Raw genomic sequence first — 107,682 nt, 5'->3', positions numbered from 1 at the left:
CGCCTAACAAAGCGGCGTTTACCTTTTTCTCCGCCGCTTTTTTAACGCGAGACTGCTTGGCAATTTGTGACATTTTAAGCCACAGCACAAAGCTATTAAGCTTTTCGAGTGCTGCTAAACTGACATTTGCATCTTCGTCATTAAATGCCAGTTCGTGAAGAATTGTTTTTTCCTGTGCCTTTTCGGGAGAGAGACTCTCGATTGCCTGCATCCGTTTTTCAGGCTTTGGGCTTTGGTGTGAAGGCGCAAATATACGACTAAATATCATCCTGTTTAAACCGCGCTATTGTATTATTATCATCCTGCTCATCGCGTAACGAGCGTTTAAAGTCGGCTTTACTTTTATGTACGATTTCGCCGCTTTCACCTACTGTCATATGCTCAGAGGACTTTTCTATTTTTGCTTGATACAGCATAACAGCCTGCATGCTGCTTGCTTTTTGCTCTTCGTTTAAAGGCGTGCCATCTGGCCACTTACCTGTTTCAACAGCCTGACGCAGACGCTCGTAAATCTCCGGCGTCATGCTGGCTAAAAGTGCTTCTATATTCATTTAGGAAAAACGCTTTATGTAAACAATACGCGCGCGGTTTACTAAGTACCAAACAAAGCCAACCACTGCGCCCAAAATAGCTAAATTATGTTGCAAATCACCTGGGCGTGTTCCGCCCCAATACATGAAGCCAAAACTCGCAACGAATATCAGCATAGCAAGAAGGGATTGGTTCTGGATACTGGCTAACTTTTTAAATCTTTGTAAGCTTTGTTTGCGCTCTATATCTTCAGAGGTCGCATCACCGATTTTAAAGTCACAGTGAGGACACGTCTTCGCTTTGTCAGACGTTTTTTTGTTACACGAAGGACAGTCAACTAATGCCATATGTTGCTCCTGTTTATTGGGTGCGAAATGGAAATGCGCAACTTGCTATTGAGCGAAGACGCATTTATACGCGGATGGGTATCATACTTAAGTTCATCACAACAATGAAGTCGATTCTGTGGATTAACCTTATCGCCATAAAACAAAAATGCGCAGGGTGTTAACTTTTATACAAAGTTCACCGCTACGCATTTTTACCTGATAGCCAAGTTGCATTCCCTTCAGTGAAACTCAAGAAGGGGCAATGCTTTAGGCAATACTCACCTTATTTTTTATGTCGAGACCAGTAGTCGTTAACCGTTTCTTTCATCTCTTTACAAAGCAACATGATGCCGAACAAGTTTGGCAAGGTCATTACGACGATAGCCACAGCTGAAAGTGCCCAAACTAATGTGGTGTCAGAGAATGCAGCCCAAACGAAACCGGCGACGTAGATGACGCGATACGGCATTACGGAGCGAGGACCGAACAAATATGTCATAGCGCGATCACCATAATATGACCAAGCGATGGCGGTTGAGAACGCAAACAGCATAAGCCCAATTGACACGATATATTGACCGAAATCGCCAAAGAAACCGCGAGTAAAGGCAATGGTGGTGAGCGCTGCCGAGTGAACCAGTGACTTACCGCTTACTTCAAGGTTCTCTTTAACCGGCTTTCCGTCGACAATCTTAAGCGTGCCAGTAAACAAGTCTTCACTACCTACTGCATACTTCACGTTTTCTGCTACAGACCTAGCGTTAAGCAGTGTAAAACCATCGCTTACAGCCGTGCCGTTAACAACGGTAATTGAGCCAGTATAAGGCTGTACATTGTTACCTTCAATTTCATTCAAGTAACCATATAGTTTGTTTACGTCATCCTGATTCGAGTCGTCGTATTGACCTGCAACAAAGTACATGTCTGAACGATCGAAGACGTTTTCGTGTTTTTCTTTCCACACGCCCGACGACAAAATAACCAAACCCGTCACGGTACAAATTAGAATAGTGTCGATAAAGGGTTCAAGCAGTGACACCATACCTTCTGACGCAGGCTCTTTCGTTTTTGCCGCTGCGTGAGCGATAGGTGCAGAGCCTTGACCCGCTTCGTTTGAAAACAAGCCTCGGTTAACCCCACGGTTAAACGCATAAGCTAATGAAGCCCCCAAGAAACCACCTGCGGCAGCTGAACCAGTAAACGCATCACCGATAACTGCGGCAAACGAAGGCCCAATGTTGTCTAGATTAGCGAAAATAACCGCTAGCGCACCGATAAGGTAGATAACAGCCATAACTGGAACAACACGCGCTGTAAACGCGGCAATGCGTTGGATACCACCAAGAATGACCAAGGCTAGAAGAATACCCAGTACACTACCTACCATCCAAGGCTCGAAGCCAAACGTTGCTTCGATACTTTGCGCGATACCATTACTTTGAGGAAGGTTTCCGGTACCAAATGAGCTGACTACCGTAGCAACAGCAAATGCAACCGCTAACCACTTCATGTTTAGGCGACGGTCCATGTAATACATAGGGCCACCGGCCATGGTGCCGTCTTCTGTCTTTACGCGATATTTGTGCGACAGAGTAACTTCAACGAATTTTGTAGTCATACCTAAAAAGGCGGTTACCCACATCCAAAATAGTGCAGCCGGCCCACCGAGAAAAATTGCAAACGCAACACCTGAGATGTTACCTGTACCTACGGTACCAGACAGTGCGGTAGTTAGCGCGCGAAAATGGGTGGTGTCGCCTGGATCGCTTTCTTTATCAAACTTACCGGTAACAACCTGCCAGGCATGTTTAAAGAAACGAATTTGCGGAAACTTAAGATAAACCGTAAAGAAAAGACCTACGCCTAACAGTACATAAGGAAACCAGAACGCGCCCCCTAAGAAACCATCGAGCATAGTTAGAAAACCATATAACCCTTCCAACGTTATTCCCCTTTTTTATTATGTTTAATTGTTGTTTTATTTTAATAATTAAAAGGCCTCTTTTTGTCGAGGCCTTTTTTGCGGAAGCTTTCGCTTCCTTATTCTTGTTTTATTGCTCTGATGCTTTTAGCTTTTTAACAACTGCATTCACACCAATAAGTAAATCTTCACCTAATTGACGGCTACGCTGTACCGACCAACCGTAGATATCGTCCGGTACATCTGCATTGTCTTTAAATGGCATTTCCACCGTATATGCCATACATTTGAATTTCTCGCCCACCGCATTTGACGCTACGGTTAAATTAGCCTTGCCTGGCTCATCTTTATCGTAACCAAATTCATCTTGAAACTCTGGCGTAGCGTTCAACAGCGCATCTTTAAACGTATTTTCAAGCATTTTGATGGTGTCATTGTAGCTAGGGTTACCCTCACTTCCTGCGACAAAGTTGTACGGCAATGCCTCATCACCGTGCAAATCAAGATACATGTCTACACCAATTTCGCTCATTGCATTCAGTACGTAAAGTACTTCTGGGCTTTTTTCTTGCGAAGGCGTTGCCCACTCACGGTTTAGATTGGTTCCTACAGCGTTGGTTCGCAGATGACCGCGTGCGCTGCCGTCTGGGTTCATGTTTGGCACAATGTAGAAAACAGCATTATCAAGCAACTGTCGCGCCAAACCATCTTGCTCGTCGAGCAGACGGTAAATAATACCTTCGGCACACCACTCGGCCATGGTTTCGCCAGGGTGTTGACGTGCCGTGATCCAGACTTTTTTCTTTTCTGGTGTTTCTTCACCGATAACCAGCATAGACATATCACGGCCATCAAGGGTAAGGCCTAGGAATTTGTGCTCGCACAGTAGTGACATCTGCGCGTCGTGCACAAGATCAAGGTGACGTTCGTAGCTAAAGGGAATGAAATACGCGAAGTATACGCTTGGCTGTTCTAGCGTTAGTGAGAACGTAAGATTGTCACCGTCAAATTCGCTAGGAATTCTAAACCAAGTTTGACGGTCGTAAGACGCTAGAACGTTATACCCCTTCCAACCTTCTGGATACGCTGACTTAGCCAGATTACCAATAGTCATTGTGTGAGTTACAAAAGTTTCGCCCACTAAACGAAAATGGAACCACTGAGCAAATTCAGATTGGTTGTCGTTGGGAATGGTTAGACGGATATCGTCTGGTAATTGTGCGCTAACAACTTCAATGTTACCGCTGTCGAATTGACTGGAAATATGCATAGACTGTCGTTTTCCTCATTATTTGAGCGCTAATTTAGCATAGACGTAAACACAAATTCCACGCACACAGCGGGTTTTGTACTATCGAAAGTATACAAAATGTTTACACCATCAAAAAACCGACCACTTAGGTCGGTTTTTTATACAGTTAATTAAACTGCGTGTTGCTTAAAGCGGCAACGTAGGGAAACTTAGCCCTGCCATATCACGAACCACGCGCAGTACCTGACAGCTGTAACCAAACTCGTTGTCATACCACACATATAGTGTCAGGCGGTTATCTGCGGCGATGGTCGCCTGAGAGTCAACCACAGACGCAGCGCGAGAGCCGACTAAGTCTGTTGATACAATCTCTTTACTTGCCGTGTAGTCAATTTGGTGTTGAAGCTTTGAGAACAACGCGGTATCGCGCAAGAACTCGTTAACTGCAATGCGATCCACCGGCGTTTTAAGGTTTAGGTTCAAAATCGCTAGCGACACATTAGGTGTAGGTACGCGAATAGCATTGCCGGTAAGTTTACCTGCCAGTTTCGGGTATGCTTTGGCAACGGCTTTCGCAGCGCCCGTTTCGGTAATAACCATATTAAGTGGCGCACTACGTCCACGACGATCACCTTTGTGGTAGTTATCGATAAGGTTTTGGTCGTTAGTGTAAGAGTGAACGGTTTCAACGTGACCGTTTTCAATGCCATATTCTTCGTCTAGCGCTTTAAGTACCGGCGTTATTGCGTTAGTCGTACAGCTTGCAGCAGATACAATTGTGTCTTCTGGTGTGACTTCTTCGTCATTTACACCGTGTACGATGTTCTTGATGTCACCTTTACCCGGGGCAGTAAGGATAGCTTTCGCTGCACCCTTAGCTTTAAGGTGTAGGCCAAGGCCGTCGCGGTCACGCCAAATACCCGTATTGTCTACGATGATAGCGTTATCAATACCATATTGAGTGTAATCCACTTCATCTGGGCTGTTGGCATAAATGACTTGAATGTATGAACCGTTTGCTTTTAGCGCGTTACGCTCGTGGTCAACTGTGATGCTGCCGTTGAACGGCCCATGCACTGAATCGCGGCGCAGTAAGCTTGCACGTTTTTCTAGGTCGCCATCGCGTCCGCCACGAACCACAATGGCGCGTAAGCGAAGCTTATTGTTTTTACCTTGGCGTTCAATAAGCAAGCGAGCAAGTAAACGACCTATACGGCCAAAACCATATAGTACAACGTCCTGAGGTTTCTTATCGTCCTCTTTATCGGCAACGTCGTTTAGTTTTTCGTTAAGGTAGGCCGTAAGGTCGCTATTGTCGACCGCAGAACCGTAGTGAAAGTCAAAAGCCAATTTACCAATATCAATTTGTGCAGGAGCAAGCTTCATGTTGCTCAAGGCTTCTAAGATTGGATAGCTTTCGCGTAGGCGTAGCTTAATACCTTCGTGCAGACGCACTTTGCGGTGCGCTTTAATAACATCAATAGCACTGGCGTTCAGTAGCGAGCGTCCATAAACCGAAATTTCAACTGCCTTATTGCGATACAATTTACCAATAAGGGGCAACATCATTTCTGCGTATTCCTGACGCTCTTGCCAGCTGCTTTGTAATTCCTGCTCAAACTGTTGATTCATGCTTCTGCCTTCATCGATATTAATTTAACGGTGTTGTCATTGTTGTATGCGCGGCCAAATTTTGTGTGGCACAAACACGTACAACTAATCCTAATTACGCGTCAGCTTTTTATTATTTTTAGGGTACACTAGGTGAGTTTTCGCCTGACGGTGACGAGCAGTATCTTAAATAAACAAGCAAGGAAGACCAAATTGTTGATAAGTTTCAAAACCTCTATGAAAACTCGTATAACAGAGAGTTTATTTAGTAAGTTTCCAACAAAAGGTTATGTAACGACGGTGTGGCTGGCAGCAGCGACAACACTGACGGGTTGTGGCGATCTTTTTGAACCTACTATCAGTGAAATTTGTGAATCTCACAGCGAGATTTGCTTAGATTTGAGTTTGGATGCCCGTTGTCGCGGCGAGCGAGCTGAGATTATTCGCTTACGTTACTACAATCAAGATTCAAAAGACGACGCTTACAAGTACCCTCTCCTTCTGAACTTCGAAGAGTATCTCACCTGCGTTGAAGAAGTGCAGCATATCGAACACGTTAAACGCAAAGGCAAGGAAGCGACACGGCTAAAAGGCGTTATTACTGCTCAGCGTGAAATTAAACGCCTAAGCCGCGAGACGAAAGACTCCCTTGATCCTTACCTTTCTTACTATCATTGGACACGATATAGCGACAAAGAGGCTTTTCATCGCTTTGAGCGCTACGCTGCCAGCAACCGCGTAAGCGATCCAAAGCTGCTGGTCGCACTGGCCTCTGTTCAGATTAAAACAGACCAAAAGCGTACTATTGAAACCTTATATCGCGCGCTAAGTTTATATACAGATAGCGACGACATTGATGTCAGCATTTTCTACTCGCTTGCTTCAATGGGAATGGATATGGAGAACTATCGCTTTGCCTATGTTTGGTATGGTGTGGCTGAAGCCTTCGATGAAAGACTTAACGACACTCAGCGTGTTCAACTTGGACAACGCTATGCCCTTCCAGTAGGTATTCTAGATAACATTGTTGATGAAATAGTCAGTAATTTGAATAGCGCGACCTTCAACGCAGATTCATTGAAACTGGATAAGCTCTAATTTTTTGAAACTCAATTACACAATTTCATTGGTAAATAATTAAAAAAACCGCCGTTTATGGGCGGTTTTTTATGATTGGATCTCTCGACTTTCCACATGAGGTTAAAATTTAATCAGATGTTTACCTTAATCAAGCGCTCACCTAGGGCTTTTTAACCTTTAATTTGTGTATCATCTTCGCCTTTAAAGGCCATAGATAGCGAATTTACGCAGTAGCGTTGACCCGTTGGCGCAGGACCATCTGGAAATACATGGCCTAAGTGCGAGCCACACTGCTTACAAAAAATCTCAACCCTACGCATACCGTGACTCAAGTCTTCTCTGTAATCTACATTACCGTCATCAAGCTGCTTATAGAAAGAAGGCCATCCACAACCAGCATCAAATTTAGTATCTGAGGGGAAAAGTGGCGCTTCGCAGCACTTACACACGTACAATCCATCTCGCTGCTCGTCTAGCAATACTCCAGTGAAAGGTCGCTCAGTACCCGCTTCGCGGCATACATAATATTCCTCGTCAGTGAGCTCAGTTTTCCAGTCTTTTTTAGCTATTGATGCGTTTGCTTTTTCATCTGTCGACATAACTTACCTCTTTAAACAAAAAAGGTGTATTTGAAAACAAATACACCTTTTAATAGTTTACGCTCAGTTATGAGCGCGTGTAACACTATCTAGTTCATACTATTTTTTGATAGCCGTTTGCGGACGTGAAGGATCACTCCACTCGATGTGATACTTTTTACCTGCTGGCTTATCCACACGCTGATAAGTATGTGCGCCAAAATAATCGCGCTGGCCTTGCAGCAAATTAGCAGGTAGCACGGCTGTGCGATACGAATCATAATAGCTAAGAGCCGACATCATTGCAGGGCAAGGCACGCCAGCCAGTGTCGCCTGTGCAATTGACTCACGCCAGTCAGCTTGATACTGCGTAATTTGTTCCGCAAAGAACGGGTCCAATAGCAAGTTGGCTAAGTCTTCGTTATTCTCGTAGGCCTGAGAAATAGACTGAAGAAATACGGCGCGAATAATACAGCCTGCACGCCATATTTTCGCTATTTCACCAAACTCCAGTGTCCAGCCGTGTTCTTTGCCTGCCATAGCCATTAACTGGAAGCCCTGAGCGTACGCACAGATTTTAGAGCAATAAAGCGCTTGCTCTAGCTTGTTGATGATCGACATTTTCTCATTATCGCTGAACGATGGCGCATCAGGGCCAGCAAGAACCTTGCTCGCAGCTACACGCTCGTCTTTCAAACTAGAAATACTGCGCGCGAATACCGCAGAAGTGATGGTCTGTGCCGGACTACCTACCTGTAATGCGCTTACTGCAGTCCAAAGGCCTGTACCTTTTTGACCTGCTCTATCTAAAATCACATCAACCAACGGCTGCTGTGTTTCTGGATCCATTTGCTCAAGAACTTCAGCACTAATTTCCATCAGGTAGCTATTCAGCTTGCCTTCGTTCCAGCGACGAAACACCTCTGCTATTTCAGCTGGCGCCATATGTAGCGCTTCGCGCATAACATGGTAAGTTTCGCAGATAAGCTGCATGTCGGCGTATTCGATACCGTTGTGCACCATTTTTACATAGTGCCCGGCTCCAACCGGACCGATGTAGGTCGCACATGGTTCGCCTTCTAACACTGGTTGACCTGGCGTATGGCTTTCTAATGGTTTACCTGTTTCTGGGTCAACCTTTGCAGCAATAGCTTTAAGAACAGGCTCAATGCGTGTCCATGCATAAGGGTTGCCTGAAGGCATAAGAGATGGCCCGAAACGAGCGCCTACTTCACCACCTGACACGGCGGTAGAGAAGAAGATAAATTTACCTTTGTACTGCTCTTCACGTGCTACAGAGTCTGTCCACAAACTGTTGCCAGTATCAACCACGATATCGTCAGCGTGAATTCCGGCGTCAATAAGATGATTGCAAACGTGGTCAACAGGATCGCCAGCAGGCACAGAGATAATAATAAGATGCGGGGCTTTTAACTTGCTTAAAAGCTCGGTGTAAGAACTGCAGCCTTCAACACGAGGCTCAGTATTTTCAGCTCTTTCGCTTGCGTCTTTGGCAAGAATAGACTCAACTTTGTTTTGGTCTAAATCGAAACACGCTACACGATAGCCATGGTCCACTAGGTTCATGGTTAGGTTACTACCCATCACCCCTAAACCGATAAAACCAATATCACACGACTTGTCTTCGTGCGAATTACCACCTTTCTTTTGCATAGGAACACCCTCACATTTCAGATGGCTGCGCATGATACCACCTGAAAGAATAAAGAACAGTCTAAGCTAACAATTTAGTGCGCAGTGGTGTAATTGTCACCAGCGGTAAACATTAACGGGTTTTGTAAGCTAGTTTAGCCGAGATTTTGGCACGCATTCAGCACCTGTGTTACGCGCTCTCGCCCATGCTGTATGAAATTCACACAAAGGTAAAGACTCTGTTTCTTATTCAGCTAACGTGCACTGAGTTTAGAGCCGTTTAGCGGTACTCTTAAATTCTTTAAAGGCATCCTTAACCAAGTATAAGGTCGTATTGTAAGCCATTATTCTATCCAGAGAACTGAGAAAAACTGAACAAGGTTAGCGATTTGCTGGCCTGTAAAAACACCTTCTGAATGCAAATTGAAGGCTGTTCTTCAAGAGAGCTGTAGCGCGTATCCAAGTGCATGGTCCACCCTCCCCTGGGTATGACAGAAGGTAGGTGAAAACGCACGTCGCTTTCACTTGCATTAACACACAAGAACCAGTGCTCTGGCTTCTGGTCGCCCGTTACACAACCTTTTATTTCCACACCAAACGCTTTGTTATGATGCGCATTCCAGTCTTCAGACGCTTTGTCAGAACCATCGGGCTTATACCAATTTATTTCTTTTACATTTCGTGAGAGCGTAAAAGTATCATCGTGCAGCTTTAGTTCGCTTAACAGTGAAGAGGACTGACGCAAACGGATCACATATTGGCAGAAGCTAAGAAAATCTTGCTTGCGCTTGTTTAATTCCCAATTCATCCAGCTAATAGGATTATCCTGACAATAGGCATTATTATTGCCATTTTGGGTGCGACTTAATTCATCGCCACCAAGAATATGCGGTGTACCTTGCGAGAAGATCAGCGTTGCAAAGAGATTGCGCTTTTGACGCTCACGCATAGCGAGTATCTGCTCGTCATTCGTTTCCCCTTCAATACCATAATTGGCAGACAGGTTGTGTCCATGGCCATCTCGATTTTCTTCTAAGTTGTCGAGATTGTGACGTTCGGCGTAGGTCACCATATCGTGCAGCGTGAACCCATCGTGATATGTCACGTTATTTACCGACGTACTGATATGTCGATGGCCTTTGTGAAATATATCTCGTGAGCCCATTAAACGGGTAGCAAAGTCCGCGGTAACGCCATCGTCTCCACGCCAGAAGGCGCGCACCGTATCGCGGTATTTATCATTCACCTCTAACCACGGGGACGGAAAGTTACCCACTTGGTAGCCGCCAGGCCCAATATCCCAGGGTTCGGCAAGCAATACCCTCTCTTCTAGAACAGGGTCGCTACTAATGGCTCTCAGCAGCCCAGATTTTTTACTATATTCTTGTGGCTCTCTTCCCAAGCATACTGCTAAATCGAAACGAAAGCCGTCAACGCCAATTACGGATACCCAGTGGCGCATGGCATCTAAAATAAGTCCCATCATAAATGGCTGCGCGGTATTTACCGTGTTACCACAGCCTGAATGGTTGGAATAAACCAATTCTCCGTTTTTCGTTTGCTCTAATAAGTACGCTTGGTAAGGGCAAAACCCCTTATAAGAAAGAATAGGACCGCCATTGCCTGCCTCTGCTGTATGGTTAAATACCACATCAACAATAACCTCAAGTCCGGCAGTATGATAAGCATCTACCATAGACTTCAGTTCAGCAAGCGCGTCTGCCACACCGTAGCGTGGTTCAGGTGCAAAGAAGTTAACCGGGTTATATCCCCAATAATTGGTTAAGCCTTTCTCTGTAATAAATGGTTCAGGCATGAATGAACACAACGGCATAAATTGCACCGTGGTTATGCCTAATGCTTTGAGATGCTTGATGACACTCGGATGGGCAGCACCGATAAATTTGCCACGGTGTTCTTTAGGTACATCGGGATGGAGTTTTGTTAGCCCCTTAATATGTGCTTCGTAAACTACTCGCTTGTGTTTCGGTATAACAGGCGCGCTAACATGACTCGGCGCATAGTCATTTTGATCAATTACTATGCACTTGGGGATCATAAACTGAGAGTCGTGTTTGTATTGCCTAGCGTCCCATTTTATTGCGCGACTAATTTTCTTGGCGTAAGGGTCGATTAGCAGTTTGTCGGTGGGTACCGCATGTAACCCTCCCTCACCGCGTTCTACGCGATAACCATAGTATTGTCCTGCGCTAACGCCGCTGTAACGACCGTGCCAAACATCACCAGTTTTCTCAGGCAATGGATGCTCACTCACCGCCTCTTCTGTGTCACTATTGAAAAAACACAACACGACCGCCTTCGCATCGGGCGCGTATACGGCAAAATTACAATCATCTTGTGTAACTGTTGCGCCAAGTGGATATGCCTTTCCCATTCCACTTTCTACAATTAGTGCGGTGTCTCGAATTTCGTTCACTTCGTTCTCAATTTATCTCTTCACTAGGGCGTGTCGCTCTAGTCGGATTAATCCACATTGGTAACATAAAATACCGTGGCTAGCGGCGGTAACGTGATTTCTGCAGAGTGAGTACGCTCATTCCAAGGTATGGGTTGCGTATTTACAGTAGAAGCAACGTCGTAGTCACTACCCCAATATGCACCATCATCAGTGTTTAGTGCTAGCGTTAGCGTGCATGCATCCTCTACGCCTATTCTGAAGTTCTGACGTGGCACAGGCGTAAAATTAGATACCACATATACTTTTTGCTTCGCATCTTTTGACATGCGAACAAATGAAACCACGCTTTGGTCTGCATTATTGTGGTCCAGCCAAGCAAAGCCCCCTGGTTCGTGGTCTTGCTCGTAAAGCGCTGGCGTAGACGTATAGAGGTGGTTGAGCGCCTTATAAAGCGCTTGAATGCCTTTGTGTTTTTCGTAATCGAGCAAGTGCCAGTCTAAACTACTGTCATGGTTCCATTCTCGTGCCTGCGCAAGCTCGTTCCCCATAAAGTTAAGCTTCTTGCCGGGGTGACCGTACATAAAGCCCGCGTAACAACGCAGGTTAGCGGCTTGCTGCCATTCATCGCCAGGCATTTTGTGCAGCATACTGCCTTTGCCGTGTACCACTTCATCGTGCGAGATAGGCAACACAAAGTTTTCGTCAAACGCGTAAACCATGCTGAAGGTAATATCGCCATGGTGGTAATTGCGGTATGCTGGGTCTTTAGCAATGTAATGTAATGAGTCGTGCATCCACCCCATGTTCCACTTAAAGCCAAAGCCCAAACCGCCATCAAATACTGGACGAGAAACCTTAGGAAACGACGTTGATTCTTCGGCAATTGTCATGGCGTCAGGGAAGTGCTTGTACACTTCTTCATTCATCCATTTCAGTAAACTAATGGCTTCGTAATTTTCGTTACCCCCATCCACATTCGGGATCCACTCGCCGTCATTACGTGAGTAATCGAGATAAAGCATGGATGCCACTGCATCAACCCTGAGTCCATCAACGTGAAATTTGTCTAGCCAAAACAGTGCGTTTGCAACTAAAAATTGACGAACTGTGTCTTTGCCGAAATCGTAAATGCAAGAATTCCAATCCGGATGCCAACCTTTCCTCGGATCTTCATATTCATAAACACAAGAACCATCAAATCGCGCCAAGCCATGGCCGTCTTCCGGGAAATGTGCAGGTACCCAGTCGATAATTACGCCTATACCTGCTTGGTGAGCCTTATCAACAAAGTATTTAAATTCATCTGGGTTACCAAATCTACTCGTTGGTGCGAACATTCCCACGGGCTGATAGCCCCACGAACCGTCGAAAGGAAACTCGGAAATAGGCAGCAATTCAACGTGAGTGTAACCCATATCGCTGACGTAGCTTATTAAGTCATCGGCCAGCGCTTTATAAGTAAGATAGCGCGCATCAGTTTCAATACCCGGGCGCTTCCAAGAGCCAAGGTGCACTTCATAAATGCTCATTGGGCTGTTGTATTTATTCCCCTTTCGCTTTTCCATCCATGCACTATCATTCCACTCATAGTTATTGTGGTTGTAAATTTTCGAAGCATGAGAAGGATACTGCTCTGCACTGAAGCCAAGTGGGTCAGCCTTGTGCGGTAGGTCGTGGCCGTGTGCATCTTTAATATGATACTTGTAGCGCTCTCCCTCTGCGAGTTCTGGCACAAACAGTACCCAGTATCCCATGGAGGTCTTTTCCATAGGATGCGTGCGCCCATCCCACTGATTGAAATCGCCAATGAGCGACACCGTACTCGCATTGGGCGCGAAAACGCAGAACCTGACACCTTTTATCGCATCGCCTTGTGATGAAGTGAGTGTTAAAAGTTGCGCGCCCGCTTGCTCATACAAGTTTGAAGGCTTGCTATCGATGTAGTGTACCGCATGATACGCCTGCTCGGAGAATTGATAAGGATCGATATAGCCCTTATCGTCATTCAAGCCTTCGGCGATAACGCGATAAACCTCACCCTGATATTCTTTAGGCAGTGGTGTTTCAAAAAGACCATTTTTGGAGGTAACGGTTACATTTGCTAGCGCTGCATTCTCCCATTTAATCGTTATCTCGCTGACATTAGGATGCCAAACGCGAAGTACCGACTTCTGCTGATTTTTAACTACACCTAAATGGGAAAACGGCTGAGAACATAATACCTGTTCAAACTGCTGCGCTAATTGCATTCGCTACTCCTAGTAAAAACCCGCATGGCAGCGGGTTGAATTGTGAGCTTAAATGCGTTGTATACATTTAAGCTCTATCAAGTACCGTCTTGGTACTTTATCTTACTCGTTTAAGTTACCCAGGCAACCGCCTATTATCATTTCTTTGATAATGGCAATTAACCCTGACTTGCTTGCTTTCTTGCATGAGTAAGTTTAGACGCCAACTCATTTATATCATGTCTATCGAACATCGACTCGATATTCTCTGTGAGTTTTCTTCGCCAGTTTGGATACTCGTCAAAAGTACCAGGAATATTGACCGGCTTATCCATTTCTAACCAGTCTTCCAATTGCAGGCTCAATAATGCGCTCGAGCCACCTGCCATATGCACCTGCATACCGTTATTCAGTTCGCGATTCATACCCGTATGATTAACATCGCGGCCTACATTGTCGCCAATTGAACCGTGGCCGTGCAATGTATCTAAAATCGCCTGTTTGTTTTCATGACGATCCGCATAAAGCGTTTGAAGGATTTCTTCTGTTGGATAAAGCCCTATTTCTTTGCCTAGCTCTAAATCTAAACAGTGCCAGTAACCAATCAGCGTTGGCATATCGTGAGTAGTCAACGTTGACATAGACTGAACAGGGTAATGGCTAGGTGAGAAGAAACCGCCGTCTTCCGCTTGTTCGAAGAAAAATACGCGGTATGAGTACACGCCATTATCAGCAAGCTTGCTGCGAATTTCTTCTGGTACAGTACCCAAGTCTTCACCAATAACCAAGCTCTGATTGCGGTGACTTTCTAGCGCTAGAATACCGAGTAAATCGTCTACAGGATAATAAACATAGCCGCCATCTTTAGCGTTATCGCCTTTCACAACCCACCATAAACGCAGCAACGCCATGACGTGATCGATACGCAATGAGCCTGACGACGCCATGTTAGACGCAAACAGGTCAATAATGGGCTGGTAACCCTGTTCATACAGCTTACGAGGGTCCATAGGCGGCAACCCCCAGTTCTGGCCTAGTGGGCCCAAGATATCCGGTGGAGCACCTACACTTGCGCCTGTGCAGTATAGGTCTTTGTTACCCCAAATTTCCGCACTTCCTTCACTAACGCCTACCGCCAAGTCGCGATAAAGACCAATGGTCATGCCTGCATCAGTAGCTTTGTTGCTTGCAAGCTCAAGCTGTTGGGCGGCAATCCACTGTAGGAACAAGTAAAATTTGACGTCTTGTTCGTTTGCACTCTTAAACTTAGCCACGGCTGGGTTGTAATAGTCTTTGTAATCTTGTGGGAATACCGGCCATCCCCAGCTGTCTTTACCTTCAGCTTTTAGGTGCGATTGCAAGGCGTCGTACACCGCTAACATATCTAAGCTTTCACCGCCCGCTTCTACGAAGGCTTTAAACGCTTTATTTTGCTTTGTGCTTTTACGAAGGTATTTGGCATCGTAAACATCAAATACTGCTTTAAGCGCAGCCAATTTCACATGGGCGACTGCCTCGTAGTCTACATGTTCTACGTTACGTGCATGTTCAAGCGTGGCTTTAAACTCATCACTGCTCACTACCGCTTGTACTGATGCATCGTCATAGCCGTCAATGGCAGTCACATCGATATACAAATAATTAAGCCAGCGACGTGAGCTTGGCCCATAAGGCGAGCACGCGTTGGGATTTGCAGGGTAAAGCGCATGAATAGGATTGAGTCCGATAAAGTCTGCGCCCACACCAGCGGCTTTTTCAATAAGCAGAGCTAAATCAGAAAAATCACCAATCCCCCAGTTCTTTTCACTGCGAACGCAGTAAAGTTGAACGCTTAAGCCCCATATTTTTTTGCCTTCTTTAATTTCGTTTGGCGTGTAGCACGCTTCTGGAGCCACAATTAAGCGAGAACGCGCAAACTCATCGTCATCAGCGCTTAAGGCTACATCGTGATAACCAAGGGGCAAATCCAAAGGCAGTGTTACTACGTATTCATGAAACTCTACATCGTCGATATGCGCCATCGTCGTCATTTCTTGGTCAACTGGCGTAAATTGATGAGTGAGCACGTCACCATTTTCACAGGTGACCGTGAGCGTGTGATCATCGTTCACTAACTCGATAGGTAAACGAACTGCTAGATTAATTTCTTGGGTATTGCGAACTACTTGAACAGGATTTAACGGCGACAACCATACCGACTTTATATCTTGTGTAATTTGTGACTGAATTTTTTCATCACTGCTGGTGTCATAGCCAAGTGTGTTAAGCAGTTTTGCTTTACTTGATTCTGCGATGGTTGCTGGCTTTCCCCATGCGTCGACGTATTGGGTTTCAATTCCCCGCATTTCAACCAGTTGTTGCAGAAGTTGTTGTGTCATGGTGTGTCATTCCTGTTATTCGGTAAAAGACGCAAAGCAAATTAAACATAGTGCGTCTACAAACAAATTTTTAACATTATTCTAGAAACAAGGGCTTGGCGATATCTGAATACGATTGCAATAGCACTTATTCGTAATTTTGCAACACTTTTGCTTTTTATTTTGCTAATTATGGCATTTTGATCCATACTTTACGTAATTTATTTTCATTTTATTTAAATAATCGGGGTACGTTATGACAATTCGCATCGGTATCAATGGTTTTGGCCGTATTGGACGCCTAGTAATGCGCGCAGCAGCGGAGCGCAACGACATCGAAGTTGTTGCAATAAACGACTTACTAGACACGGACTACATTGCTTATCTATTGAAATACGACTCGACTCACGGTTTATTCGACGGTGAAGTTACAGTAGATAACAATAGCCTAGTTGTAAACGGCAAAACTATCCGCATTACATCTGAAAGAGATCCAGCTGCACTTAAGTGGGATGAAGTAGACGTTGACGTGGTTGTTGAATCAACAGGTCTGTTCCTGACTAAAGAAACTGCCGCGAAGCACATCGAAGCTGGCGCGAAGAAAGTTGTTATGTCTGCACCTTCTAAAGATGACACGCCTATGTTCGTTATGGGTGTTAACCAAGAAAGCTACGCTGGCGAAACTATTGTTTCAAACGCGTCTTGCACAACTAACTGTCTTGCTCCACTTGCCAAAGTGCTTAACGATAAATTTGGTATTGTAGACGGTTTGATGACAACGGTTCACGCAACAACTGCAACACAGAAAACGGTAGACGGTCCTTCAATGAAAGACTGGCGTGGTGGTCGTGGTGCTGGTCAGAACATCATTCCATCATCAACCGGTGCAGCAAAAGCAGTAGGTAAAGTTATCCCTGAGCTTAACGGCAAGTTAACAGGTATGGCTTTCCGTGTACCTACGCCAAACGTTTCAGTAGTAGACCTTACTGTAAACCTTGCGAAGCCTGCTAGCTACGATGAAATTTGTGCAGCAATGAAAGAAGCTTCAGAAGGCGAGCTTAAAGGTATCATGGGTTACACAGAAGATGCGGTTGTGTCTAACGACTTCCTTGGCGACGCTCGCACATCGGTATTTGACGCCACTGCAGGTATCGCACTTACTGATACATTCGTTAAACTCGTTTCTTGGTACGACAACGAATGGGGCTACTCAAACAAGGTTCTAGACCTTGTGGCTCACATTTCTAAGTAATTAACGGTATTAAGCTAAAATAGTTAAACTATTCACGCTAAAGTTGAGTTAATCTAAAGGTGTAAACACGGCGTTTGCACCTTTTTTGTTTTTCGTGGTCGTAAACACGCATAATAACGATATTCCAGCGACATACGCTTTCCCGTCGCTTACCCTTTGTTGTTTTCTTATTAGTCCAAGGAGGGCTTATGCCACCTGTGAGTTCAGTTACCGTTAGTGAGTCTAATGGACTTACCTTTTTAGACGTAGATAATGCGTTTGCCTCTGCGCGTATTAGCCTATTTGGCGGTCATATCTTGTCATATGTGCCTAAAAGCGATGGCAGAGAGCGTCTTTGGGTAAGCCCCCATGCTTACTTGAACGGAGAGCGACCTATTCGCGGTGGTATTCCGGTGTGCTGGCCTTGGTTTAGCGATGATCACGGTCGAGAAAAAGGTGCCCTCCCCGCTCACGGCTTTTTGAGAACACAAGTATGGAAGCTGATTCATTCAGAAGATACAGAAAGCGGAACAACGATTACGCTTTCGCCAAGCTTTACCCGAGCAGAAGGGTTTGAGAATGATTGTAACGTGACCATGGTAATTACCGTTGGTGAGACGATGGACGTTGCGTTAACTACAGAAAATACGGGTGTTGTACCATTCGAATTTAACTGTGCGCTACATACATATTTCCACGTTGACCACATTCAACATACCCAAATAACTGGAATTGAAGGTCAATATAAAGACAAACTTGACGACTGGGGACTTAAGACGACACCGAGTCCTTACACCATCACAGGCGAAACGGATCGCATTCATGTTGCGCCGATTAAAACGGCAGAAATTGAAGTCGAAGGCAACGCGTTTACGGAAGTGGTATCCAACGGTAATGACTCTTTGGTAGTGTGGAACCCATGGTTAGGCGCAGCGTCTATTTCAGACATGGACCCATTTGGCTATAAGCACATGTTGTGCGTAGAAACATCGCTAACTGAGGGAAAGACGCTGTCCCCCGGTGCTAGCCACATACTTAAACAAACTATTGTTCCGAAGTAAATTATGTGAAGTGCAAGCGCAATTTCGCTGACACTTCGGAAGGTAGACAGTCGCAGTTCACGATCAAGAGATATAAAAAAACCTGCCAATGAGCAGGTTTTTTTATTTAAAGGTTCAGCAAATTACTGCTTAGCACCCGCAACAGCTTCTTTTGCTAGCTGCGTAATACGCGCCCAGTCACCTGATTCGATTGCGTCGTCTGGGGCAAGCCATGAACCACCTACACATTTAACGTTGTTAAGCGCTAAATAGTCATTGTAGTTGTTTGGACCAATGCCACCCGTTGGGCAGAACGTCACATCTGGGAAAGGACCACTTATAGACTTAATGGCTTTAACGCCGCCTGAAGCCTCTGCTGGGAAGAATTTCATGTGGGTATAACCCGCATCTTTACCCTTCATCAAATCAGAAGTTGAAGAGATACCAGGGATAAGTGGAATTTCTGAATCCATACCCGCTTTTAGCAAATCAGCCGTCATACCTGGGCTAATTGCGAACTTAGCGCCCGCTTCAACGACCGCTTTAAGCTGCTGAGCGTTAGTCACTGTTCCAGCACCAATTAAAGAATCAGGCACTTCTTGTGCAATTCGCTTAATCACGTCAATAGCCGCTGGGGTACGTAGCGTTACTTCTAGTACTTTAATACCACCTTCCATCAGCGCTTTTGCCAGAGGAACCGCTTTTTCTACGTCATTGATTACCAAAACAGGTACAACTGGACCGGCCGCAAAAATTTCCTCTGGAGAGTATTTCCATTTCGTTGTCATAATTTAGCTCGCTGTATTTTGATTCAGATATGCAGCCGCACCCAATAGACCATGATCAGGTTCTGCAATTAAATAGGTGGGAATGTCTTTCACGTAGTGCTTCATTTGCCCTTTCGCTTCAAAACGCGCTCTAAAATCGCTGTTTTGAATAAATTCAGGGAAACGGTTAGCAATGCCACCACCAATGAAGATGCCGCCCGTGGTTGCCATGTTAAGTGCTAAATTACCCGCAAAACTTCCCATAATTCGACAGAATTGGGTAAGCGTTGCTTCAGCAATTTTGCAGGTACCGTTTAGCGCAGCGTCAGTTATTTGAGCGGGCTCGGTAAATACGACTGGCGTTGAAGCCTGATTGGCTAGCGCAGTATAGATATTGTGTAGACCACGACCAGACATCACTTCTTCTGCAGAAGCACGCCCTAAGGTAGATTGAAGGTGACGCCATACAACAACATCGGTTTCATCTACCGGTGCAAAGTCTACGTGACCACCTTCTCCGTCTAGCGTCTGCCAACCGGTTGAGGTCATCGTGATATGTTCAACACCTAATCCCGTACCTGGCCCAAAAACAGCGATGTTGCCATTTTCTTTCGCTGTGCCTTCACCAATTTGCACCACTTGCTCTTCGCCTAATACAGGCAATGAGTGCGCTACGGCAGTGAAGTCGTTAATAACGAACAACGCATCTAGTTTAAGCTGCGAGCGAAGCGCATTTTGCGAAAATGCCCAGCTGTGATTCGTCATCTCGACTTGATCGCCCAATACTGGACATGCAATAGCAATACAGCCCTGCGAAAAGCTGTATTCCGGCATGTCGCTAAAGTATTGTGCAATAGCAAGGTCAATGCTGGCAAAATCATTACACATGTATTTCTTGATGTCGGCCACACCTGATTCGGTTACCCTTGCAACGCGAATATTCGTACCGCCAACATCAGCCACAAACTTCTGGCTCATTATGCTTGCTCCTGCGTGTAAAACAGTGAACATGCACCCTCTTCTGCACCTGTCAGAATAGCGCGCATACCCGCAAACATTTCACGTCCCATTCCAACGTGATGCTTAGCTAAGTTCGCTGGCGCTGCTTCACGTGCAGCCAGTGTTTCATCATCCACATGCAGTGTTAGTGCACCAGTTTGTGTGTTTAGCTCGATAATGTCGCCCTCTTGCACTTTAGCAAGTAGACCGCCTTTATAAGCTTCTGGAGTCACGTGGATAGCTGCAGGAACTTTACCTGATGCACCAGACATACGACCGTCAGTAACTAGCGCCACTTTAAAGCCGCGATCTTGAAGCACACCAAGAGGTGGCGTTAAGCGGTGAAGTTCTGGCATACCAATCGCAGAAGGACCTTGGAAGCGAACAACTACAATGCAGTCTTTGTCTAGCTTGCCAGACTTAAACGCGTCATCCAGTTCAAACTGGTCTTCAAACACAACCGCTGGCGCTTTGATATTACAGTGAGGCGTGCGAAGCGCTGAGGTTTTGATAACGCCACGACCAAGATTGCCGTCAAGTACACTCAAACCACCATCTGGCTTAAACGGAGCGTCAACAGTTGCTAGCACTTCTTTATCAAGGGATTCAGTTGGGCCATCTCGCCATTCTAATTCGCCGTCTTTAAGCACAGGCTCTTTAGTGTAGAAGTCTAAGCCTTCACCACAAATAGTCTTAACGTCGTTATGTAGTAGACCCGCATCAAGCAGCTGTCTAATTAGCAATGACATACCACCTGCTGCAACAAAGTGGTTAATGTCAGCTGAGCCATTCGGGTAAATGCGAGTAAGAAGAGGCACAGCATTAGAGATATCTGAGAAGTCGTCCCAATTTACGATGTAACCTGCAGCGCGAGCTACCGCAATAAGGTGCATGGTGTGGTTAGTAGAACCACCCGTAGCAAGAAGACCTACAAGGCCGTTCACAATGGCTTTTGCATCTACAATGTGACCAATTGGCGTATAGTTGTCGCCAAGGTCAGTTAGGCGTGTCGCTTGGACCGCAGCCGCTTTAGTTAACGCGTCGCGCAAAGGTGTGCCTGGATTAACAAACGACGAACCCGGAAGGTGCAAGCCCATCATTTCAACCACTAGCTGATTCGAGTTTGCCGTTCCATAGAACGTACAGGTACCAGCAGAGTGGTAAGATTGAGATTCAGCTTCAAGCAACGCGTCACGCCCTACTTTACCTTCGGCAAATTCTTGACGAACGCGGGCCTTTTCTTTGTTTGGAAGACCCGATGGCATTGGACCGGCTGGCACAAAAACGGTTGGCAAATGACCGAACGTTAGTGCGCCCATTAGTAGCCCGGGAACGATTTTGTCGCAGATACCTAGCATCAATGCGCTATCGAACATATTGTGAGAAAGCGCAATGGCAGCCCCCTGAGCAATGTTATCACGGCTCATTAGGCTTAAGTCCATGCCAGACTGGCCTTGTGTAACACCATCACACATAGCAGGTACGCCACCTGCGAACTGGGCTACACTGCCTACTTCTTTCACTGCTTCTTTAATTAACGCAGGATAAGTCTCGTAAGGCTGGTGCGCTGAAAGCATATCGTTATACGCAGACACAATAGCCACGTTGGCTTTAGTCATTGAACGAAGGTCAGATTTTTCGCTTGTTCCACATGCTGCAAAGCCGTGAGCAAGGTTACCGCATGACAACACACCACGGTGTGGTCCTTGACGTCGTGCACTCTCAATTTTTTCTAGATACGCCTTACGCGTTTCTTTACTACGCTCGATAATTCGTTGCGTAACTTCAGCAATTTTTGGATTCATGTTTGTCTCCTATGGCGCCCACATCAAAGTAACCGGCGCACGGTTAACTACGGCGGTGATGGGCTTTTGCGCTTCGGTGGCATTTTCAATAGCGTCAAGTAAGACTTGTTTTTTCTTCTCGCCTGTTAAATGCAAAAAGATATTACGGCTATTGAGTAACGCAGGTAGCGTTAATGAAATACGTTGATGAGGTGCTGTTGTAGGTTGAACAGCGATACAGGTTCTGCCGCTGCTCATATCTAAGCCGTCAAGTACTTGCTCAGAGCAAGGGAAAAGCGATGCAGTGTGACCGTCTTCCCCCATGCCAAGAATCAATGCATCAAAAGGTTGCGACATGCTAGCCAAATTTGACTCTGCAGCATTTACGCCTTCGTTTGCATCATCAGCATCGCTTTTCAATTCGATAAAACGAGCTGCTGCGGCTTTATTTTGAATTAGATTATTTTTGACTAGGCTGGTGTTGCTGGCCTCGTGGCCCTCTTCAACCCAGCGCTCGTCAGCAAGGGTGATATCAACCTTATCCCACTCAAGTTCGGTTTCACTTAGTTGTTTGAAAAGCGCCAGAGGCGTGCGACCACCACTCACTACAAGCGATGCGCGACCACGAGTTTTAATACCTGTTTTTAAGATACTGACTAAGTCTTGCGCAAATGCGTCAGTCAATGCATCAGGTGTTTCGAATGATAGAGTTGTTAACGCCATATTACTTTTTCTTCCCTGTTTTGCTTTCGTACCAGCTGCGATTTTCGCGAGCAAGAAGACCTATAGAGTCTACCGGCCCCCATGTACCTGCTTGATACGGTTCTGGTGGCTCACTCGATTGCTTCCACGCTTCAAGAATTGAGTCTACCCATGTCCAGGCTTGTTCAATTTCGTCACGACGAACGAATAGCGCCTGATTACCCAACATAACTTCAAGAAGTAGCTTTTCGTATGCATCAGGAATACGCTCGTCGGCAAACGCTTCAGAGAAGCTTAAGTTAAGCTTCGATTTTTGTAGATCCATAGAACCAGAGCTAGTTAAGCCAGGCACTTTGTTCATTACAGTGATTTCTACACCTTCGTCTGGCTGTAGACGAATAACGAGCTTATTGGGTGGGAGATTCTTGAAGCTGTCACCGAATAAGTTGTGCGGCTGACGCTTGAAGTAGATAACAACTTCACTCACCTTAGTTGGCATGCGCTTACCTGTGCGTAGGTAGAACGGCACACCAGCCCAACGCCAGTTATCAATTTCCGCTTTAATCGCAACAAAGGTTTCAGTTTTACTTTGCGTATTGGCACCTTCTTCTTCAAGGTATCCAGGCACTTCCTCGCCCTTTACAAAGCCAGACGTGTACTGGCCGCGAACTGTGCTTTCGTTAATATTAAACGAGTTGATAGGACGAAGCGCTTTAAGCACTTTGAGTTTTTCATCTCGAATGCTGTCGGCATCAAGCGTTGTTGGAGGCTCCATCGCTACTAAGCTTAGAATTTGTAGCAAGTGGTTTTGCACCATATCTCGCATTTGACCCGCGTCGTCAAAGTAACCCCAACGCCCTTCAATACCCACAGACTCTGCAACTGAGATTTGAACATGGTCAATGCAGTTGTGGTCCCAGTTAGTAGCAAAAATAGAATTGGCAAAACGCAGTGATACTAAGTTCAGTACTGTCTCTTTACCAAGGTAATGGTCAATGCGGTAAATTTGCTTTTCGTCGAAGTATTCTGCAACTTGCTCATTGATCACTTTAGACGATGCCAAATCGTGACCAATTGGCTTTTCTAGCACAACGCGAACGCTTGAGTCGATAATTTTACAGCTATGCAGGCCACGACAGATATCACCATATATCGCCGGTGGCGTCGCTAGATAACAAACCATGGTGCGGCTTGAGTCAACGTGGTCGTCTAATACGCAATAGCTTTCAACGTCCTTCATGTCTACGCATGCATAGTGCAAACGCGCTTTCATTTTTTCCCAAGTGGCTTCACACAAGTTCTTTTCGCCAAACTTGATTAGGTTGGCATGAACTTCTTCAATATAGGCATCCAGCTCCATTTCTTGACGCGCAACACCCACAATAGTGGTGTCTGGGTGCATCAAGTTTGCTTTTTCAAGCTGATATAAAGAAGGCAACAACTTGCGTCGTGAAAGATCTCCCAGTGTACCGAAAAGTACAAAATCACAGGGTTCGTAGGAATTATCCAATACCATATTCGTCGACCTTTTAAATGTATGTGTCCGCGGCGTATTGTACAGTTATTTACAACACTAACGACTATTTTTACCGTATAGTTAACACCAAATGTAGTAAAATTACAACTTGTACCAACTATAGGATCTGAATCTTTACTGTTTCCCTCAGTTTACCCTCATTTAACCCGATTGAAATAACAAAAATTGTCAAAAAATTACATTTTTCTTGTCACAGACGTCACATTGGGTACTATTACGGGTGTACCTTACAATAAATTGTGCTAACTAATTGCTATATCTGTATGAACATTTTAGAAAAAATCACACAAAACCAAGCGGCATTCAGTAAATCTGAGAAAAAGGTAGCTGAAGTAATTCTAGCTAACCCACAAACGGCCATTCATTCGAGTATAGCAACCCTCGCTAAGATGTCGGATGTTAGTGAGCCTACCGTAAACCGTTTCTGCCGAAGACTTGATACTAAAGGCTTCCCAGACTTTAAGCTGCATTTAGCGCAGAGCCTGGCTAACGGCACGCCTTATGTAAACCGCCATGTTGATGAAAACGACAGCCCGGACGAATATACCAATAAGATATTCGAATCGACCATGGCGTCCCTGGAAGTGGCGCGCCAATCTGTGGATGTGAACGTGGTAAATCGCGTTGTTGATTTACTTACACAGGCACAGAAAATTTCATTTTTCGGCTTAGGCGCTTCAGCTTCAGTGGCACACGATGCACTAAATAAGTTTTTCCGCTTCAATGTTCCAGTGGTCTACTTTGAAGATATTTTGATGCAGCGCATGAGCTGCATGAACTGTTCAGATGGCGATGTTGTTGTATTGATTAGCCATACGGGCCGAACTAAAAGCTTAGTAGAAATAGCGCAAATTGCCCGCATGAACGACGCTACTGTGGTAGGAATTACCTCAGCAGATAGCCCGCTGGCACAAGAGTGCAGTTACGTGTTATCGCTGGAGGTGCCGGAAGATACTGATATGTATATGCCAATGGCCTCTCGCATCGCGCAGCTCACGCTAATTGATGTACTGGCAACCGGTTTTACATTGCGCCGCGGCAACAAGTTCAGAGAGAATCTGAAGCGAGTAAAAGATACGCTGCGTGGTTCACGTTATGAAAAGCGTGGTGAGTAATTTTCTTCCCACGTGATCATATAAGAACCACTTACCGTAACAATAGTGGTTCAATAAATCAGCGAAACCGCCTAACTGGTCGAGCCAGTTAGGCGTTTTTGTTTATTTCATTCACATTTTTGTCAAATTCAACTATTATTCTGTAATAAAATTACGTAAAGCGATTACAGGCATACCGTATAAACGCGTAGCCTATCACTCTTTGTCTTTTCTAACTTAGAAACAGCGACGGAATCACATGACCAGAAGAACGAAAATTCTTGCCACCTTAGGACCTGCAACCGACTCACTTGAAAAGATTCAGGCACTTATTGCCGCAGGCGCAAACACTGTGCGCATGAACTTTTCACACGGACAAGCCGAAGATCACATTGAACGTGCAAAGCGCGTTCGTCAGGCAGCAAAGAACCTAGGTAAATACGTAGCGATTTTAGGTGATCTTCAGGGCCCTAAAATCCGTGTTGCTCGTTTTGCCGAAGGTGCAGTTCGTTTAGAGGTTGGCGCAAAATTCATTCTAGACGCTGAATTAGGCCGCGACGAAGGTGATATTAATCAAGTAGGTATTGATTACAAAGCGCTTCCTGATGATGTATCAGCAAGCGATATTCTGCTTCTTGATGACGGTCGTATTCAGCTTCGAGTAACTGGCGTTGAAGGCCGCAAAGTGATTACTGAAGTAACAGTAGGCGGCAAGCTTTCAAACAATAAAGGTATTAACCGTCAAGGCGGTGGTCTTTCTGCAGATGCACTTACCGAAAAAGACAAAGAAGACATTAAAACCGCCGCGAAAATTGGTGTTGATTATCTTGCAGTGTCATTTCCTCGCAGCGGCGCAGACTTGAACTACGCGCGAGAACTTGCCGAAGCAGCTGGCTGCTACGCAAAAATTTGTGCAAAGGTCGAGCGTGCTGAAACGGTGGCGTCTGACGAAGCCATGACGGATATCATCAGCGCTTCAGATGCGGTAATGGTTGCTCGTGGTGACTTGGGTGTAGAAATTGGCGATGCGGAACTTGTTGGTGTTCAAAAGAAACTGATTGCCCGTTCTCGCCAGCTCAACAAGGTTGTGATCACCGCGACGCAAATGATGGAGTCGATGATTGACAGCCCTATGCCTACACGTGCAGAAGTAATGGACGTTGCAAACGCTGTACTAGACGGCACTGACGCGGTAATGCTTTCAGCTGAAACAGCGGCGGGTAATTTTCCCATTTAAAAAGTTGCAGCTATGGCTCGTGTTTGTGAAGGCGCGGAAACACATCCAAGCGTTAAAATTTCCAAGCACCGCATGGATCAGCAGTTTTCTTCTACTAGCGAGTCAATTGCTCTGTCAGCGGTTTACGCTGCGAACCACTTGCCAAGTGTTAAAGCGATTGTAGGTTTAACTGAAAGTGGAACTACACCAACGTTAATGTCTCGCATTACTACATCTCTGCCAATTATTGCGATGTCTCGTCACGAATCAACGCTTAACACAATGGCGCTTTGCCGCGGCGTTAAGCCGGTTTTCTTTGACTCTTCAAACAGTGAACCTGGCAAATTGAAGTACGATGTCATTGCATCACTTAAAGAAAAAGGATTAGTTAAAAGCGGCGACAGTATCATCCTGACTTACGGCGATGAAATGGAAAAAGTGGGCGCGACCAATACCCTTAAAATCGTAGAAGTCGAATAGCGACGAATACACTATTAAAGCGAAGCAAATGCTTCGCTTTTTTTTGCCTGTAATTTACTAAAGCAGTGGTAAGCTGACGCTTATAATAAGAACACTCATCTAAGTCAGTATCAAAATTACAAAAAACATATCCAACAAAACAACGAGAATTCGTTAACACTCCTCGGGACAACAACGACAAAAATAAGGATAGACATGCAGCTAGTTTTCAATCGCTACACACGTTTTTCAGCAATTATAACGCTCTTGGCACTTTTCACTCATAGCGTATGGGCAAATACACAGCACGTACACACCATGAAGCGTGTAGAAGTAGCTTCACAGAACGCTCCGTTACAGCCAATAATGATTCAAGGCCCCATGCCCATTGAAGCCGAATACTTTGCTGCGCTTTTGGATAACACTACAACAGAGTATTCAGGTAATGCGGTATTCTATAAAGGGACACTAGACGGGTATCCCATTGTGGTAGCTAAAACCGGTAAGGGTTTAGAAAATACAGCGGCCGCCACCGCTAATGGCATAGAGAGATACCACCCTCGCCTTATCATCAATCAGGGAACATCAGGTGGCCACGATCCTTCCTTAAAAGTTGGTGATATTGTTCTTGGCGAACGCAGTATTAATGCATCCAACTTTAAAACGCCCAAGCTAGCTCAAGGAGAAGGTTCTCATCCGTTTAATTGGCTACCGATGGATCTTATGGCGTCAGAAGGCAGCGCGGGAGAAGGAAGTAGCGCTAAAGACGCAGAAAAGTTGCGTTTTTATTTAGGAGACAAACAGCTCATCAACCTAGCTCTATCGCTATCCAAGCAGTACAAACGCGGGAACGTCGTTAAAGGAACGATTGGCAGTGGTAACTTTTGGAATAATGAGTTAGATCGAATAGCATGGCTCCATAAGAATATGGGAACGAGTGTGGAAGAAATGGAAACCGCTTCTGCAGCGCAGATTGCACATGCCTACCACGTTCCCTTTTTAGGTATTCGCGTATTATCGAACAACATTACCAACCATGGTGAATATGACCCAACCACGGCCAAAAATTGTCAGGCCTTTGTTGAAAAAGTGGTAAGAGCTTATATTTCTGCGCTGTCGGAATAAATTTGGAAAACACTCAAACGAAAAACGCGCCCTACATTGTAAGAATGTAAGGCGCGTTTTCATGTATAGCCTTTGTATTAGATTGCTTGAGCGGTATAAGTTTCCGCATCTTGACTAACATCATTCGCGTATTGAGTAAGATGGTGATTTAGAATATTTTCGGCGCGCTCAACAAACTCATCACGCTTAAATTTCCAACCTCTTAAATCGGCTTGCTTAGCCTGTGCAATGTAGTGCTCTAAACGCGTTTTTCTCAATAGATGCGCCTTTTTCGACAAATCAAATTCTACCAATGAGAAGTTGCGCTGTACTTTTTGAATATCCATATGAACGGGGCGCTGTTCGTCATCAGCTGATGCCTGGCTTACGGATAGCTTTCCTTGCCCAATTACACCGACTATAACAATGATTGCTGATACCACTAAGCCTGAATAAACCCACTTTAAAAAGTTCATGCCCCACTCCTTGAACGATTTTGCACTTGTATCGATAAGCTCGCTACAATCCACTTAATTAAAACTATTTATCACCAACGTATTGAGTCATTCGACTTTTTAAGTTTCTAGCTTTCACGTTGCAGCAGATGTTTTCTGCCTGACAATACAAACTTTCGTCTATTCAATACATCTAGTAATTCACTCATATCTACTTAACCATATGCACCTTCCGCACCATATAGTTAATCTTTATTTTTCAGCAGCTTAGAACAACCCAAAACTTATACTAAAGTTGTATAAGGTACTTTCTACACACAGCAAGATAAAATTTTCCTTTCAAATTTAATAAACTCACTCCCCTCAATACTGTACACTTATACAGTATTGAGATATACCACAACAAGCAAAGTACTGGTATGGAATCTTGTTTTTTTTCAGACCGTCTACCACGTACATTTGCCTAGAGAAAGTGACCATTTGCGATGCATGACAAACTCATTCAAAAACTCGAAATTCTTTCAGATGCCGCTAAGTATGACGCTTCTTGCGCAAGTGGCTCCGCCGGTAAACGAAAAGCAGGTAAAACTGACAAAAAAGGAATAGGTTCGCTCACAGGAGGGTCAGGGATATGTCACAGCTTTACCCCTGATGGTCGATGCGTATCATTACTTAAGATCCTAATGACCAACTATTGCATATACGATTGCCATTACTGCATCAATAGGGTGTCTAGCAACGTTCAACGAGCGCGTTTTACCGTTAAAGAAACGGTTGATTTAACGCTTAATTTTTATAAGCGTAACTACATTGAGGGATTATTTTTAAGTTCCGGTATTGTCGGCTCTCCTGACCTGACTATGGAGAGCATGGTACGCATCGCGAAGTCTCTTCGCATTGATCACGGATTTAAAGGATACATTCATCTTAAGACCATTCCGAATGCATCTCCTGAACTACAGGCTGAAGCTGGCTTATATGCCGATAGGCTAAGTATAAACATCGAAATGCCGACACAAAATTCGTTGAACAAATACGCCCCGGAAAAAGACCTTGCTGAAATTCACGGTTCAATGAATACATTGAAAGACAAAATAAATGAACACAAAGTAGATAAAACCTACTCGGGTAAACGCCCACCTCGCTTTGCTCCTGGCGGACAGTCCACTCAGATGATCATAGGAGCCGATGACTCAAATGATAAAGTTATCCTTGGCACGAGTGTCAAACTGTATGGTCAACAAAAATTGCGGCGCGTTTATTATTCTGCATTTTCGCCCATCCCAGATGCGTCTGAAGTCTTGCCTCTTAAACCGGCGCCACTTATCCGTGAACACCGACTTTATCAGGCCGATTGGCTCCTGCGCTTTTATGGATTTGGTTTAGATGAAATCGTACACAACGACATGCTAGATATGGAGCACGACCCCAAGCTTGCGTGGGCGCTACGCAATCGCCACATATTTCCCATCGATTTAAACAAAGCTGACAAGCTACTTTTATTGCGAGTTCCTGGACTGGGAGCACGCACAGTACAAAAAATTCTGGCTATTCGACGTTACACAAAGCTTAGCTGGTTCGATCTCACAAAAATGCGTTTGCCCTTACAAAAATTAAAACCGTTCATTACTGTTAGTGATTATTCCCCCGCTATCCATTTGCTCGATAGCAGTAACTTTGAACAGCAATTTAAACAACCAAAACAGTTTGAATTGTTCAGCGCTTAATCTAATTGGTACCACAATGAAAAAAGTAACAATTTCATCAGTGCCCGGATACGACGAATGGCGAAAAGCATCGAGAGAATGTCTAGCCCAACACATACCTCCCGAGAACGTTACATGGCAAACTTCGCAATCTAACCAAGACGACTTGTTTGCCGTGGCCGATTCGGCCAACGCTATTGGTGAAAGCCAAACGAATTACAGAATTCCTAAAACAGTTTTAACGCTGTTGAAGTATGCGTTATGCCACCAAGCCCCCGATCGTTTCGCTTTATGTTACCGCGTTTTATGGCGAGTAGTTTTCGAAAACAGAAACCTTATTCACTTAAAAACTGACGAAGATGTGTTGCGTCTCAACATGCTGGCTAAAGCAGTAAAACGCGATGCATATAAGATAAGTGCTTTTTTGAGATTTCGAGAAGTCGTACTTGACGGACAAGAGCATTTTATTGCGTGGTATGAACCAGAACACTTCAGCTTGGAAATGAAGCTCGATTTTTTTCAGACGCGTTTTAAAAATATGTGTTGGTCAATACTTACCCCTTATCGAGCTGCGCATTGGAATACTAAAACACTTGTTTTGGAAGATAATCCTGACCCTAGTATCATTCCAAATGATGACAGAATTGAAAAATACTGGCTTACGTATTATGCAAATATATTTAATCCTGCCCGCGTAAAAACAAAGGCAATGTTAAGTTCAATGCCAAAAAAATACTGGAAGAATATGCCTGAGACGTCGCTTATTAACGATATGATACGCCACTCGGATGCTAGAGCACGTAAGATGATACTAAATGGAAAAAAGGTGGAGAATGGTGAATGAGTCCTCCTGACAAATATTAGCAGCTGTGCTTCCCTTGTTTTTTGCGATTTGGAAAGCTCTGTAAAACGTGACCAGAAAAAAAGGGGCCGAGGCCCCTTTTTTGTGTAAAGCAACAATGATATTAGTTCATCGAAGTTTCAGTAACTACACGAAGGTTGCTTTCAACATCTTTTACGTCAGATGCATTCTTGGCAATTTCCACAGCTAGATCACGCTCAGCATCAGAATCAACGTCGCCAGTCAGTGTTACTACACCGTTTTCTACGTCAACATCGATGTCGAAACCTGAGATATCGGTATCCATGAGAAGACGGGTTTTGATTACTGTGGCGATTTTGGCGTCAGTTAACTCGCTTGTGCCTTCGTCAACAGTATCTTCCATGTCATCTGACATGTCGCCTTCCATATCTTTGTCAGAGACAACCGTTAGCTTGTTGTCTACAGACGTTACACCGTCAATATTCGCTACTAGCTCTTCCGCTAGCTTTTTATCAACAGAGTTCTCAACCTTACCAGTAAGAACGACATTACCGTTTTTAACGTCAGTGTTAATGTCGAATGAATCAAGGTTACCATTGAACAACAGCGTTGCTTCTGCTTTGCCATCAATCCATGCGTCTTTGGCACCTTTCTCCCATTTATTACTTGTGCTGTCTGTGTCCATGTCACCTGCATATGCAGCTGTAGTCAAAGTTGTAGCAACAATCATAGAAATAAGTGAACGTTTCATAACATTTCTCCTTTGTCGAAACTCGTAGATAGTCATGCCAATTCCTTGCCAACAAAATAAGACATTGTTTTATATGATAAATATTAATATCCAGGGCTAGTTAAGTAAGTTTTGTTTTGCAAACTTTGCCTTTGTTTGAGAACTTTTTACTTAATTTTGTTAATGCCCAAAACTCGTCAACTTCACTTAAGAAAAGCACCTATCAATTGTACTAGGGGATAACTTTTTGTCGTTGGCCGCCGCTAAGTTGCAGTGATACTTAGGTTAAACTTATTTCACAAAGCTGCCGTAGTTATAATGATTTGTATCGCTTCACTGGGGCCTGTTGACCTTTGTTGTACACCAAAGGTCAACAGGCCCTAGCTATAGTCACCAATTTAGTTTTGCAGACAGAAGCAACAGGTGGAGTGTTTTTCGTTAATTAAACTCAAGGACCAACTAGACATGGATACTGCACTTACTGCTGTTTCAGTCTTAATTATAGCCGTAAGCTGGGCCCCTTTGCTTCCTTCTTCTCATTGGTTAGTAAGAGTGTGGGAATTTCCGCGACTACAAATAGCAGCTATCATTTCTTTGTTAATTGCTGGGCATATTTTTGAATCAACCTATTACGCACAGATAGATAGCCTAGCAGTAATTATTGTCGCTGGATTAACAGTTAGCCTTATTTATCAGGTTATCTGGATCATTCCTTATACCCCTCTGTATAAAAGAGAAGTTAGGCACGTCGAGGTTGAGAGTGCGAGCCAAAAGCTAAGTGTTTTATCAAGCAATGTGTATATGCCTAATGACGATTTTCGCAAGCTCATTGAACATGTACGTAATAAGCAACCTGATTTTCTCGTAACGTTGGAATCTAATGAGAAGTGGCAGAAAGGCATCAGTGAAATTGAATCTGAATACCCGTATCGTAAATTTTGCCCACTCGAAAACCTCTACGGTATGCATCTTTATAGTAAGCTTCCCTTTGAAGAGGTCTCATTGCGATTTCTAATAGAAGAAGATGTGCCGTCTATGAAAGTTAAAATCAATCACCACGGACAAGATGTCACGCTATATTTTCTTCATCCAAAACCACCAAGCCCAACAGAAAACACGTATGCAAAGCCCAGAGACGTAGAACTTACTGTTGTGGGGGAAGAAATAGCTGAAACAGAGGGCCCTATTGTCGTCGCTGGCGATCTTAACGATGTGGCTTGGTCACCTACTACCAGAAAGTTCAAGAAAATAAGCGGACTTTTAGACCCACGAGAGGGGCGCGGTTTTTTCAATACATTTCACGCGAAATATCCTTTAGTGAAATGGCCGTTAGACCACGTATTTCACTCGGAACATTTTGCATTGGTCAATATAGAGAAGCTTGAAAGCATAGGCTCAGACCACTACCCGCTTTATACCGAACTAGCGCTAATCACGGACAAGGAGTAATACTCAAGACTGTAAATCTAATGAGAGCTACGGTGTTTGACACACCACATGAGGCTATCACACGCCTCTTCACGCTTTTTAAAATGGGCTAGCCCTATTAGCTTGTTATCCCGAGGCCAAACCGCTTGGTTTAGCACCTCTTGATCTTCTGCCGATAGTTGTTCGCTATCTAACACAATCTCAACCGCTTTTTTGTTGGGTTTTATTAATGTGGGGTTAGCTTCTTTGACCAGAGCAGAGTTCACACAAATATACTCTCTCTTAACAGGGTCTCTCACCACGCCGATGTAGTTGTTGTCGCAAATTATAGCTGGCCAGCCTTCCGTTATTCTACTCTGTCCAAACATTACGAGTGTAAAAGCAACAAGAACGAAAAGTGTTAAACCGATAAATTGAGCGCTCAAATCTGGTGCTACGCTTACAATAACGCCGACAACAGCTGCGAAAAATATCCAGCCGCCAAATACCCTGCGCATAGCATTTGGTGAGATACCAGATATAACATCAACCACCTTTAATGATTGTTTGTCATAGTGTCGAATAAATACAGACGATTGTGATTCCACAGCCTTTGTCCACCAGAAAAAATACGAAATTCAGAAATTAATACGTTACAAGTAAGGCTGAAGATTTACCTACACTCTGAGTGAGTAAAAACCAATAACATGAGATTAGTTCTACTCGAAAGAAAACGTGTTAAGCAATATTTGTAGGAATATTTAAACTATTGAATTGTAATGTTTAACCTACTAACCAAGCATATCAAAATATGTGGGAACGGCAAAGCAATTACGCGCTAGATGCACAGTAAAACAAGACTTATGAAAAGAAGCGTCATGTTAATCTGCAAATTAGAACAGACCACCAAAAATTAACATAAAAAACTGCTGTTGGCCTCCATACATTCGTTTGTAAATTTTTCTCTCACTTTGCACCTCTTGCTTGCCTTGGCGCTCAACCATTGCTGAAAATACTCAAAAACAGAACTTGAAAATAAAACTTTTAGATGATAATCAACAGCTTACAAAACAGGAACACTCTTTGCTTCTACGAAAGTATAACGTTCAACGTTTCATATCGTCGTTATTACAGGTTCAACAAATTAGAAAGGGAGGAAGAGTATGCGTTCACCAATAAGTGCAGTAACTATTGTTAAGAGCAGAACTGAGAAGCTGACCAATTTGATTACTCAGTTAGAGCAATGCTCTCCAACGCCAGATGAGCTAGTCATTGTTTGGATGGCACCTCCTTCTGATTTGTCACTCGTACGCAGTGACAAATTCGACATTGTTCACAAGTTTGTGACTCAAGATGCTCTTCCGATAGCGAAAGCGCGCAACAAGGGTATGTCAGCGGCCAAGCACGCGAATTTAGTTTACCTAAACGTAGACGCAGTTATTGCCCCATCGCTTTTTAGAGATGGCTTGCTTGCGCTTCGTGACAACACCGTAGTGTTCACATCAGTGGTGTTTTTACCCAACGAGCGCTGTTGTAAGCCCTACCGACAAATTTCAAAAGATGAAAAAGAAATCGGTTATTTAGCAAGTAATGACGACACGTTACCCGAAGACGACAGTAACGAAATACCTTCAAGAGATCAGGAAATTAATCATGGAAAGTTTAGTGACGATAGTATTTGTTCTACAGTGTTTTTTATTCGTAAGGCAGACTTTCAGAAAACCGGCGGCTTCGATGAAGGCTACGCGGGTTTCGGACTAAACGACGAAGATTTCTTCACTAACTGTAGGGCATTAGGGTTTTCGTTAGAGCAATTGCCCACGCGAACATTTGCACCACACCGGCCTAATTATCAATGCCCGATAAATCACCTTTTAGACTTTGTTCATAATGCGCAGCGTTTTCACTCGAAGTGGGGATTTTACCCATGCGTCAATGTATTGAACGCGTATGCAGACCAAGGTTTTATTAATGCTGACTTCAAGCAAAACGGCATTAAGATCAAGCACCTCCCCCAGCAGGTAGAGGAAGACAAGGCGGACGCGCCGGTTGAGCAATTAACGGTAACCAACGCCCAAAACAATGTTGAATTTACGTCTTTTCATTCGCCGGAGAAAGGCTCTGACCTTTTAAGCACGACCGCATAAAACGCTTTCAGGGAGATATGGAATGTCTTTATTGAAACCGAATCTAACCGAGCGCTTTTTGTCGTTTGTAGGGGAAGCCGATTTCCCCTGCGTCGGAGCCAAAACAGCCCTCAATAAAAGCCAAATTCATGTGAATCAATACGACGATATTCGCTGTCCTCTCAACGAGACAGATATGTTGGCGTCAATTCACCAATTTGTAGAGTCGTTTGATCTTGAACGGGACATGTACTCCTCTTTGGTCGCAACTTTTGAGCTTCCAGATACGATAAGCGAAACTGAATTTGATCGGGTTTTATGGGAAAAATTGCAGCGTTTACACGAGATTGACGCCTGTTTAAAACCTTGGGATAGTAAAGTATCAAGTGACCCTCATAACGCTCAGTTTAGCTTGAGTTTAGGCGGAAAGGGTTTCTTTGTAGTTGGACTGCATCCAAATGCATCAAGAAAAAGCCGTCGATTTCCCTACCCTGCCATCGTGTTTAATTTACACGAGCAATTTGACATGTTGAGAAAGCAGAAGCGTTTTGAAGCATTCAAAGACCACATTCGTAAACGAGATACCGCGTACTGCGGAAGTAAAAATGAGCTACTCGCAAACCATGGTGATAGCTCAGAGGTATATCAATATAGTGGTGTAAAACATTCCGAAAACTGGGAATGCCCGTTCAAGCGGATTAAGCACTAAACCTAAATAAAAGGGACAAGTCACATAATGTTACAAACTATACAGCCAAGAAGCGGCACTGCATTTACTATGAAAAAAGGGGAAAGACTTAAAGTTATTGATCCAGAAGGTGAACAAGTGGCCGACCTCTATGCGTTCAATGAACACGATAAAAATGAGTTTATCTCTTCAGGACGAAGTTTAGATTACAATGAAAGCATCCAATTCAAAAAAGGCAGCTTGCTATACTCTAATCAAAGTAACGTGATGTTCGAAATTATTGAAGACACTGTAGAAGACCATGACTTTCTTTTGACTCCTTGCAGTGTTGACACGTTTAAGCATTTTTATCCCAATGAAGAGCCTGTACCTGGGTGCCACGGCAATTTAGTCGCGGCTTTTTCAGAGTTTGACATCCCAGAGCATCACGTTTGTACCACATTCAATACCTTTATGAATGTGGAGGTAGACGCCAAGGGTAAAATATCTGTTCTTCCTCCTAAGTCTAATGCCGGTGATTACACAATATTTGAAGCAAAGATGGATCTAATCGTAGGGTTAACCGCGTGTTCAGCGGGCGAGTCAAATAACTTCCGTTACAAACCGATTCAGTTTGAAATTTTACCCGCGGCTAACATCTAGCCGCGAGCGTTATCTTCTAAATAAACAAGCGCTACCGAGCTTCTGCAATGGCGCTTGGCTTTTCTTGTTGCCAGTTAAGTCGCATATCCCACTTGAAACGATGTTCAGGCTTAAGCGGTGGCTGTTCGGCATCAATAGTGCTTAACACATTAGTCGCCTTAGTCAGCGTTGCGTCGCGACCGAACAAATAGCTTTGCTCTTTCACTATGGTCAAATACGCTTTGTTCAACGCATACGCGCGCTCTGGTGAAGGAGTAATGATGTCGTACACTGACTTGGCACGTTGCACCTCTTCCACCTTGACCATACCTTTTTCATCAAACCATTTGGCCAGCATTTCTCCGTTTTGACGGAACTCATCGCCACCGCCCACGCGCTCCATATAAGTAAGGAACTCGCCTTTTTCCTCGTTGATATTTGGCACATCTTCAATTTCACGCAGGTCTATATAGCCCCACCCCGCTTGTCCGGGAACTTTCCGTGCAAATGAAAATGTTTGGTCAAAGGTTGACCCTACTGTTTTGTGACAGCCGTTACAAAACGCAAGCTCTTGATCGTGCTGTGCACGAAGTTCGCCCTGCTCATTTTCAATGAAGCCATTAATTGTCCAGCCAAAGCCATTGTCTATTCCTTTTTCACCTAAGTAGCGAGTTTGAGGCAGCTTTTCAAAATGCTTATCTTTTGCTTCCGCATAATAGGCAGATGCTAAGCTTTCTCTGCTTCTGAACATATGCTTTTTCATATAGCGCACTTCCTTCATACGCGGCGCGTTATAAATATTCCCGTTTTCATCCACGCCAATATAGCGCACGGTATGTAAGAATTCTGTACCTTCGGGGTAAAGCATGTGCGCTAGCGGAACATTGCTTGCGTCGCCAACATAATGCGACAAACGAGCGATTTCAGTCACTGAATTGGTGAGTTTTCCGTCTTGGTTTACGTCAAGGTTCAACGCTAATTCGTTGACCGGCGCCACAGTTAACGTATCCAGCTCTTTAAGTGCCATTTCAACCAAGCTTAGGTTCAATGTATAGATAGCCTTATTATACTTGCCTTTTAGCGTTTGAAAGCTTTCAGGAAGCCTGATCATAGCATCGCCAGTTGACCCGTTAGTCGGCCAAAAAGTACTTGGGAAAGGCTTGTAATTATACGACACCCATCCACTGCCATCTTTAGCAAACCCGTCGCCATCAAATGCCTTGTCAGCGGCGCTCAAATTTTCAATACGCATGTAGTCTGGCATGGCGTCATTGTTAAGCGAAGCGGTATAGTTGTCTTGCGCTATATATTTTTTAATCGTGGCATCATCAATGCCCGTAATTAGTGATGTACGGTCAATAAACAGGTTTTTCCAGCTGTTTGTTAACCCTACGTCAGAAAATTCGTAGTTGCCCTGTAACGTGCCATCGCCCATTTGATTAGGACGCTTTTCTATCGAATCATAGCTCTGGTGACATGCATAACAAGGGTTATTTACGCCCTCTGTTTTGGTGTAGCACTGGGGCGGGATTACCGATTCAGGGTTATACACTTCATCGTGTTCAATATATGCCAGAGCGGGAATAGCATCGCCTTCTTGATAAGGATAAGCGTGGGTGCTGTCGGTCTTTTCGTGAGTAGAAGTAGGCAGTTGTGTGTCAACTGTAAAGCTTGTTGAGTTTTGCTCATAGTTTGACTGATTGTTCACGTCAGTACCCGTGTTATCAGTGCATCCTACACTGATAAGTAGTGAAAGCAGAATGCTTACACCTGAAGTTATTTTTAACATTTTCATAATCGTCACAACGGAAAAATCCGGGCACATAAGTGCCCGGAGTATTTTTAAATTAAAAAGAAAACTTACTTATCTGCTGGCTCATACATCCACAGCGTATTGTTTTCTTGGAAACCGTCTTCACCGATAAGAATACGGCCGTCGTTCATCACCACTACGTTATCTGGTTGAGAAAGCTGTTCAACGTCACAACGCTCGGCGCCAGTTAGGCTTGAACGGTACGTACCGCCCATCACTACAGGTTCAATACGAGAGATGTTATAGCCTTCTTCAAGCTTGGCACGATAAACGCCACCACAGTCTTTAACGCGGGCAGAAAGCTGCATATCGCCTTCACCGTCAATCATTGTGTTGTCGATATCAGCGATGCCGATGTAAAGGTATGCATTCTGTACCACTTCACCTTCGATAGTATCTACACCTTCAACCGCTTCTTTTGCGCGTTTCTGGTTGATTGAGATACCTTCCAGTTTTCTCCACTCTGCGGTAGCCCCTTTAAGACGGGCCGCTGCACGACTCTCTAAGAACGCTACGCGGTTATCCATTGGCTGTCCTGCTGTTACGCTAGAGCCACCTTCCTCTACCGTTGGATAGGTCGCATCGCCATCAGCCCATGCTTGAACGTCGGCCATAGTAATGTAAGAGCTTTGTCCATCCACGTAATCGTCGGTACCAATACCATTGTATTCATCAATCCACGCGCGAATAGTCAGGTTATCACCGCTAGCTAATTCCACCCATTCAACCGCAAAACCAGTTGTCGCAGGATCATTCTGACCTGCATCCTGAGTGAGCTTAGCGCCGTAAAGTGTACCTGCCGATAAGTCTTCAGCTGTGTCTGCGACAAACTTAAACAGTACGCCACCCGTATCATCTTGAGAAAGGTAAACCGTTTTACCGTCAGGCATGACCGTTGAGTTCTCATGCTCGTACCGGCCCATGGCAAAATGCTTAACAATAACCGGCTCATCAGCCAACGGCTCTGTTACTTCCGCAATGTAGCCATAGTTGTAAGGGTTTGGCGCATCTGGCGCCGTCATTTGCCACATACGACCTAAGCGCGCATCTGTAGAAACGGCCTCTGGGTTATTCCAGCTTGGTGATGTTGTCGTATCCACCGCCGAATCAACCACCCACTCTTCTGAAGTAAGCGGTGTACCCCAAGGTGACATTGAACCAAAGCAGTTTGCCGCCGTTCCCCACACTGGCGAGAAATCCAGCATCATGGCTTCAGTTACTTCCCACATACCAAACTCGTCTTTTTCAACTTTCATGCGGCTCATACCGCCAGGAAGCTCTTCCCAGTTCGAGAAAAGGTAACCTTCGCCTTCGGCGGTTGATATGAAGCCGTTAAAATCAGGCATGTCATTTTCAAGAACCAACTCTTCGCCATCCAACGTGTAGATGTGACCTAAGCCTTCTGGTAGGTCAGTACCGAAAGTGTCGCCCGTTTGTCCGAGTACTTGATATTGACCAATGGCAGAAACCACCAGCTCTTTTTCTTCATCTGAGCTTGGTACAGGTGAATTTGGTAATGTTACTGGCAGATTGTTGAAGTTAGCACCTGCAAGCACGCCCACTGTACCGGTGTTGATAGGCATTGCATTTACACTGGTTGTCGCCGCATTAGTGCCAGACGGGTGCTGAACGTTAAAAAATAAATCGCCTTCGTCTGTTAAGAATATACCGGTCACTTCTGCACCAAGTGGAACCGTAGCGATACGTGTTAGCGTACCTGCACTATCACCTTGAGGACCTTGATCGCCCACCGGGCCTTGATCTCCTACTGGGCCTTGCTCACCTACAGGGCCTTGTACACCGTCTTCGCCATCGTCACCTTCCAGTGAACAGGCAGTCATCCCTAGTGTTACAGCCAGTGCTATCGCTGAATACTTAATTCCACGAAGAGTTTCGCTTTTCATTATAGTTCCTTGCTTATACTTGTTTTCGATGTTGAGTGGAGGTAAGCAGAAGACTCACCTCAGTAAACGGTCTTAGCGGGCGAAAGTCTGGAGGACATTTGTGACATTCCGGTGACAGTGAATTGACACCAAAATGAAGCTTTATTGACACAAGGGTCTGAAAAAACGAATAAAACAAATGCGAAAATTTACGAAGGCGCTGTAAACATTGGGATTATTGAATGCTCAATCAAGAAAACCTGAACCACTCAGTCAGTTTATGAATTATTTGTTTCACAATACTGGTCAGAGCTTTGTGCCCGTGAACACAACAGGACATAACTGCTTGAAAGTTGGATGGGCTAAAAATGGAAAAAGAGGGTAGTTGGAGAAGGCAATTAGAGAAAGACATAATATAAGCTAACGGGCTACGCATTTCGCTACGGCCCGCTAGCCCGGTCGCTAAGTAATACTTAGTTTAAGACGGTAAGAGGATGATTATACATCTTTAATTTATTAACCAGATAATCTTCAAACTGCTTTGCAGTTTGTACATCACTGCTGCGCTTAGGCCAAACCGCGAGAATTTTATAGTCTAAAGTGGTTAAAGGTTTGAACAATACAAGGTGGTCATGTTCACCCTCGAATACCTTTTCGACCTGATCTATTCGATAAACAACGGCCAATCCTAAGTTGTCATTATCTGCCAAGATACTTTGCGTTCCCCAAGTCGCTACAACGCCCCACTCACCACGCTCGGCTTTAATCACCTGCATTCCATCATGCGCCACTAGACCTGCGACAATATTATCCGATGGCTCTGATACAGAAACGCTGATGTGGGTGGTGGGGTCAAACGCATCAATTCGATAGTGCGTGGTAACGTCGATGCTGTCCGCTTTCGCATCAGACGATGACCACCCTTCGTAGCCAACCTCGAACTCAGCACGCAACTGAGAATTCGAGACTAATTGGTATTGCGTAGTCTCTACATGCTGAAAATGCATAACTGTCTGCGTTGAGGAGTCTTGGGTTTCTTGTTCTGTTAATCGACCAAGCGCACCCACGCCCAACGATTTACCAACTTTAAGCGCGTCTCCACCCCACGAAGATAAATTATGATAGCTATCGTAGCCGTCTTGCCCCACCTCAGGTAATACTACACTGTCGTTCGCTTTAACAAAGACATCAATAGCGTTACGCCAATCAAGATAAAGGCGATAGCCCATTTGATCAGACTCCCAGCCTGGTCCTTCGTAACGCAAAAAGTAAGAATGATCGGTCAATTGCGGAGGCGATGTGAATGAGGTAACTTCTTCAAAAGAAAAAACCTCAGCGCTATATACTGCGTCTTGCCACTCTCCTCCTGTTCTTACGGAAAGTTCAGCGTGCGCCCGGTCTTGGAGGTTAACATTCGTAGCTTGCTCAGGTGGCATAAGTTCCAATGACGCACTACTTCCTGGCGCAATGGATGCAGCACCTAGTAACACCGCTTGCCCTTCGCTATTCTCAATCCATTCTGACGGATATTGCTTTAACTTCCACCCCGAATATTGCGGGGGCAGAGATACTTCAAAAATTTGATCGCCGCTACCACCGTCTGCCGAATTTTTCACCTTAACAGACAAAGCCGAATTTATATCCCCTTGTGAGCAACTTGCCAATAATGGCACCAAAATTAGACCTATCTTACTAAATTTCATCACTTTTATGCTCTCCATCGGTTGTTAACGCATTTAACTAATTAACGATATTTATAAACAATATATTGACAAATGCCACCGGTGGCAATTATTTTAAATTTTGTTAACGAGATTTTTCAATTTAGTATGTCGATAAAATTCGTCATACCCATGAACCATTTAGTGAAAGGTAAATTACATGGTCAACTTTAGCCTAGAAGGTAAAACCGCATTAGTGACCGGAGCAAGTCGAGGTATAGGCCAAGCGCTTGCTTTAGCACTCGCCACTTCTGGCGCCTTCGTCATCTGCGCCAGTTCTCGACCAGGTGGATGTGACGAGACACTACGTAAAATTCAAAGTGAAGGTGGTCAAGCCATGGCATTAGATGCCGACCTCGCTGATGCCGACGCGGTAGTTAAACTTGCTGAAGATGCGTTAAGCATTAAAGGACACATCGACATCCTGCTGAATAACGGCGGCACTATTTTCAGAGCACCAGCAACCGACTTTCCTTTTGACGAGTGGAAAAACGTGCTTGCTGTCAACATCGATTCAGCTTTCCTACTTAGCCAAACTATTGGCAAGACGATGGTAGAACGGGGACAAGGCAAAATCATCAATATTGCATCAATGTTAAGTTATACAGGTGGCATCACCGTTCCTGCCTACACAGCGAGTAAACACGCCATCGCGGGTCTTACGAAAGCGCTAGCAAACGAATGGGGCCAATATAATGTGCAGGTGAACGCAATTGCGCCAGGTTACATCAAAACCGATAACACCCAAGCACTGCAAGATGATGAAACGCGCAGTGCTGAAATTTGTGCCCGCATTCCAGCTAATCGCTGGGGGGAAAGTGATGATTTAGCAGGTGCGGCGGTATTTCTTGCGAGCGCAGCAAGCAATTACGTAAACGGCCATATCCTTGCTGTCGACGGCGGCTTTCTAGCACGTTAATTAACGAATGGGGGATACAGCCATGAGCGATAGAAAAGACATGAGCAAGAAAATAGACACCCGATATGCTATCGGTCGTAAAGAGGCCAATGCTTACAACACGCAAGAATTGCGTGACGCGTTTTTAGTCGACACCCTAATGACACAAGGTGAAGTGGTATGGATATACACCCACTACGAACGCTTTATGCTTGGAAGTGCCGTACCGACAACGTCAGCGCTAACGCTAGAAACCATTGAAGATCAGTTAAAGATGCCGTTCTTTACCGCCCGTCGCGAAGTCGGTGTAATTAATATCGGCGGGCCTGGAACCATTACTGTTTCAGGCACCACTTATCACCTAGATAATGAAGAGGCCTTGTACATCGGACAAGGCAATGAAGAAGTCATTTTTGAGTCGGACAATGCGTCCAATCCTGCCAAATATTACTTAAACTCGGCGCCGGCTCACCACGCCTATCCCTGCAAGAAGATAGGCAGCACAGATGCAAACATCCTTCACTTAGGCAGTCAGGAAACCTCCAACAAGCGTGATATCAAACAGTTACTTATCAATACTGTTGTCGATACTTGTCAGCTTCAAATGGGACTAACCCGTTTGCACACAGGCTCCGTCTGGAACACCATGCCAGCTCATCAACATGACCGACGCAATGAAGTGTACTTTTACTTTGATATGGATAGCGAAAGCCGCGTATGTCACTTCATGGGCGAACCTCACGAAACTCGCCATATTTTTGTAGCGAATGAAGAAGCCGTGGTATCGCCACCTTGGTCCATTCATTGTGGTGTAGGTACTGGAAGCTATGCATTTATCTGGGGAATGGCAGGTGAAAACCTGGATTACGATGATATGGATAAGTTTCCGCCTTCACAGTTGCGTTAAGCAGCCCTGCTCTAATTAGGTGTAATGATTATGTTGCGGTATATAAAACTCACACTGTCAGCCACGGCCCTGTTGCTAACCTCGGCGTGTTCGCAAAATGAACTGCAAGGCGAAGTCACCGTATTGCGCTTGGGGCATACGTTGGACACTCAACACTCAGTACATAAAGCAATGGAATATCTTGGAGAGCGCCTAGATTACTATTCTGACGGTACAATGAGTGTGGTTATTTACCCGAGCAGCCAGCTGGGAACCGAGAGGGAGATGGTAGAACTGCTGCAGATTGGCTCACTCGCCATGACTAAGGTGTCGGCAAGTCCTTTGGAAGGGTTTGCTCCCGAAATGAAGATTTTTAGCATTCCCTATATTTTCCGCGATAACGAACACTTCTGGCGTGTATTAAACAGCGATTTAGGCGATGAGTTACTATCTGGTGTTGAAGACTTCCGACTTAAAGGCCTCGGCTATTACGATGCGGGAAGCCGTAGTTTTTACACCAACGATAAACCAATAGAAACACCAAGCGATCTGAACGGGCTCAAAATTCGCGTATTGAACAGCCCTACTGCAGTAGCAACAGTTCGCGCACTCGGAGGAGCTGCAACCCCCGTTGCCTGGGGAGAACTGTACACTGCGCTTCAGCAAGGCGTTGTAGACGGCGCAGAGAATAACCCGCCCAGCTACTACCTTTCACGTCATTATGAAATTGCCCGTTACTACAGTCTTGACGAGCATACCAGTGTTCCAGACGTCATGCTGGCATCGCTGCCGGTATGGGAAAGTTTGAATGAACAGCAGCGAACGTGGCTAACCAAAGCAATGGAAGACTCTGTTGAATACCAACGCGAACTTTGGAAAACATCTACGCAAGCCTCTTTAGAAAAGGTAAAAGCCGAAGGCGTCACAGTTATTACGCCTGATAAAGCGCCTTTCGTTGAAGCGGTAAAGCCTTTTCATAAGAGCTTTGAAGACACGCCAATTGGCGACTTAATTACGCAAATAAAAGCGATGTAACAATGACAATAATACGCCTCATCGATAAAGCCTTAGCCGGCACCCTTATTATTGCCATGGTAAGTATTTTACTTACCGTAATTTGGCAAGTGGTCTCACGTTACGTACTTAAAGACCCCGCTTCGGTCACCGAAGAGTTGTCTAGGTTCATACTTATTTGGATCGGCATCTTAGGTGCGGCCTACGCCTATCGCCAAAACGCGCATTTGGGGTTCAACTTAATTGTTGAGCGTCAGTCTCGTAAAGTGAAACGCCTTCTACTTACCTGCGTTGAAGTCATTGTCATTATCTTCTGTGTTTTGGTGATGGTTTACGGCGGCGCTGAACTAGTGTCTCTTACATTAGAGCTAGAGCAAATCTCAGCGGCGCTAGGTGTAAAAATGGGCTTTATCTATAGCGTGCTTCCCTTATCTGGAGGCCTTATCATTGCCTATGCACTGGTTAACATTACTGCACTTTGGCGAAACAACAATAAGGAGTCAGCGTAATGGAACTGACCGGTATTATCTTAGTCGTCGCCTTTTTTGTACTCCTTCTTTTAAATGTTCCTATTTCAATCAGCATTGGTGTAGCCACGCTGCTTGCTATGGTAATGAGCATGGACATTGCTCCGGCAACCATTACTATTGCCCAGCGTATGGCAGGTGGTCTTAATAGCTTTGCGCTCTTGGCAATCCCATTTTTTGTTTTATCTGGCCTAATCATGGGACGCGGCGGGATAGCCAAGCGATTAATTGAATGTGCAATGGCGCTTATTGGTGCCCTTCCCGGTGGTTTAGCCTTAGTAAATGTTGTTTCCTGCATGCTGTTTGGTGCAATTTCAGGGTCTGCAGTAGCGACTACGTCTGCTATTGGCAGCTTCATGTTGCCCGAAATGAAGAAAGCGGGCTACGAGCCGAATTTTAGCGCAGCGGTCACTGCCGCTGCATCAACTACGGGAATGTTAATTCCGCCAAGTAATATCTTAATTGTATACGCAATCGCTAGCGGTGGCGTATCCATCGCCGCCCTTTTTATGGCTGGCTATATTCCAGGCATTATGGTGGGTCTAGCGCTCATGCTGGTGTGCTTTATCTACGCAAAAATGAAGGGATACCCGCTATCGCCGCGACTTCCTATTAAAGTAGTTGTCGAAAAAACTATCGCAGCACTCCCTTCCCTATTCCTCATATTCTTAGTGATTGGCGGCATTGTGGGTGGCGTTTTTACCGCTACCGAAGCTGGTGCCATTGCGGTGGTTTACTCATTGCTGTTAGCTGTGGTGTTTTATAAAGAAGTGGATGCGAAAGCCTTACCTGATATTTTCTTGAAGGCGGCAGAAACGACGGCAATTGTAATGCTGCTTATCGCGGCCTCAACGGCGATGTCTTGGCTATTGTCGTTTGAGAACATTCCACAAACCTTAAGTAACGCACTGTTGTCGATAAGCGATAACCCATTACTTATTCTTCTCTTAATCAACCTATTGCTTATCGTAGTTGGTGCATTCTTGGATATGACACCTGCCGTACTTATTTTTACGCCCATATTTTTGCCGGTGGCCTTAGAACTTGGAATGAGCGAACTGCAATTCGGCATCATGCTCGTGCTCAACCTGTCTATCGGATTGTGCTCACCGCCCGTCGGCGCCGTACTTTTCATTACCTGTGCCATTGCCAAAACCAAACTTGAGAACATCATTCGACCGCTAATACCTTTATATGTGGCTATGTTTGTCGTTCTTATGCTAGTTACGTATGTCGCATGGTTCAGCGAAGCGCTACCACGTGCACTAGGATTTTAGTAAGGTAGAATCATCAAAACTGAAAGGTGTGGTCAGGCGTAGTTTGATCACACGAACTTTCACTTTTGAGTAACAAAAACATATTGCCCGTATTTGTGTGGTAATATCGGAAGTAACGACATAATAGCGCGGAAAAACAGAGAATTATGAACAAGCGCCCGACGATCAATGATGTTGCAGCCCTAGCAGGTGTTTCAAAGCGTACCGTGTCACGCGTCATTAACGGTGCGACCAATGTGGGAAAAGCAACACGTGAGCGCATTGAAGCGGTCATTCAAGAAACGGGGTTTGCCCCTGACAAGCAAGCGCGTGGTTTAAGTACTAGCCGCTCATACTTGATAGGCCTAATTTACGACAACCCCGATGCCTTGTATATCGACCAAGTGCAAAGAGGCGTGTTAAGCATATGTTCTCAAAAGGGTTATGAGTTAGTTGTACACCCTTGTAGTTATAATGCCGAAGGTTTTGTAGAAGACTGTATTAACTTTGTACGTCGTTCAAACATAGACGGTGTCATCATATTGCCACCGGTATCCGAATCTAAGTTATTAGCCGACGCGCTGCAACAAAAGAGCATTAACTATGTGCGAATGGCGTCAGTAGATTTAGATGACCATCAAAATATCGTAGTGAGTGACGACAGAGCTGCTTTAAGTGATTTAGCGCGCTATATGGTTTCACTAGGTCATAAAGACATTGGTATCATCAGCGGTCCGCAACAGTATTATTCCTCAAAAGAGCGTTTGGAAGGCTTTGTTGAAACGCTTAACGGCCTGGGTGTCGATGTACCTAAAAACAGGGTAATTGAGGGTAAAAACAGCTTCGAAAGCGGTATAGAATGCGCGCGTCAATTGCTTATTCAGTCACCACGAGTTAAAGCTATTTTTGCAAACAACGATGAAATGGCAGCAGGCGTATTGAAAGTGGCTCATGAAATGGGAATAACCGTACCTGACGAACTATCCGTCGCGGGGTTCGATGACAACCTACTTGCTGCCCGTGTGATCCCTGCCCTAACCACTGTTCAACGTCCCGTTGGCGATATGGCAGCTATCGCAGCGCGTAAAATCATCGCGCACATCGAAGGCAGTGAAGTTAGTGAAACCGAAACGTATCTGGTCAAACCTCACCTAATTATTCGCGATTCAATCAAAAAAGTGTGATTTTTTACAATGAAGTGTTGCTAACACTTCTTTTTCGACCTATTATGCCACCGGTGGCACGAAAATAAAAAAGAATGTTAAAAATAAACAATTTGTAAACAGAGCGTAAAAAGCAACGTTTTCTAATCTATCGCTCTTTTTAAATACACAGTGCTTATTTAACAACGCTTAGCGGTTAAATAAGCCGTAAAGATAAAGCAGGACTTGTAATGGACGTTAAAACACAACTAGTTAAAGTGCATAATAACGATAACGTTGCGGTTGCAACCTGCCCTATCGTGGCTGGCACTTACATCGCTGAATATGACATTACAGTTAGCCAAGACATTCCTGCTGGCCATAAAGTTGCCTTAGTTACCCTGTCAGACGGTTGCGACATCGTAAAATATGGTTTCAGCATTGGTGCTGCAACAAGCCAAATTAACCCCGGCGAACATGTTCACAGCCATAACGCAAAGACTAAGTTAAAAGGCACTGAACAATACGTTTACGCGCCGTCAAATACCGCTTCAAAACAAAACCATCTTACTCCTGGGTTACAGTTCATGGGCTACAGAAGAGAAAATGGAAAAGTGGGTATTCGCAATGAAGTATGGATCATCAATACCGTAGGCTGCGTAAATCGAACAGCAGACCGTATTGCCAACGAATGTAATCGCCGTTTCGCTAGCGAGTGCGACGGGTTCCGCGCATTTACCCACCCTTTTGGCTGTTCTCAGCTGGGCGATGATTTAGATGACACGCGCACTATCTTAGCCTCTCTCGCATCTCACCCGAACGCTGGTGCGGTGTTAATTGTAGGCTTGGGTTGCGAAAACAATCAGCTTAAGAGTTTACTGCCTCACGTTGATAAACCGGCAAACCGGGTTCGCTTCTACAACGCACAAGAAGTGGTAGATGAGTTAGAAGAAGGCGTCAATGCGGTTTATGACTTGTTAAAAGTAATGGCTAATGACAAACGTGAGCCTACCGACGCTAGCGAATTAACCTTAGGCATGAAGTGCGGTGGTAGCGATGCTTTTAGCGGTATTACTGCCAACCCAACAGTAGGGCGTGTTACTGATTTAATGTGTAACCTAGGTGGCTCGGTCATTTTAACCGAAACGCCAGAAATGTTTGGTGCCGAACAGCTCCTAATGAATCGCGCTAAAAACAAAGACGTATTCGAGGCGTTTAACTCGCTGATTGATGAGTTTAAGAACTACTTTATCGCCCACAATCAACCTATTTACGAAAACCCGTCTCCTGGCAATAAGGCAGGCGGTTTAACCACGCTAGAGGAAAAGTCTCTCGGCGCGGTTCAAAAAGGTGGAACGTCTACTATTCAGTCTATCTTGCAGTATGGCGAGCCCAAGCAAGATAAAGGCTTAAGTTTATTACAAGCACCTGGTAACGATGCCGTTAGTTCAACGGCGTTGGCAGCATCGGGGGCACATATCGTTTTATTCACCACAGGCCGAGGCACGCCCCTTGGTTTTCCTGTACCCACAGTCAAGATATCGTCAAATTCAGATATCGCTAATAAGAAGCCACATTGGATAGATTTTAACGCTGGACAAGTTCTAGAAGGCGTCTCTATCGATAAGTGTGCCGAAGCGCTACTCCAACATTGCTTGGCAGTGGCATCTGGTCAACAAACCTGCAACGAGAAGAATGGCAGCCATGAGATTGCTATTTGGAAACGTGGCGTCACCCTCTAAAAGAGAGCGTTATGGAATCGATATTATTACATGAAGATAGACTTTTTCCTGCCGATGAAGCAACCCGAAGTGTTGCAAAGGCGCTGTATAAGGAAATTCGAGATCTCCCTATCATAAGTCCACATGGCCATACTGACCCACGTTGGTTTGCACAAAACAATAATTTCACCAATGCAACCGAGTTGTTTATCACCCCTGATCACTATGTGTTCAGAATGCTGTATAGCCAAGGTATTAAATTAACCGATATTGGAGTGCCACGTTGGGACGGCGGCGAAACGGAAAAGGATCCACGTAAAATCTGGAAACTTCTGGCAGATAACTATCATCTATTTGCTGCCACACCATCGCGTTTGTGGTTAGACACTGTATTTCACGATGTATTTGGTTTGCGAGAGATGTTGTGTAGCGACAACGCAACGCATTATTACGACCACATCACTGCGCAGCTTCAAGGGGATGACTTTAAACCCCGTGCACTGATGGACCGCTTCAATATTGAAGTGATTGCTACCACCGAAGGCGCGCTTGATGCCCTTCCCCATCACGCAGCGATTAAAGATACACCGTGGGCAAAGCGGGTTATCACCACCTTTAGACCTGATGATGTAGTCGATGCTTCACGCGAAGATATTGTTTCAAACATTGAGAAACTTGGTGAACTCACCGGTGAAGACACTGCAACCTGGCAGGGCTACCTGAACGCAATTCGTGCACGACGTGCCGTCTTTAGAGAACACGGTGCAACAGCAACGGATCACGGACACCCAACGGCGAACACAGCTGATTTAAGTAAAGCTGAGTGTATTGCTTTATTCGATAAAGTAAGAAGTGGAAACAGTAACGCTGAAGAGCAAGAGCTATTTAGAGCGCAAATGCTTACCGAATTAGCGGGAATGAGTGTAGAAGACGGCATGGTGATGCAAATTCACCCTGGTTCGTTTAGAAACCACAACAGTCAGCTCTTTACACAGTTTGGTCGCGATAAAGGCCACGACATTCCAATGCAAACAGATTTTGTTAAAGCGCTTCGCCCGTTACTCGGTAAATACGGTAACGAGCCTAACCTCGACATTATTCTATTTACATTAGATGAAACCACGTACAGCCGTGAATTAGCACCGCTTGCAGGCCACTACCCTTGCCTGAAACTCGGTCCTTCTTGGTGGTTCCACGATAGCCCTGAAGGCATGTTGCGCTTTAGACATCAAGTGACAGAAACCGCAGGTTTCTTCAATACTGTTGGTTTTAATGACGATACGCGCGCGTTCTTGTCTATTCCTGCACGTCACGATGTTGCCAGACGCATTGATTGTCGCTTCCTTGCACAGCTAGTTGTGGAGCACCGCATCAGTGAAACAGAAGCGGCCAGCATTGCAAGAAAACTCACTTATGATTTTGCTAAACAAGCGTACAAACTGGGGTAATCATGACAAAGCCGTTATCAATTTCAACGCTACCTCTTTTAAGTGACAGCGTAAGTAAACCAAATTACGATCTGGAAGCAACCGGTTGTGGCATTGTGCATATTGGTCCAGGTGCCTTTCACCGTGCGCACCAAGCGTATTATACCGAAAAGGCGCTGGCTTATGGCGGTGACTGGCGCATTCACGGTGTGTCAATGCGCAGCGCATCTCTTAAAGAAGCGTTGAGTACACAAGACAATCTCTATGCGTTGTGTATTGTTGATAACGAGCCTGAAACCCACATTATCGGCGCAATTAAAAACCTTTCTACATTAGCACATGATCGTGAAGACATTGTTGCTGCACTGGTAAACAAGCAAACTAAAATTGTGACGCTTACCGTGACAGAAAAGGGCTATTGCCTTAATGCGCAAGGTCATCTAGATACTGATCATCCGGATATTAAAGCTGATTTAGTCACGCCAGAAACACCGGTAAGTGCAGTTGGCCTAATTGTGCAAGCGCTAGCACAACGTAAGCAGGCAGGCTATGCAGATATTACTATTATCAGCTGTGACAACGTGTCAGACAACGGTAAAAAGCTGCAAAAAGCGGTGACCGAGTTCGCCAATAAAACGGATGAATCACTCGGCCAATGGATCAGCGAGAACATCGCCTTCCCCTGCACTATGGTTGACAGTATTACGCCAGCAACTGAAGACAGCTTTAAAGCCAACGTTGCCGCTGAGCTGGGTTTAACTGATAACTGGCCTATTCAGCGAGAGGCATTTACTCAATGGGTGGTTGAAGATAATTTTTCTGGCCCACGACCTGCTTGGGATAAAGTTGGCGTTACTTTTACTCATGATGTGAGCTTCTTTGAGAAAGCTAAGCTTCGCATTCTAAACGGCACACATTCAACACTGGCCTACATAGGGTTATTGCTTGGCAAGGAAACCGTATTCGACGCAATGCGTACCCCAGCCATAAAGCAACTGATTCAAACCATGTTGAAAGAAGAAATTGTTCCGTCTCTATCCAGTGATAACGAGAATGCCGATAGCGGAACACAAGACTTCGATCTGAACGCTTACGCACAAGACATTGTAAAGCGCTATGAGAATAAGCACATTCGCCACCTGTTGTCGCAAATTGCTTGGGATGGGTCACAGAAAATCCCATTTCGAATTCTCGACACAGTACGCGATAACCTAAAAGCAAAACGAAATATTGATTTGCTCTGCAGTGCCGTTGCGGCCTGGTGCCTATTTGTAAACAACAAGGCACGTTTAAACGAAACTATCACCGACCCGCTAGATAGTATGTTAAGGGCCACAGCAAAATCGGTAGACTTTCAGGCAATAGAACTTGCTAAAAAATTGCTCTCTCTTGAAACCATGTTCGCTGAACTGTCGGTAAACACTACGTTCAAAGAAAAAGTGCTCGAAAAAGTTAATCAGCTGCTTAGCATTTTATCGCACGAAAACAGCAACGAAGGTCAGCAAGGTTCTGCTCCCACTACGTTAACAGAAAGTTCGCTAGATTCACTAAAAGGAACCGCGTGATGAAAAGTACCTTTTCCATGCTTAAAGGCGCCCCATTACTCCCTATTATTCAGCCTAAATCTGTTGACGAGGGGCTTCACCTAGCAGAAGCAATTGCAAATAGCGGCCTGTGCAACATAGAAGTAGTGAAACGCAGCGACGCAGCATTTGAAGCCCTGTCAGCGATTAGAAAACAGTTTCCTGAACTCGTTGTCGGCATGGGCACATTGTTAAATCGCAACCACGTATTTGAAGCGTTGGATGCAGGCGCGCAATTTTTGATAACGCCCACAAGCTCAGAGACATTGCTCGATACACTGATTGCGTCTAATGCACCCTTTTTGCCAGGTGTCGCTACGCCTGCCGATATTCTTTTGGCGCACCAAAAAGGCATTCGCGAAATGAAGTTCTTTCCTGCGAGTCTTAGCGGCGGAACACCTTTTCTTAAAGCTATTTCAAGCGTATTTAGCGATGTTTGCTTCTGCCCTACCGGCGGCATTAATGGCGACAACGCGAATGAGTATCTCTCGCTTGGCAATGTTCGAGCAGTAGGCGGTACATGGATGATGCCGAAGGCAGCCATTGAAGCGAAAAATTGGCAAGCTATAACTTTGGCATGTCAACAAAGCCTAACATTGTTTGATGAGGCTGCGGCATGAGCATAGTTGATACCAACCAAAGAATGGTTATTTTTGGCGAGTGCATGGTAGAGCTTCGAAGCACTCAACGTGAGTCATCAGTTAGTACGCGCGATGAAAACACAGATAATAATCTGATGGCGAAAAGCTTTGCTGGCGACACGTACAACACTGCGGTTTATTTAAAACGCTGCTTGCCTTCATCTTCCATTAGTTACTTAACGGCGATCGGCGCAGACTTTTTAAGCGATGAGCTGCTGTTTAAAATGGGTGAGCACGAAATTAACACTGATTTAGTGTTTCGCTCGTCGTCGCATAACCTTGGCCTGTATATGATCCGCAACGACAACGAGGGTGAAAGAACCTTTGCATATTGGCGTAACCAATCTGCAGCAACACAGACGCTCAACATTATGAAGGGCGCTGAATTTGCTTGTGATTGGTTTTATTTGAGCGGTATCTCTATTGCCATTTTAGATGATGAACAGCGCGCTACACTTTTCGAACTAATTTCGTCCCTCAAGGCCAAAGGCAGTAAGATTGCCTTTGATCCTAATTATCGAGCTCGCCTTTGGTCATCTCTAGAAGATGCTAAATACTGGACGGGTAAGGCATATGCTGAAGCAGACTTGGCGTTCCCAGGTGCGGACGACCATTTAATGCTGTTTGGCCACACTAATGCTGATGAAATATTTAACTATTTAGCCGACAAACAGATTGAAGAAATCGTTATGAAAAACGGAGCGGTTGGCGTTCATATACTCCGTCAACAAGAACAATGTATTGTGCCTGTTGAGCGTGTTGAACAGGTGGTTGATACAACGGCTGCTGGCGATGCATTCAATGGCGGCTATATGGCCGCTCGACTTGCAGGTAGAAAACCTGTTGAGAGCGCGAGCTATGGGGCAAAAGTGGCAGCGACTGTGATTACCTACCCCGGTGCCATTATATCAGGCGATTCCTTCACTAATCACATACCGTCGCTATAGTCGGTATGTGACATTCCTCTTTCTTTTCTCTTCTATTTCCTGCCATTGTAACCATAAGCAAGCACGCTAATTAAGATAAAGGCGATCTCCCACTAAAGAACGCGGCACGCCCGCAATAACGCGCCACTTCATTTTTATGTGAGCTTACAACGTGTCTCGATATACGTATTTTGCCAGTGGGTGCGCTGTCGCTTTTAGCTCTCGCACGAATATTTGCGCCATTTTCGCCGCGCCCACAACGTTCAAGTGAGTGTTGTCCGTTTTGCCTTCAGGGTAGCGCGCATAAAGGTCGGCGGGCACCTTAATGAAGTAATGGTTGCTGTTAGGCTCGCCTACCTGAGCAAGAAAATCGCAAGTTAAAGCGTTCATAGGGATAAATGGCACGTTATTTTGTGCTGCCACTTTCTTCGCTGCATCGGCATACTCCAGCAACGTCCGTTTTAACACACCTTCCTCAGTGAAATGACGCCGGCAAATACTACTTGCGATAATCACTGATGCCCCTTTTGCTTCAACATCCTGAACAAACTGATTCAAGTAAGCTTGATAAGCATTTTCCGGGTCGGCATAGCGAGCAGGATCCGACTGTTTTTGATCGTTATGACCAAACTGAATAGCCACAAAATCACCTTCAGACAGATCGGATAACAGAAGCTGCCAGCGACCCTCATCTACAAATCGCTTTGTGCTTCTGCCGTTAGCCGCGTGGTTTTTAATATTAAGATTGGGCAGCATGAATTCAGGAAGCAATTGCCCCCACCCACGTTCTGGATATGACAACATAGGCTTGTCTGACATGGTTGAATCGCCGACCAGATGTAGGGTAACTGGCTTTTTGTAGGGTGGAGCTTTTACAGCCTCTTCACTGCCTTTATTAGTAGCGCTTTGGATTGAAGCACTTTGGGAACCCGAACTGGTAAGTGCATAAGCGCTAGATTGCGCCGCGTAACTAATGTGAAGTGTACTCGTGCCTTGCTGGTCTGCCTCTGCAAAAGTACTCGATACAGCCAAAACGCTTGCAAAACTGTAGCGCAGCGCGTTGAATATTTTCCCTGTGGTGGGTTTACTTGAATTTTTCACACCTTTTCTCCTTTTCAATATTTCTATTGTTGCGATGCAAATTGCTCAAAAAGTGAGGTAGAGGCGTGCTGAACTCCTCCCGGCCTACACTTTTTGCACATAAAAAAGGCCATCATTACGATGGCCAAACACACCCGTCTTCACGGAACACAACATTTAATTATTATCTCAGGCTGGCCAACATAATTGCCCGGCCTGTTTTTTTACATAGTATAACGAGCGCCCAAGAAGAACTGACGGCCCGTGTGGTTGTACTCACGTACCAAGTTCAAAGAGCCATCACCCGTGGTAAACAAGCGCTCGTACTCATCGGTAAGGTTAATGACTTCAAAGGTCAACGTTAGCTCGTCGTTTACGTTATAAAATGACGAGAAATCTACCTGCGTAGGTCCTGTCGTACCGTGCGCAACGTTACCATTGCTGCCAGTAAAGTCTGTCAGGTAATCGTCGCGTTTGTTAACTGACACACGCGCACCGTATTGGTCTGTTTCGTAATACACCGTAAAGTTGTACGATGTTTCACTCATACCTTCGATGTCGTCAGCGTTAACGTGCGTATAGTTCGACACGATACCCATGTTTTCGAACAGTCCTGGTAAGAAACTTAGCGGCTGCTGATAAATTAACTCATAACCGCTTACACTTCTGTCTTCAGCGTTAATTGGACTGCTATGCTCGTATGGAATAGTGCGAGGGTCTAGCGCAATTACAGGGTCAAACTGTGCATCGTTGTCGATAAAGTCGTAGTAAGCACTGTCGACTAAACGCTCTTCTGATGCGCGAACAATCCAGTTATCAATGTCTTTGTAGAACACTGTTGCTGCTAGTAGCGCTTCGTCATCGAAGTACCATTCAACACCAAAGTCAACGTTGTTCGACGTAAACGGATCAAGGAATGGGTTCCCCACGCTCACCGAGCCGTTAATATAATCAAAGCTTGGGTTACCAGGGTTTAATGAGTTCAGGCTTGGACGAGTCATAGACTGTGTTAAGCCAAGGCGAACAACTACGTCATCAGTTGCTTCAAGTGCTAAGTTAACTGCTGGTAAAAAGTTATTGTACTCGTTTTCGATTTGTACCGTTTCGCCTTGAATAAAGCCTTCAGAGGTTGTGGTTGTTTTCACATAACGCACACCGTAATTAGCGCGAAGTAACATGTCGGCAATCTCATAGCTCGTATCAAGCTCAAGGTACATAGCAGATGTTTCTTCGCCTACTTGCCAGCTTTGTGCAGAACGCGGTGTCCAAACCACATCTAACAATTGGCTATTAATAGCGTCAAAGTCGGCTACAAGGAACGGGTCAAGAGGGCCGTCAAAACCACTTCCGAAATCGTCTACCGGCATAATTTCAGCAAAACCTACTGCCGAGTCTTGATCTGGGAAGCCATTTATTTGCTCTTCACTGTAGGTTACAACACGGTCATTGTAGGCAAAGCCAGCCTTAATAGTGACTTCATCACCTAAGTATGTCGCATCAAATTTGACCGTGTCGTTTTCACGCAATACATCAGTAGCACGTAATCGGCCATCGCTTAGGTTATAGTTGCTTGCATCGTTAACATCGTAACCGTAAGTCACTTCTGGCGCGTTGCTGTTATTGCTAAAGTCAAAGCCGTAGCTGGTTTCTTCCAGCAACGTCATATTGTAACGATATTGCTCTGAACGAGCGTCAGACTCTGCTGTTCCGGCCATCATATCAAGTTTAAGGTTTTCACCAATAAACCACTCGCCAGAAATTACAAATTGGCTAAAGTCAGTGGTTGATTCTTGTAAACGGCTTTCAATACGCGATTTGATACCGTCGTACGTACCAGCCAGCATCTGTTGACCATTAGGATGGACAGTAATGGAGGTAGGTGTAATTTCTTCGAATGTACTTCTGAACATGTGGAAGAAGTTATACATGGTACGGGTGTTATCAAGCTTGGACACTAAACCGTCTAACGTAAGTGTGAAATTATCTGTTGCAGCCCACTGAATTGAACCGGTGAAGCCTACACGCTCTTGATCATTACCAAAGTAGTCAGGTCTAGGTAAACGAGGAGTCCATAAACAATTAATCGGGTCTACCGACTCACCTTCATACTGGCAATCATCTACGTCAGGTGTGCCGTTAACAACCGTGTTTGATGTATCGCCAAAGATGCCACCACCATCACGAACTGGAGTAGTCCAACGAACTGTACCAAAACCTTCCTGTCTTACTGTACGCTCTGAGAACGCTGCCGAGAAAAGCACACCGACTTTGTCGTCAGCGAAACGGTTGCTGATCATGAAAGCGGCGCGAGGATCGGTCTCTTCTGTAATGCTGTTATAGCCGCCTTGAAGAGATGAAACGAATTTAAAACCGTCGTAATCAAACGGCTTTGCCGAGTACAGATCAACCGTACCTGCAATGCCGCCTTCTTCCATAGAGGCGGTAGGAGATTTTTGAATATCTACGCGGTTGAACAATTCAGAAGCGAAAATGTTAAAGTCAAAGCCACGTCCACCGTTTACACCGCCACCTGAGTCAGTGCCATCTGTACTTGCTGGCACTTCCATGCCATTAAGTGTTGTGCGGGTAAATGAAGGGCTCAAACCACGCAAAGTAATTTGGCGCCCTTCTCCACCTTCACGAGAAATGGCTACGCCGGGTACACGTTGAATTGACTCAGCAATATTTAAGTCCGGGAATTTACCAATGTCTTGCGCAACAATTGATTCTTTACTGTTAACTGATGTTCGCTTTTCCATCAGTGATTTATTAAGTGATCCACGAAAGCCTGATACTTCAATGACTTCCATATTTTGCGCTTCGGTTTCACTGGCTTGTTCGTCTGTGGCTTCTTGCGCATGAATATGTGCGCCTGACAACGCTAGCGTAACAAGAACAGCGAGTTGCTTTTTCTTTGGTAACATTGTTGTTTCTCCGGTTTTTATATTTATAAGAGACGCGCATACTGACAAAAGGTGAAGATGCTTTTGAAACGTGTGTGAACTATTCAAATTTACACAAATTCAACATTTATCGTATTTAACCATTTCACTTCCCTTTATGCCACCGGATAACATTTTGGTGATTAATACCGTCAATGCTTTACATTTATCCGATAGCACGTCTTGGCTGTTAAGGAAGCGAAAACGCGTCAATTCTAATTCATTCTCTATAGTGGTCTCGTAAACCACCAAAACCTTGAATGAGAAGAGTTGCAGGGTACAGCTATGTTTTCTAATTAACGCAAAACTTCTCTTCGGCAATAATGTAAACCTCGAAAACAACACTCAAGCTTTACATTTGATTTACATCCTAAACAGTTATGCTACCGGTGGCAACAATTTTGTTGAAAAAATTTACAATAAGTAGAAATTTGATATGCAATGATGAAAAAAGAAGAGACTATAGAAACTTACCAAAGCAGGGTGAGCGCTTTAATTAAAACATTTAAATACAGTTATTTATGTCACATTGAACACTTTTTAAATGCGTAAAATAAAAGTTAAAAAATGTAAATAATTCCGTTGACATATGAGCAAATAAAAACCATTATGCTACCGGTAGCACAGAATGTATTTACAATGTTATAAAAATAAGGGTTTGTTATGCTAAAAGGTATTCTACGCGCAGCTTCCGTTGTAGCTTGCACGGCGTTTGTTTCTTCCGCTGCTAATGCAAATGATTGGGTACAAATGCCTCTCGACAACACACAATCATGGTCTATGAGAATGATAGAGTCTGAGATGGTGCGTTTCCCAGAAGCTTGGCAAATCGATTGGGATGAGAAGCCACAATGGGATTACGTTCACGGTCTCAACCTCCTTGCCATAACAGAAGTCTATCAAGAGATTAAAGATCCCCGTCTCCTGTCTTATGTAAAAGGTTACTACGACATGTTGGTTCAACAAGACGGAAGTATCAAAACCTATGATATCAATAAGTTTAATATTGATATGGTTAACCCTGGTAAAGTGCTGTTTTTCCTCTATGAAGAAACCGGCAACCCTAAATACAAAAAAGCCGCTGACCTACTTAGAACGCAGCTTACTACTCACCCACGTACCGAGCAAGGTGGCTTTTGGCATAAGAAACGCTATCCAGACCAAATGTGGCTTGATGGCCTATACATGGGGGCCCCCTTCTACGCTGAATACATTGTTAAGTACGGCGATATGAAAGAGCTAGACGACGTATTTTTGCAATTTGAACTCATTGAAGAGCACCTTTACGACGAAAAAACAGGCCTCCCCTTACATGGCTGGGACGCATCTAAAAAGCAAAAGTGGGCTGATAAAGAAACAGGTCTTTCTCAACATCACTGGTCACGTTCGCTAGGTTGGTATGCTATGGCAATGGTGGATGTGCTAGAAGTTGTTCCTGCCGAACATCCAAAAACACCGTGGCTAAAAGCGCGCTTTAAAGCGTTTATCGACGCTACGCTTACCTATCAACATAATTCAGGCACCTGGTATCAGGTTACTGACTTGGGAAGCCGTGAAGGAAACTACCTTGAAGCATCAGGTACAGCAATGTTGACCTACGCTATGGCTAAAGGTGCAAGCCTTAAGTTTCTTCCTGATGAATACAAAGCTCACGCAGAAAAAGGGTTTGCTGGACTCCTTGATCAAATGATTTCGGTTAATCCAGATACTAACGTTATCAGCCTTGAGCAAGTTTGCGCTGTTGCTGGTCTTGGTGGAAATCCATATAGAGATGGTTCATTCGACTACTACATGAGTGAGCCAATCAGAGCAAACGACGCGAAAGGTGTAGGCCCATTCATTCTGGCTGCACATTATTTGAATAAGTAAAAAGCGCTAAATTGTAAATAAAAGGGGTATATGATGGTCCGACCTAACTCACCGAATGCCAGACGTCACTTCTTAAAGTCTGGTCTCGCCACCACTGTTGCAGCTTCTGGGATGGCTGTAGGTGTTCCTACATTCCTATCCGGATGTGCAAATGTGACCGAAACGGGAAGGACTCAACGCCAGTGGGACGCCGAAGCAAACCTTATTAAAGGGATGATAAAGCGCCCCACCTTTGCAAAGCGCGAAGCTAATGTTACCGACTTTTTAAATGAAAATGGCAGTGACTTTAAGCAAGCGTTACATGCAGCTATCGACCAAGTCGCACGCCAAGGTGGTGGCAAAGTGGTTGTGCCAAAAGGCGACTGGCTATGCAGCGGCCCAATTCACTTACAGTCGAATATAAACTTGCATATTGAGGCAGGCGCAACAATTCGATTTTCTACCAATCCTGATGATTACAAACCATATGTTTTTACTCGCTGGGAAGGTATGGAGTTAATGGGTTACTCCCCTCTTATTTATGCTTTTGAGCAAAGTAATATCGCAATCACCGGCAAAGGTACGCTTGACGGTAGCGCTGCGAAAGACAACTGGTGGCCATGGAAAGGTAAGTGGAAGGCTTCAACATGGGGTGACGATCCGGTTGAGAACCAAAAATATACCAGAGACACGCTGCAAGAAATGGTAGAAAACGGGACACCCGTTAGTGACCGCGTTTTTGAAAATAATTACCTGCGCCCTCCGTTTATACAACCTTACCGCTGTGAAAATGTACTTATCGAGGGTGTTACCATCCTGCGCTCTCCATTTTGGTTAGTTAACCCTGTGCTTTGCAAGAACGTCACCGTTAACGACGTGTACTGTAAAAGTTTCGGCCCAAATTCGGACGGGTGCGACCCTGAAAGCTGCACGAACGTTCTTATCTCTAACTGTACATTTGATACAGGGGACGATTGCATTGCCATTAAATCTGGACGCAATGCAGACGGCAGAAGGGTCAATGTTCCCTGCAGTAATATCGTCATAGAACATTGCGAGATGAAGGCTGGCCATGGCGGTGTTGTAATCGGCAGTGAAATATCCGGCGGTGTAGAGAATCTCTATGCTCAGCATTGCACCATGAGTAGCCCTGATTTAGACCGCGGCATTAGAATTAAAACCAACAGTATTCGGGGTGGCCACCTAAAAAATCTAAACTATCGCAATATCGTTATTGGGACGGTGAAAGACGCTGTTGTCGTGAATTTCTTCTACGAAGAAGGTGATGCCGGTAACTTCCCTCCACTACTGGAAGATATCACTATAGAGAACTTGAACGTTGCGTCAGCTAACCGGGCCTTTGTGCTTCGCGGGTATGACCATACGCCTATTTCTGGGTTGACGTTGAATAACATAACGATAAAACGTGCGCTTAAAGATGCCGTTATCGAAAACGTAGCGCATCTTTCAATAAACAATGTGTTTATTAATAGCCAACCATTTAACAAGCACGGGCTGTAGAAGAATAAATACTATGGAATTTAATAAAGCACGTGTTAGTCTTAGTTTAGCCTTTGTGTTGCTGGCAGGTATACTTTTCAGTGGATTAAGCGCGGCAATGCCAGCAACGACGGATGTAGTGGTAGCTAAATCACATGACAGTGACGATGACAGTGACGTAACTAAGGACGCTTTACCTCATTTTAACTCTGTGTCCCAAGCTGTTACTTATATCGCGTCTCACAAGCCACAAAAAGATAAAGTATGGACCGTCTTTATTAACGAAGGCGTTTATCGAGAGCGTGTCGTCATAAACGTTGATAATGTTCACTTTGTGGGCCAGTCGCAAGAAACAACGACTATCGTTTTCAATCGATATGCAGGTCAACAAGTCGCAGAGAATTCTCAAGAAAAATGGGGAACTCGTCGCACTGCCACTGTGGAGATTTTAGGTGATAATATCACTCTGGAAAATATCACTATCACCAATGATTTTGATTATCCCGGTAACGAGGTCAAAGCAAAAGACGATCCTACTCGATTATCAGGTACGCAGGCAGTAGCGCTTAAAACCGATGTGAACTCAGATCGCACTTACCTTAAAAATGTCGCACTCTGGGGTTACCAAGATACCCTCTATTTAAAAGGTGACCGCGCTCTGATTGAAGGCGGAACAATAGCAGGACATATTGACTTTATTTTTGGTGAGGGCACCGCGTTTTTTGAAAGCGTTTCTATTGTTTCCCGTACACGTTATTCTGGCGGTGATAGCGAAGGACTAACAGGCTACATCACCGCCCCAAGCACTCATTTACAGCGTCCTTATGGGTTAACGTTCAATAACTGTAGGCTTGAAAGAGAACACGGCGTTCCAGATGAAAGCGTGGCACTGGGAAGGCCTTGGCATCCTACAACCACCTTTTCAGATGGCCGATATGCAAACCCTTACGCTGTAGGTAAAACCACGTTTATCAACACCTATATGGCAGGTCATATCATCCAAAAGCGCTGGACTACTATGGGTGGAACTACGCCATCAGGTACAAAGAGACCATTTAATCCCCACACAGAAGCAAGATTTTCCGAGTACCAATCTCATGGAGAAGGTGCACCTAAAGCAGTCTCCTCACCAGCAATAAACTCTCATTTTCTGAATGATAAAAACGCGGCTTTTTACACTAAAGAGGCGGTATTGCGAGGCTGGGTGCCTAATAACATCCCGAACGATATTAAATAGAGCAACATAAGCGTAAGTAATTTTCTCGGCACATTGCGTAACCACTTGGTATCTATTATCTTTTAGTTATCACTGTGCCACTACTACCCTTATGTCTATACGTGTTCGTTATATCGTTGCGTTATTGCTAACCGCTACACTCGTCACTCTTTCTTTTATTGTTCTGTACGAATTAATCAGTGATCAGAAGAAAGATGCTGAAATTATCAATATCGCGGGCCAGCAACGCATGCTTTCACAGCGTATTGCGTTGCTCACCTCTACACCAAACATTTGCGAAGACAGTGAAGAGCAAAGGTATTTGGCGCAATCGTTAGCACGTTTCAAACAACATCATCAACAGCTTGTGTCACTCGATAACCTTCCCGCCTCTATCTCTAATACTTACTTTAACGAAGGCCAGCTCGACAACAAAGTAAACCGATACATAAAAAGCGCCGATCAAATTTTAGATGCAGCACAGTGTCAGCCCACTACGCTTTTAGATATTCAAGCGCTGACATCGCTATTACAACAGCTTGATTATGTCGTCGCGCGGTTCGAGCAAGACGCCACTGCTAGAGTAGATGTGGTTCTTTCGATTGAAGTTTACTTATGGCTAGCCACACTCGCTCTATTATGTATCGAGGCAGCATTCATCTTTTCCCCTATGGAGCGCACCGTTAAACGGTCATTTGCCAAACTAACGAGCTTGAAAGAGCAAGCGGAAAGTTCGGCTGATGAGGCTCGTAGAGTAAGCAAAGCAAAATCAGAGTTTCTTTCAAGCATGAGTCACGAACTTCGCACACCAATGAACGGCCTGTTTGGCATGATCGAGTTGGCCATAGACAACCCTGACAAAAGCAACATCTACCTTAGAAAAGCCGAAACTGCTGGTAGGCAACTCCTTGTGTTAATCAACGATATTCTCGATATATCAAAAATTGAAGCAGGCAAAATCAAAATTGAACAGGCGCCAGTCGACCTATTACAAGTCTTGGACGATGTGGTGTCGTTACAGCGGGTTTACTGCCACAGAAAAGGTCTTGAATTTCATTACTTAAAAGACCCTGACCTACCTCACGTAATTAAAGGCGATATCACTCGTATTTCGCAAATTCTGCACAACTTGTTAAGTAATGCAATTAAGTTTACTGAACAAGGTTCTGTCACGTTAAAGGTCACCTATACCAAACGCCCGAACGGCAATTATTTAAGCTTCGATGTTATTGATACCGGCATTGGTATCGAGTCATCTAAGCTTGATAATATCTTTAAGAAATTTGAGCAAGCCGACCAATCCACCACCCGCGAGTACGGGGGCACAGGGCTAGGATTAAGTATTGCGAAGCAGTTGGCGAAACTCATGCTCGGCGACATCAATGTAACCTCATTTGTAGGCCAAGGAAGCACCTTCAGTTTTACCATGGCAGCGGAAGAATCTCAGCTGCCCGACATTAACGTTGAACCCAGTGCTAATTTGCGCTGTGCGATAGTTGATGACTTACAAACCAGCCGCGAATATTTTGAGCATGTTGTTACCTCCATGTCGATTGTGCCCCAAAGTTATGATAGTGCAAAAGCCTACCTATCAGACAGCCCACTGGCTTTCGACGTTATTATTCTTGATTTGTCTATGCCAGAGATGAGTGGGGTCGATTTGCTAGAACAGTTGAAGGCGATGAACCCAGATAAATTTCCTAAAATCATTCTTATCTCTGCTGAACTGGAACGACTAGAAGATGAAAATGATGTTTCTGAACTTATCTGGCGTACGCATGCTAAGCCCATTAATCGTCGAGAACTTGAGCATGATTTAGGAAGGTTAATTGAGACAAAACCCGTATCTCATAATGATGTTAAAGAAGGCAATAAGAAGAAACGCATACTGCTAGCTGAAGACAACGAAATCAATGCCGAAATCGTGAAGACTATATTGCAGTCAGAAGGCTATAAGTTCCTGCATGTTAAGAACGGAAAAGATGCGGTAGACGTGGGCAAGCGACATCAATTCGACCTTATTTTGATGGACTGCAATATGCCCGTCATGGGAGGAATTGAGGCATCAACAATATTACGCAAGGCATTGGAGGTTGATACACCAATTGTTGCGCTCACTGCAAACGCCTTCGCAGAAGACAAAGAAGAGTGCTTGGCTGCCGGCATGACTGACTTTTTAGCCAAGCCTTTAGACAAAGACACGCTGCTGGTTTGTATCAAGAAATATATCGGTTAGCTGCATGTACTAACACTTAACAAGGTGCTGTTTGGCAGGCCACTTTCACATTTTATACGGTATAGGGTTCTTGCTCTGCAATGTACCCTGGCGCGATGGCTAAATTGTCGGTATTCGCAAGGCTCTGCTGATTCCTAAGCCAAAGTTGATACTCTCCGGTACGTAAGCTTGCATGTTTTGTACAATCAACATTCCAACGTCTAAGCAGATATCCCGCCATGGCAGCCCGCACTTCCAATGTAAGCACGCCTTCTTCCATGGCGTAATCAAGCTCTATTGCGGTAGCATATTTAATATTCTTAGGATGCGGCACAATTTCAAGTGAGATAAATCGTCCCCACTCCTCATCGCAATCTATGCATTCATGGGTTTCAGGTTCTGCTTTAACCGTTACCTTACTAATTCGAGTTAGCACAAAATCTCTGAAACTTTGTGATTTTCTGTCGAATGCGCGAACATGCCAGCGTTGACCATTATCAACAATACTATGAGGCACTAACTCTCTTGCACCACTGCCGCTTGAAAGCGACGTATAGATTACGCTCATCGCCTTTTTGTTCACGATGGCTTGTACCACTTTCGCCACCACAAAAATATCAGGAATATTAAGTGAAGATGCACTTTCAACAGGGAAATGTATGTCACCGATCGCATCAAATCCATCTGATATGTCGTTGGCAAGCTTCACAAGGGTTCGCTTTGCATCGTGTTCAAAAACCGGAATAAAGCTTTCTGTTTGAAAGTAACGTTTTTCCCTTGGATCGTAGACTAAGTTATCAGGGGCGAGCTCTTTGTATAGTGTAAAGTCACGAGAACCAGCCGATAGTCCCACTTCAAAGCGATTTATTAAGTCTTGGCGATGAATAGCCCCCTTAAACAAAAGGCAGAAATCGATATACGCCAGTCGTTGGCGTTGAGAAAAAGAAATGGTTTCTAACATGGTGCGCACTTATTGTATTTTTATTCAGTGTGGTTTATTTAAAGCCGTATGTAAATAGCAATAGAAATAAAAAAGCCCAGCACGTGGCTGGGCTTAAACTTTTAGCCATTAAGGTTTATGACTTCACACGTTTGCGAGCGAAAAACATACCACCTAAAGCCAGAAGCGAATGCGCGAAGGTACCTGGTGCAGGTACTTGAGCGATTTCAAAGCTTGTGCCTTGAGGAGTATCGAGAAATAAATTAGACCCTATGTTATTTGACAATTCAGCTTCAGAGAATGAAAGGTCGACCATTCCGCTTTCTAGCGCAACTAAAACGAAAGAGAAAATATCTACCTCACTTTTGCCCTCTTGAAAAAATTCAACAGGCGCAAACGTAGCACTGGTTAATGACGCTGAATTAGCAGAACTATCGTTGCGAGGCCCAAATAATGGAATCCCAATAGCACCTAGGTCCGTTACTGTAGTTGGGTCAAAACTCACAAACAACGAATCAAACAAAACTGCTATATCATACCCGAAGAAGTATGTCTGAACCCCATTTAATGACAACTCTGAAGCTCTCACTGTTGCTGTAATTGTCTCGCCAACGTTATAAATATCCTTATCTGTTGTAATCGAGATGTAAGCTGCATTTGCATTAAAAGTAGCGGCAGCCATTAATAGTAAAAAGAATTTTTTCATTGTTATTTTCCTAAAATTAAATTGCACAGTTAGCGCGTGTACACATCGCCATTAACGCCTGAATATCGAAGAAGCTAATTTGGCCGTCGCCGTTGAAATCGTAGTTTTCACCCGTTGCTTGCCCTTGCAAAAACAGTTGATAGAAGGCCATGATATCGTTGTAATCCACATCGTTATCACCATCAAAATCTCCAACTGTTACTTCTTCTGGGAAGTTAAGCACTACCACTACTGGGTCGTGATCTGACGAGCGATACGCATCAGCGCCGTAGTAACTAGAAAGCTGGTTTTCAGTCTTATATTCAACGTTATAGTCGAACACACGAGGTTCATCGGCATTAATGTGCCATACCGTTGCATCTACCACATATTCAGTTAATGAAGGGCTTGATAAGGCATGATCGAGATAACCTACTTCGCCGCCGAAGCTATACGAATAAGCGCTGTCGCCATCGAAGAAGTTAACCAAGTTACTGTAGCCAGCCTCTTCAAGCGCAAGGATAGGTTCCTCTTTCGCATAGGCATTCAAATCACCCATTACGATAACGCGGTCAGACAATACATCACTATTTTGCTCAACAAGAGAAATTAGGCCTTGTGCTGCTTGGGTACGCAGTTCGTTCCAACAGCCTTGACCGTCACCTAAATCAGCATTATTGCCTGTAGCACTGCCACAGCTCCCTTTTGACTTAAAGTGGTTTATCGCTAAGGTAAAGTCTTCGCCGTTACTGTTTACGTTAAAGCTTTGTAGTAAAGGTTGACGGTTACCATAGTCAAATGGGGCTTCAGATGAAGTCACAGGGTTGCCCTGTAACGAAACTACAGCAGGCTTATAGATAATACCTACCGCTATTTCATCGCCGCCTAGCTGTGATTCTAATGCAACATAGCTGTATGCATCGCTACCCAGTTCAGCGTTAACGCTGTCAACTAGTGTCGCAATTGCAGAGTCACTGCTATAACCATCGTTTTCAATTTCAACAAGGCCAAGTACATCGGCATTCATCGCTACAATAGCTGCAATAGTTTTCGCTTTCTGACGTTCAAATTCAGCAATTGAATCTGCGCCGCGAGAGGTTGGGAATTCTGGACCGTTGAAGTAGTTAAGCACATTGAAGCTAGCCACTTTTACATCACCGATAGCATTTAGCTGTGGTGCAGCAGTTCGTGGGTTAGTGCCTAGGGTTTGAATATCACCAATAGGGATGAGGTTGTAAGCACCAAAGGCGTAATGTAAAACACCTTCCAAAGCTTCGATACTGTTGCCCAAACGCAGTGGATTGTTGTGGGATAAACCACCTACAGGGAAAGGAATATCATCCAAATTCTGTGATGTTTCTCCGTCGTCAACCAATAAGGTATTTCGTGCATTAATTTCGGCTAGTGCCAACGCTTCTTGTGAACCCGCTACAAACTGATTAGTGGGAATGAATAAGCGTTCTGAAGACACGTTGAATTGACCATAACGTCCAAGATTGTAGACATCAGAAACTTTAAGCGTTTGCTCAAAACTAACATGCATGCCCTCTAGTGCTTCCAAATCAGTTTCAAGGCTAAATGGCATAGCAACAGGTGTGTAAAGCACATTGCTACCTACACCCGTAACCTCGAGTTCTGCAGACAGAGTTAATTGAGTTACACCAAAGCGCTCGCCTACTGTACCTTGCAAACGCACCGCATCCCCTGCTTCCGGCAGGTTGAATGAGCCTGCGTAAACGAACACACCTTCAGAAGTTGCCTGATTATCGTCTGAATCACTTGCTTCTTCCTGAACAAAGAAACCGCTCATGGCTGGTACAACTTTTGTTACTACAGCCTCCACAATGACGTCAGCGCCAACCATTGCTGACTCATCGCCTTCACCTTGAATAGCGCTAATTAAGACTACTTCACCAACTGGGTCAGTTGGGTCTGTAGGATCAGTTGGGTCGGTCGGGTCAGTGGGATCCGTAGGCTCGCTAACAGATCCATTGTGCGAACCAAAATTGTTAAGCGTATCTTTTGGTAGGCTATCCCATTCTTCAAGGGTAAACGCTGGGTTGCGGTTAGGATTGCCTGCTGTTACTGAACTCTTGCGTACCAAAGTAACGTCTTTACCCCAGTTAGTTTTAACGCCGTACGTACCTAGAGCATCAACAACCTGACCGTTAGCGACGAGCTCAATGTAGTCATCGCCATTGAAATTAATCACGAAGCTGCTAATCGTTGAGCCGGCAGTTAACAGTGCATCTGCACTTCCGTGAGCGAATGTTGCTACGCCACCTGCTGGGATTGTGCCTTCAAGTGCTAACACTTTACGGTCAGCATCTGCGGTCTCACCATTGGAGAGTAAAACTAACTCATAACCCGCTAGACTTACCGGTTGTGTCGAGCTATTGAAAAGCTCTATACCTTTATTGAAACCGCCACCTTCGATGTATTCTGAAATGTAAATACTGCTGGTAGAAGGTGTTGTGTCGCCGCCGGTATCACCACCTGTGTCGCCGCCGGTATCACCACCCGTGTCACCGCCAGTATCGCCACCCGTGTCACCGCCAGTATCACCACCTGTACCATCACAACTCTCGTTGAAGATAAGTGAAGCAAGTTCAGGTTTGTCAATAAACGGATTTCGGTTTCCTTGGAATTCATAAACGCGCTCGTTACGACGACGTTCGAAATCATCCACTGGATCACTTTCATGCCATTGAAGCAATACGCAAAGCTTACCAAACGCGGCTTCGCTAGTAGAGGTAAGGCGATTTACTAACACTAAGTCGTCTTCGGTATCACCAGCTGTATTGCCATCGTAACGCACGTCCATGTATAGCATTGAGCGTGCTACATCACCTTTTACTGCGTCACGAGGCTCAAAAGAGTCACCATCAACTCGGTTTAACGGAGCTTCAGAAAGCGCGCTATCACTAAAATCAAAATCTAAGTTGCCGCGCGAGCTATTTACAGAAATATCGGTGGGACGCAGGTGCAGAATATCGCTGTATGCCGTTAGGCTTGAGCTAGGAAAACCATGGCTCTTAGCCCAAACATGTTCGCGATTCCAATTGTCTGGGTTGGTGCTTTGACTACCGCTACCGTTGGTAAACTTGCCTTGTGATATGCCTTTGTAGAACAAGATAACGTTATCGGTGTTAGCAGGATCTTCATCAGTGTAAGTGAGTGCTGTCCACACTTCTGAGTAAGAAAGCGTACGATGACCATTTTCAATGATGTTATGCGCCGTGTCTTTTAACGTTTGCGCACTTTCACCGTTTGCAATAGCTGTGTCGAGAGCTGCGTAATAGTCAGATGCAACAAAGTCGCTGGCTAGGTTAACTGCTTCCAAATCAGGGCAGTTAAAACAAGTACCACTTAAGAAAAGAAGTTCATTTGAAGGTTCACCGCCGTCGTCAGGGTTACCGCCAGTATCCCCACCATCGGTAGTTCCATTTCCACTTACTGAAATACTGTCTAAATTGAGATATTCGGTACCCGAGTTGTTAGCCATGGCTACTTTCAGTTCTAAAGTGCTTCCGCTACCTATCGTTTCGGTCAGTGTTGCAGAACCAAAGTCTTCCTGTACCGTATTCGTTGCCCCTTCTGAAAGCGTAATAAGCTCGAATGCGCCACCATCTAATGAGTAAAATACATCGATGTAGTCTGTCGACTCAAAATTTCCACTTTGAGAAAGCACGGCATTTATGGTGATATCACCGGCACCAGATATATCGATAGACTCGCTCAACCAGACTACTTCACCGTCAGTATCACGTGCTTGCATTGCGCCGCTTTTAACACGGAACCAGTCTGAAGTGGCACTTAGCTCACTCGCTGACACGTCTACTGACCAACGATCAACACCTTCAAGATCAACAATTGCTCCCGCTGGGTCTGAGCCAGTTGCGCCCTTGCCTTGCAGTTCATTTGCTTCGAAGTCCTCTTGCCATACTGTATCTGCAGAGGCATTAATAGAAACAACGCCTAACGACAATGCGCCCGCCAACAACGCGTTGACTACCTTAGCTGATTTCCTCAGCTTATACTTTTGTGTGTTACCCTCATGAATCATTTTGCTTTCCGCTTTTTTGTATAAGGAAGGTATAAATTCTTATACATACGTATATACAGCAAGCACTTAATAAAAATAATAATATAAACGTCACAAACTTTAAAAATCAGAAACTTAGACGTTTAAAATAAACTTACTTATTGATTAACTCTGCTGAACTTTGGTACAGGGAAAGTTGATTTGTCACAATGCGTAAATGTTTCAGCTTTGAAATATTTTAGTGACTCGCCGTGGTGCATGTTACAGTTTTATGAACAAAAAAAGAGCGCCTAGTGGACGCTCTTTCAATTATAACTTTAGGACAAAAAGCGCTGGGTAAACGCCTTTTCGTTGTTGCCTATAACTGCTCGTTTAAGAAGGCGTTAAAGTCTGCCTGAAATGCAGATTTCAGCCGCATACACTGTTGAGACTCGTCCTGCATAATTTCGACACCGCGTGCCATTCCTTGATAGGTCTCGCTAATTGGCGCGTAGAACGCATTGGCCATTTCTAAGTTTTCAGCCGAACAGGTTGTTGAAACAAATTCCGGCATTCTGCTTACATGGTAATCAGGCATTTTTGCTAGTAGCGCGTCTTTATTCTTACTAAGCCACTCGTACAATAGCGTATGATCGTCTAAGTTACGTGCCACTCTCACCACCATATACATGGTATTTGCAGGCGTAATATCATCGGTAAGCGCTAAATCTAACATTTTAAAGACGGTCGCTTTGTCTTCAAAGTACATCGAATACACCAGCGTGCTTTTCACATTTGGCAACTGTGCTTTTTTAAAAGCCTCTACAATTGTATTAAACCATGTGCCCTGCTCGCCTTGTTCACTATTTCGCGTAGCAATTTCAATTGCTGTACCGGCAATACCGGAAGGAACACTGCTAGTATCTGCAAGGTACTGTTTCGCTATTTTAACGCTTTGTTCAACAAGTTGATCATTGTTCGAATGAGTACCCAGTAAGCTGAATAGCTGGTTACGCAGGCGAATGACATCTGCGTTATCCTGCTCACTTTGAGACAAGGTAAGTTTGTTTAACAAAGGCATATAATTTTGATTTAGAAGCTTTGCATATGCGGCTTTATTGTCTTCATTTACTAAATAACTAAACTCAGCTAACACCCCAACAGCCGCACGAATGACCGCAGGGTCATCATCTTTTGCCAAGCTATTAAGCACCTTCATCACACTGTCTACACCTACTTGATCTGCGTTTAACAGCGCCTGGTAGTTGTATAGCACATTTTTCTTTTCACGCTTATTTAGCGCATCAATGTTGTTTAGCAGTGCGTTTAGCTGAGCTGGTTCAATTGACCAACGGAAGTAACCTGTTGCATTGTCATTAGGGAACACCCAGTCTGCTTCAGCAAGCTGAGGTAAAACTGTGGTTTCTTTATCAATAAAAACCACTTCGTTTAGTATTTTTCCGTTTGATTGATAAGTCAGCTTTAAAGGAACTGCCCATGTCTTATCTTCCACGGTCGCGCCAGCAAGGTGAAAACGGGACTGGGTTAATTTGCCATCTTTTGAAATATGAATAAGTGGGTAGCCCGGCTGTTCCAAGTAAGCTTTCATCATGGCGCTTAAGTTGAAATCAGACACTTCATCTAGGGCGCGCCACAAATCATCTGCTACGGTATTACCCCAAGCATGGGTATTCATGTAGTTTTGAACACCTTCACGAAACTTTTCTGTACCAATTAGCGATTCAATCATTTGTAAAATTGATTCACCTTTTGAGTAGTTCAAGCCCAACCCATCCATCACATCTGGCTGACTTTTCACTACTTTTTTGACAGGTTTCACCGTGGGACTAGCATCTGCACCAAATGCTCCCTCTTGTACTATGCGATCGGCGTAGTTCAACTCTGGATACAAGGTTTTCATAGTATGACTTGCAGCCCAAGACGCAAACGCTTCGTTCAGCCATAGGTCATCCCACCACGCCATTGTTACCAAGTTGCCAAACCATTGATGAGCAAGTTCATGCGCAATAACATTTAGCGGTCGTGAACGCTCTGTGACGCTTGGGTTATCTTCTAGCAGTAACAAACTATCGCGATAGGTAATTAAACCTACGTTTTCCATTGCACCGTGGGTAAAGTTGGGTACGGCAACAAAATCCATTTTTTTATAGGGGTACTTGATACCGAAAAAATCTTCTAGCGAGGCTAGGATTTCTGGGATGTGTTTGATAACAAATTTGGTTTTATCGGCATACCCTTTTGGAACGTATATTTTTCCTGGCACCGACAGCCCAGAAATTTCAGCACTATCAAAAGGCCCTACGGTATAGGCAATAAGATAAGTCGGCATGGGCTTAGTTTTTTCAAACACTACGGTTTTTATGCCGTTTTCCACTGTCACCTTTTCAACAGGTGTATTACCCACTATTTCCTGATGTTCAGGAGAACTGATGGTCATTTGATAAGGAATTTTGAAGTTTGGCTCATCAAAACTTGGAAACGCTTTTCGCGCATGCATATCTTCAAACTGGGTAAATATATAGTTGGTCTCTTCAAAACGTGACAGATACATGCCATCTGAAGACGTGTTCACTTTCCCTTCAAACGTAATCTCTAACGTATACTTCCCAGGCGCAATCTCATTTTGCGATTCGCCCCAATTGATGTCGTATTCTTCAATCGTAACATTTAGAGGAAAGCTGCTGCTTCCAGACACTAAACGCGCAGAAGTTACGGTCAAATCTTGCTGATAAAAGCCCACTTTCTTAGTTGGGGTTTTAACCGTTACATCAATATTCGTTTTTCCAGAATATGTAGGGTTGTCAGGGTCTATATTTAAGTGAATGCGTTGAAAAGTGGGAGCGATTGTTGACGGTAAGCGGTATTCAACATCAGCAAGCGTCTTTTTCGCGGGAGATACGACTGCAGATGCAGTTTGCGCTTCTTGCGCCACTACTGCTGTTGTCGATAGCGATGTGAATGCAAAAACACTCGCAACCACACCAGCTAGTGTAGATAGTTGTTTCATTATGGTTTATCCATGTTATGGGAAAATCCCTATATTCATCCATGGGTAAGAATAAATATCAAAAAGGGCCTTAGCAATCTAAAGCCCTTTTGGCATTGGTTCAAATTGTTACTATTCATGTCAACCGCAAGAATTGTGCATTTCAGCGTACATTGACTCTGGCGATTTATCTTGTTTCTGCTTCGCTGCCTGCTAACAGCCAAGTCGATTGAATAAGCCAGCAACTCTAGAAATGGTATCGTCGCAACTGCATTTGCATTTGCTTAACTTGCTGAACTAAGGCTTCACAGTTATCTACCACTTCTTTTGCATAGGTAGTATTGGCATTGCCCACCTGTTGAATACTGCTTACCCCTTTATTAACATCGTTAGCAACCTCTGTTTGTCCTTCAGCCATTGTGGCAGCGTCTCGGTTTAACGTTGTGATGCGTGCAACAGCGTCAAGCGCCTGCTTTAACGAATCGCCAGCATGTTTTGTGGTGTCCACGGTTTTATAGGCGGTTTCTTTATTTTGCTGCATTTTTTCAGAAGCCACGCGGCTACCTTGCTGAAGGCGTTCAATCATATTGCGAATTTCTTCCGTGGAAGACTGCGTTCTGCTTGCTAGCGAGCGGACTTCGTCAGCGACAACGGCAAAGCCACGTCCCTGCTCACCAGCGCGAGCCGCTTCAATAGCTGCATTGAGCGCAAGTAGATTCGTTTGCTCTGCGATATTCCTGATAACTTCCATTACACCGCTAATTTCTTCACTTGCCTGAGCCAACTCAGTGATAACCTGTACTGACGCGTCCACATCGCTTGCCTGAGACTGGATGTCTTTAATGGTTTGCGCCAGAACGCTTACGCTGTTTCGCGTATCTTGATCGGCAGCGTGTGCCGCTTCACTTGAACTGCGAATGGTTGACGACACAGTTTGTGCATTCTGCTGCATTAATGAAATGGCGTTATTAATTGACTCCGTTTCTCGGCTAAGTTGTGAAACGGTATCTTTGGATTGCAAAGCTGTTGCATTTAACCTTTCTGACTTTGCTAGCATGTGGTCGGTGGCTTCGTCCACACTCTGCAACGTGTCTTGTAACTGGCTAAGAAGCCCATTAAACGCTCTTGCCATGGTGCCAAACTCGTCGCTTCTTGATGCCTGAAAACGGAACGTTAAATCTCCCTCACCAGAAGACAAGTTGTTTACTACCCCAATGAATTCTTCAAGTGGCTTGCCAACAATATACTTAACGAGCAACCAAATGGTGATCAAAATTCCCACGCTCGCCAATACGATTTTAAGTACAACAACCAACACAGAGCTTCGAACCATAGCCGATTTTTCTGACGTCGACGCCACTAATATAATATCGTACCCCCAAGGCGAAAACGGTACCACTTCTACAACCCAGTCATCATTAGGTTGAAGGGCGTCGGCCACCTGCCGATCATTCACATGTGCGGAATGCATGCGAATGTTACCTTTTGCATCACGAAGGGCAACAAAGCCTTCTTTTAGCACGTGACTTTGCTTAATGGCTTGCTCTAATACGTTAAGGTCGGCTGAGTATCCCACATACCAGATGCCCACAACGTCACCACTGCTGTTAAACATTGGCTCGTAACCTGTTAAATAAGGGCTACCCAAAATATCAACCGCACCGTAATACGCTTCCTGCTGATTAATCTTTTTGATCGCCTTGCCATCAGGGGCCAACTTAGTGCCAATCGCCCTCTCGCCATTTTTAATGACATTGGTACTCACGCGAATATAGTCGTCTCCTGTTTTACTAAAAAGCGTGGCGGTGCCTCCCATTACGCTTGTCAGGTTATCGACCAAATCGAATGTGTTGGCTTGCTCCGCATTGCCCAACCTTAGCTGCCGAGCCTGCGTATTTTTAACGGAAACAATATCGGTTTGATTGGGTTCACCGATTGCCTCACCTCGTTGCTTAAGCAACGCCATACTGCTTTTGACGCGTTCAAGCATGATAGAGTCAGTCACAGTAAGAATATTCACTAAACGATCGGCGGTGTTCTTCTTTTGCTCTTGAACAAGGTTTGAAACATTTGAGGAAGTGGTGATAACCGTTGCCACGGCAACAATTAAAGCGAACAAAGCGATAACAGCAGAAATAGAAAATAGAAACTTTCTTTGAATGGACATTTATCATCTCGATGTGTAGACGTTTAATACAAAGCCATTCCGTTGCGCTTTCTAACCTCAGCCTTAAATTTTTTACCAAACAGCACAACGGCTTGAGGCTGTAATCCCTTTATATTAATTTAGGCAAAAATTACGTAAGAGCAAATTATCCAAACGTTTATATTTTAAAAAAGTTGTCCAATTAACAACCGATTATCAGTCTGTGCTACTTCATGGTCACCTTTGTGCCAACAATTTTCAGTGCCGGTGCACCTCGAATTAAGGCATTTCTTGCAAACTGTGCGTCACAAGAAGGACATATTCCTTCTTCATGAGTAAAGTCCTCAACTATTCTCTCTTTAAAGCATTTAACCAACGCGCCTTTGCCGCCTTTTCGATATTTAAATAGCTGGAATTTGCACTTGGAGCAATAAATTTGCACGGTTCTGACCGGCCCTTTTGCATTAGGTTTTGCCATAATTTCTCTTTGTATGTTTTAGGATCCTTCAAATTTCACCTTTTGTCGAAATGCGACAAATTGTAAATCTCGGTTATACTTTCGTGAGGGCGCGTCGCCCTTGGGTATAAACCACTAGCATGCTTGCCTCGATGTTAGCGAGTTAAGAACGAAGGTAATATCAATGAAGATAGTTGCAGCCCTGTGCTTTTTAATGTCGGCGCCGATTTATGCCGGTACAGCCGTGATAATAAATGCCAATAACAATTCTGGGATCGATATCGATACCGTCAAGAAAATATATTTGGGGAAAGTAAAAGCATTTCCCGATGGAAGTCGCGCAATTCCCCTTACCTTCGAACAAGGTAATAATATCAGAGACGCTTTTAATAATAATGTGCTTGGAAAATCTGAATCACAATACTCTGCATTCTGGTCGAAGCTTGTGTTTACTGGCAGAGGCACACCACCTGAAATGATAGCAACTGAGGATGAGATGTTAAATCTTGTCGCGACCAACCCCAATACCATAGGTTTTGTGGATGAAGGTAAAGTTGATGGCACGGTAAAAGTTGTCGGTACATTTTAGGGCCTGCTGTTGTTTAATATTCAGCAAAGACCAACAAGCCCTGGTTATTTAATCTAGGAACAATTGGCGACGCCTTGTCTAAATGCGTCGCCCTTTTTAGGCGTCTAGCTTCAATCAGGAAGTGTCGAAAGATAGTTAATGTTTGCAAAAGCCATTATGACATCTTTGGCGAAGTCGACCCTAGGATGACGAAGCGCTCCCTTTTTCCACACTAAATAAACATCATTTTCTGGGCCTGGCTTGCCCAGCGCGACCAATTCGCCTTTTGCAATACCTTCTTTACATAAGTAGTCAGGCAAAACGGAATAACCAATTCCCGCTTTGATAATACTACTTATTGCTCTTATATCGGGGCAAACAGCCGCGACAGGCGACTCACACGCGGCATTAAATACCTCCGAAAAGTATCGCCGAACAAGCGGTAACTGTTCATCATACGTCACTACTTTATGTTGGTTTAGTAGCGCTGCCGATATTTCTCTTTCTCCCAGCAACTTTCCCTGCACACGGTTCATCACTAAGATTAAGCGCTCTTTATCTAACTTCTGATATTCATACATCGCATCAGTGGGCTCAGAGGCCGTAATGGCAAGTTCCGCTACATCGTTCTCCAACAAATGATAAATATTACTTTTGTTGCCGGTATGGATCACTAAATTCACTTTATCGGCCTGAAGCAAGTTAGCGAGTGCCGGACCTGCCACCAGACTGAGATACTCCGCAGGGCCCGCTAGGTGTAACGTGCCGTGATCGGTGGAAGCACGACTGCGAATAGAAGCCACTTTCTGCTCTAACGTATCAATGTGACTGGCGACTTGCAGCGCCAAGTCATCAGCGATAGCCGTTGGCTCAACGCCTCTCGCTTTTCTTATGAACAACTCTTTACCGACAATATTCTCCATGGCTTGTATGTGAGAAGTGACCGCTGGCTGAGACATATGAAGGCGAGCTGCAGCACGTGTAATGTTGCCGCTTCGATAAACTTCTACAAAGGTTTTTAACTGTGTTAAGTAAGACATAATCCCTACCCATCAGATTTTTGATGACTCATCACAATTTATCTGACTTCTCGATGTAAGCCAACCTCTCTAAGATACACGCACTTTCTAATGCGACAGGAGCTGCACATGAAATCAGCATCATCAATTTTATCGCTCGCCATTATTGCGGGTTTATCACAGTCGGCCTATGCGGCAGACGTTAAAGCTGCGAATGCCGGTAAAGGCGAAATACTTGTACTACTTTCAAGTGAAAATGTAATGCAACTTGCAGATGGCAAAACAGAGCCTACAGGCTATTACCTTAACGAGTTTGGTGTGCCGGCAAAAGCATTGGTAGACGCAGGCTACAAACTGGTATTGGCCACGCCAAAAGGCAATGCGCCATCTGTAGATAAAAAGTCAGTAATACCGCAATACTTTGATGGCGGCGAATCGCAAATGCGAGACATTCAAACGTTTGTAGCGTCAATAGAAGGCATTGATGACACGCTGTCATTGAGCGAAGTGATTGGACAAGGGCTAGAAGAGTTTGAAGGCGTATTCATTCCAGGCGGTCATGCACCGCTTATCGACCTAGCAAACAATCCTCAAGTGGGTGAAATTTTGTCTCACTTTCACAATGAAGGAAAACCTACTGCCGCTATCTGCCATGGCCCAATCGCCTTACTTTCTGGGCAATCTAACCCGCAGGCATTTGAACTGGCATTGAAATCCGGTGAGCAAGCCTCATCTGAGAGTTGGATTTATGATGGCTACAAAATGACAATCTTCTCCACACCGGAAGAGGCCTATTTTGAAAGCACGTTAAACGACGCAACGTTATTGTACTACCCAGCAGACGCCATGGCGCAAGCGGGTGGCAAGATGGAATTCAAAGAAATGTGGGCGCCCAATGTAGTAGTAGACCGTGAGCTTATTACAGGCCAAAACCCGTTTTCTGATGAACTGTTAGCTGAAAAGCTTTTACAACAGTTAAATTCACAATCTAATTAAGGACAGGCAACACTATGCTTAATTTTACGTTTAAGAATCAAACCGAAATTTTGTTCGGCAAAGGGCAACTAAGTGAAGTGTCTTCACGTTTGCCGAAACAAGCAAAAGTCCTCTTCCTCTACGGTGGCGGCTCAATTAAGAAAAATGGTATTTACGATAAAGTAACGACTGCACTAGCAGGTGCTGAAGTTATTGAATTTCAGGGTGTTGAACCAAACCCAGAATTTGAAACACTGATGAAAGCTGTGAATGTCGCCCGTGAAAATGACGTGAACTTCATTCTTGCGGTTGGCGGTGGAAGTGTTATTGATGGCGCGAAATTTGTAGCTGCTGCCGTTAACTTTGCAGGCGATCCGTGGGACATACTTGTTAAAGGTGCAGCATTTGAAAATCCATTACCTATTGGCGCAGTACTTACTTTACCTGCGACAGGGTCTGAGAGTAACGGTAACTCGGTAGTAAACAGAAAAGAAACGTCGCAAAAACGCGCGTTTTCTTCTGAAACAGTTCAGCCTGTTTTTGCCGTACTCGATCCTGAGTTCACCTATTCACTTCCACCACGTCAAGTATCAAACGGCGTGGTTGATGCTTTTGTTCACGTGATTGAGCAATACCTTACCTACCCTGTAAACGCACCGCTTCAAGACCGCTTTGCAGAAGGAATCTTACAAACCTTAGTTCAAGAAGGTCCTAAAGCGTTAGCGACGCCTGAAGATTACGATGTGCGTGCAAACGTAATGTGGTCAGCAACAATGGCGCTTAACGGATTAATCGGTAAAGGTGTACCGCAAGACTGGGGCACACATATGATAGGTCACGAACTTACTGCGTTACACGGTTTAGATCACGCCGTGACCTTAGCAATTGTTCTACCGTCGTTAATGTTCGTGCAGCGTGACAAAAAGCAGGAAAAAATTCTGCAGCTAGGTGAGCGCGTGTTTGGCATTCAGGAAAATGACAAAGAAAAGGCCATCGACTTAACCATAAAAGCGGTTCAGGACTTTTTTGAAACTATGCAGGTTAAAACCCGCCTGTCAGACCACAACATTGAAAAGTCTGCCATTGATGGGCTAATCGAGAACCTTGAACGCAACGGCTTAACAGCGCTTGGCGAGCATGGTGACATCGATCTTGCTAAAGCCCGTGAAATTCTAACTCTCGCGGCATAACCCCTAGATTCTAAAGCACTCAGCCTTCGCTGAGTGCTTTTTTGTTTATTTAGAAAGAGAGAAATATGACTGCATTATTTGAACAATTTTCGTTAAAAGACGTGACGCTTCGCAATCGTATTGCTGTGCCTCCTATGTGCCAATACTCTGCAGAAGATGGGTTTACAAACCAGTGGCATGAAGCAAACTACCAGTCATTTGCCCGAGGCGGTGCTGGATTGGTTATCGTTGAGGCAACCGCCGTCTCGCCAGAAGGACGTATCACGCCAAATTGCTTAGGTATTTGGAAAGATGAACACGTTAGTGGCTTAAAAAATGTTGCTGATCGTATAAAAAGCCAAGGCGCTGTTGCTGGAATTCAAATTGCACATGCCGGGCGCAAAGCGAGTGCTAACCGCCCTTGGGAAGGTGATGACCACATTCAGCCAAGTGAAGAAAAAGGGTGGCAGCCTATTGGACCTTCGGCAGAAGCCTTTGGGGCACACTTACCTGTTACGCCTACAGAAATGACCAAAGCCGATATTGAGCGCGTTAAGAGTGACTTTGTGAAAGGTGCCCAGCGCGCGCTTGAAGCTGGATTCGAGTGGCTTGAACTGCATTTTGCCCACGGTTATTTGGCTCAAAGCTTTTTCTCGAAGCACGCCAATAAGCGTACCGACGAATACGGCGGTGATGCGCAAGGCCGTGGCCGATTCTTACTTGAAACACTGAGCGCAGTGCGTGCGGTTTGGCCTGAAAACCTACCGCTTACCGTACGCTTTGGCGTTATCGAATACGATGGTGATGACGAACAGACGTTGAGCGAGTCTATCGAACTTGTAAAACAGTTCAAAGAAATTGGTACTGATTTCGTTAGCGTTAGCGTTGGCTTTAACACACCTGATGCGAATATTCCTTGGGGCCCGGCTTTCCTTGCTCCAATTGCTAAAAAGGTACGTGATGAAGCCGGAATCCCGGTTGCTACAGCGTGGGGAGTAGACACACCAGAGCTCGCCAATGATACCATTGAAAACCAACAACTTGACGTTGTTATGGTAGGTAGAATGCATCTTACTAACCCACACTGGTCTTATTTTGCAGCGAAAAAGCTAGGCGTTGAAAAACCATCTTGGGTAATGCCTGCACCATATGCACACTGGTTGGAGCGTTACGCACCATCAGACGAAAGGTAGTTATTGACTTTACAGGCAGCAGTGTGTTCGAGCACTGCTGTGTTTTTCCTCGTCTTTTGCCAATAACGTATAACGTTGCGTCTCTGTACTTGCTTTTTTCCAAGTTAGGTTTAAGGTTGCTATAAACCTCCTTCAAGATTTGGAAGAATGCAGGTTAAAGATTTTTTTTCCTCATCAGCAAAGCTTGCTGATCTAACGTCACTCCGAAGGCGCCGTGTCATTCAAATAAGCGCGGTAACAGGCTTCGGGCTTTTCGCTTCGTCTCTGGTCGCGAGAGGCATAACTTTTGATATCTTTTTACTGGGCTTGTTCTCATTAATCGTCACTGGCTCGCTCGCATACAAGTATTACGTTACCACCAGCAGTTACCTACTTTTAGGCGCTATGTCGTCAATGCTGTTTGCCCTATCCGCAACAGGTGCAGGCGTATTTGATATCGCCATGATTGGCTACCCTGGCGTCATCATATTTGCGGCTTTATTAGGTGGAATTGCCCTATTTGGCACCGTTTTATCTTTAGTGCTTCTTCAGTGCATTACGCTTACGTGGTTGATTATGCACGATGTAGTAACACCAAACCCGCCTATTTTGAGCTGGTCTCACGTGCTCTTCATCATGGTTATTTACGTTATTACGGGCTTCAGCGTTTTTATTTTGATACAGGATATTCGTCGGCTTATGCAGTCACTGCAGCAAGAGGTGTCTAAAGTTGAGCAAAATAGAGCACATATCCAGCACTTAGCACATCACGATCCGCTCACAAACTTGCCAAATAGGATTTTGGGCGAGCGACTTTTCAACGAAAAGCTACGCGAGAGTGAAGAAAAAGGGCTTCAGCTCGCGCTGCTGTTCATAGACTTAGACAACTTTAAACCCGTGAATGACGCTCTTGGCCATGCTGCGGGCGATCGGTTTCTTCAAAAAATATCTCAAACCATCACCGACCACCTATCCACAAAGCAAAGTTTAATACGCTTCGGTGGCGATGAGTTTATTGTTTTGGCGCCAGAAATATCAGACAAATCTGAAATCGATGACTTATGTAAGAACTTAATTACGTGGTGTTCGAACGAATTCGAAGTGCTGCAAACCAAAGTGGTAGTCTCGGGTTCAATTGGTGTAGCACAAGCGCCTTATGACGGAATTAAATTTAAACAGCTGTGCCGAAAAGCTGATATTGCCATGTACGAAGCGAAACGCAACGGCAGAAATAGATACGAATACTATGACGTGCGCTTTGACGAAGAAAACGATGAAAAATTCACACTTATTCAGCGTTTGCGCCCGGCCGTACATGCCAATGAATTCGAGGTGTACTACCAACCCTTGATAGACCTTGCCTCTAACGAGGTTCAAGCAGTAGAGGCGCTTTTGAGATGGCCTCAGAAAGACGGATCAATGATATTCCCCGACAAGTTCATACCTTTAGCGGAAAGCAGTGGCCTGATCATCCCTCTTGGTGCGTGGGTGTTAAACCAGGCTTGTGAATTTTGCGCTAAACAGCATGAAAACGGTCATACTAATCTTACGGTTGCCGTAAACTTATCCTTTGCACAATTCAAAGATGGTACGCTCCCTGCGGTCGTTGAGCAGGCCTTGCAAAACTCACAACTAGCACCGCAATTTTTAGAGCTGGAGCTAACTGAAACCATACTCGCGGATGAAAATGGCACCACTGGTGAACAACTCGAAGCCATTAAATCGTTAGGCGTGCACTTTGCTATTGATGATTTTGGTACCGGTTACTCTAATTTAAATTATCTACAGACATTTAGCGCTCGCAAACTCAAAATAGACCGCATTTTTATCAACACCTTAGGCATTGGGGAAAACGACGCACCTTTAGTTGCAGCAATAATCAGCATTGCCGACAGCCTTGGCATGAAAGCGGTAGCTGAAGGTATTGAAAGTAAACCCGCTTTAGAAAAGCTAATAAAAATGGGATGTGACTTGGGGCAAGGCTATTATTGGAGCAAGCCACTCCCCGCGCCCGAGATAGAACGATTTTTAAGTAATCATCCAACAAAGTAACCACTTACACTAAAAATTCGGAAATGTTCCGTTGTGAAGGCACCGTTTTAGAAGCTCATGATATTTCAAACGGACATTTTCATGCCGATGGCTTAACGCAGCATTGGCTTGCTGAAAAAATAACAATCTGCCTAAATCGAAAAACGCTAAAACCCGTGATACGTCACAAACTCTTCGTTGTTGGCGCGAGTTGAGCGAACCTCGTTTGCAGCGAACTCTGGGTCTGGATAGCCTAAAGCTATGCAAATCATAATGGCCTCATCATCAGGGATGTTAGCGTGCTTGTGTACAACATCGGACTGCATAATGCCCTGACCATTGATAACACAACCAAGCCCTAAGTCCCATGCAGCTAGCACAATGCCATACGCCAGCGACCCTAAACCAAACTGGGTGATCCCTGCTGGCTCTAAAGCCTTGTCATAGGTAAGCACCAAAGAAACGGGTGCATCAAACTGCCTAAAGCCGCGCATCATCCAATCCATACGCTTCTCCTTGTCTTCTCGGGTTATTCCCATTACGTCGAACAGCTGTATGGCTACATCAATTTGACGCTGACGGTGAATCCCCTCGTAGTCCTCTTTGTAGGGAAAGTCTCGAACGTGCGGTTTACCTTCAAGTGTATTTTTGGTGTTGCCTTCACGAATTTTATCAAGCACGTCGCCTGTTACTGCATGAATTTTCCAGGTTTGCGTGTTATAGGACGATGGCGCCCACTTCGCTGCGTTGATAATCGCGTTTACTGTTTCCTTAGTAACGGGCTGTTTAGTGAACCCTCTAACACTCTTTCTTGATGCTGCAAACTCGGCAAAATTCATACACTTCCTTAAACGCGGTAATTGAACTTGTTAAGTTAGAGTAAACACGACGAGTTTGCTCTTCAATAGGTGGCAAACCTAATTCAGATTGTTTGTTTTTATAGATATATATAGAAGTTTGTAAACCCTTTCATTTAGCAGTGCGTAGCAAAAGCATGTCATGAGTCAGGCACACATGATGTTTATGGAAGTTTGGCTTTCAAAAAAAGCATACGAAAGGAGTTTTATAATGGCTAAGAAACCGCAATTAACCACGTCGGCAGGCGCCCCCGTAGTAAGTAACGAAACCACTAAAACAGCAGGAGAGCGCGGCCCCGCCCTCTTACAAGATTATCAACTAATCGAAAAGTTAGCGCATCAAAACCGCGAACGAATTCCAGAACGTGTCGTTCACGCGAAAGGCTGGGGTGCACAGGGCACATTTACGGTCACGCACGACATTACCGATTACACATGCGCTGACTTATTCTCAGAAGTGGGTAAACAAACTGAAGTATTAAGCCGGTGGTCTACGGTAGCAGGAGAATCAGGCGCAGCTGATACCGAGCGTGACGTGCGAGGCTTTAGCTTGAAGTTTTACACACAACAAGGCAACTGGGATATGGTAGGTAATAATACTCCTATCTTCTTCATTCGCGATGGATACAAGTTCCCTGACTTTATTCGTACGCAAAAACGCCATCCGAAAACTAACCTGCGCTCACCAGAAGCCATGTTCGACTTTTGGGCTGCACAGCCAGAAAGCGTGCACCAAGTTACCATTTTAATGTCAGACCGTGGTATTCCGGTGTCACCTATGCACATGAACGGCTATGGCAGCCACACTTTCAGCATGTGGAATAAGGAAGGCAAGCGTCATTGGGTGAAGTTCCATTTCAAAACTCAACAAGGCATTAAAAACTACACCAATGAAACGTCTGAAAAAATCATTGGAAGCACTCGGGAAAAATATCAAGAAGAGCTATATAACGCCATTGAAGAAGGCAATTTCCCAAAATGGACAATGTACATTCAGGCCATGCCAGAAGAGGAAGCAGGACAGCAAAGCTATAACCCGTTCGACCTAACCAAGGTGTGGCCGCACGATGACTATCCGCTTATTGAAGTTGGCGAACTGGAAATGAACAGAAATCCAGAAAACTACTTTCAAATGATAGAAAACGCAGCATTTAGTCCGTCAAATGTTGTCCCTGGTATTGGCTTTAGCCCTGACAAAATGCTTCAGGCTCGCATATTTTCTTATGCTGATGCCCATCGCTATCGTTTGGGCACACACTATGAAGCACTCCCCGCTAACGCGCCGAAAAATAGCAAGGTAAACCACTATCACAAAGACGGCGCAATGCGCTTCTTTACCAATGATTTTGGTAACCCTGACGCCTACTATGAGCCCAATCAATACGAAGGTCCGGTGGCTGACTTTTCAGTGAAAGAGCCTCCGCTTCGCATTGATGGAGACGCTGATAGATATCATCAAGATGAAGCAGATGTGGATTATGTGCAGCCGCGAAAATTGTATGAGATGTTTTCTGATGATCAAAAAGAACGGCTGTATAAAAACTACGCTGCCGCAATGGGCCCGTGCTCAGATAGCGTAAAAGAGCGTTGGTACGCCGTGCTAGAAAAGGTACATCCAGACTACGCCGCAGGCGTACGAAATGCGGTAGAAAGCTTAGATACCGACGTAAATACGGTACCGATTACTGAAAATACCCCTATCGAAGATAGCTAAACGCTATTGTTGTAAGGTATCGCGGCCCAGCAGTTTTCTCTTACTGGAATCTGCTGGGCTCCACAATTTAACAAACATGGCATATTTTTAATACTTGCCTTAAACACGTCTAACCGATGATTAAGAGACTTCTGTCATCAAAATATGCTCATTGAACTTTAGAACAAAACTTGCCGAGTAAGTTTGCGAGATTGAAAATTGTGGCTTACGTTTAATGTATCTAAACGTTTATAGCGCTATGTATGTCGTTATTTAAGAAGTCAAAAACAGAACAATCCACCTCTCGCCAAGCTCCATGGAAAATAGCCATAATCGATGATGAAGAAGGCGTACATGAGGTCACTAAACTCACTCTGCGGAAATTTAATTTCGAAAAACGCGGGGTTGAATTTCTATCAGCTCACAGTGGCGCTGAAGGCCTAGCACTTTTCAAAGCAAATCCAGACATCGCTCTCGCTTTCGTTGATGTGGTAATGGAAACTGACGATGCGGGTTTGAATTTGGTTGATGCCGTTCGCAACGAGCTCAATAACCATACCGCCCGCCTTATTCTGAGAACAGGTCAACCTGGTCAGGCGCCGGAAGAAGAGGTAATCAGGCGTTACGACATAAACGACTACAAAGCCAAAACCGAGTTGTCATCGCTTAAACTTAAATCATGCGTATACACAGCAATACGGTCATATCGGGATATTCAGACCATTGAGCAAGGTAAGCGCGGTATGGAAGACGTTTTAAAATCCTCGTCTTCCGTTTTAGCCAGTAAATCTTTAGCCCAATTTGGCACGGCAGTGTTGAAACAAACCCTTACACTGCTGAACCTAAACAACTCTGTACTCTACTTGTCTACTCAGCACACCGACTTATATGGCGATACGACCATGACAGTGCTGGGCGCCAGCGGCGACTTAGTTGGGTTATGCGAACCTGGAATTTCAAGCCGAATTCCTGAAAGCATTGAAGAAGAAATCAAACAAGTCTTAAAAAGTAAAAGCCATTATCAGTCTAACGATCTTTTCATTGGCTACTATCCTACTGGAGAAGATAGTCACAACATCTTGTATGTTAAACTACATCATCCACTTGATGCTTTGCAGCGCAAGACCTTAGAGATGTTTGCCTCTAATGTGGCGGTAATATTCCAAAATCTCACGCAAAAAGAAGACATACAAAAAACTCAAAAAGAACTCATTATGGTGCTTAGCGACGCAATCGAAATGCGGAGTAAAGAGACCGGTGGTCATGTGAGAAGGGTCATTCTTATGACCGAATTTCTCTCTGAAAAGCTTCACATGAGCCGAGAGTTTATTGAGACCATACGGTATTCAGCCGCACTTCATGATGTGGGTAAAATTAGCATCCCTGAAACTATTTTACATAAACCGGGCAAACTCGACCCCGAAGAATGGGAGATCATGAAGACCCATGCACAAAAAGGCTACGAGCTACTTGCGGGATCTGATCGCATCGTTGCTAAAATGGGCGCCATCATTGCGAAAACGCATCATGAGCGGTGGGATGGTCAAGGTTACCCTGAAGGATTAGCTGGAGACGACATTCCCGTGGAGGGCCGTATTATGGCAATTGTCGACGTTGTCGACGCACTGCTATCTAAGCGCTGCTATAAACCGGCATGGAGTCCTGAGGAAGTAAAAGCCTATCTTCATGAGAATTCCGGGAAACAATTCGACCCGCTAATCACCCACATTATGATAGAGCACTTCGACAGGATCCTTGAAATCCGAGCCACAGAACCGGACGAAGATGAATGAAAGAAACGCTAGAATTAATCTTATTACGCGTTAGCCAAAGCGCAGATATTGATAAAGGTGAATTAGACGTTGCCTCTAGACTTATTATCAACTCGGTGTGTGAGGGTTTGCAAATTACTCGAGCTGGCATTTGGTTGTATGATGAAATGCAAACACTGGTACAGTGCACATTGCTCATTGATAAGGGTAATGACCTGGACCACGAAAGCTTAGTACTTACCCGAAAAGACTTTCCTCATTATTTCGAGGCGCTAGATTCAGAGAGAACCATTGCGGCCCACGACGCATTAACAGATGTTGCAACATTTGAATTTGCAGAAGTGTATTTAACGCCGCTTGGGATTAGCTCTATGCTTGATGTCCCTATTCGCCACCGCGGCAAAATGATTGGGATAATTTGCTGTGAACACCAAGGCAAAGCCCGTGAATGGCATTCCGATGAAGTTGTATTTGCGGCGTCACTGGCAGACCTTTACGGGCGTGCAGTGAGTGCAAATGAGCGCGCAGATTACGAGCAGAGGCTAATTGAGGCCAACCAAACCCTTGAGCAAAAAGTAATAGACCGCACGGCTGAACTTGAGGCTGCACAAGAAAAGCTCGTCGAGTCAGAAAAAATGGCGGCGTTAGGAAATCTAGTCGCAGGCATTGCTCACGAAGTTAATACGCCGTTAGGCATTGCACTCACCTCCGTCAGTAACTGCAAAGAAGAACTAAAAGACATCTATCGAGACTTCGAAAACGATGAATTAACCGAGCAGGGTTTTAAAGACTTTGAAGCTATTTGCTCTGAAGGGTTAAACTTGGCTGAAACGAGCCTGATGCGGGCAGCGAATTTAGTACAAGACTTTAAGCGCACTTCTGCTGACCAAACGTCGTTAGAAATAGAAGAAATTGCGTTAGACGAATATATCCCTAGAGTCTGTAACCCGTTAAAACCCATGCTTCGCAAAGAACAAGTCGAGCTTAGCATAGACGTTACGCCCAATTTGATGATAACCACCTGTCCCGGCATTATTGCCCAATTGTTAACAAATTTAATATCGAATGCTCAGCGTCACGCTTTTGGTCCATCGGTAAATAACGATGTAAATAGAGTGAGTGTGAGCTGCAGTAGAGATACCAAAGGCATTGTGATTAGCGTACAAGACAATGGCAAAGGCATACCAGAGGCGCTTCACAAGAAGGTATTCGAGCCATTTTACACCACGGCTCGTGATAAAGGCGGTACAGGGCTGGGCCTAAATATTTTATACAACTTAGTACGACAAAAATTTAACGGTGAGATTGACTTAACATCAACCCCTGGAGAGGGAACGAAAGTAACCGTCTGTATTCCGGTTGAAGACTAGCGCGCCTCTCATTTTCCACTACCTATACCCTGCGTTATAAGTTCCCTGTGCAGCGCGCGACATTATTAAAATGTCGCCCTCACGACAGACCTAACATCAAAGGCTGGGCAAGCTAAATACAAAAGCATGACAAGGCATGTAGAAATGCGACTTTCACAATGGCGAAGTTCCGGCCACTTTTTAAACGTCGACGGTCAGCAAGTTTTGAATAAAACAGAATGGTCACCAACACATGCACTTGCTTTTGGACTATATGAAGCAGCGTAAACAATACCGAGAGCGCTGGGTAAGTGCACTGCAAAATGCCAATGCCCCTCTTCGACTAACCGCAGGTATGGCTGATCCGATCTCTGGCGCGCATATGGTGGCGCGGTACAAACAACTCATTCCCAATGCAGACGTAGTTGAACTCGAGCAAATTGGGCACTATCCGCAAATTGAAAGTGCTGAAGCCGTGGTGAAATCTATAACAAGCTTTTTAGGTCGCTACGCTAACTAAACGTGAAACTTTGTCTTGATACGGCACGCGACAGGGGTAATATAAAGCTTCACTGATTTAACTCTAGACTCGCAACCAACGTTTATGGACGCTTCAACCAACAACGAAATTATTCCTGCCGCTAGCTTTAAGCAGATTGATATTGGTTTCGTGACCCCTGCTGCTTCCATAAAACGGTTTGTACAATGTATATGGGTGATTGATAACCCAGAAGGCTCAGCTACAACCCTAAACGAAAAATTTTATCCCGATGCCGGTGCTAGTTTGACTTTCTATCTCGATCAAACTAACTGTGAAGCACAATTGTTTTACCATACTCAGGTCTGCGCCATGCCGTGGGAACTGGCTTGCAGACAAATAAGTGTAAGATTTAGGCCCGGTGCCTTGAAATACTTGTTCGGTTTAACCTTTGATGACAGTAAAAACCAACAAATCGACATCGCGTTGGCTATGGTTAAGCAGCGTGATTCCTATCAACGACTGCAAGCCTATCTTATTGGAAAAACTATTAGTCAGCAGTGCTTAGCAATACAGCACTGGTTGATTGAGCTAGCAGAAAATACTGATGGAGCCTTTCAGAAATGGGAGCGCATGCTTTATCAGTCGATGAATTTACTGGTGCCCCCACAACATCTTGCCGATCAGTTCGGCGTCAGCCGAAGAACGCTGGAGCGCCAATTTCGCACTAACTTTGGTTTCTCGCCAAACAAACTGTATCAATTTGCTCAAATACGCCATGCTCGATCGTTATTAACCTCAAATTCTCAAGCGCTGAGCCACGTCGCATTGGCATGTGGTTACTTCGATCAAGCGCACTTTACGCATTCGTTTAGTGATTTCGCGCTGGAAACGCCCCTTCAGTATAGAAAGCGAAAGTTGTCGCAAATTTACAATTAAGCGTTTTGCTTAGACTTTATAGTTCTCCGCAGTTTAAAGGAGATCACTATGAAAAAACGTATTACACAATCTGAGCTATATTCTGAATATCCCCATATTCTTGAACACCTCACAGGCTTGGTTAAGCCTTCAGTCAAAAGTACTTTAAGTCATAAACTCATACATTTAGTTAAGCTTCGTGCGTCACAAATTAATCAGTGCGGCTTCTGCCAACACATGCACGCCGAAGAAGCGAGAGAGTCTGATGAAAATCAGTCAAGGCTTGATGTATTGTCTGCATGGAGAGAGCTAGATTGTTTCAGTTTTGAAGAGAGAACAGCATTAGCGTGGACGGAAGCGTTAACGCTTATCCACTCTTCCACTATTACTGAAGAAATGTATAACAGTGTAGAAAGCACCTTCGGAAAAAAAGGGCTGATAGAACTCACGTCTATTATTCTTCAAATTAATAGCTGGAACCGTATTTCAGTAAGCCTTCAGTTTCAACCTTCTATTTAGTAGTAAGGAAGACGTGAAAATGACTATCATGAAACAAGTACAAAATAACAAATTGGGTGTAGCCGCCTGCTTGTGCTTTTTTTGGGGAAGCACCCTTTTCTTGCCAGCCTTCAGCAAATTTGCAACCGCTGGAGTATGGATGTTTATGGCGGGTTCTCTATTGATGCTTTTCGATACGTTAAATGCACGTAACGATTAGAAATATCGAGCACCCGTGTGGGTGCTCTTTCTCATTATCTATTTTTCTCTAATAGCCTTAAGAATCTAATCCGGCGAACCAATCCAAGGTAGTTTGCCATAACGGTTCAGCACTCTTTCTAAAATATCCCATATGGCCAACAGCGCCAGATAACGCATTGGGATGTAAATCGACACGAGTAACAGGGGCATTTGCATAAAACTTAACAAACGCGTCGCGTGATTGAGGTAAGGCCCAAAGGTCATCTAGTGCATTTACCGCTACTATTGGCGTTTTAACTGCCTCGTAAAGCTTCTCAATTCCAAACATCTTAGGGTCATCAAAGAAATAATGGGGAAAGCGACACCAATGCCTCCATTGACTAAACACATTTCGAGGTAAGTCCTCACCCATTCCTAATACTCGCCATGCGCAATACCCTTTCCACCACGTTAAAATTGGTAAAACAACATTCCACATTGTAAGCACTTTCAGCTTTTCTGATAAAGGCATGTACCCGTGCCACCCTGCGCCTGTTCCATAAACATAAAAGCCAGATATTTTATGGTGATTGGGTAATAGCCCAAAGGCATGACCACCGTAAGAGTGACCCACAATATAAAGAGGAACGCCATCCTGACTTACGCTTTCAACAGCCGCAGCCAAATCTTGCTTGCCCCAATCCAATAGGTTCATCCTGAAGCCTTTCAACGTTGCGGGTTTAGACTCTCCTATCCCACGATAGTCAAACGTAATAGTTTCGAAACCTCGCTCACTGGCAAATAATGCAAACCGACGATAAAACCCCTGAGGTACGCCTGTTGCTCCGGCAATTATAATCCGTCCTTTGAAATCACCTTCCGACAGATATTTATACCCTTTTAGGCGGTAGTTATCGCTTGTAATAAATTCAATTGCTTCCATATCCCACCAAATTATAACGAGTGTCTTAATTATTTTTCGATGCTACTCTATAACGAGTGTTATAACAAGCGAGAATTGTATGAGCAAAAGTTCAGCTGAGGGCCGCCAAAGGGTAATAGAAACTGCGGCATCTATTTTATCAACGAGAGGGTTGAAAGGGGTGAGTATTAGAGAGGTGGCGAAGCTAGCCAACGCCCCCCTTGGTTCAACTTATCATCACTTTCCCGATGGTAAAGTTCAAATTATTACTGAAGCAATAGAGTGGGCTGGGGAAAAAGCCGCAGAGAGACTAAAAGGCTGTTTAGATAAAGATAATCGAAACGGACTCCAAACCTTTCTACATCAGTGGCGAGAGCGACTCCACCGTTCCAACTTTCAACAAGGGTGTCCCATTGTCGCCGCAGCCATTGAAGCATCTCAAGACGAACACGAAGAACAAATCAAGTTAGCTATTTCCCGTATTTTTAAGCGCTGGCAATCAATACTTGCAGATCATTTCATTTCTCACGGGCGAACTGTTGTGCTTTCGAATTCAATGGCGCTTACGGTAATTTCGTGTTTAGAAGGCGCGGTAATTCTTTCTCGTGGATATCAAACAATTGAGCCCTTCGATGCAATAATTGACACGCTTTCGTTGTTGGTTGATCAAGGAAAAGAAGATTCTGAATAATCGCCTTGGATGAAAGTTGATGCATGGGTGCCATAAAGTGAACGTCGCCCCCGCCTGCTATTGTTTATAGCCCGAGAGAGCCCGAACGGTTCGATTCAGTTCGTTGATTTGTTGGTAAATATGTTTAGATAGAAAACGCTTGAGAGTTAAGCTAATAGTGGGGTAGAGCCGAAATTTAGAGCTAGGGGTATCGCTGAGAGCGAGGAAGAAGTTGGTCGGTGTGAGAGGATTTGAACCTCCGACCCCTGACACCCCATGACAGTGCGCTACCAGGCTGCGCTACACACCGACCGAAAGAGCCGACAAGTCTACTCAATTTCAACGACTTTGCAATGTAAAAAAACCAAATAACCGCCTAAACGATTATTTGGTAAACAAAACCCAACTAAAACGAAGCTTATTACAAGTCGTCTGCACTTACATCTTTGATTTCTGGCCATTCTTCATTCGCCTCATTTATATGAGTAGGAATGTTCTTAGCCCATGCTTTGTATACACTTTCGTCTTTATTCACATAAAGTACGCCATCAACAATTTCAAACGCTTTGCCGTTTATTTCGAATTTCTTACCAAAAGTTGCGCCGTAGGCACAAAAGCCGCCGTACGCTGGTACGTATTTGTCTGGGTTGCTTACAAACATGTCTCTATTTTTCTGCGATGAAAATCGGTAAATTGCGTCGTTGTGGACAGCCGTTATAGTCGCTTTACCCAGCACTGGCTTACCTTCAGTAAAATAAGCTACAGCGTCGTGCCCGGCTAAAATAATTCCGTTTTCGTCGGTCTCTGTATCAACGCCAGCGAATACCGCCCCACTAGCAATTAGTGAAACTGCAAATAAACTACCTTTTAAGAATGCTCTCATGCTATTTCTTCTCCACATTGGTGTTTCGAGTGTTTTCACACTATCTCTGTATAAGTTCGAAGAATATGGTACGTACTTCGGTCTTATACAAACATGCTCCAAACGCTTAAATACTTGTCCAAAACACCATGAAAAATTTAGAAAGCCTTTTTGACAAACTTCAAATAACCACCAATGTATTTCACAACGGACAATATTGCGGTAACTGGCAAATTGACACTTCTGGCACCGGCTTTATTAATTTTCACGCCGTAACTCACGGTCAATGCTACTTACACCGTAACGACGACGGCCCAGTTCTGTTAGAAAAAGGCGACATGGTTTTACTGCCTGTTGATAGCCCACACCTTTTAAGCCCTACAAAAACTCACACTTACAAAAATGTTAGCGCAAGCCCTATTCCTGTTAGCGAGAAACTAGGAGCTGAAGGCCCGGTGCTACTTTGCGGTTACTTCGAGTATCAGCACCCTTTAATGAGAGTAATAACAAAAGAACTGCCTGAATTTTGGATAATTAAAAAAGCATCAAAAGAAAGTAGAGTGCTGCATGAAAGTCTGCAGTTACTTATCAGCGCGTCGTTAGAAGTGTCGGACTCAACCTTCACTTCGTCGGTTCTGCTAAACAAAATCGCTGAGGTTGTATTCCTTTTGATTGTGAAGCATTTAATGAGCAAGTACTCATCAACCTTAGGGGCTCTACTGCATCCGGCCATAGCAAATAGCCTTCAAGCGCTGCATAACGCGCCTGAACAACATTGGAACGTAGAAATGCTGGCGAGTATTGCGAATATGTCTAAATCTAACTACGCAGCAAAGTTCAAAGCCTGTGCAGGCGTAACTCCAATTAAATACCTAACGCAATGGCGCCTGCGTTGTGCCTGCACAGAAATAATCCAAAGCAACAAGCCGTTAATTACCATTGCAAACCAATATGGTTACGAAACGGAAGCTTCTTTTTCAAAGGCTTTTAAAAGAGAGATTGGAGTATCTCCTTCACAAAAGCGCGTTCAAGCTAGGCCAGCGTAACGTAACACACCCCAGTTACTACCAGTGCAACTAACACGTTTAGCACCACACCCTCTCTGGCCATGGTTTTTATGTCGAACTTTTCCGTTGAGTATGCAATGGCATTAGGCGCTGTAGCTACTGGAAGCATAAAAGCGCAACTTGCGCTAATTGCCGCGGGGATCATCAACAACTTAGGATCTACGCCCACAGCCATACCCGCGGCCGCTAGAATTGGCATTAATAGTGTAGATGTTGCTGTGTTGGAGGTAATTTCCGTCAAGAAGGTAACGAACAAGCAAATTCCAAGTACCAATAGAAGAACAGGAAGCGTAGAAAGTCCCGTTAGCCATGTTCCCATAAGAACACTTAAGCCCGATGACATAAATGCTTTGGCAATACAAATACCGCCAGCAAACAATAACAACATGCCCCACGGAATATCGTTTGCGGTTTTCCAATCAAGCAGTTTGTCGTTGTTTCCTTTTTCGTCTACTTCACCGCTATCGTTTCCGCTGTTTGTAAAGAACATAGCAGCAACACCCGCTACGGCAATAGTACTGTCACTTATTGTGCTTATGCCTATCCAAGCAGTCCAAAAAGGTCTGAAAATCCAAGCTAAAGCGACAGTGCCAAAAATAGCAAGAACACGCTTCTCGGCTTTTGTCCATGTGCCTGGGACAGGTAAATCGATGTTCCCCACTTGTTTAATACCGCGCGCTAACCATAAGGCCATAATAGGTACGCCTAGTATTACGATTGGTACGCCTGTTTTCATCCAGTCGATAAAGCTGTATTCAATACCTTGGGTTTCTTCATACACGCTCATAAAGATAATATTAGGTGGCGTCCCAATCGGTGTCCCCACCCCACCTAAGCTTGCCGAATAAGCGATACCAAGTATAAGCGCCACGCCAAATCGCGGATTGTCTACTGCGTTGATAATAGCGATAGCCATTGGCAACATCATTAGGATTGTTGCCGTATTACTGATCCACATACTGAGTACTGCGGTTGTTAACATGAAGCCCAGTACCAGCTTGAGCGGGCTGCCGCTGCCCGTTATACGCAACATGTAAATGGCGAAACGCTTGTGTAAGTTAGCACGCTCCAACCCTTTTGAAAGCATGAAAGCAGCCATTAATAGAATGATAACGTGGCTTCCGAGAGCAGAGGCAGCTTCGCTGTGAGACAACACACCAAATAGCGGAAATAGCGCGAAGGGTAAAAGTGAGGTAGCGGGAATGGGGAGCGCTTCAGTCACCCAGAGCACAGCGACAAACAGCGTAATTGCTGCGGTAAAAATGATCTCGCTGGGCTGATCAATGGCCCACAATCCCAAGCCACATAGTACTGAAGCGATAAAGGCAAATAGAATTATACTGTTTTTACGTGTTGGCTTTCGTTGTAGAGTTTCTGAAGAAGGTTCAGAGTTTGTGTGCATTGCGCTTCCCGTTACTAATAGCTTTATTATAAGTGCTAGTTATTGCTCTTATATTTTCTATCAGTAATTAGCGGGAAACGCACTACGCTTTTGCGAAAAAAACGTGTTTTTAAGACGGTTTCTTTTATTTACTCTCGTCGTCTGACGAGATTCGGCTTGCAACTGCGCCTGCTTGGCCTTTGTATTTAGCGTCCACTCGTGCGTTGTACGGCTTTTCGGCTGGCGCCGATAAAACCTCAAAGCTAAGTGCACCTATTTTCATTTTAGGGCGAAGCGCTAGCGGTAACTTACCACTGTTGTAAAACTCAAGAACGATGTTGCCCGACCAACCTGGATCTATTCGATGCGCGGTCACGTGAACCATTAAGCCCAAACGCGCAAGCGAAGAACGCCCGTCTAACCAACCTACGATGTTGTCAGGCAAAGTTACTGACTCGTGGGTAATAGCAAGCGCCAGTTCCCCGGGGTGTAGAAAGAAGGCTTTACCCTCTTCTAGTTCAATTTCATCGCTCATAACATGGTCAAGCGCTTCTTGAACCTGTGCTTTCGGCCCACTTAAATCGATAAACGGCGCTTGGTGATCTTCAAACACGCGAAATTTATTACCTAGGCGGATATCTACCGTTACACCACTTATTTGATCGTAGCTGGGTGTAGGGTCAATTTTAATTTTTCCATCTTGCAGATGTTGGTAGATATCGCGGTCGCACAAGCGCATGGTGTATTCCTCATTTCGTTAGGCCGCTATTATGCGTATGTCGCCGCATGCATTCAACTGCTCAAAGGCTTGTTTTATCTGCTTTTGCGCAATTTTTGTATAGTTTTATCAAATTTTAAATTTAAGCAATCGAACCTGGCTATAATTCACCTTTACTACACCTGTCTGAATTTACCTATCCGTCGGGCATTCCTGATATTTGTTACCTAGATATTTCAAGCTAGTTACTCTTTACCAACAATGCCAATAGGGTTGCCCTTAATGTGTTTTACTACCCCTTTGCGTGGCGCAACAGTAAGGGCCAATTGCATAGACAGAGCGCGAGCAGCCTCGCGATAACTTTCACTCAATGCACTTTCGGGCGAGGTAATTAACAAAGGCGTGCCGGCATCGCCATGCTCGCGAATATGGATATCAAGCGGTAGCTGACCTAAAAGTGGCAGTCCGTGGCGTTCAGCAAGCGCCTCGCCCCCGTCTTTTGAAAACACATAGTCTTTGGTACCACAGGCTCTGCACTGGTAATAACTCATGTTTTCAATAAGCCCTAATACAGGTACGTTCACTTTTTCAAACATACTTATGCCTTTTTGAGCGTCGGCTAGTGCTAAGTCCTGCGGCGTTGTAACGACCACTGAAGCAGTCAGCGGTACTTGTTGCGCCATCGTCAGTTGGATATCGCCGGTACCCGGTGGCATATCTACAATTAAGTAGTCCAGCACGGGCCATAGGGTTTCATCTAGCAACTGCTTTAACGCCCTGCTTGCCATCGGCCCTCGCCATACCGCCGCATCTTCTTGAGGCACTAAATAACCAATTGAGTTCGCCACCAGCCCATGTGACATAAGGGGCTGCATGTGCTTATTATCTTCGCTTTCAGGATGTGCATCGGGGTTGCCCAACATAATGGGAATAGACGGCCCATAAATATCGGCATCTAAAATCCCAACTTTCGCGCCTTCTTGCATAAGCGCAAACGCTAAATTAATACTGGTTGTCGACTTACCTACACCGCCCTTGCCTGAAGCCACTGCTATGATGTTTTTAATGTTGGTGACAGGTGCTACTTCAGTTTCTCCACTCGCTACGTTTTGTTTAAACGTAAGCAGCTCATCGCCAAGCTTCCCTTTTAGCTGGTTAAGCACTTGTTGTTTAAGCGCGTCTAGCTGTGTAGCAATACAAAACGGCAAAGTAACTGTTACACCGGCATCTTCATTTTCTGGCTGGCTAAAAGCACACCATGGCAAGGTATCTTCAACATCTAACGAAAAATACTTGGCCAAAATTACAGCAACTTTTTGAGTTGCCGGCTCTGCTTTGCGAGAAAAGAACATAAAATGCCTTACTAGTAGTAGAATTGTGTGAATTACGTAATGCAAAAAACGCGGTTTTCCGCTAGTATTTGCAGCCATTTTGAAACGCAAAGAATCAATAACGTCATTATGTCAGAAAAACGCCGAATTCTGGTAACCAGTGCGTTGCCATACGCAAATGGCTCTATTCACTTAGGTCATTTGCTAGAACACATTCAAACCGACATCTGGACTCGTTTTCAGCGCCTTCGCGGAAACGAATGTTACAGTGTTTGCGCCGACGATGCACACGGTACGCCGGTTATGCTTAAAGCCCAAGAGCTTGGCATTACACCAGAAGAAATGGTAGCAAGAACGCGTGCTGAACATCACCAAGACCTTGTTGATTTTCACGTAGATTACGACAACTACTATGTAACCCATTCGCCAGAAAACAAGGCGCTGTGTGAAGAAATTTACACCCGTTTGGATAATGCGGGTTACATCAGCAAGCGCACCATTAATCAGCTGTTCGACCCTGAAAAAGAAATGTTCTTGCCAGACCGTTTCGTTAAGGGTACCTGCCCTAGCTGTGGTGCAGAAGATCAAAACGGCGACAGCTGTGACGTATGTGGCGCAACGTATAGCCCAACAGAAGTAAAGAACCCGCGCAGCGTTGTATCGGGTGCTACACCAGTGCTACGTGAGTCTGAGCACTTCTTCTTTGACCTGCCAAAATTTGAAGGCATGTTAAAAGAGTGGATCCGCTCAGGTGCCCTGCAGGAAGAAATGGCTAACAAGCTGCAAGAATGGTTTACTGAAGGTCTTCAACAGTGGGACATCAGCCGTGACGCGCCTTACTTCGGCTTTGAAATTCCAGGTGCGCCGAACAAGTTCTTCTACGTGTGGGTAGATGCGCCGGTTGGCTACATGGCAAGTTTCAAAAACTTCTGCGACCAAAACAACTTAGAGTTTGATGATTTCTGGAAAGCAGACTCAGACGCTGAGCTTTATCACTTTATTGGTAAAGATATTACCTACTTCCACTGCCTGTTCTGGCCTGCCATGCTAGAAGGCGCGGGATACCGTAAGCCCACTGGTGTAAATATTCACGGTTTCGTAACCGTAAACGGCGCGAAAATGTCAAAATCGCGCGGTACGTTTATTAAAGGCCGTACTTACCTTGACCATCTGAACCCAGAATATCTGCGTTACTACTTTGCGTCTAAGTTGGGCGACGGTGTTACCGACATCGACCTTAACTTTACTGACTTCGCACAAAAGGTGAATTCAGACTTGGTAGGTAAAGTGGTTAACATTGCAAGCCGCTGTGCAAGCTTTATCACTAAGCGTTTCGACGGCAAATTGTCTGACAATGTGATTGAGCCAGAGCTTATTGCAGAGTTCCAAAACGCATCTGAAAGCATTGCTGCACTATTTGAGAAGCGTAAGTACCACCAAGCCGTGCGCGAGATTATGGCCCTTGCTGACAAAGCAAACCAGTTCATCGACAACAACGCACCTTGGGTAACCATTAAAGACGAGGCTAAGCAGCAGTTCACACACGATGTGTGCTCGCTAGGTATTAACATGTTCCGTCTGTTGGTGATTTACTTGAAGCCTGTACTGCCAGTACTTGCAGAAAAAGCAGAAGAATTCCTAAACGACAAGTTCGACTGGAATTCACTGCAAACCCTATTGAAAGGCCACGCCATCAACAAATTTAAGCCGATGATGCAGCGTGTAGAAATGGAGAAAATCGACGCCATGGTTGAAGATTCAAAAGAAAGCCTAGCGCCAGCAGCACCGGCTATCGACCCAGACAGCCCGCTTGCTAAAGACCCTATTAGCGACACTATCTTGTTTGATGAGTTCGCCAAGGTAGATTTACGTATTGCACGTATTGCTAAAGCTGAACACGTAGAGAAAGCTGACAAACTTTTACGTTTAGAGCTAGATTTAGGTGGCGAAACTAAACAAGTTTTTGCAGGTATTAAGTCGGCCTACTCGCCTGAAGCCCTAATCGGTAAACATACGGTAATGGTAGCGAACCTCGCCCCTCGTAAAATGCGTTTTGGCATGAGTGAAGGCATGGTATTAGCCGCGGGCCCTGGTGGCGACGAGCTATACATTCTTGAGCCGCACGAAGGTGCAAAGCCGGGTATGCGTGTTAAGTAAGCTGTAAAGCGCCCCCTTAAAAGTAAGGTGACATTCAGCGCTATAACGCGACGGGATGTCACCTTTTTATTGGGCGGTCAAAGCGGCGCTTAGATTTATAAAGCAAAAATCATATAACCAGAATCAAGGTGCAAGCACGTAACTTGGTATGCTAATAAGCCTTATCATCCTACACTCCTCACTCACTAATTACTTACCCACTCACTAACCTTATCTGCCTAAGGCAAATCGGCTAGAAAATTCTTGTCAAAACACAGCGCAGTTCCGTTCGGTTTGATTCAAGGCGATCTAACCCTCTTTTTTTAACGTAATCAACGTGGTTAATTAATAAAAGAGGTATTTATGGAAGATTTCTTCGGGACTAATATCGATTTATCGGAATTAACCGAAAAAGCTATATCACTGGTGATGACTTACACCCCCAAATTGTTGTTGGCTATTCTTACTTTGGTGGTGGGTCTCTGGTTAGTGAATCGTTTTGTAAACCTATTAGATCATCGGCTAGGTAAAAAGGATCCCACGTTAAATAAGTTTCTGTGCGGACTTATCAGTGCGGTGCTAAAAGTAATGCTGTTGATTTCAGTTGCCTCAATGATAGGCATTGAAACCACCTCATTTATTGCCGTCGTAGGTGCAGCAGGTTTGGCCATTGGTCTGGCATTACAAGGCAGCCTGGCGAACTTTGCTGGCGGTGTGCTAATACTGATTTTTAAACCCTTTAAAGTGGGTGACACCATTGAAGCAGAGGGTCATTTAGGCTCAGTGTCAGAGATACAAATTCTTTATACTGTACTTAACACTTTTGACAATAAGCGCATAGTTATTCCCAATGGCAGCCTGTCTAATGCTACGTTAATTAACGTTAGCGTATATGATAAACGCCGTTGCGACATGACATTTGGTATAGGCTACGATGACGATATCGATAAAGCAAAGAAGGTGTTGCAGCGTCTGTTTGAAGAAGATGAGCGCTCGTTAACCGACCCTGCACCAAGAATTTGTGTAGGCGGATTAGGCGATAACTCAGTCGATCTGATGTTTAGACCGTGGGTCGCCACAGATGACTTGTGGCCTTACTACTGGGATATGCAGGAAAAAGTTAAAAAAGCTTTTGATGAAGAAGGTATTAGCATCCCATATCCACAGCGAGATGTGCACCTCTATAAAACGAGTAACGACTAACGTCTCAGTTAGGAGGTAGCAGTCTATGCTATCTCCTATTCCCCTTTCAAACTTGCGAAAAAACGCGAAAGCCATCCGTTTTAGTACAACATCTTGGTAAATTTAGAAGGTGGTTTGCGCCTGTCACTGCTTCTAAGTTAAGAGCGTGGCGTGCTCTCTTTGCACATGGCATACACATTAACAATACTAGCGCAGCGTGCGATTCATCGTAGAGGTCCTTACACTGGCGCCCACCGCCGAAAAACGCGGCTTCAAATTGCGTTTGGGTTTTATTGCGGTCATGGGTATAACCCGCTTTTTCGCGAGTATTACGTACACCGCACTGCACCATGGCAAATAAGATGCTAAATAGTCTTGAAGCTTAACCGCCCCTTTCCATTTTTGTTGAAAAAAGAGCGTTGAAAACATCACTTGACGTTGTTCAACAATTTCAAATCCCAGCAGCTGAAGCCAATCTTTAATGCGATAGGACGTAAAAAAGCGTGCATCGTGTAGGATATTTCCGCGCTTAACAGGTAGAAATTTGGCAATGCCGGCGAGGCTTAAGGGGTTAAAGCCACTTACGATCACATAACCGTTTTGTGTAATAACGCGGTCTACTTCTCTTAATATTTCGTGAGGGTCTTGCGCAAAATCTAATTCATTAGCAAGTAGAAAGCCATCAATGCTGTTTTCGGCGAAGGGTAAGCAGTGCGACTGCCCCACTACCGTGTTTTCTCTACTTATTTTCGGTTCGCGTTTATCACCGCCTAACGATATACCCGATGCATTGTGATTGGGAAAGCCCTCTTTCGCTTCATTGTGGTGTGGCTGCTCGCTAGCTAGGTCATTAAACGGAACGTGATTGATGTGGTGTCGAATTGGGCTGGTATCGAGATTTAAATCGGCACTTAGCGAGCCTAGTTTGGCAAAGTGATACCCAAAAATTCGCTCAGCATAATCGCTACAAACTGCATTGACCGCATGTCGAATGTGCTCTCCGGCGGGGAAATCATTCCAATTTGTAGGGTAGCGTGGCGGTTTGGCTTTAAACGCCGATCTCATTAACACTGCGCGCTCTTAGGTTGCTCTGCTCTTCACAAGTCCCTATAGTAACGCATAATTCTACCTACACAAGCAGGTACTCTTATGACGGCAGAAACACTTCCTTCAGGCGTAGCCATTCATCCTATTCCCGCTTTTACCGACAATTACATTTGGTGTATTTATAACGAGAGTAGCGCTATTGTTGTCGACCCAGGTGATGCTGAGCCAGTGTTGGCCTTTATTAAAGCCAAAGGCTTAACGCTGAGCGCAGTTCTCATCACTCATCACCACAGAGACCACACAGGTGGTATTGCTAAATTAGTATCTGCAGTACCAGATTTGCCAGTTATTGGCCCAAGAGGCAATCACATAAGAGGAATAACTAAATCTGTTTCTCAAGGCGATACTGTCTCGCTACCTGTTTTTAAAATGGCGCTGCAAGTAATGGAAGTGCCAGGTCATACCCTTGATCACATTGCTTTCTTCGGGCATGGCGCATTGTTTTGCGGCGACACGTTATTTTCAGCAGGTTGCGGACGATTGTTTGAAGGTTCGCCAGAGCAAATGCATCATTCACTGAATAAGTTAAAGCGACTGCCCGACACCACGAAAGTGTTCTGTACACATGAGTATACTCAGGCTAACGTCCAGTTTGCTTTAGCCGTAGAGCCAGACAATAAAGCGCTGTGTGACTACGCACAGTGGGTGGCAGAAAAACGCGCTCAAGGTCAGCCTACACTACCAAGTAATCTCAAAGAGCAAAAAAACATAAACCCATTTTTACGGGCTCATGAACTTTCTGTGAAAACTGCTGCCGAAGCCTATTGCGAAAATAACCTGGCTGACGATGTAGCGGTATTTGCTGCAGTTCGCCGCTGGAAAGATGAGTTTTGATGCAAAAGTAAGCCGATTATCGTAACATAGTCGGTTTGCAGTGCTCCACGAGGTTTCTTCATATATGCAGTTGAAGTTTTTCCCACTGTCGCCACTGATATTGGCGCTAGGTTTAACGGGTTGTCAGTTAACCGATAATAATAACGACAATGCACAATTAGAAAGTAACGAAACCGCTTCACTAGAAGCGTGCAGTGAAATTCATAACAACGAAGAAGCCATTTCTGATTGTGAAATTGCAAGAGACGGCGTTATTGATGTTGTTCACCCCAATGATGATACGCTAGAAGAAGGCGCTGAGCTTACCGATACACCGGATATGCATACGCAGGCGGTCGTTACTGACGTATGGGAACGTGCAAGTGCGAATTTCGCCTTACCTATCCCTGACGACAAACGCATTAGCGCACAGCGTAAATGGTACCTGAAGCACCCAGAGTATATGGCTCGCGTTGTAAAACGCGCCAAGCCTTTTCTTTATTACATTACCGAAGAAATTGAAAAGCGCCACATGCCGATGGAGCTTGTGCTTTTACCAATAGTAGAAAGTGCTTTTGATCCCTTTGCTTATTCCCATGGCCGAGCGGCTGGTATGTGGCAGTTTATTCCTGGCACAGGCAAGCGCTTTGGTATGCAACAGAATTGGTGGTATGACGGACGTCGAGATGTTGTTGCGTCTACTCAAGGTGCACTTGACTATCTAACCTATCTAAACGAAATGTTCGATGGTAATTGGCTGCACGCACTTGCCGCCTATAATAGTGGCGAAGGCCGCGTTCAAAGGGCTATTAAAGCTAACAAACGCGCGGGTAAACCTACCGACTTTTGGAACTTAAATTTACCCAAAGAGACACGTGCTTACGTGCCTAAATTGCTTGCGCTGGCTGATATTCTAAAAAATAAAGATGAATATGCGTATGCGTGGCCTGAAGTTGAGAATGTAGCGGTTATCGAAGTGGTTGATATCGGCTCACAGGTCGATTTAGCGTTTGCCGCCGAACTTGCTGGTATGTCTTTAAAAGAACTACACGGGTTAAACCCAGGGTTCAACCGTTGGGCAACGTCGCCAGAAGGACCACATAGATTAATACTTCCCCTTGATAAGGCTGCCGCGTTCTCTCAAGCACTGGCTAAAATTGATCAAAAAGAGCGATTGAACTGGGTGCGCCACTCGGTGAAGCCCGGCGACAGTTTAGGTAAAATCGCAAAGCAGTATCACACCACCGTGAAAGTTCTTAAAAAAGTGAATGAGCTAGACTCGTCCATGATCCGCGTGGGTCAAGCGATAATGGTACCAGTAGCACTTCAAGAACTGGACAGCTACACATTATCTCAGGAACAGCGTCTAGCCAGCTTGCAGAACGGCAACACGTCTAAGCAAAAAGTACGTCATACCGTACAATCTGGTGATACGCTTTGGGATATTGCCCGTAAGTACAATATAGGCACTAAACAGTTAGCTAAATGGAACGGTATGGCCCCTGGCGATATGCTTCACCCTGGCAAAACCTTAGTTATCTGGCAGGAAGGTAAAGCGCAAGACGGTGTTACCAAAAAAGTGACCTACACAGTAAGAAATGGCGATTCGTTGTCTCGTATAGCCAGCAAGTTCAATGTTAGAGTAAGCGACATAGGCAAGTGGAATTCACTTAATACCAAGCGCTATTTACAACCTGGTCAGAAGCTAAAACTTTATGTAGACGTAACAAGGTTAAACGCATCAAGCTAACCTTTAATACTTAAAGTTCAATACTGTTCATGCCTAACTGCATTTACGTTACGCTTTAAGTCAGAATACAGGATAAGGAAATGCTAAGAATTAACCGAGAAAATTTGCGAAACAGTCATGAAACTCCTTGGTTAATCTTAGATTTAGTCATGTTAGGTATACTTTTTGTAAACCTAACATGGCTCATTTTCGATGCCTTATACGCCACCGACTTTGTCTATGGTCTATTGGGCACGTATTTTCCCGCTTTTCTTAGTGCTTACGATCCCGTTCACAACAACTTTCTGTTGGTCGACTTGGTGTTTATCGCCATTTTCTTCAGCGAATTTTGCTTCCGGTGGGTTGTAGCTATTGTGCGTAAAGAACACTTACGCTGGTACTTTTTTCCGTTTTTGCATTGGTACGATATCATAGGTCTAATCCCTACTGGACCTACCCGCCTATTTCGTTTCTTACGCATATTTTCTATTTTGCACCGCCTGCACAAATTCGAAATCATCGACTTAAATCAAACCGCGGTCTTTCGCTTTTTTGCGTTTTACTACGATGTATTTGTCGAAGAGTTAAGCGACCGAATTGTTGTAAAAGTGCTCAGCGATGCGCAAAAAGACATCTCAGCAGGTTCGCCTTTATTAGACGATATCAACGCACAGGTACTGGCCCCCCGCCGTCCTGTCATTACCCAATGGATGGCTGGCGTTATCAACCATTTAGGCCAGTCAATTCAAAGCGAAGAGCACGGCGAGGTGATACGGGAGCACGTGCGCAAGAGCGTGGGTAAAGCGGTGAGAAGTAATGCACAAGTTTCTTCCCTGCATTACCTACCTGTTATCGGCAAAACCATTGAGAATACGTTGGAAGAGTCAGTCACCGATATCGTGACCACATCGCTAGTTAATCTGTTAAGCGACTTAGACGCAGAGCGCATCGACCATTTCATTTCAGTCGGCATGCACGACTATACCCCTACCGCCGATGCACTTGATAAAGAAGTACTTAACGTTGTAAACGAATGCTTAGAACTGGTAAAAGCGCACGTTGCACAGCAGCGTTGGAAGTCACATCTCACCGAAAAAGAATCGGCCATCCCCACTGGCAAGCCCGAAATTTAATTAATTTGCAAAGTGGTAGAGTCAAGGTGAACGCTAGCCAGTATTCTGTTCAGCCGCTCATTTAACCACGCAATACTGGTAATTTGTATAGCGGCATTTGCTTCAGGCTGCATGGTGATCTTGCCGACCTCTTCTATTTCCACCAACCAAGAACCTGAAAAAATAGTTGAGCGCATTGAATACAATGCAAACCGATGCTGGTCCACACTGCATCAGCCAATCCATAGCGATATAGTCGTAAACACGTACACAATACAAAACGGCTACAAACTCATGGCCAGTCGTAAAGAAGGGAGCACCCCGCAATATCCTTTTTTACACGTCACCGTTACCCACTCAACCTACGGCAGCGAGGTATCCGTTCGAGAAGGTGAGTTTAACTTGGGCACAGACTTAAATTTAAGTGATGATGTAAATCGATGGATAAATGGCGACAATAGCTGCTAAGACTGATAAGGCGTACACACTATTTTTCAGTAGTAGACAGAATAATACTCGTCTCACTATTAAGCACGCCTTTAACGCCGCGCACTTCTTTTAAAATGCCATCTAAGTGCGCGAGACTTTCGGCGGTTATAACAATAAGTAAATCCCAATTTCCGTTTGTAGTATGAAACCGCTCAACACCATTCACCTGCCTAAGCTTACTAATAAGCTGTGTTGTACTAAGCCCTTCAAGCTCGACTGACATAAGAGCTTTTATTTTGTCTGGTTGCAGCTGCTCGTTAACACGAATAGTAAAACCGTCGATCACCCCCGAATTTACTAACCTGTCGATTCGTTTTTGCACCGTATTTCGCGATAACGAGAGGACTTCAGCTAACACGGTTACAGGTGTTCGCGCATCGCGCTTCAATATATCGAGAATCTCGCGATCTTTCGCATCTAAATCTACATACATGGTCGTTTTCCCAATAGATAAATGAATCGTCGAGTCATTAACGCATTATCCAAGACTAATTAGCGAAAAGCATAATGATAAAACAATTGAGCATTATGCTTAAACTAAATAACAACTTGCAACACCTTGAGCATGGTTAAGTGAATTCGCCAGAGAATAAAATACACGCTCTTTTCAGTGGAAATATTTCAGCTAAGGGCTGTAGGACGTTATATGCAAGCCAGTCACATCAAAAACTCACGATCAACTACACCAAATTCCGTTTTAATGGTACGCCCCTGTGCCTTTCGCCCCAATGAACAAACAGCCAAAGACAATAGTTTTCAGAAGCCCCTTGTATCGACGGGAAGAAATAGAGCGGAAATATCAAAGAATGCGTGTGCGGAATTTGATGAGATGGTTCGCACTTTACGTATGAACCACATAACGGTAGAGGTGTTTGAAACAGAAAGGAAAAACACGCCCGATGCCGTATTTCCAAATAATTGGTTAAGTACACATCCCAACGGTTTGCTTGTCACCTACCCTATGTACTGTGAAAACCGCCGAGCGGAGCGTCGTGACGATATTGTCAGTTATCTGCAGCAACACTATATCGTACAGCAAGCTAAAGATTTATCTTTCCTTGAAGAAGACGGAGATATTGTTGAAGGTACAGGGGCTATGGTGATCGACCATGTAAACGCGCTAGCCTATGTTTGCCTATCCCAACGAGCCAATAAGAGAGCTGTAATGTCGGCGTGTAAAGCTATTGGTTTAACGCCTATATGTTTTAGCGCCTTTGATACTGCTGGTACGGCGATTTACCACACCAACGTAATGATGTGTGTGGGCAGTGATTTTGCCATTGTTGCTACTAGCATGATAGAAGAAAGCGACAAAAATGTGGTGCTTTCAACACTTAAGGAGACAGGTAAAAACGTCATTGAAATTAGCGAAGAACAAGTGAATAGTTTTGCCGGAAACTGCCTAGAGCTTTTGAATAGCAATGGAAAACGTTTATTACTCCCGATTTCAGATAATAAGTGCGACATTCATGGAAAGGTGTAGAAGAGGAGGCCAACTGCTAAAAGTGGTACGCTCTTCTCGTCAAAGAAACAAGCAG

At 44.6% G+C, this 107,682-nt stretch carries 87 protein-coding genes, 1 tRNA gene and 1 pseudogene; 48 read left to right on the top strand and 41 right to left on the bottom strand.

Annotated elements, in window-relative coordinates; translation table 11 throughout:
• The 6 genes from BIZ39_RS02950 to BIZ39_RS02925 all read right to left on the bottom strand — a co-directional run.
• A partial coding sequence (locus tag BIZ39_RS02950; RefSeq protein WP_187446301.1) for a hypothetical protein occupies window positions 1-268 on the bottom strand: 268 nt, incomplete at its 3' end.
• Window positions 258-551: a YeaC family protein gene (locus BIZ39_RS02945; RefSeq protein WP_014949836.1), complete on the bottom strand. Its 294-nt coding sequence runs from the start codon at window positions 549-551 to the stop codon at window positions 258-260. The genes BIZ39_RS02945 and BIZ39_RS02950, both read right to left, overlap by 11 nt.
• On the bottom strand, window positions 552-878 hold the full coding sequence (locus BIZ39_RS02940; RefSeq protein WP_014949837.1) for a zinc ribbon domain-containing protein: 327 nt from the start codon (window positions 876-878) through the stop codon (window positions 552-554).
• 265 nt (window positions 879-1,143) lie between these two features.
• Window positions 1,144-2,802 carry an alanine/glycine:cation symporter family protein gene (locus BIZ39_RS02935; protein ID WP_187446300.1) on the bottom strand — a complete coding sequence of 553 codons (1,659 nt, stop codon included), beginning with the start codon at window positions 2,800-2,802 and terminating at the stop codon, window positions 1,144-1,146.
• A gap of 109 nt (window positions 2,803-2,911) precedes the next feature.
• Entirely contained in the window at window positions 2,912-4,051 is a 1,140-nt protein-coding gene (locus tag BIZ39_RS02930) for a carboxypeptidase family protein (protein ID WP_187446299.1), read from the bottom strand.
• Window positions 4,052-4,219: 168 nt separating this feature from the next.
• On the bottom strand, window positions 4,220-5,665 hold the full coding sequence (locus BIZ39_RS02925) for a glyceraldehyde-3-phosphate dehydrogenase (protein WP_187446298.1): 1,446 nt from the start codon (window positions 5,663-5,665) through the stop codon (window positions 4,220-4,222).
• Window positions 5,666-5,857: 192 nt separating this feature from the next.
• Here BIZ39_RS02925 and BIZ39_RS02920 point away from each other — a divergent pair, with 192 nt between their 5' ends.
• A complete protein-coding gene (locus BIZ39_RS02920) occupies window positions 5,858-6,742 on the top strand; it encodes a DUF2989 domain-containing protein (protein ID WP_187446297.1) in 885 nt (294 codons plus the stop codon).
• A 152-nt stretch (window positions 6,743-6,894) separates the two neighbouring features.
• Here BIZ39_RS02920 and msrB read toward each other — a convergent pair whose 3' ends face one another.
• The 5 genes from msrB to malQ all read right to left on the bottom strand — a co-directional run bounded on the left by msrB (window position 6,895) and on the right by malQ (window position 15,980).
• On the bottom strand, window positions 6,895-7,323 hold the full coding sequence (msrB, locus tag BIZ39_RS02915; RefSeq protein ID WP_187446296.1) for a peptide-methionine (R)-S-oxide reductase MsrB: 429 nt from the start codon (window positions 7,321-7,323) through the stop codon (window positions 6,895-6,897).
• 99 nt (window positions 7,324-7,422) lie between these two features.
• A complete protein-coding gene (gndA, locus tag BIZ39_RS02910; protein WP_187446304.1) occupies window positions 7,423-8,976 on the bottom strand; it encodes an NADP-dependent phosphogluconate dehydrogenase in 1,554 nt (517 codons plus the stop codon).
• Between the two features lie 328 nt (window positions 8,977-9,304).
• A complete protein-coding gene (gene glgX / locus BIZ39_RS02905; protein ID WP_187446295.1) occupies window positions 9,305-11,392 on the bottom strand; it encodes a glycogen debranching protein GlgX in 2,088 nt (695 codons plus the stop codon).
• A gap of 47 nt (window positions 11,393-11,439) precedes the next feature.
• A complete protein-coding gene (gene glgB, locus BIZ39_RS02900) occupies window positions 11,440-13,623 on the bottom strand; it encodes a 1,4-alpha-glucan branching protein GlgB (protein WP_187446294.1) in 2,184 nt (727 codons plus the stop codon).
• A 158-nt stretch (window positions 13,624-13,781) separates the two neighbouring features.
• Window positions 13,782-15,980, bottom strand: a complete 2,199-nt coding sequence (gene malQ, locus BIZ39_RS02895; protein WP_069944508.1) for a 4-alpha-glucanotransferase — start codon at window positions 15,978-15,980, stop codon at window positions 13,782-13,784.
• A 235-nt stretch (window positions 15,981-16,215) separates the two neighbouring features.
• Between malQ and gap the strand changes: the two genes are divergently transcribed.
• Together gap and BIZ39_RS02885 are read left to right on the top strand one after the other, a co-directional pair.
• Window positions 16,216-17,211: a type I glyceraldehyde-3-phosphate dehydrogenase gene (gap, locus tag BIZ39_RS02890; RefSeq protein ID WP_014976817.1), complete on the top strand. Its 996-nt coding sequence runs from the start codon at window positions 16,216-16,218 to the stop codon at window positions 17,209-17,211.
• Window positions 17,212-17,399: 188 nt separating this feature from the next.
• Window positions 17,400-18,251 carry a D-hexose-6-phosphate mutarotase gene (locus tag BIZ39_RS02885; RefSeq protein ID WP_049587594.1) on the top strand — a complete coding sequence of 284 codons (852 nt, stop codon included), beginning with the start codon at window positions 17,400-17,402 and terminating at the stop codon, window positions 18,249-18,251.
• 122 nt (window positions 18,252-18,373) lie between these two features.
• Here BIZ39_RS02885 and BIZ39_RS02880 read toward each other — a convergent pair whose 3' ends face one another.
• The 5 genes from BIZ39_RS02880 to zwf are packed head-to-tail and all read right to left on the bottom strand — an operon-like array spanning window position 18,374 to window position 23,998.
• Window positions 18,374-19,018, bottom strand: coding sequence for a bifunctional 4-hydroxy-2-oxoglutarate aldolase/2-dehydro-3-deoxy-phosphogluconate aldolase (locus BIZ39_RS02880; RefSeq protein WP_014949849.1), 645 nt, complete (start codon window positions 19,016-19,018; stop codon window positions 18,374-18,376).
• A 3-nt stretch (window positions 19,019-19,021) separates the two neighbouring features.
• The gene (locus BIZ39_RS02875) at window positions 19,022-19,975 is read right to left on the bottom strand and encodes a glucokinase (protein ID WP_049587592.1); all 954 of its coding nucleotides are present in this window, start codon (window positions 19,973-19,975) and stop codon (window positions 19,022-19,024) included.
• Window positions 19,975-21,801, bottom strand: a complete 1,827-nt coding sequence (edd, locus tag BIZ39_RS02870) for a phosphogluconate dehydratase (RefSeq protein ID WP_014998717.1) — start codon at window positions 21,799-21,801, stop codon at window positions 19,975-19,977. The genes BIZ39_RS02875 and edd overlap by 1 nt, the downstream gene beginning before the upstream one ends.
• A 9-nt stretch (window positions 21,802-21,810) precedes the next feature.
• Entirely contained in the window at window positions 21,811-22,503 is a 693-nt protein-coding gene (gene pgl, locus BIZ39_RS02865) for a 6-phosphogluconolactonase (RefSeq protein WP_014979596.1), read from the bottom strand.
• 1 nt (window position 22,504) lies between these two features.
• Complete coding sequence (gene zwf / locus BIZ39_RS02860; RefSeq protein WP_049587589.1) at window positions 22,505-23,998, bottom strand: glucose-6-phosphate dehydrogenase; 1,494 nt, start codon at window positions 23,996-23,998, stop codon at window positions 22,505-22,507.
• A 284-nt stretch (window positions 23,999-24,282) separates the two neighbouring features.
• Here zwf and BIZ39_RS02855 point away from each other — a divergent pair, with 284 nt between their 5' ends.
• The 3 genes and pseudogenes from BIZ39_RS02855 (at window position 24,283) to BIZ39_RS02845 (ending at window position 27,913) form a co-directional block, all read left to right on the top strand.
• Window positions 24,283-25,134: a MurR/RpiR family transcriptional regulator gene (locus BIZ39_RS02855; protein ID WP_014949854.1), complete on the top strand. Its 852-nt coding sequence runs from the start codon at window positions 24,283-24,285 to the stop codon at window positions 25,132-25,134.
• Between the two features lie 238 nt (window positions 25,135-25,372).
• Window positions 25,373-26,809, top strand: a pseudogene (pyk, locus tag BIZ39_RS02850) (pyruvate kinase).
• 195 nt (window positions 26,810-27,004) lie between these two features.
• Window positions 27,005-27,913 (top strand): 5'-methylthioadenosine/S-adenosylhomocysteine nucleosidase, encoded by a 909-nt coding sequence (locus tag BIZ39_RS02845; protein WP_187446293.1) that lies wholly within the window; start codon window positions 27,005-27,007, stop codon window positions 27,911-27,913.
• A gap of 77 nt (window positions 27,914-27,990) precedes the next feature.
• Here the strand turns inward: BIZ39_RS02845 and BIZ39_RS02840 are convergent, their stop codons facing one another.
• Window positions 27,991-28,368: a hypothetical protein gene (locus tag BIZ39_RS02840; RefSeq protein WP_014949857.1), complete on the bottom strand. Its 378-nt coding sequence runs from the start codon at window positions 28,366-28,368 to the stop codon at window positions 27,991-27,993.
• A 464-nt stretch (window positions 28,369-28,832) separates the two neighbouring features.
• Between BIZ39_RS02840 and BIZ39_RS02835 the strand changes: the two genes are divergently transcribed.
• Both BIZ39_RS02835 and BIZ39_RS02830 read left to right on the top strand, forming a co-directional pair.
• On the top strand, window positions 28,833-30,074 hold the full coding sequence (locus tag BIZ39_RS02835) for a putative DNA modification/repair radical SAM protein (protein WP_101564978.1): 1,242 nt from the start codon (window positions 28,833-28,835) through the stop codon (window positions 30,072-30,074).
• Between the two features lie 16 nt (window positions 30,075-30,090).
• Complete coding sequence (locus tag BIZ39_RS02830; protein ID WP_187446292.1) at window positions 30,091-30,897, top strand: TIGR03915 family putative DNA repair protein; 807 nt, start codon at window positions 30,091-30,093, stop codon at window positions 30,895-30,897.
• A gap of 121 nt (window positions 30,898-31,018) precedes the next feature.
• Here BIZ39_RS02830 and BIZ39_RS02825 read toward each other — a convergent pair whose 3' ends face one another.
• Window positions 31,019-31,627 (bottom strand): BON domain-containing protein, encoded by a 609-nt coding sequence (locus tag BIZ39_RS02825; RefSeq protein ID WP_187446291.1) that lies wholly within the window; start codon window positions 31,625-31,627, stop codon window positions 31,019-31,021.
• A 444-nt stretch (window positions 31,628-32,071) separates the two neighbouring features.
• On the opposite strand from BIZ39_RS02825, the gene BIZ39_RS02820 reads away from it, so the two are divergent.
• Entirely contained in the window at window positions 32,072-33,055 is a 984-nt protein-coding gene (locus BIZ39_RS02820; RefSeq protein WP_187446290.1) for an endonuclease/exonuclease/phosphatase family protein, read from the top strand.
• Window positions 33,056-33,072: 17 nt separating this feature from the next.
• On the opposite strand, the gene BIZ39_RS02815 is transcribed toward BIZ39_RS02820, so the two are convergent.
• Window positions 33,073-33,621 carry a hypothetical protein gene (locus BIZ39_RS02815; RefSeq protein ID WP_014949862.1) on the bottom strand — a complete coding sequence of 183 codons (549 nt, stop codon included), beginning with the start codon at window positions 33,619-33,621 and terminating at the stop codon, window positions 33,073-33,075.
• A 555-nt stretch (window positions 33,622-34,176) separates the two neighbouring features.
• Here BIZ39_RS02815 and BIZ39_RS02810 point away from each other — a divergent pair.
• Genes BIZ39_RS02810 through BIZ39_RS02800 form a run of 3 tightly spaced genes read left to right on the top strand, consistent with a single transcriptional unit; the run spans window position 34,177 to window position 36,469 of the window.
• Complete coding sequence (locus BIZ39_RS02810) at window positions 34,177-35,160, top strand: glycosyltransferase family 2 protein (RefSeq protein WP_187446289.1); 984 nt, start codon at window positions 34,177-34,179, stop codon at window positions 35,158-35,160.
• A gap of 22 nt (window positions 35,161-35,182) precedes the next feature.
• The gene (gene gntA / locus BIZ39_RS02805) at window positions 35,183-35,848 is read left to right on the top strand and encodes a guanitoxin biosynthesis heme-dependent pre-guanitoxin N-hydroxylase GntA (RefSeq protein ID WP_014949864.1); all 666 of its coding nucleotides are present in this window, start codon (window positions 35,183-35,185) and stop codon (window positions 35,846-35,848) included.
• 27 nt (window positions 35,849-35,875) lie between these two features.
• Window positions 35,876-36,469 (top strand): DUF1989 domain-containing protein, encoded by a 594-nt coding sequence (locus BIZ39_RS02800; RefSeq protein ID WP_014976827.1) that lies wholly within the window; start codon window positions 35,876-35,878, stop codon window positions 36,467-36,469.
• A gap of 31 nt (window positions 36,470-36,500) precedes the next feature.
• Here BIZ39_RS02800 and BIZ39_RS02795 read toward each other — a convergent pair whose 3' ends face one another.
• From BIZ39_RS02795 to BIZ39_RS02785, 3 genes are all read right to left on the bottom strand, one after another.
• Complete coding sequence (locus tag BIZ39_RS02795; RefSeq protein ID WP_049589021.1) at window positions 36,501-38,243, bottom strand: hypothetical protein; 1,743 nt, start codon at window positions 38,241-38,243, stop codon at window positions 36,501-36,503.
• Between the two features lie 65 nt (window positions 38,244-38,308).
• Window positions 38,309-40,165, bottom strand: a complete 1,857-nt coding sequence (locus BIZ39_RS02790) for an alkaline phosphatase PhoX (RefSeq protein ID WP_014949867.1) — start codon at window positions 40,163-40,165, stop codon at window positions 38,309-38,311.
• 452 nt (window positions 40,166-40,617) lie between these two features.
• Window positions 40,618-41,847, bottom strand: a complete 1,230-nt coding sequence (locus BIZ39_RS02785; protein WP_187446288.1) for a DUF4861 family protein — start codon at window positions 41,845-41,847, stop codon at window positions 40,618-40,620.
• 178 nt (window positions 41,848-42,025) lie between these two features.
• On the opposite strand from BIZ39_RS02785, the gene kduD reads away from it, so the two are divergent.
• The 11 genes from kduD (at window position 42,026) to BIZ39_RS02730 (ending at window position 53,907) form a co-directional block, all read left to right on the top strand.
• A complete protein-coding gene (gene kduD / locus BIZ39_RS02780) occupies window positions 42,026-42,784 on the top strand; it encodes a 2-dehydro-3-deoxy-D-gluconate 5-dehydrogenase KduD (RefSeq protein ID WP_014976831.1) in 759 nt (252 codons plus the stop codon).
• A gap of 40 nt (window positions 42,785-42,824) precedes the next feature.
• Complete coding sequence (gene kduI / locus BIZ39_RS02775; RefSeq protein WP_039225580.1) at window positions 42,825-43,670, top strand: 5-dehydro-4-deoxy-D-glucuronate isomerase; 846 nt, start codon at window positions 42,825-42,827, stop codon at window positions 43,668-43,670.
• Between the two features lie 30 nt (window positions 43,671-43,700).
• Window positions 43,701-44,684: a TRAP transporter substrate-binding protein gene (locus tag BIZ39_RS02770; RefSeq protein ID WP_075177447.1), complete on the top strand. Its 984-nt coding sequence runs from the start codon at window positions 43,701-43,703 to the stop codon at window positions 44,682-44,684.
• Window positions 44,685-44,686: 2 nt separating this feature from the next.
• Entirely contained in the window at window positions 44,687-45,172 is a 486-nt protein-coding gene (locus BIZ39_RS02765; protein WP_014949872.1) for a TRAP transporter small permease, read from the top strand.
• Window positions 45,172-46,467 carry a TRAP transporter large permease gene (locus BIZ39_RS02760; RefSeq protein ID WP_014949873.1) on the top strand — a complete coding sequence of 432 codons (1,296 nt, stop codon included), beginning with the start codon at window positions 45,172-45,174 and terminating at the stop codon, window positions 46,465-46,467. Before BIZ39_RS02765 ends, BIZ39_RS02760 begins: the two co-directional genes overlap by 1 nt.
• Window positions 46,468-46,613: 146 nt before the next feature.
• Complete coding sequence (locus tag BIZ39_RS02755; RefSeq protein ID WP_014949874.1) at window positions 46,614-47,630, top strand: LacI family DNA-binding transcriptional regulator; 1,017 nt, start codon at window positions 46,614-46,616, stop codon at window positions 47,628-47,630.
• 209 nt (window positions 47,631-47,839) lie between these two features.
• Window positions 47,840-49,330, top strand: coding sequence for a UxaA family hydrolase (locus BIZ39_RS02750; protein WP_187446287.1), 1,491 nt, complete (start codon window positions 47,840-47,842; stop codon window positions 49,328-49,330).
• A gap of 11 nt (window positions 49,331-49,341) precedes the next feature.
• Window positions 49,342-50,757: a glucuronate isomerase gene (gene uxaC / locus BIZ39_RS02745; RefSeq protein ID WP_187446286.1), complete on the top strand. Its 1,416-nt coding sequence runs from the start codon at window positions 49,342-49,344 to the stop codon at window positions 50,755-50,757.
• A gap of 2 nt (window positions 50,758-50,759) precedes the next feature.
• A complete protein-coding gene (locus tag BIZ39_RS02740) occupies window positions 50,760-52,301 on the top strand; it encodes a mannitol dehydrogenase family protein (RefSeq protein WP_187446285.1) in 1,542 nt (513 codons plus the stop codon).
• Window positions 52,301-52,939: a bifunctional 4-hydroxy-2-oxoglutarate aldolase/2-dehydro-3-deoxy-phosphogluconate aldolase gene (gene eda / locus BIZ39_RS02735; RefSeq protein ID WP_014976837.1), complete on the top strand. Its 639-nt coding sequence runs from the start codon at window positions 52,301-52,303 to the stop codon at window positions 52,937-52,939. Before BIZ39_RS02740 ends, eda begins: the two co-directional genes overlap by 1 nt.
• Window positions 52,936-53,907 carry a sugar kinase gene (locus BIZ39_RS02730; protein ID WP_187446284.1) on the top strand — a complete coding sequence of 324 codons (972 nt, stop codon included), beginning with the start codon at window positions 52,936-52,938 and terminating at the stop codon, window positions 53,905-53,907. Before eda ends, BIZ39_RS02730 begins: the two co-directional genes overlap by 4 nt.
• 144 nt (window positions 53,908-54,051) lie before the next feature.
• Here BIZ39_RS02730 and BIZ39_RS02725 read toward each other — a convergent pair whose 3' ends face one another.
• On the bottom strand, window positions 54,052-54,987 hold the full coding sequence (locus BIZ39_RS02725) for a rhamnogalacturonan acetylesterase (RefSeq protein WP_187446283.1): 936 nt from the start codon (window positions 54,985-54,987) through the stop codon (window positions 54,052-54,054).
• 203 nt (window positions 54,988-55,190) lie between these two features.
• On the bottom strand, window positions 55,191-57,890 hold the full coding sequence (locus BIZ39_RS02720) for a TonB-dependent receptor (RefSeq protein ID WP_187446282.1): 2,700 nt from the start codon (window positions 57,888-57,890) through the stop codon (window positions 55,191-55,193).
• A gap of 681 nt (window positions 57,891-58,571) precedes the next feature.
• Here BIZ39_RS02720 and BIZ39_RS02715 point away from each other — a divergent pair.
• From BIZ39_RS02715 to BIZ39_RS02700, 4 genes are all read left to right on the top strand, one after another.
• The gene (locus BIZ39_RS02715; protein WP_069944525.1) at window positions 58,572-59,777 is read left to right on the top strand and encodes a glycoside hydrolase family 105 protein; all 1,206 of its coding nucleotides are present in this window, start codon (window positions 58,572-58,574) and stop codon (window positions 59,775-59,777) included.
• Between the two features lie 33 nt (window positions 59,778-59,810).
• Window positions 59,811-61,277, top strand: coding sequence for a glycoside hydrolase family 28 protein (locus BIZ39_RS02710; RefSeq protein ID WP_187446281.1), 1,467 nt, complete (start codon window positions 59,811-59,813; stop codon window positions 61,275-61,277).
• Window positions 61,278-61,290: 13 nt separating this feature from the next.
• Entirely contained in the window at window positions 61,291-62,493 is a 1,203-nt protein-coding gene (locus BIZ39_RS02705) for a pectinesterase family protein (RefSeq protein ID WP_187446280.1), read from the top strand.
• A 91-nt stretch (window positions 62,494-62,584) separates the two neighbouring features.
• Window positions 62,585-64,708 (top strand): response regulator, encoded by a 2,124-nt coding sequence (locus tag BIZ39_RS02700; RefSeq protein WP_187446279.1) that lies wholly within the window; start codon window positions 62,585-62,587, stop codon window positions 64,706-64,708.
• 52 nt (window positions 64,709-64,760) lie between these two features.
• Here BIZ39_RS02700 and BIZ39_RS02695 read toward each other — a convergent pair whose 3' ends face one another.
• The 6 genes from BIZ39_RS02695 to BIZ39_RS02670 form a co-directional block, all read right to left on the bottom strand.
• Window positions 64,761-65,648 carry a WYL domain-containing protein gene (locus BIZ39_RS02695; protein ID WP_187446278.1) on the bottom strand — a complete coding sequence of 296 codons (888 nt, stop codon included), beginning with the start codon at window positions 65,646-65,648 and terminating at the stop codon, window positions 64,761-64,763.
• Window positions 65,649-65,763: 115 nt separating this feature from the next.
• Entirely contained in the window at window positions 65,764-66,333 is a 570-nt protein-coding gene (locus BIZ39_RS02690; protein ID WP_187446277.1) for a hypothetical protein, read from the bottom strand.
• A gap of 16 nt (window positions 66,334-66,349) precedes the next feature.
• Window positions 66,350-70,378, bottom strand: a complete 4,029-nt coding sequence (locus BIZ39_RS02685; RefSeq protein ID WP_187446276.1) for an ExeM/NucH family extracellular endonuclease — start codon at window positions 70,376-70,378, stop codon at window positions 66,350-66,352.
• Window positions 70,379-70,715: 337 nt separating this feature from the next.
• Entirely contained in the window at window positions 70,716-73,364 is a 2,649-nt protein-coding gene (locus BIZ39_RS02680) for a M1 family metallopeptidase (RefSeq protein WP_187446275.1), read from the bottom strand.
• Between the two features lie 226 nt (window positions 73,365-73,590).
• Window positions 73,591-75,510 carry a Cache 3/Cache 2 fusion domain-containing protein gene (locus tag BIZ39_RS02675; protein WP_187446274.1) on the bottom strand — a complete coding sequence of 640 codons (1,920 nt, stop codon included), beginning with the start codon at window positions 75,508-75,510 and terminating at the stop codon, window positions 73,591-73,593.
• A 205-nt stretch (window positions 75,511-75,715) separates the two neighbouring features.
• A complete protein-coding gene (locus BIZ39_RS02670) occupies window positions 75,716-75,967 on the bottom strand; it encodes a hypothetical protein (RefSeq protein ID WP_014976849.1) in 252 nt (83 codons plus the stop codon).
• A 163-nt stretch (window positions 75,968-76,130) separates the two neighbouring features.
• Here BIZ39_RS02670 and BIZ39_RS02665 point away from each other — a divergent pair, with 163 nt between their 5' ends.
• Window positions 76,131-76,535, top strand: coding sequence for a phosphate ABC transporter substrate-binding protein (locus BIZ39_RS02665; RefSeq protein WP_014949893.1), 405 nt, complete (start codon window positions 76,131-76,133; stop codon window positions 76,533-76,535).
• Between the two features lie 110 nt (window positions 76,536-76,645).
• Here BIZ39_RS02665 and BIZ39_RS02660 read toward each other — a convergent pair whose 3' ends face one another.
• Window positions 76,646-77,554, bottom strand: a complete 909-nt coding sequence (locus tag BIZ39_RS02660; RefSeq protein ID WP_014949894.1) for a LysR family transcriptional regulator — start codon at window positions 77,552-77,554, stop codon at window positions 76,646-76,648.
• Window positions 77,555-77,662: 108 nt separating this feature from the next.
• Here BIZ39_RS02660 and BIZ39_RS02655 point away from each other — a divergent pair, with 108 nt between their 5' ends.
• From BIZ39_RS02655 to BIZ39_RS02640, 4 genes are all read left to right on the top strand, one after another.
• Window positions 77,663-78,529, top strand: coding sequence for a type 1 glutamine amidotransferase domain-containing protein (locus tag BIZ39_RS02655; RefSeq protein WP_014976851.1), 867 nt, complete (start codon window positions 77,663-77,665; stop codon window positions 78,527-78,529).
• 14 nt (window positions 78,530-78,543) lie between these two features.
• The gene (locus BIZ39_RS02650; RefSeq protein ID WP_014976852.1) at window positions 78,544-79,698 is read left to right on the top strand and encodes an iron-containing alcohol dehydrogenase; all 1,155 of its coding nucleotides are present in this window, start codon (window positions 78,544-78,546) and stop codon (window positions 79,696-79,698) included.
• Window positions 79,699-79,763: 65 nt separating this feature from the next.
• Window positions 79,764-80,870: an NADH:flavin oxidoreductase/NADH oxidase gene (locus BIZ39_RS02645; RefSeq protein WP_014949897.1), complete on the top strand. Its 1,107-nt coding sequence runs from the start codon at window positions 79,764-79,766 to the stop codon at window positions 80,868-80,870.
• 147 nt (window positions 80,871-81,017) lie between these two features.
• A complete protein-coding gene (locus tag BIZ39_RS02640; protein ID WP_187446273.1) occupies window positions 81,018-82,901 on the top strand; it encodes a putative bifunctional diguanylate cyclase/phosphodiesterase in 1,884 nt (627 codons plus the stop codon).
• A gap of 146 nt (window positions 82,902-83,047) precedes the next feature.
• Here BIZ39_RS02640 and BIZ39_RS02635 read toward each other — a convergent pair whose 3' ends face one another.
• Window positions 83,048-83,719 carry a nitroreductase gene (locus BIZ39_RS02635; protein ID WP_187446272.1) on the bottom strand — a complete coding sequence of 224 codons (672 nt, stop codon included), beginning with the start codon at window positions 83,717-83,719 and terminating at the stop codon, window positions 83,048-83,050.
• A gap of 229 nt (window positions 83,720-83,948) precedes the next feature.
• On the opposite strand from BIZ39_RS02635, the gene BIZ39_RS02630 reads away from it, so the two are divergent.
• From BIZ39_RS02630 to BIZ39_RS02600, 7 genes are all read left to right on the top strand, one after another.
• Entirely contained in the window at window positions 83,949-85,451 is a 1,503-nt protein-coding gene (locus tag BIZ39_RS02630) for a catalase (protein WP_039225577.1), read from the top strand.
• 242 nt (window positions 85,452-85,693) lie between these two features.
• Window positions 85,694-87,223 carry a DUF3369 domain-containing protein gene (locus tag BIZ39_RS02625; RefSeq protein WP_014979635.1) on the top strand — a complete coding sequence of 510 codons (1,530 nt, stop codon included), beginning with the start codon at window positions 85,694-85,696 and terminating at the stop codon, window positions 87,221-87,223.
• Window positions 87,220-88,572: a sensor histidine kinase gene (locus BIZ39_RS02620; RefSeq protein WP_014979636.1), complete on the top strand. Its 1,353-nt coding sequence runs from the start codon at window positions 87,220-87,222 to the stop codon at window positions 88,570-88,572. Before BIZ39_RS02625 ends, BIZ39_RS02620 begins: the two co-directional genes overlap by 4 nt.
• Before the next feature lie 232 nt (window positions 88,573-88,804).
• A complete protein-coding gene (locus tag BIZ39_RS02615) occupies window positions 88,805-89,071 on the top strand; it encodes an alpha/beta fold hydrolase (protein WP_262385687.1) in 267 nt (88 codons plus the stop codon).
• 84 nt (window positions 89,072-89,155) lie between these two features.
• Window positions 89,156-89,968 carry a helix-turn-helix domain-containing protein gene (locus BIZ39_RS02610; RefSeq protein ID WP_187446271.1) on the top strand — a complete coding sequence of 271 codons (813 nt, stop codon included), beginning with the start codon at window positions 89,156-89,158 and terminating at the stop codon, window positions 89,966-89,968.
• Window positions 89,969-90,016: 48 nt separating this feature from the next.
• Window positions 90,017-90,466 (top strand): carboxymuconolactone decarboxylase family protein, encoded by a 450-nt coding sequence (locus BIZ39_RS02605; RefSeq protein ID WP_171337625.1) that lies wholly within the window; start codon window positions 90,017-90,019, stop codon window positions 90,464-90,466.
• A gap of 19 nt (window positions 90,467-90,485) precedes the next feature.
• Window positions 90,486-90,665 carry a YrhK family protein gene (locus tag BIZ39_RS02600; protein ID WP_069944538.1) on the top strand — a complete coding sequence of 60 codons (180 nt, stop codon included), beginning with the start codon at window positions 90,486-90,488 and terminating at the stop codon, window positions 90,663-90,665.
• A 57-nt stretch (window positions 90,666-90,722) separates the two neighbouring features.
• Here BIZ39_RS02600 and BIZ39_RS02595 read toward each other — a convergent pair whose 3' ends face one another.
• Window positions 90,723-91,568: an alpha/beta fold hydrolase gene (locus tag BIZ39_RS02595; RefSeq protein ID WP_187446270.1), complete on the bottom strand. Its 846-nt coding sequence runs from the start codon at window positions 91,566-91,568 to the stop codon at window positions 90,723-90,725.
• Between the two features lie 79 nt (window positions 91,569-91,647).
• Here BIZ39_RS02595 and BIZ39_RS02590 point away from each other — a divergent pair, with 79 nt between their 5' ends.
• Window positions 91,648-92,238 (top strand): TetR/AcrR family transcriptional regulator, encoded by a 591-nt coding sequence (locus BIZ39_RS02590; protein ID WP_049586899.1) that lies wholly within the window; start codon window positions 91,648-91,650, stop codon window positions 92,236-92,238.
• Between the two features lie 212 nt (window positions 92,239-92,450).
• Here BIZ39_RS02590 and BIZ39_RS02585 read toward each other — a convergent pair.
• Together BIZ39_RS02585 and BIZ39_RS02580 are read right to left on the bottom strand one after the other, a co-directional pair.
• Window positions 92,451-92,527, bottom strand: a tRNA-Pro gene (locus tag BIZ39_RS02585).
• A gap of 111 nt (window positions 92,528-92,638) precedes the next feature.
• Complete coding sequence (locus BIZ39_RS02580; RefSeq protein WP_187446269.1) at window positions 92,639-93,100, bottom strand: YHS domain-containing (seleno)protein; 462 nt, start codon at window positions 93,098-93,100, stop codon at window positions 92,639-92,641.
• A gap of 128 nt (window positions 93,101-93,228) precedes the next feature.
• On the opposite strand from BIZ39_RS02580, the gene BIZ39_RS02575 reads away from it, so the two are divergent.
• Window positions 93,229-94,125 carry an AraC family transcriptional regulator gene (locus BIZ39_RS02575; protein WP_187446268.1) on the top strand — a complete coding sequence of 299 codons (897 nt, stop codon included), beginning with the start codon at window positions 93,229-93,231 and terminating at the stop codon, window positions 94,123-94,125.
• Here the strand turns inward: BIZ39_RS02575 and BIZ39_RS02570 are convergent.
• The 3 genes from BIZ39_RS02570 to apbC all read right to left on the bottom strand — a co-directional run bounded on the left by BIZ39_RS02570 (window position 94,112) and on the right by apbC (window position 97,597).
• A complete protein-coding gene (locus tag BIZ39_RS02570) occupies window positions 94,112-95,548 on the bottom strand; it encodes an SLC13 family permease (protein ID WP_075177467.1) in 1,437 nt (478 codons plus the stop codon). The genes BIZ39_RS02575 and BIZ39_RS02570 overlap by 14 nt on opposite strands.
• A 124-nt stretch (window positions 95,549-95,672) precedes the next feature.
• Window positions 95,673-96,266 carry a dCTP deaminase gene (gene dcd, locus BIZ39_RS02565; RefSeq protein ID WP_014976864.1) on the bottom strand — a complete coding sequence of 198 codons (594 nt, stop codon included), beginning with the start codon at window positions 96,264-96,266 and terminating at the stop codon, window positions 95,673-95,675.
• Window positions 96,267-96,490: 224 nt separating this feature from the next.
• Window positions 96,491-97,597, bottom strand: coding sequence for an iron-sulfur cluster carrier protein ApbC (gene apbC / locus BIZ39_RS02560; RefSeq protein ID WP_187446267.1), 1,107 nt, complete (start codon window positions 97,595-97,597; stop codon window positions 96,491-96,493).
• A gap of 108 nt (window positions 97,598-97,705) precedes the next feature.
• Here apbC and metG point away from each other — a divergent pair, with 108 nt between their 5' ends.
• Together metG and BIZ39_RS02550 are read left to right on the top strand one after the other, a co-directional pair.
• The gene (gene metG, locus BIZ39_RS02555) at window positions 97,706-99,733 is read left to right on the top strand and encodes a methionine--tRNA ligase (RefSeq protein WP_187446266.1); all 2,028 of its coding nucleotides are present in this window, start codon (window positions 97,706-97,708) and stop codon (window positions 99,731-99,733) included.
• Window positions 99,734-100,075: 342 nt separating this feature from the next.
• The gene (locus tag BIZ39_RS02550; protein ID WP_039225292.1) at window positions 100,076-100,915 is read left to right on the top strand and encodes a mechanosensitive ion channel family protein; all 840 of its coding nucleotides are present in this window, start codon (window positions 100,076-100,078) and stop codon (window positions 100,913-100,915) included.
• A gap of 186 nt (window positions 100,916-101,101) precedes the next feature.
• Here BIZ39_RS02550 and BIZ39_RS02545 read toward each other — a convergent pair whose 3' ends face one another.
• Entirely contained in the window at window positions 101,102-101,959 is an 858-nt protein-coding gene (locus BIZ39_RS02545) for a class I SAM-dependent methyltransferase (RefSeq protein WP_187446302.1), read from the bottom strand.
• An 84-nt stretch (window positions 101,960-102,043) separates the two neighbouring features.
• Here BIZ39_RS02545 and gloB point away from each other — a divergent pair, with 84 nt between their 5' ends.
• The 3 genes from gloB (at window position 102,044) to BIZ39_RS02530 (ending at window position 105,676) form a co-directional block, all read left to right on the top strand.
• The gene (gene gloB / locus BIZ39_RS02540; protein WP_039225290.1) at window positions 102,044-102,835 is read left to right on the top strand and encodes a hydroxyacylglutathione hydrolase; all 792 of its coding nucleotides are present in this window, start codon (window positions 102,044-102,046) and stop codon (window positions 102,833-102,835) included.
• A gap of 64 nt (window positions 102,836-102,899) precedes the next feature.
• A complete protein-coding gene (locus tag BIZ39_RS02535) occupies window positions 102,900-104,564 on the top strand; it encodes a LysM peptidoglycan-binding domain-containing protein (RefSeq protein WP_187446265.1) in 1,665 nt (554 codons plus the stop codon).
• Window positions 104,565-104,644: 80 nt separating this feature from the next.
• Window positions 104,645-105,676 (top strand): hypothetical protein, encoded by a 1,032-nt coding sequence (locus tag BIZ39_RS02530; RefSeq protein ID WP_014976870.1) that lies wholly within the window; start codon window positions 104,645-104,647, stop codon window positions 105,674-105,676.
• Here BIZ39_RS02530 and BIZ39_RS02525 read toward each other — a convergent pair.
• The gene (locus BIZ39_RS02525) at window positions 105,673-105,852 is read right to left on the bottom strand and encodes a hypothetical protein (protein WP_187446305.1); all 180 of its coding nucleotides are present in this window, start codon (window positions 105,850-105,852) and stop codon (window positions 105,673-105,675) included. The two genes, BIZ39_RS02530 and BIZ39_RS02525, sit on opposite strands and share 4 nt — an antisense overlap.
• Window positions 105,853-105,949: 97 nt before the next feature.
• Here BIZ39_RS02525 and BIZ39_RS22140 point away from each other — a divergent pair, with 97 nt between their 5' ends.
• Entirely contained in the window at window positions 105,950-106,123 is a 174-nt protein-coding gene (locus tag BIZ39_RS22140) for a hypothetical protein (protein WP_262385686.1), read from the top strand.
• Window positions 106,124-106,142: 19 nt separating this feature from the next.
• On the opposite strand, the gene BIZ39_RS02515 is transcribed toward BIZ39_RS22140, so the two are convergent.
• Window positions 106,143-106,577, bottom strand: coding sequence for an Lrp/AsnC family transcriptional regulator (locus tag BIZ39_RS02515; protein WP_187446263.1), 435 nt, complete (start codon window positions 106,575-106,577; stop codon window positions 106,143-106,145).
• A gap of 213 nt (window positions 106,578-106,790) precedes the next feature.
• Between BIZ39_RS02515 and BIZ39_RS02510 the strand changes: the two genes are divergently transcribed.
• Window positions 106,791-107,627, top strand: a complete 837-nt coding sequence (locus BIZ39_RS02510) for an arginine deiminase-related protein (protein WP_187446262.1) — start codon at window positions 106,791-106,793, stop codon at window positions 107,625-107,627.
• Window positions 107,628-107,682 lie beyond the last annotated feature (55 nt).

It is taken from the genome of Alteromonas sp. BZK5 (assembly GCF_014349115.1).
GTDB lineage: Bacteria > Pseudomonadota > Gammaproteobacteria > Enterobacterales > Alteromonadaceae > Alteromonas > Alteromonas macleodii.
Note: the sequence above shows the minus strand (reverse complement) of the source record. Positions and strands in the feature narration are given on the sequence as shown.

What these genes read in the sequence shown, in the direction of transcription:
- BIZ39_RS02855 (WP_014949854.1), top strand. Translation starts at nt 24,283, where the DNA reads ATGAACATTTTAGAAAAAATCACACAAAACCAAGCGGCATTCAGTAAA.
- BIZ39_RS02650 (WP_014976852.1), top strand. Translation starts at nt 78,544, where the DNA reads ATGCTTAATTTTACGTTTAAGAATCAAACCGAAATTTTGTTCGGCAAA.
- glgB (WP_187446294.1), bottom strand. Translation starts at nt 13,623, where the DNA reads ATGCAATTAGCGCAGCAGTTTGAACAGGTATTATGTTCTCAGCCGTTT.
- BIZ39_RS02640 (WP_187446273.1), top strand. Translation starts at nt 81,018, where the DNA reads ATGCAGGTTAAAGATTTTTTTTCCTCATCAGCAAAGCTTGCTGATCTA.
- BIZ39_RS02605 (WP_171337625.1), top strand. Translation starts at nt 90,017, where the DNA reads ATGAAAAAACGTATTACACAATCTGAGCTATATTCTGAATATCCCCAT.
- kduD (WP_014976831.1), top strand. Translation starts at nt 42,026, where the DNA reads ATGGTCAACTTTAGCCTAGAAGGTAAAACCGCATTAGTGACCGGAGCA.
- msrB (WP_187446296.1), bottom strand. Translation starts at nt 7,323, where the DNA reads ATGTCGACAGATGAAAAAGCAAACGCATCAATAGCTAAAAAAGACTGG.
- BIZ39_RS02610 (WP_187446271.1), top strand. Translation starts at nt 89,156, where the DNA reads ATGGACGCTTCAACCAACAACGAAATTATTCCTGCCGCTAGCTTTAAG.
- BIZ39_RS02515 (WP_187446263.1), bottom strand. Translation starts at nt 106,577, where the DNA reads ATGTATGTAGATTTAGATGCGAAAGATCGCGAGATTCTCGATATATTG.
- BIZ39_RS02510 (WP_187446262.1), top strand. Translation starts at nt 106,791, where the DNA reads ATGCAAGCCAGTCACATCAAAAACTCACGATCAACTACACCAAATTCC.
- BIZ39_RS02615 (WP_262385687.1), top strand. Translation starts at nt 88,805, where the DNA reads ATGCACTTGCTTTTGGACTATATGAAGCAGCGTAAACAATACCGAGAG.
- BIZ39_RS02840 (WP_014949857.1), bottom strand. Translation starts at nt 28,368, where the DNA reads ATGAACTTTTTAAAGTGGGTTTATTCAGGCTTAGTGGTATCAGCAATC.
- pgl (WP_014979596.1), bottom strand. Translation starts at nt 22,503, where the DNA reads ATGGCGTTAACAACTCTATCATTCGAAACACCTGATGCATTGACTGAC.
- gloB (WP_039225290.1), top strand. Translation starts at nt 102,044, where the DNA reads ATGACGGCAGAAACACTTCCTTCAGGCGTAGCCATTCATCCTATTCCC.
- BIZ39_RS02930 (WP_187446299.1), bottom strand. Translation starts at nt 4,051, where the DNA reads ATGCATATTTCCAGTCAATTCGACAGCGGTAACATTGAAGTTGTTAGC.
- BIZ39_RS02755 (WP_014949874.1), top strand. Translation starts at nt 46,614, where the DNA reads ATGAACAAGCGCCCGACGATCAATGATGTTGCAGCCCTAGCAGGTGTT.
- BIZ39_RS02675 (WP_187446274.1), bottom strand. Translation starts at nt 75,510, where the DNA reads ATGTCCATTCAAAGAAAGTTTCTATTTTCTATTTCTGCTGTTATCGCT.
- BIZ39_RS02545 (WP_187446302.1), bottom strand. Translation starts at nt 101,959, where the DNA reads ATGAGATCGGCGTTTAAAGCCAAACCGCCACGCTACCCTACAAATTGG.
- BIZ39_RS02530 (WP_014976870.1), top strand. Translation starts at nt 104,645, where the DNA reads ATGCTAAGAATTAACCGAGAAAATTTGCGAAACAGTCATGAAACTCCT.
- BIZ39_RS02525 (WP_187446305.1), bottom strand. Translation starts at nt 105,852, where the DNA reads ATGCGCTCAACTATTTTTTCAGGTTCTTGGTTGGTGGAAATAGAAGAG.
- BIZ39_RS02750 (WP_187446287.1), top strand. Translation starts at nt 47,840, where the DNA reads ATGGACGTTAAAACACAACTAGTTAAAGTGCATAATAACGATAACGTT.
- BIZ39_RS02875 (WP_049587592.1), bottom strand. Translation starts at nt 19,975, where the DNA reads ATGAGCCAGAAGTTTGTGGCTGATGTTGGCGGTACGAATATTCGCGTT.
- BIZ39_RS02810 (WP_187446289.1), top strand. Translation starts at nt 34,177, where the DNA reads ATGCGTTCACCAATAAGTGCAGTAACTATTGTTAAGAGCAGAACTGAG.
- BIZ39_RS02795 (WP_049589021.1), bottom strand. Translation starts at nt 38,243, where the DNA reads ATGAAAATGTTAAAAATAACTTCAGGTGTAAGCATTCTGCTTTCACTA.
- BIZ39_RS02835 (WP_101564978.1), top strand. Translation starts at nt 28,833, where the DNA reads ATGCATGACAAACTCATTCAAAAACTCGAAATTCTTTCAGATGCCGCT.
- BIZ39_RS02720 (WP_187446282.1), bottom strand. Translation starts at nt 57,890, where the DNA reads ATGTTACCAAAGAAAAAGCAACTCGCTGTTCTTGTTACGCTAGCGTTG.
- gntA (WP_014949864.1), top strand. Translation starts at nt 35,183, where the DNA reads ATGTCTTTATTGAAACCGAATCTAACCGAGCGCTTTTTGTCGTTTGTA.
- BIZ39_RS02770 (WP_075177447.1), top strand. Translation starts at nt 43,701, where the DNA reads ATGTTGCGGTATATAAAACTCACACTGTCAGCCACGGCCCTGTTGCTA.
- BIZ39_RS02575 (WP_187446268.1), top strand. Translation starts at nt 93,229, where the DNA reads ATGAAAAATTTAGAAAGCCTTTTTGACAAACTTCAAATAACCACCAAT.
- BIZ39_RS02600 (WP_069944538.1), top strand. Translation starts at nt 90,486, where the DNA reads ATGACTATCATGAAACAAGTACAAAATAACAAATTGGGTGTAGCCGCC.
- BIZ39_RS02800 (WP_014976827.1), top strand. Translation starts at nt 35,876, where the DNA reads ATGTTACAAACTATACAGCCAAGAAGCGGCACTGCATTTACTATGAAA.
- BIZ39_RS02945 (WP_014949836.1), bottom strand. Translation starts at nt 551, where the DNA reads ATGAATATAGAAGCACTTTTAGCCAGCATGACGCCGGAGATTTACGAG.
- BIZ39_RS02660 (WP_014949894.1), bottom strand. Translation starts at nt 77,554, where the DNA reads ATGTCTTACTTAACACAGTTAAAAACCTTTGTAGAAGTTTATCGAAGC.
- apbC (WP_187446267.1), bottom strand. Translation starts at nt 97,597, where the DNA reads ATGTTCTTTTCTCGCAAAGCAGAGCCGGCAACTCAAAAAGTTGCTGTA.
- kduI (WP_039225580.1), top strand. Translation starts at nt 42,825, where the DNA reads ATGAGCAAGAAAATAGACACCCGATATGCTATCGGTCGTAAAGAGGCC.
- BIZ39_RS02535 (WP_187446265.1), top strand. Translation starts at nt 102,900, where the DNA reads ATGCAGTTGAAGTTTTTCCCACTGTCGCCACTGATATTGGCGCTAGGT.
- BIZ39_RS02790 (WP_014949867.1), bottom strand. Translation starts at nt 40,165, where the DNA reads ATGAAAAGCGAAACTCTTCGTGGAATTAAGTATTCAGCGATAGCACTG.
- gndA (WP_187446304.1), bottom strand. Translation starts at nt 8,976, where the DNA reads ATGCAAAAGAAAGGTGGTAATTCGCACGAAGACAAGTCGTGTGATATT.
- BIZ39_RS02830 (WP_187446292.1), top strand. Translation starts at nt 30,091, where the DNA reads ATGAAAAAAGTAACAATTTCATCAGTGCCCGGATACGACGAATGGCGA.
- gap (WP_014976817.1), top strand. Translation starts at nt 16,216, where the DNA reads ATGACAATTCGCATCGGTATCAATGGTTTTGGCCGTATTGGACGCCTA.
- dcd (WP_014976864.1), bottom strand. Translation starts at nt 96,266, where the DNA reads ATGCGCTTGTGCGACCGCGATATCTACCAACATCTGCAAGATGGAAAA.
- BIZ39_RS02695 (WP_187446278.1), bottom strand. Translation starts at nt 65,648, where the DNA reads ATGTTAGAAACCATTTCTTTTTCTCAACGCCAACGACTGGCGTATATC.
- BIZ39_RS02685 (WP_187446276.1), bottom strand. Translation starts at nt 70,378, where the DNA reads ATGATTCATGAGGGTAACACACAAAAGTATAAGCTGAGGAAATCAGCT.
- BIZ39_RS02715 (WP_069944525.1), top strand. Translation starts at nt 58,572, where the DNA reads ATGCTAAAAGGTATTCTACGCGCAGCTTCCGTTGTAGCTTGCACGGCG.
- malQ (WP_069944508.1), bottom strand. Translation starts at nt 15,980, where the DNA reads ATGACACAACAACTTCTGCAACAACTGGTTGAAATGCGGGGAATTGAA.
- BIZ39_RS02665 (WP_014949893.1), top strand. Translation starts at nt 76,131, where the DNA reads ATGAAGATAGTTGCAGCCCTGTGCTTTTTAATGTCGGCGCCGATTTAT.
- uxaC (WP_187446286.1), top strand. Translation starts at nt 49,342, where the DNA reads ATGGAATCGATATTATTACATGAAGATAGACTTTTTCCTGCCGATGAA.
- BIZ39_RS02635 (WP_187446272.1), bottom strand. Translation starts at nt 83,719, where the DNA reads ATGAATTTTGCCGAGTTTGCAGCATCAAGAAAGAGTGTTAGAGGGTTC.
- BIZ39_RS02630 (WP_039225577.1), top strand. Translation starts at nt 83,949, where the DNA reads ATGGCTAAGAAACCGCAATTAACCACGTCGGCAGGCGCCCCCGTAGTA.
- BIZ39_RS02885 (WP_049587594.1), top strand. Translation starts at nt 17,400, where the DNA reads ATGCCACCTGTGAGTTCAGTTACCGTTAGTGAGTCTAATGGACTTACC.
- BIZ39_RS02825 (WP_187446291.1), bottom strand. Translation starts at nt 31,627, where the DNA reads ATGAAACGTTCACTTATTTCTATGATTGTTGCTACAACTTTGACTACA.
- BIZ39_RS22140 (WP_262385686.1), top strand. Translation starts at nt 105,950, where the DNA reads ATGGCCAGTCGTAAAGAAGGGAGCACCCCGCAATATCCTTTTTTACAC.
- BIZ39_RS02655 (WP_014976851.1), top strand. Translation starts at nt 77,663, where the DNA reads ATGAAATCAGCATCATCAATTTTATCGCTCGCCATTATTGCGGGTTTA.
- BIZ39_RS02625 (WP_014979635.1), top strand. Translation starts at nt 85,694, where the DNA reads ATGTCGTTATTTAAGAAGTCAAAAACAGAACAATCCACCTCTCGCCAA.
- BIZ39_RS02590 (WP_049586899.1), top strand. Translation starts at nt 91,648, where the DNA reads ATGAGCAAAAGTTCAGCTGAGGGCCGCCAAAGGGTAATAGAAACTGCG.
- BIZ39_RS02680 (WP_187446275.1), bottom strand. Translation starts at nt 73,364, where the DNA reads ATGAAACAACTATCTACACTAGCTGGTGTGGTTGCGAGTGTTTTTGCA.
- BIZ39_RS02760 (WP_014949873.1), top strand. Translation starts at nt 45,172, where the DNA reads ATGGAACTGACCGGTATTATCTTAGTCGTCGCCTTTTTTGTACTCCTT.
- BIZ39_RS02580 (WP_187446269.1), bottom strand. Translation starts at nt 93,100, where the DNA reads ATGAGAGCATTCTTAAAAGGTAGTTTATTTGCAGTTTCACTAATTGCT.
- zwf (WP_049587589.1), bottom strand. Translation starts at nt 23,998, where the DNA reads ATGGTATTGGATAATTCCTACGAACCCTGTGATTTTGTACTTTTCGGT.
- BIZ39_RS02710 (WP_187446281.1), top strand. Translation starts at nt 59,811, where the DNA reads ATGGTCCGACCTAACTCACCGAATGCCAGACGTCACTTCTTAAAGTCT.
- BIZ39_RS02620 (WP_014979636.1), top strand. Translation starts at nt 87,220, where the DNA reads ATGAAAGAAACGCTAGAATTAATCTTATTACGCGTTAGCCAAAGCGCA.
- BIZ39_RS02940 (WP_014949837.1), bottom strand. Translation starts at nt 878, where the DNA reads ATGGCATTAGTTGACTGTCCTTCGTGTAACAAAAAAACGTCTGACAAA.
- BIZ39_RS02785 (WP_187446288.1), bottom strand. Translation starts at nt 41,847, where the DNA reads ATGAAATTTAGTAAGATAGGTCTAATTTTGGTGCCATTATTGGCAAGT.
- BIZ39_RS02880 (WP_014949849.1), bottom strand. Translation starts at nt 19,018, where the DNA reads ATGACAACGAAATGGAAATACTCTCCAGAGGAAATTTTTGCGGCCGGT.
- BIZ39_RS02740 (WP_187446285.1), top strand. Translation starts at nt 50,760, where the DNA reads ATGACAAAGCCGTTATCAATTTCAACGCTACCTCTTTTAAGTGACAGC.
- metG (WP_187446266.1), top strand. Translation starts at nt 97,706, where the DNA reads ATGTCAGAAAAACGCCGAATTCTGGTAACCAGTGCGTTGCCATACGCA.
- BIZ39_RS02925 (WP_187446298.1), bottom strand. Translation starts at nt 5,665, where the DNA reads ATGAATCAACAGTTTGAGCAGGAATTACAAAGCAGCTGGCAAGAGCGT.
- BIZ39_RS02705 (WP_187446280.1), top strand. Translation starts at nt 61,291, where the DNA reads ATGGAATTTAATAAAGCACGTGTTAGTCTTAGTTTAGCCTTTGTGTTG.
- BIZ39_RS02645 (WP_014949897.1), top strand. Translation starts at nt 79,764, where the DNA reads ATGACTGCATTATTTGAACAATTTTCGTTAAAAGACGTGACGCTTCGC.
- edd (WP_014998717.1), bottom strand. Translation starts at nt 21,801, where the DNA reads ATGAATCCAAAAATTGCTGAAGTTACGCAACGAATTATCGAGCGTAGT.
- BIZ39_RS02595 (WP_187446270.1), bottom strand. Translation starts at nt 91,568, where the DNA reads ATGGAAGCAATTGAATTTATTACAAGCGATAACTACCGCCTAAAAGGG.
- BIZ39_RS02670 (WP_014976849.1), bottom strand. Translation starts at nt 75,967, where the DNA reads ATGGCAAAACCTAATGCAAAAGGGCCGGTCAGAACCGTGCAAATTTAT.
- BIZ39_RS02570 (WP_075177467.1), bottom strand. Translation starts at nt 95,548, where the DNA reads ATGCACACAAACTCTGAACCTTCTTCAGAAACTCTACAACGAAAGCCA.
- BIZ39_RS02845 (WP_187446293.1), top strand. Translation starts at nt 27,005, where the DNA reads ATGCAGCTAGTTTTCAATCGCTACACACGTTTTTCAGCAATTATAACG.
- eda (WP_014976837.1), top strand. Translation starts at nt 52,301, where the DNA reads ATGAAAAGTACCTTTTCCATGCTTAAAGGCGCCCCATTACTCCCTATT.
- BIZ39_RS02765 (WP_014949872.1), top strand. Translation starts at nt 44,687, where the DNA reads ATGACAATAATACGCCTCATCGATAAAGCCTTAGCCGGCACCCTTATT.
- BIZ39_RS02820 (WP_187446290.1), top strand. Translation starts at nt 32,072, where the DNA reads ATGGATACTGCACTTACTGCTGTTTCAGTCTTAATTATAGCCGTAAGC.
- BIZ39_RS02550 (WP_039225292.1), top strand. Translation starts at nt 100,076, where the DNA reads ATGGAAGATTTCTTCGGGACTAATATCGATTTATCGGAATTAACCGAA.
- BIZ39_RS02730 (WP_187446284.1), top strand. Translation starts at nt 52,936, where the DNA reads ATGAGCATAGTTGATACCAACCAAAGAATGGTTATTTTTGGCGAGTGC.
- BIZ39_RS02690 (WP_187446277.1), bottom strand. Translation starts at nt 66,333, where the DNA reads ATGAAAAAATTCTTTTTACTATTAATGGCTGCCGCTACTTTTAATGCA.
- BIZ39_RS02700 (WP_187446279.1), top strand. Translation starts at nt 62,585, where the DNA reads ATGTCTATACGTGTTCGTTATATCGTTGCGTTATTGCTAACCGCTACA.